The sequence below is a fragment of the Streptomyces sp. NPDC001781 genome (assembly GCF_053596035.1).
The window spans coordinates 1-111,919 of record NZ_JBSFFI010000008.1; the positions used below are offsets into that span (position 1 = coordinate 1).

Sequence of the window (111,919 nt, forward strand, 5' to 3'; positions counted from 1 at the left end):
GTCCGGCACGGCACCTCGCCGCGTTGTCGCGTCGCCCGAGTACATCCAGTACGCGGGCGATGCTCCGCCTTGCGATGCACCGCACCGGACGCCGCGAGCCTTCCGGCAAACCCTTCCGGTCACAGCACTAGCGGGCGGACCGCTCGGCGGCGCGCTTGATGCCGTGCAGGGCCTCCTCCAGGCCGCGGCTGACGTGCTCGCCCTCGACGTTGTCGGTGTGCAGCTCGACGGTCAGCCGCGAGCTGCCCGCCTCGTCGCCCGCGGCCACGTGCAGCCGGCCGTGGTAGTCGTCGGGGCCGGGCGCGCCCCACTCCAGGCTCTTGCCGTCCTCCAGCACGTGGAGCCACGCCTCGCTGGTGACGTCCTGCTCGGGCTCGCCGGGCGGGTCGATGTGCGCGGTGACGGTGACGCGGTCCCCGTCCTCCGGCTCGACCGAGGTCAGCCGGGGGAGGTAGGACGGGAGGTTCTCCACGTCCGCGAGGTGGTCGAAGAGGCGGTCCGCGGGGACGGCCACGGTGATCGAGTTGTCGTAGTTGCCCATGGTCCCGCTGTGCCCCGGCGTGGGGGAGGGTAAGGGTGCGGACGGGCGGATTGCTCCGGACGGGTGAACGGGTGCGGGCGGGGCCAGGTACCGGCTCACCCGCCCTTCCGGTCCTGCGCGCCGGGGTGGGCGCGGCGGTGCGACTCGCCCGGTCCCTCGTCACCTCGGCCCGGTCCCGGTCCGCGGGCGGCCGTCCGGCCGTTGGCGCAGCGCCGGGCGCGGGGGCGCCTCCGCCGACCTGAGCAGCGGTTTCCCGGGTGAGCAGGATTATTCGTCCGGCTCCGGGAAACGCGGACCCAGATCGGTTGACCGCGAGCGCCTGGAGGCGACCATGAGTGACGAGACCCCGATGGCGGACGACGCCTACCAGCCCGGCGGCGGCAACGAGGAGCAGGGGGACGCCGCGCCGCTGGATCTGCAGGACGCGGTCGGCGAGCGTGACTACGACGAGATCCTCGACGAGGGCTACTCCCCGCCCGAGCGGCCGCTGGGCGTGAACCAGCACGGGACCACTGCCGCCGAGCAGCAGGAGGGGGAGACGCTGGACGAGCGGCTGGAGCGGGAGGTGCCGGACGTGAGCGTGCCGGACGGGGACGGTGTCGGTGACCTGCCGGGCGGAGACGGCGAACCGCTCGACTCCGAGGTGGGCGACGTCCGAGCGGGCCGTCTGGTCGCCCCGGACGAGGGCGCGCACGGTGACACGGTGAGCGAGGAGATCGCCGAGGACGTGGGCATCGACGGGGGAGCCGCGGGCGCCGAGGAGGCGGCCGTGCACGTGATCCCGGACTAAGGGCTGTCCCGTGATTCCCGGCGGGCGCGCGACGACGGCCACGGCGCCTCGCCGCGTTGCCGGATCGCCCCCATACGCCCAGTATGAGGGCGACTCTCCGCCTTGCGACGCACCGCGTCTGCCGCCGCGCGCTGATCCACCGGCAGGCCCCGAACGAGAGGCCCCAGGGGCTGACCGCCCGGTTTCTTACCGAGTGGTGACGCCGGGGCGGGGAGCCGGGGAAGCGGGCGGCCGGGGGCCTAGCTTGGGGCCATGCGTGTATTGGTCACCGGCGGTGCCGGATTCATCGGGTCGCACGTCGTGGACGTGCTGCGGGCCTCCGGGCACGAGGCCGTGGTCTTCGACGTACGCGACGACCCCGCGGCGGACGTGCGCGACCGGGAGGCCGTAGCCGGCGCACTCGCCGGGGTGGACGCCGTGTGTCACCAGGCGGCCATGGTCGGCCTGGGTGACGGTGTCGCCGACGCGGCCGAGTACGTCTCCCGCAACGACCTCGGCACCGCCGTCCTGCTGTCCGCGATGGCGGAGGCGGGAGTGAGGAGGCTGGTGCTCGCCGGGTCGATGGTGGTGTACGGCGAGGGCCGCTACGAGTGCCGCGCCCACGGTGTCGTGCGACCGGGCCCGCGCGCGGAGGCCGACCTGAAGGAGGGCCGCTTCGACCCGCCCTGCCCCGTCTGCGGCACCGCGCTCACCCCCGGCCTGGTGGGCGAGGACGCCCCGGCCGACCCGCGCAACGTCTACGCCGCCACCAAACTGGCCCAGGAGCACCTGGCCGCCGCCTGGGCCCGCGCCGCCGACGGCACCGCGCTCTCTCTTCGCTACCACAACGTGTACGGCCCCCGGATGCCCCGCGACACCCCGTACGCCGGAGTCGCCGCGTTCTTCCGCTCGGCCCTGGAACGGGGCGAGGCGCCCAGGGTGTTCGAGGACGGGGGGCAGCGGCGCGACTTCGTGCACGTACGGGACGTGGCGGCGGCGAACCTCGCCGCGCTCCTGGCGCCGGACCGGCCCGGCACGCTCACCGCGTACAACACCGGCAGCGGCGAGCCCCGCACGGTCGGCGAACTGGCCAGGGCGCTGTCCGCCGCGCACGGTGGTCCGGAGCCTGTGGTCACCGGGGAGTACCGCCTCGGCGACGTGCGGCACGTCACCGCGGACTCGGCCCGGCTGCGCGCCGAGCTGGACTGGCGGCCGGGGGTGCCCTTCGCCGAGGGGATGGCGGAGTTCGCGGGGACCGGCTGAGTCAGGAGGCGGGGGCGGGCAGGGTCACCTCGAAGCGGCAGCCGCCGGGGATGTTCCGTACGCTCGCCCGTCCCTGGTGCGCCTCCACGATCCCCCGCACGATCGCCAGTCCGAGTCCCGCGCCCCCGGGCGGTGTCCGCGCGTCCGTGCCGCGCCAGCCGGTGTCGAAGACGCGGGGCAGGTCCTCCTCGGGAATGCCGCCGCAGCCGTCCGTCACGGACAGCACCACGCCCTCCGGCCCCCGCCGGGCCGCGACGGCGACCGTACCGTCGGCCGGGGTCCTGCGGATGGCGTTGACCAGCAGATTGGCGATGACCCGGCTCATCTCCCTGCCGTCCACCTCGACCGGCACCGGCCGCACCCCGTCACCCACCAGCCGGACCCCGTGTTCGCGGGCGAGCGGGCCCACCCCGGCGAGGGCGTCGCCCACAAGGTCGTACAGCGAGATCCGGGACGGGCTCAGCGGGAGCGTCCCGGCGTGGATGCGGGAGAGCTCGAAGAGGTCGCCGACCATGCCGTCGAGGCGTTCCACCTCGGTTCGGATCTGCCTCAGATAGCGGGCCGGATCGGTGGCCACCCCGTCCTCCAGCGCCTCCGACATGGCGCGCAGACCGGCCAGCGGGGTCCGCAGATCGTGCGAGATCCAGGCCACCAGCTCACGCCGGGAGGCCTCCAGGGCGCGTTCGCGCTCACGGGAGGCGGCCAGCCGGGCACTGGTCGCGGCGAGCTCCCGGCTCAGGGCGTCCAGTTCGGCGGTGGCCGGGACGACGGGCGCAGGGAAGGCGCCTGCGTCGCCGAAGTGCCGGGCGGCGTAGGTCAGTTCCCGGCTGCGGGCGACCACCCGGCGACCCAGAAGGAGCGCGCTCGCCAGCGAGACCACCGCGGCCATGGCGACGACCGTGGTCACCACCCGCAGGTCGTGCGGGGACAGGAACATCGCCCAGGCCACGGCCATGGTGCCCGCCAGCATGGCGAACACGCCGACGCCCGCGACCACGGTCAGCGAGGCGGTCAGCGAGCGGCGCCGGACCAGTCGCAGCACGGCGGCGCCGAGCAGGCCGGAGGCGGCGGCGCCGAGGAAGGCGTAGAGGGCGATGAGGAGGTTGTCACGCACGGCCGTCCTCCTCCTGTTCCGAGGCCGCGTCCGGTTCGAAGCGGTAGCCGACACCCCAGACGGTACGGATCAGCCGGGGCCGGGCCGGGTCCTCCTCGATCTTGCCGCGCAGCCGGCGCACGTGGACGGTCACGGTGGACAGATCACCGAAGTCCCAGCCCCACACCTCCCGCATCAGCTCCTCCCGCCCGAAAGCGCGGCCGGGGTGCCGCAGGAGGAACGCCAGCAGGTCGAACTCCCGCAGCGTCAAGGCGAGTTCGACGCCGTTTCGGGTGGCCCGGCGCCCTGCCGCGTCGACGGTCAGGCCCGCCGCCGCCAACGGGCCGGGTGCGTCCGGCGTCCGGCCGGCGGGTCGGGTGCGGCGCAGCACCGACTCCACGCGCAGCACCAGCTCGCGCGGGCTGAACGGCTTCGTCACGTAGTCGTCCGCGCCGACCTCCAGGCCGAGCACGCGGTCCTCCTCGTCGCCGCGCGCGGTCAGCATGATGACCGGCACCGGGCCGCGCTCACGCAGGCGCGCGCACACCTCCAGACCGTCCATGCCGGGCAGCATCAGGTCGAGCACCACCAGGTCGGGCCACTGTCCGGCGGCGGACGCGAGGGCGGAGGGGCCGTCCGCGGCGCGGTCCACGGCGTGGCCGGCGCGTACCAGGTACCCGGTGACGACCTCCGCGACGGTCGGGTCGTCGTCCACGACCAGGACGCGGCCCGCGGACGGTGCTGTGTTCGGCTGCTGCATGCCCTCCAGCCTGGCACCGCCGGCCGGCCCCGGCCGTCGCGGCAGCCGGACGTCCGCGTTTCGTAAGGAGCGGAAGTCCGCTTCGTCCTGGTTCGGGTTCGTAGGGTGAAAGCCGTGACCACCTCACCCCCACCTCCCGTGGACGTCGTGCTGCCCTGCCTGGACGAGGCCGGGGCGCTGCCCTGGGTGCTGGCCCGCATTCCCGCGGGCTGGCGCGCCGTCGTCGTGGACAACGGCTCCACCGACGGCTCCGCCGAGATCGCCCGCGCCCTGGGCGCGACCGTCGTACGCGAGGAACGGCGCGGGTTCGGCGCCGCCTGCCACGCCGGGCTCCTGGCCGCCACCGCCGACATCGTCTGCTTCTGCGACTGCGACGGCTCCCTCGACCCGGGTCTGCTGCCGCCCTTCGTGGACGAGGTGCGGGCGGGCGGCGCCGACCTGGTGCTCGGACGCCGCCGCCCCCAGGGGCGCGGGAGCTGGCCGGCGCACGCCCGCGCGGGCAACCTCGCGCTCTCCGTCCTGCTGCGCCGCCGCACCGGGCTCACCCTGCGCGATCTCGGGCCGCTGCGCGCCGCCCGCCGCGCACCGCTGCTGGCCCTCGGCCTCACCGACCGGCGCAGCGGCTACCCCCTGGAGATGGTGGTCCGCGCGTCCGACGCGGGCTGGCGGGTCACCGAGCACGACGTGCCGTACCTGCCGCGCTCCGGCGCCTCCAAGGTCACCGGCACCTGGCGCGGCACCTGGCAGGCGGTCCGCGACATGAGCCGGGTCCTGCGCGAGGTGCCCGCGGTGGAGGGGGAGCGGACGGCTTCGGGGGGTACCCGGTGACGGCAGCGCCCCCCACGGGCCCTGTGGGAGCGGGAGAACGCCCATGACCACTCTCCTCGTCATCGCCAAGGAACCCCGGCCGGGCAGGGTCAAGACCCGCCTCACCCCGCCGTTCACACCCCACCAGGCCGCCGCGCTCGCCGAGGCCGCGCTCGCGGACACCTTGCGCGCGGTGGCGGCCGCACCCGCCAGGCGCCGGGTACTGGTCCTGGACGGCCTGCCGGGTCCCTGGCTGCCGGACGGGTTCGAGGTCGTGCCGCAGTGCGCGGGCGGCCTCGACGAACGGCTCGCGGACGCCTTCGCCCACTGCACCGGGCCCGCCCTGCTGGTCGGCATGGACACCCCGCAGATCACCCCGGACCTGCTGACCCCGGACTTCACCGACTGCGACGCCCGCTTCGGGCCGGCCGAGGACGGCGGCTTCTGGGCCCTCGGCCTGGCGCGCCCCGATCCCGGGCTGCTGCGGGGCGTCCCGATGTCCGTGCCCGAGACGGGAAGCCTGCAGCGCGAGCGGCTGGCCGCCGCCGGGCTGCGGGTGCGCGAGCTGCCCCGGCTGCGGGACGTCGACACCGCCGCCGACGCCCGCGCCGTCGCCTCCCTCGCCCCCGGCACCGCGTTCGCCGCGCGTCTGGCGGCCCTCACCCACCCCGGAGCAGCATGAGCACCGCGACCGCGCCCGCCTGGGCCGCCTCCGACCCGTACGCCACCGCGCTGCGCACCGGCCGGGGCCCGCTGTACCTGCGGCGCGGCGACGGCTGGCTGCTGCCGCTGGACGTGGAGCGCTGGTGCGCGGCCGCCGACGCCGTGGACCGGGCGGTGCTCGACCGCTGCGAGGGGGCCGTGCTCGACGTGGGCTGCGGACCCGGCCGGCTGGTGGCGGAACTCGCCGCGCGCGGCCGCAGCGCCCTCGGTGTCGATGTCAGCGAGGCCGCGGTGGCCCGTACCCACACGCTCGGCGGGCGGGCGCTGCACCGTTCGGTGTTCGACCCGCTGCCGGGCGAGGGCGGCTGGGGCACCGTGCTGCTCATGGACGGCAACGTGGGCATCGGCGGCGACGTGGCCGCCCTGCTGCACAGGATGCGTGAACTGCTCAGTCCCGACGGCCTGCTGATCGCCGAGACCGCACCCGGTGACGTGGACGAGCGGGCCCGGGTGCGCGTGGTGGACGTGACGCACGGCCGGGACGCGGTGGGCGAGTCGTTCCCCTGGGCGCGTATCGGCACCCCCGCGCTGCTGGAGCTCGCCCGGCGCGGGGGCTGGCCGGAGACGGAGACCGTTCAGTGGAGCGACGGCGAGCGCTGCTTCGTGGCCCTGCGCAGCCGCAGGACGAGCAGCAGGGCGGAGCCGCCGAAGAGCACGGCGGTGATGAGCAGCCAGCGGAGCAGGAAGACGTCCGGGTCGAGCCCGGTGGCCGACCGGTAGCGGTCCGCCGACAGACCGAGGATCAGCGGGCACCACACCAGCAGCGCCAGCCCGGACAGCACGGCGGGCACACGTACGTACAGCGTCCAGCGCGCGGCGTCCCCGGCCCGCAGCGCACGGTCGAGCGCGGAGTAGAGCGGCAGCAGCACCAGGTCGTGCAGCAGCGCCGCCCCCACGAACCAGAGCACCACCCCGAGCCAGTCGCCGGACAGCAGCCGTACACCGGCGTAGGCGGCGAGCGCGAACGAGCAGACCAGCAGGAGCAGTTGCAGCGGACTGCCGAGCGGGACACGGAAGGTCGGCAGGCGCATCACAGGTCTCCGAAGGTCAGCCGGGCCACCCACTTGGTGTTGTGGACGCCGGGAGCGGCGGGCACGATGATCCGCGCCGGATAGCCGTGGTCGGGGGACAGCTCCTCGCCGTTGACGTACAGGGCGAGCAGGGAACGCGGGTCGGACACCTGGTTGGCGCGCAGCGCCGCCCGCCGGAAGGCGCCGTGCCGCTGGAGGGACTCCACGAGCACGTCGGGCGGAGCGCCCTCGTACCCGGCGAGCGCGGCGAGGTCCCGCAGCCGCACCCCGCGCCACCACTGGTCCGCCGTGGACCAGCCCTCGACACAGGCGATCGGCAGCGAGGCGCTGTGCTGCGGCATACGGAGCAGATCGGCACGGCCGAGCCGTACCGTGCCCGCCGGGCCGGTGAGGACCAGGCGCCAGGCGTCCGGGTGCGTGTCGGCGTCGGTGATCCCGGCGTAGCGGGCCGTCTTGTTGATCTGGAAACCGTTCGGCCCGCCACCGGGATCGGACCCGCCGTGCGGCGCGAGCAGCGCGGTACGGCGCAGCGGGCCGCCGAGGCTCTGTCCCACCGTCGTCACGAACAGCAGCAGCGAACCACCGCCGACCAGCCACAGCGCACCACGCCGGGACACGGTGGGCGGTGCGGGGTCGGGCGCCTCCAGTCCGGCCTCGTCCCGCCGCCCTGCCCGTACGGCACGCACGGCCGTCGGTGTCCGCAAGCCGGCGTGGACGACGAACGCGGCGACGAACACCCAGGCGCCGTAGAAGTGCAGAGGGTAGAACGAGCCGGGGAACACGTACTCCAGCTGGACGTTGAGCAGTCCGGTGACGAACTGGAACAGCGCGCCACCGACCAGGAGCAGCAGGGACACCCGCTCCAGCGCGTGCGCCACCGAGCGGGCCGGCGGCAGCGTGAACAGCTTCGGCACCACCGACCACAGCTTGGCCAGCAGCACCGGTACCAGCACGACGCCCAGTGTGACGTGGACGCCCTGGCTCAGCCGGTACAGCCAGGACGGCCCGGCCGGCCAGTCGAAGAGGTAGAAGCCGAGCACGCCCTTGTCCGGGGTCGTGTCGTTCACGCTTGAGAGATTCGGGTTGTAGGCGGCGTAGGACACCAGGCCCGTCACGAAAAGCACGCTGATGCCGCCGAGCAGCACCAGCCCGAGCACCGCCGTGAACCGGGTACCGCGCAGGGGGCTGTGCCAGAAGCGGGGAGAGCTGGGAAGCCGGGGATCGTCACGCATGCCCCGACCGTAGGCCCGGCGACACCCCGGAGCGGGCGCGCGACCCATGACGAAACGCTGACGTCCGGCCCGGAAGGCGGACCCGAACCGCCCCCACGGCCTAGCGTGCCGGTGTGATCCACCGCCAGCCCCACACCTCCCGCCGCGACCTCTGCGCCGCCGCCGCTGCCGTCCTGCTGGTGACCGCCGCCGTCCTGGCCGGCCGTCACGTCCAGGACGCCCACCACACCCTGTTCGTGCACTGGCCCCCGCTCTTCGCCGACTGGCACCCGCACGTCGGCCCCGGCACCCCTGCCGCGCTGATCCTCGCCGCCGCCGGCGTGGCGTACGGGCCCACGCTCGCCGCCCGGCTCCCGTGGCGTGCCCTGCCCTGGGTGACCTGGGCCGCGTCGGCCGGCTGGATCGTGTCCCTGGCCCTGATCGACGGCTGGCACGACGGCATCGCGGTACGCCTCACCACCGCGAACGAGTACCTCCAGGTCATCGGCCGCTTCCACGACATCCCGGCCACCCTGCGCGGCTTCGACGACCACATCCTCGCCGGCGCCCCCGGCAACTGGCCCGCCCATGTCGCAGGCCATCCCCCCGCCGCCACGCTCACCTTCGTCCTGCTGGACCGGCTCGGGCTGGGCGGTGGCGGCTGGGCCGGGATGTGGTGCGTGGTGCTGGGCGCGTCCGCCTCCGCCGCCGTACTGGTCACCGTCCGCGCGCTGGCGGACGAACGCCTCGCCCGGCGGGCGGCGCCCTTCCTGGTCCTCGCCCCGGCCGCGGTCTGGATGGGCTCCTCGGCCGACGCCTACTTCGCCGCGGTGGCCGCCTGGGCGGTGGCCTGCCTGGCGCTCGCCCTCACCCGGCGGTCCCTGCCCCGGGCGGCCGCCTCCGGCCTGCTGGCCGGTCTGACCGCCTACCTCTCCTACGGCCTCACGCTGATCGCCCTGATCGGCCTCGCGGTACTCGCTCTCGCCCGCGCGGACCTGCGTGCCCGCCCCCTGCTGGTGCTGCCCTTCCTGGCCGGGCTGGCCGTGCTGCCCGTCGTGTTCGCGCTGCTCGGATTCAACTGGTGGACGGCCTACCACCTGCTGGTGACCCGCTACTACCAGGGCGTCGGCGGCACCCGCCCCTACAGCTACTGGATCTGGGCCAACCTCGCCTGCGCCGCGATCATCACCGGCCCGGCGACGGCGGCGGCCCTCCCGCGCACCGTGGGCTCTCTCGCCCACCGCGGCGACCGTCCCGCGACCCGCCTGGCGCTGATCGTCTGCGCCGCCCTGGCCGCCCTGCTGATCGCGGACCTGTCCGGCATGAGCAAGGCGGAGACGGAACGCATCTGGCTCCCCTTCGCGGTGTGGCTGCTGGCCGCGTGCGCCCTGCTGCCCCGCCCCCGCGCCTGGCTCGCCGCCCAGGTGACCCTCGCCCTGCTGCTCAACCACCTGCTGCTGACGGGATGGTGAGGCGCCCGGGGCTCAGACGAGGTCGATCCGGTACCAACTCCCCGACTTGCCACCGAGGTCGGGGGGACCGGCGGGGCCGGTGCGTACGAACCCGGCCTTGAGCAGGACGCGTTGTGAGGCGATGTTCTCGTGAGCGGCGGCCGCGCGGAGGGTGCGCAGGGCGTGCCTGGACCGCGCCAGCACGCACAACCGCCGTACAGCCGCCGTCGCGACTCCGCGTCCGCTGGCGTGTTCCGCCACCCGGTAGCCGAGTTCGGCGGTTCCGTCGGCGAGGTCGTAGAGGTTGAAGCGGCCCAGGACTGAGCCGGTCGTGCTGACGAGCAGGTAGAAGGCGCAGGCGCCGGTGGCCTGTTCGGCGAGGAGGGCGTCGTAGCGGTCGGTGAAGCGGGCGAAGTACTCGTCGCCCCGGTCGGAGACGGCGGCGGTGAAGTAGTCGCGGTTCGCCAGCTCGAACGCCAGCACGGCCGGGGCGAGATCGGTGCTCAGCGGCCTCAGCTCCGGCGAGGGCACCGTCCCGCCCCGCTCAGCGGCGGACATCCACCGAGGCCAGGAAGTCGCCGATCAGCGCGGTGAGGACGGCGGGCTGTTCGAGCGTGCTGCTGTGCCCGCAGTCCGGCACCACCTCCAGCCGGGCCCCCGCGACGGCGGCGGTGATCCGCTCCGCGTCGGCGCGGGGAGTGGCCAGGTCGTCGGAGCCGACGGCCACCAGTGTGGGTACGCGGACGCGGCGCAGCTCGGCCTGGAAGGGTTCCCGTTCGACGACCCCCAGTACGGCCTTGCGTATCCCGGCCCGCTCGCAGCGCCGCAGGCGGCGTACCCACTCCTCGACGACCGGCTTGTTCGCCGGGTCGGCCAGGAAGCCGGGGCCGAACATCGCGGCCTTCACCTTCCCCAGCACCGGCCCGACCCCGGTGAACCGGTAGACGCGTGCCAGCCGCCGGTACTCGGCGGCCTTGTCGGACGGCTCGCCGTCCGCGCTCGTGTCCAGCAGCGTGAGCGAGCGCAGGAGTTCGCCGTGCCGGGCCGCGACGCGCTGGCCGACGAAGCCGCCCATGGAGAGGCCGACCCAGTGCACGGGTCCGAGGCCGAGGTGCCCGATCAGGGCGACGGCGTCGGCGGTCAGGGTGTCCATGTCGTACCCGGACGGCGTCGCGGGGGTGTCGCCCTGGCCGCGCCAGTCCACGGTCACGCAGCGGTAGCGGTCCCGGAGCGCCTCGATCTGCGGATGGAACATCCAGCCGCTGAACAGCAGACCATGACCGAAGACGACAGCCGGCGCGTCCGGCCTGCCCGCAGGCGCGCCGGTGTCGGTGTACGCGATCGCTGCCCCATTGACCTCGGCAGTGGGCACGAGCTGCTCCTTCGCTCCAGCAGGCGGCGCTGCGGGAAGCGCCGGCGGTGGGAGCCGAGCATAAGGAGGTACCGGGCCGACGGCACAGCGGCGTGCGCGAGTCGGATCCGCCCCGTGGCTCCCGCGCACGCGCCGTCGCCGTCGCGATCGGGCGGGACAGGGCCCCGCCCTGCTCGCCGAGATGTTCGCCACGCGCGTGCGCTGCACGGGGCTCGGACTCGCCTACGCCCTGTCCAATGCCGTGTTCTCGGGCCGCGCCGGGCTCATCATCACGGAGGCCGTGAAGCGGACCGGGAACGTGGACGTACCCGCCCGCTACGCGGCGGCGGCCTGTGCGGTGAGCATGCTCGCCCTCTTCAAGAACACCTCTTCGAGGGCACCGCGGGAAAGGAGGGCGGGACGGATGCTGGTGATCGGCCTGATGTCGGGAACGTCGTACGACGGCATCGACGCGGCCGCGGCCGAGCTGCGCCTGGCCGGGGACACGCTGCGCCTGAAGCCGCTCGGGATGGTGAGCGAGCCGTACGACGCCGGCCTCCGGGAGCTGCTCGCCGGTGCGCTGCCCCCGGCGGCGGTGCCACTGGCGGACGTGTGCCGCCTGGACACCCGGATCGGGCGGGCGTTCGCCGCGGCGGCCGTGCGGGCCGACGCCGAACTGTGCGGCGGAGCGGCCGAGCTGATCGCCTCGCACGGGCAGACCGTCTATCACTGGGTGGACGGCGGCCGGGTGTGCGGCACTCTGCAGCTCGGGCAGCCCGCGTGGATCGCCGAGGCGACCGGGCGGCCCGTGGCAGCCGACTTCCGGCCGCGGGACGTGGCGGCGGGCGGCCAGGGCGCACCGCTGGTCAGCCTGGTGGATCTCCTGTGGCTGCGGGGCAGGCCGGGGACACCGGTGGCGCTGAACATCGGCGGCATCGCCAACCTGACCGCCCCGGACGGGACGGCCTTCGACACCGGTCCGGGGTGCGCGCTGCTGGACGCGGCGGCGCGGGAGTTCAGCGGGGGCCGGCTCGCGTACGACGCCGACGGCGCGCTGGCCGCCCGGGGGCGGGTGCACGGCCCGCTGCTGGAGCGGCTGTCGGCCGACCCGTACTACGCACGCCCGGCGCCCAGGACGACGGGCAAGGAGCAGTTCCACCCCGGCTACCTGCGGGCGACGGCTTCCGAGCTGCTGGCGGGCGTCTCCGCCGAGGACACCCTCGCCACGCTCACCGAGCTGACGGCCCGCACGATCGCGGACGCCGTCCGGTCGGTCGCCGCCACAGAGGTCGTCGCCTCCGGCGGCGGCACCCGGAACCCCGCACTGATGCGTGCCCTCTGCGCCGCGCTCCCCGGCCTCCCGGTACGCGTCTCCGACGACCTCGGCCTCCCCTCGGCCGCCAAGGAGGCGTACGCCTTCGCCGTCCTGGGCTTCCTCACCCTGCACGGCCTCGCCGGAACGGACCCCGCCAGTACGGGCGCCCGTCATCCGAGCATCCTCGGCTCGCTCACCCCCGGCCGCGACGGACTCGGACTGCCCGCCCGGCCGGAACAGGCTCCCGTACGGCTGAAGCTGGAGTGACCTCGGCGTCCGGTCAGAACGCCCGGTGGTACGGCTGGGGGACGTGGGGCTCGGCGCCGAGCTCGCGGGCGGCACGGAGCGCGAAGGAGGGATCGCGGAGCAGTTCGCGGCCGAGCAGGACGGCGTCGGCCTGACCGTCGGCGACGATCTTCTCGGCCTGGCGCGCCTCCGTGATGAGCCCCACCGCGGCGACCGGCAGCCCGGTCTCACGGCGAACCCGCTCGGCGAAGGGCACCTGGTAGCCGGGGCCGGTCTCGATGCGGGCGCGGGGCGCGACACCGCCGGAGGACACGTCGACCAGGTCGACGCCCCGGTGGCCGAGGTCGGCCGCGAGCCGGACCGTGTCGTCCACGGTCCAGCCCGTGCGGTCGTCGCTCTCGTCCTCGCTGAGCCAGTCGGTGGCCGAGACCCGGAAGAACAGGGGGAGCTCGTCCGGCCACACTTCGCGGACCGCCTCCGCCACCCGCAGCGCGAACCGGGCACGCCCCTCGTAGGAGCCGCCGTAGGCGTCGGTGCGGTGGTTGGCGTACGGGGAGAGGAACTGGTGGACGAGGTACCCGTGTGCCCCGTGGATCTCGGCCACCTCGAAGCCCGCGGCGAGGGCGCGCCGGGCGGTGGCGGCGAACTCCTCGACGATCGAGTCGATCTCGGCGGTGGTCAGCTCGGCGGGGGCGGTGTAACCGTCGTCGAAGGGGAGCGCGCTGGCGGAGACCGGCCGCCAGCCGTAGCCGTCGCCCGGCGCGATCGGGCCGCCCCGGTCCACCCAGGTCCGCTCGGTGGACGCCTTGCGGCCGGCGTGCGCGATCTGGATGCCGGGAACGGTGCCCTGGGACTTCAGGAAACCGGTGATGCGCGCGAACGCGGCCTGCTGGGTGTCGTTCCACAGCCCCAGGTCGTACGGGCTGATGCGGCCCTCGGGGCTGACGGCGGTGGCCTCGGTGAGGATCAGGCCGGTGCCGCCGGCCGCGCGTGCCGCGAGGTGCTGGAAGTGCCAGTCGTTCGGCGCGCCGGTCTCCGGTCCCTCGGGCGCGGCCGAGTACTGGCACATCGGCGCCATCCACAGGCGGTTCCGCACGGTCAGCGAACGGAGGGACAGCGGTTCGAACAGGACGCTCACGCGGGGCTCCCGGGGGTCGTGGGTCGGCATGGCGGCCCACGCCGTGCCGGACGCGGGCCGACTGGGACAACACCGTGCAGGGGCCATGGATTCCCCGGCGCCACGCCGACCGGGTCGCCGGCCCGGACGATCGCGGGGGCGCGCGCCGCTCAGAACGCGTACCGCACCCGCAGCCAGGGCGCGTACGCCGCGACCAGCTCGGTCACCCGCTGAACGCCACGGCGCTTGACGTCGTTGCGGTACCGCACGTTCAGCGCGCCGTTCTCCGAGCGCTTGGCCTGCTGGATCTCCGGGCGCCACAGCACGTCCTCGGCGCGGGGGTGCCAGCGCAGGTTGACGTCGTGGAGCTGACGGTTGTGCGTCAGCATGATGACCTCGGCCGCAGCCTGGGCCTTGACCCGCGCGGGCAGTACGTCGTCGAGGTGGCGCAGCAGCTCCGCCCAGTCCTCCTCCCAGCCGGGCCGCAGCACGACGGGGGAGAGGTTGAAGTGCACCTCGTATCCCGCGTCCAGGAAGTCCCCGGCGGCGGCGATCCGCTCGGCCACCGGGCTGGTCCGCACGTCCAGCAGCCGGGAGTCGCCGGGCGGCATCACCGAGAACCGGATACGGGTCGAGCCGCGCGGGTCCAGGGAGAGCAGGTCACGGTTGACGTACTTGGTGGCGAACGAGGCCATCGCGGTGGGCCACCGCCGGAAGGCCGCGACGAGGTCGGCGGTGTTGTCGCTGATCAGCGCGTCCACCGAGCAGTCGCCGTTCTCCCCCGTGTCGTACACCCAGCGCTCCTCGTCGCACTGGGTGGGCTCCTGCTTCGGGCCGAGGGAGGTGATGTGCCGGTCCAGTGCGTCGACCACGTCCCCGATGTTGGTGAAGACGGTGATCGGGTTCGCGTACCCCTTGCGGCGCGGGACGTAGCAGTACGCGCAGGACATGGCGCAGCCGTTGGACGCGCCGGGCGCGATCCAGTCCGCCGAGCGCCCGTTGGGCCGCACGGTCAGTGACTTGCGCACGCCGAGGACCAGCGTCTGCCGCTTCACCCGGACCCAGCGGTCGGCGTTGCCCTCGTTGCCGTGCAGGTGGGGGATGTTCCAGTGCGAGCCGACCTCGAGTACGCGCGCGCCGGGGAACCGGGCGATGACCTGCCGGCCGCGCGGGGAGAGGGCGGCGGCCGGCTCGGCGTGGATCTCCCGCACGTCGAGCAGCCGGGACACCTGCTCGGGGGTGGCGCCCGGCGCCGGTTCCCCGGTGTGGCGCTCGGTGGGGTGCTCGGCGGTGTGGTCCCCGGCGCCCAGCAGCTCGGTCAGCCCGAAGAGGGCGTCCGGGTCGCCGGAGGCGGGGGAGGAGGTCGGGGACACGGCGGCTCCAGCGGTACGGGGTGTGCGAGGGTCCGGGGTGAGAAGTGACGGCCCGGGTCCCCTCCCGGCGCCGTCCCGCCCCGGTCGAGGGTGTCCCGTCCGCCCGCGCGGGCGTGGGGTCAGCAGTCGGTGGGGGTGCCGGGGGAGCCGCGGTGGGTGGTGCGGGCGACGCGGGTCAGGAGGCGGCGGAGCTGGTCAGCGTCGTCCTCGTCGAGGCCGGCCAGGAGGCGGGCCTCGGCGGTGGAGAGCCGACGGCGGCCGCGCTCCAGCTCAGCCCGGCCCTCCTCGGTCATCAGGACCTGCCGGGCGCGGCGGTCCCGGGGATCGGGGCGACGGGTGATCAGCCCGCGTTCCTCGAGGTCGTCCAGCAGATAGGTCATCACCGTGCGGTCCAGGCTGACCTGCTGCGCCAGAGCGAGCTGGGAGGGCGGCTCGCCCGCCGCCAGGGCGACCAGGACCAGATGGCCGCGCGGACCTCCGGGCAGGCCGGCGACCGAGCTGGCGGCGATCCTGCGAAACGCCGAGGAGACCTGACGGATGGCCCAGCCCAGGTCACTCTCCAGCCCCGAGCCGTCGGCCGCGGCGGTGTCTGAAGCGGTCACGTGGCCAAGGTACGCGGAATCCCGCGTTCGTGCAGATGTTCTTGCGGGCAGAACATCTGCGTCGAACGGATCGCCGGGGGTTCCGCGACGGCACCCGAGACCGACCGGAGCGGACACGGCCGAAACGCTCGCCTCCTCTCCTCGCGCATGAACGCCCCGGTCGCGGTCGTCTACGCCTCCGGCCAGGGCCCCACCCCCGCCGAGGCCATCTCCGCCTGGCACACCTCCGGCCACCCCGATGTCTCCCTGGCCGGCCACCTCCTCGCCCCGGGCCACTTCGCCCGGACCCTGGCCCGTACCCCCGCCCGCTGGACCTCGGCCCCGCTCGGCCCGCTTCCGTCGGTGGCGGAACTGATCCTGCGGCGGTACGACGAGGCGGTGGCTGCGCAGACAGAGGCGACGGATCCGGCCGGGGCCCGCTGAGAGACCCCCGACACGTCACCGAAGGCGAGGCAGCTCCGCTGCGGGCGCATACCGCTGTCTTCGTGCGCCCCGAGGCCCGCGCCCCCTCAGCCCGCCGCGGCTCGGCGCCCCGCACATCGCGCCGACCGGGACCGACGCGCACGAGATCGGCTGCGCCCACCCGGCCGCCGCGTTCCACCCCCGGTGCGCAGGGTCGCCACCTCCCCGCGGTGTGCGGTACGGGCCAACGCATCGAGTCCACGGGCCGGTCGGCGAGCGCCCGGACAACGGCCGTACCCGAAGCGTGCGTCGATGGCCCGACCGGCTGAAAACGCCTCAACGGCGCGGCGGCCGGGACCATATAATCCGTCGCCCAACGCCCCCCGGATTGGTGTGAGATGCGTCTTCACCCGATCTGGGGAAAGCACCAATCCGGCGCCCCGTCCGGCCCCGGATTCCCCGCGTGAGTGAGGAACAGAGCGACCCGAGGACATCACCAGGTCCGGTGCGGACGGCGCTGGGCGCGCTGAGCGGCGTGCTCGCCGGATTCGCCGCGCTGGCGGTGGCCGAACTGATGGCCGCCGGGGTGCGACCGCAGGCCAGTCCGGTCGTCGTGGTCGGCGGGGCCTCCATCGACCAGACCCCGGCCGCGGTCAAGGACTGGGCGATCCGCAACTTCGGCACCAACGACAAGCTGGTGCTCCAGCTCGGCATCCTCGTCGTCCTCGCCCTCCTCGCCCTGGGCCTGGGCGCACTGGCGGTGCGCCGCCGCGTCCTCGGCGCGGCCGGTGTCCTCCTCTTCGGCGTCATCGGCGCGACGGCCGCCGTCACCCGCCCCGACTTCCGGGGCTTCACCGACACGCTGCCCTCCCTCACCGGGGCCGTCGCCGGAGCACTCCTGCTGTACTTCCTCGCCGGACGCCTCACCGCCCCCGTGCGGCGGGCCACCGACGCGGAGTCCGGCACCTGGGACCGGCGTGGCTTCGTCATCGCGGCCACCTCCGCTGCCGCCGCGTCCGCCGTCGTGGGCGGGATCGGCCGGACGCTGAGCGGCAGCCGGGCGGGGGACGCCGTCGCCTCCCGCAAGCAGGTCGTGCTGCCCCGCCCAGGCTCGCCCGCGCAGCCGGTACCGGCGCGGACCGCCCTGCGGGTGGACGGAGTCAGCCCGTTCGTCACGCCCAACAAGAACTTCTACCGGGTCGACACCGCCCTGGTGGTCCCCAAGGTCGACGCCACCGCCTGGAAACTCCGCATCCACGGCAAGGGCGTGACCCGTCCGGCCACCTTCACCTTCGACGACCTGCTGCGCCGCCGGCTCATCGAGCGCGACATCACCCTGACCTGCGTGTCCAACGAAGTCGGCGGCCCGTACGTGGGCAACGCCCGCTGGACGGGCGTACGCCTGGCCGACCTGCTCGCCGAGTGCGGGGTCAAGGCGCCCTCCCGCGGCGGCCCGGCCGACCAGTTGGTCGCCCGCTCGGTGGACGGCATGACGATCGGGACCCCGGTCGAGGACATCATGGACGGCCGGGACGCCATGCTCGCCGTCGGCATGAACGGTGAACCGCTGCCCTTCGAGCACGGGTTCCCGGTACGCATGCTCGTCCCCGGCCTCTACGGCTACGTCTCCGCCTGCAAGTGGATCCAGGACATCGAACTCACCACGTTCGACTCCTACGACCCGTACTGGGTCAAGCGCGGCTGGGCGCGGAAGGCGCCGATCAAGACCCAGTCCCGGATCGACACGCCCAAGCCGTTCGCCCGGCCCGAGTCCGGCACCGTGATGGTGGCCGGGGTCGCCTGGGCGCAGCACCGGGGCATCGGCAAGGTCGAGATCCGGGTGGACGACGGTCCCTGGCAGGAGGCCCGTCTCGCCGCCGAGGACACGCGTGACACCTGGCGCCAGTGGTCCTTCCCCTGGCAGGCCACCAAGGGGTCCCACACCCTCACCGTGCGCGCCACCGACCGCACCGGAAGCGTGCAGACGGAGAAGCGCGCCCGGACCATCCCCGACGGTGCGAGTGGCTGGCACTCCGTCGTCGTGACCGTGGAGTGAGCCCCGCCCGGCTCCCCGCCCTCTGACCAACACCCTCTGTCCCGCAGCCCGTTGCTGCCTTTCGATAACAGGAGAAAACCAATGAACGCTCGCATCCGCCGCACCACCGGTCTCCTCTCGGCCGCCGTCATGCTGCCCCTCGCGCTCAGCGCCTGCTCCGGCAGCGACAGCGACAGCGACTCGGCGAAGTCCGACTCCAAGGCGTCGGCGTCCGCGTCGGCCCCGGAGAGCAGCGCGGGCATGAGCAGCATGGACCAGCCGTTCGGGCCGGCCTGTTCCTCGGTGCCGAAGAACGGTGCGGGTTCCTTCGACGGCATGGCCAAGGACCCGGTCGCCACCGCCGCCTCCAACAACCCGGCGCTGTCCACCCTGGTCACCGCGGTCAAGAAGGCCGGCCTGGTCGACACCCTGAACAACGCCCAGAACATCACGGTGTTCGCGCCGACCAACGACGCCTTCAACAAGATCCCGAAGGCCACCCTGGACAAGGTCCTCGCCGACAAGGCCCAGCTCACCAAGATCCTGACCTACCATGTCGTCGGCCAGAAGCTCGCGCCCAAGGACCTGGAGAACGGCTCCTTCGACACCCTGGAGAAGTCGAAGCTCATGACCTCCGGCTCGGGCGAGTCCTACACCGTCAACGACTCCGCCAAGGTCGTCTGCGGCAACGTCAAGACCGCCAACGCCAACGTGTACATCGTCGACACCGTCCTGATGCCCAAGAGCTGACCCGGACGTACCCGTTCCCGCCCGGGCCGTCCACGGCCCGGGCGGGTCCGTGCCGTACCGATCCCGGAAGGGGGTCCTGTTGACCACGGCCGACGAGAACAGTCCGAGTACCGCACGCGGCGACGTGCTGCGCCGCATCGCCGCCACCCGCCAGGTCAGCGCGAGACGCGGCCTGCTGGAGAGGCTCCCTCGGTGTCGTACGACGAGGGTGCCGAAAAGCATCCGGCGGTGCTGGGTCGGTCCGGGGACGTCGCGGACGGTCGCGACCCCGCTGGGCCCATGACCAAGGACGTGCTCGCCTCGTACCTCCTCACCCACATGCTGGGGCACGGCTGGGACCTCGCGCGAGGGGTGGGCCCCCCGCACATGATCGGCCGGGCGCGGGTGGGCCTGTGCCTGCCGTTCCCGAAGGCGGCGATGCCGCGTGTGGCCGTGGCCCCGGCCGGACTGACGGCCCGATACACCCTGCGGGTCCGGGACGGCGAGATCTTCGGGGTCACCTTCCCCGACGGCACGGTCGAGGTCCTCCCCGGCCCGCCGGAGCGCTCCGAGTGCACCATCCTCACCGAGCCGGTCACCCTCCTCCTCATCGTGCTGGGCCGCGTGGGCCCCTGGCAGACCATGGCGCGCGCCGGCGTACTCGCGTGGGGCCGCAAGCCCTGGCTCGCACCCCGCTTCCCCTCCCTGTTCAGAGCGCCCTGATTCCGGAGGTGATCGACGGGTAGGCGTAGCGGTGAACGACGCACGCACCGACCGCAGGAGGCTTCCCATGAGCAAGATCGGGGATCTGGCGAACAAGGCCAAGGACCTGGCCAAGGGCCACCCTGACCAGGCCGACAAGGGCGTGGAAAGTGCCGAACGGCTGATCGACGAGCGTACGGGCAACAAGTACGACACCCAGACCGACAAGGCCGCCGACGCCATCCGCCGCTCCTACGGCGGCGGCGAGGCCGCGAGGGGCCCGGAAGTCACCCCGGAGCGCTGACGGTCCCGCGGGGCGGTCGAGGGAACACGGAGGGCGGGAGACGCGAGGCGCGTCTCCCGCCCTCTTCCCGTCCGGAGCCGTGCCGGCTGCTGCGGGCGCGCCCCCGCGTCCCCGCCTCCCGGGACGGTGAGAATCGGGGGCATGGCCAAGAACCCGCCCGAGAAGACGCCCGACGGGCACTTCGTCGTCATCGACGGGCGGCGCTGGCGGGCGACGGACCCCGACGTCCCGGAGGATGCCGCCGCTCGGTTGCGGCGGCATCTCATGGCGGGGCGGCGCGGGGTGCGGGACGCCGACGACGCCGAGGCCGAGCGGGTGGCGCGGGGGCGGGTGCACCGAGCCAAAGTGGCGTTGGGGGAGCGAGGGACGCCGTGGTGGGAGCAGTCGGGGGAGGAGAGGAGGCGGCGGTGGGAGGAGGAGCTGGCTCGGCTCGACGCCGATCATCCTGACTGATGCGACTCCGCGTGGGCGAAGAACTCCGCCACGCCTTCGGGGTTCTTCGTGTAGACGTCGATCTCCTGTACCAGGCCGTCCTCGACCCGGTGGACCTCGACCAGAGTCAGCGCGTACTCCTCGCCGGACGATCGGGCCTTCAGCGTTCCGGTGAGGCGGCCGACGATTCCGGCCGGACCCTCGAAGATGTCCGTGCCGGTGACGGTGAAGTCCGCATGCGCCGTGATCCCGCCCAGCACGGCCTCGGCGAACGCCTCGCGGCCCCGGTGCACCCCGCCGTAGGGCAGCCGGTTCGGTTCGTCGATGATCACGTCGGGGGCCAGCCGGACGAGGACGCCCGGCACGTCGCCCTCGCCGAGCGCGGCGTACAGCGCTCGTACGACGTCAGCCGGGCTCTCGTTCTGGTCGCTCATCTCGTCACACCCTCCGGTCGGGAACACGTACCTCGTCTCCTGCCCGCGAAGCCCGGGACCCCCACGGAGTTTCGGCAAGGTTGCCTCCTACGGTGCAGCCGACCCGTTCCCCCCGGCCCGCAGGCCGAGCGGCCCGGACGAGCCGGACATGCCGGGCGTCGCTCCTGTTCACACCGCAACAGGCAGCCGGACAAGCAAGATTGACGTGCCCTCAGAAGCGCGGGGAGGGTGAGGAGTGCGCGAAGGCCGCGCGGTGAAAGGGTGACTGGCACACCCCTTCACGGGCATCAGGTCTGTGTTCCGGAAGACCTCACCCATCCGAAGGGGAGCACATCGTGCTGGCCATCATCTCGGCGGTCCTTTTCTTCATCGCATTCCTGATCAACGCGGCGGACATCTCCACCAACGACACCTTCAGCTCGACCAACGTCATGCTGATCGGTCTCGCCCTGCTGGCCCTGCACGTCGCGGGCATCGGCGCCGGCTGGAGCGCCCGCGGCCGCAGACGCTGAACCACGCCATGCCGGGCAGCCCCGGGGCCGCCCGGCATGGTCGGGTCGAACTCACGTACGTTCCTTACCCGGGGCTCCCGCATGAGAGCCCCGGCAGCGGTTACCGGGAAGCACATGGTGCGTTTCGGAGCCGTGGGCCTCCTTCTGACCGGCGCGGCGGCCGCGGTGTCCGCCGCCGTCCTCGTGTCCCCCTGGTGGTGGTTCGCCGCCGGCGTCCTCGCGGCCCTCGGCCTGCTGGGCAGTCACGACCTGCTCCAGCGCGGCCACACGGTCCTGCGGAACTACCCCGTCATCGGCCACGCCCGCTACCTGCTCGAAGCGATCCGCCCGGAGCTCCAGCAGTACTTCGTCGAGCGCAACTTCGACGGCCGCCCCTACGACCGCGACACCCGCAGCATCGTGTACGAGCGGGCCAAGGGCATCGACGCCGAGGAGCCCTTCGGCAGCGAACGCGACATGTACCAGCGGGGCCACGAGTTCCTGGTGCCGTCGATGGCCCCCGTCGACACCCCCGACACGCCGCCCAGGGTCCGCGTCGGCGGCCCCGACTGCGCGCAGCCGTACGACATGGCGTTGCTCAACGTCTCCGCGATGAGTTTCGGCTCGCTCTCCGCCAACGCGGTCCTCGCCCTCAACACCGGTGCCGCGCGCGGCGGTTTCGCCCAGGACACCGGCGAGGGCGGCCTCTCCGAGTACCACCTGCGCCCCGGCGGCGACCTCGTGTGGGAGATCGGCACCGGCTACTTCGGCTGCCGTACCGAGGACGGCGGCTTCGACGCCGAGCAGTTCGCCGAGAAGGCGGCCCATCCTGCCGTCAAGTGCGTCTCGCTCAAGCTGTCCCAGGGCGCCAAGCCCGGCATCGGCGGCGTCCTGCCCGGCAGCAAGGTCAATGCCGAGATAGCCGAGGTGCGCGGGGTCCCGCAGGGGGAGACGGTGATCTCACCGCCGTACCACCGCGAGTTCCACACCCCCCGCGAACTGGTCCGCTTCCTTGCCAGGATGCGGGAGCTGGCGGGCGGCAAGCCGGTCGGGTTCAAGCTCTGTCCCGGCTCGCGCACCCAGTTCCTCGCCGTCTGCAAGGCGATGCTGGCCGAGGGGATCACCCCCGACTTCGTCGTGGTCGACGGGGCGGAGGGCGGTACGGGCGCCGCGCCGCTGGAGTTCGCCGACCACCTCGGCATGCCGCTCACCGAGGGGCTGATCACCGTCCACAACGCGCTGACCGGCGCGGGGCTGCGCGACCGCGTCCGGGTCGGCGCCAGCGGCAAGGTCGCCACCGGCTCGGACCTGGTCAAGCGGCTGCTCATGGGCGCCGACTACACCAACGCGGCGCGCAGCATGATGTTCGCCGTCGGCTGCATCCAGGCCCAGCGCTGCCACACCAACCGCTGCCCCACCGGCGTCACCACCCAGGACCCGCGCCGCGCCCGGGCCCTCCACGTCCCCGACAAGTCCGACCGGGTCCGCCGCTACCAGGAGGCGACCGTCCGCAGCGCCCAGCAGATCATGGCCGCGATGGGCGTCACCGACCCCAGGGACCTGCGCCCGGAGATGCTGCGCCGCCGGGACACCCCGACCGGTGACTTCCGCTCCTACGCGGCACTCTACGACTGGCTGGCCCCCGGCGAGCTGATCGAACGGCCGCCCGCCGCCTGGGCCGCCGACTGGAAATCAGCCGACCCGGACCGTTTCGCCGGCTGAACCGCAGGCACCCGTACCGGTACGGCGGCACATCGTCCGCCGTACGACACCGGCGGGCCGCAAGGGCCCGCGGAGAGGACGCACTCCATGGCCCGCACCGTCGCCCGTCTCGTCGTCGACACGCTGGAGGAACTCGGCGTGCGCCAGGTGTTCGGCGTCGTCGGCGACGCGCTCAACCCCTTCACCGACGCCATCCGCGCCTCCGGGGCCGTGTCCTGGGTGGGCTGCCGCCACGAGGAGGCCGCGGCCTTCGCGGCCGGCGCCCAGTCCCAGCTCACCGACACGCTCGGGGTCTGCATGGGCACGGTCGGCCCCGGCTCGGTCCACCTGCTGAACGGCCTCTACGACGCCGCGAAGAGCGGTACACCGGTCCTGGCCATCGCGGGCCAGGTCCCGCAGGCGGAGATCGGCACCGACTACTTCCAGGAGGTCGACAACGACCTGCTCTTCAAGGACGTCGCCGTCTTCCGCGCCACCGTCACCTCGCCCGCCCAGCTCCCCGCGCTGCTGGAGGTCGCCGTGCGCACCGCCGTCGGCCGGCGCGGGGTCGCCGTGCTGACCGTGCCCGGCGACGTCGGCGACCAGGAACTGCCGGACGACCGGCCGGTCCGGCTGTCACTGACCGGCTCCGCCAACCGGCCGGACGACCCCGCGCTGGACGAGGCCGCCTCCCTGATCGACGACGGCGGCAAGGTCACCCTGCTCGTCGGCCGGGGAGCGCGCGGCTGCCGAGAGGACGTTCTCGCCCTGGCCGAGCGGCTGGCCGCGCCGATGGTGATCACCCTCAAGGCCAAGGAGGGCTTCGAGGGCGACAACCCCTACCAGGTCGGCCAGACCGGCCTCATCGGCAACCCGGCCGCCGCCCACGCGATGGACCACGCCGACACCCTGGTGCTGCTCGGCACCGACTTCCCGTACCGCGACTGGTATCCGGAGGGGAAGAAGGTGATCCAGGTCGACCGGGTCGCCGAGCACATCGGGCGCCGTGTGCCGGTGGACGTCGGACTCGCGGCGGACGTCGGCCCGACCGTGCGCGGGCTGCTGGAGCGCGTACAGCAGCGCGCGGACCGGGGCCATCTCGACTCGGCGCGCGAGAAGTTCACCAAGTGGCAGGACGGACAGCGGGCCCTCGCCTCGCCCGGCCACGACCGGGGGCTGATCGGCAAGGTCCGCTCCAGGTTCGACAACCGCTCGCACCTCGTCAGGCCCGAGGCGCTGGCCGCGGCGGTGGACGCGGTCGCGGACGAGGACGCCGTCTTCACCTCCGACACCGGCATGGCCACGGTGTGGCTCTCCCGGTTCGTGGAGATGCGCGGCGACCGCCGTCTGCTCGGCTCCTACAACCTGGGCTCGATGGCCAACGCCATGCCGCAGGCGATCGGCGCGCAGATGCTCGACAAGGACCGGCAGGTCGTCGCCTTCTGCGGCGACGGCGGGCTGTCCATGCTGCTGGGCGACCTCATGACCATCCGCACCGAGCAGTTGCCGGTCAAGCTCGTCGTCTTCGACAACCAGCGCCTCGGCATGGTCAAGCTGGAGCAGGAACAGGCCGGGCTGCCGGAGTTCGGCACGGTCCTCGACAATCCGGACTTCGCGGCCGTCGCCCAGGCCCTCGGCATCACCGGTATCCGGGTCACCCGGCCCGAGGAACTGACCGACGCGGTGAAGCGCGCGTTCGCCGAGCCGGGACCCGTCCTGCTGGACGTCCTCACCAACCCGGACGAGATCGCCGTGCCCGGCAGGACGACCGTCCAGCAGGGCTGGGGGTTCGCCATCGCCAAGGTCAGGGAGAACCTGTCGAGTTCGAGCCGCTGAGGGCCGCCTCCCAACCCCCGGGGGATCGGCGCGCGCGTCGGACGCGGTGCGTCGCAAGGCGGAGGGCCGTCGCCGTACTGGACGTTTGCGGGCGATCCGGCAACGCGGCGAGGCGCCGTGACTGCCGTCGCGCGCCCGCCGGGGAATACGGGACAGCCCTTGGCCATGCCTCCCGCCTCGAACAGGGCGTCCGGTCAGGTCATGCCGAAGACCGCGGCCGTGATCCTGGGCTCTGCCGCGACCTGCGGCGTTCGTCCTGTGCAACGTCCGGCCGGCCGAGCAGGCCGTGCCCGAGCACCGGGCGACGCTCGACGCGCTCCAGGAACAGGGGCGGGCTCAGGTGAGCCCGCCCCTCGGCCGTGTCCGGGTCCCTCGCCCCGCCGACTCGTGGCGTGGCGGCGGGGCCGCTGTCGCTGCCTCGTCCGTGCGGTCAGCGGCCGAAGGACACGACGCTGCGCTCGTACTGGCTCAGGGCCTGGCCCAGGCCGAACCAGGTGGCGGGCCAGGTGGCGACGAATATGCCCCACCGGTCGGCCCGGTCCAGACCCTTGCCCTCGACCGCGCGCGAGGTGAACCAGGACGCGACGGACAGACCGATGGCCGCGCAGGCGACGGTGTTGGCGTGCTCGCTGCGCAGACCCTTGTCGTACAGGAACTTGATGATCATGACTCTCCCTCACGGGCTCGACGACACCTGCACCACACTCGGGGCCGGCCGCGGCGGGCGCACGCCGTGCCGGGCAATGGGGTGACGCCGACGGGGAGGGGAACACGGACGCGGGTCGGCCCCGCGGGGGCAGGAGGTGCAGGGTTCCACTGCGGTCCCCCGTGGGGCCGACGTTCTCCTCGTACCCCGCCAAGCGCGGCGATACGCCCGACCCGGACATGGCGAAGTGGCCCGGCCGATTCCGGCCGGGCCACTTCATCGCACGGGGCGTGCCTCTACCAGCGGTACCAGCGGCCCTTGCGGCCGCCACTGCCGGCGGGGCGCACGATGAAGCCGAGCACCCACACGATGAGCACGATCACCGCGACCCACCACAGCGCCTTGAGCGCGAAGCCCGCGCCGAAAAGAATGAGAGCGAGCAGAAGAACCAGAAGCAGGGGAACCATGTTTATCAACCTCCTGACCGCCGAATGCCCGCATCATCGCCGTACACACACATGAATTACATCTGCTTCACCGGGTTTACGGGCGCCGGACGAGGTCATCCGACTCCTCGTCAGGCAACAGCGGCACAGCGAGAGGTGAGCGGCATGAGCGCCAGCGAGAAGGCCAAGGCCACGACCGAGCAGGCGAGCGGCAAGGTCAAGGAAGCCGCCGGCCGCGGGGTGGGCAACGAGAAGCTCGTCGCCGAGGGCCGCGCCGAGCAGGTCACGGGTGACGCCCGCCAGGCCAAGGAGAAGATGAAGGACGCCGCCAAGGACTGAATCCGCGGCCCGTTCCGAGGGGACGGCGTGCAGCGGAACCCGCACCACTGAGGTGCGAGGTTCCACCGCGCGCCGTTCTTTCATGCCCGGCCTTTTCGAATCGTCGCCCATTCGCCATCAAGGGTCGTACGGGATCGTGAAAACCGTGCATTCGGTGCCCGGCGGATTTCTTCCGGCGAATTCCGTGGCCGCTGCGCCCAAGGGCTGTCCCGTAATCCCCGGTGGATCAGCGCGCGGCGGCGGATGCGGTGCGTCGCAAGGCAGAGGATCGCTCTCACACCCGGCGTGTGCGGGCGATCCGACAACGCGGCGAGGTGCCGTAGCCGTCGTCGCGCGCCCGCCGGGGATCACGGGACAGCCCGTAGCATGAGGACCCATGGAGAGACCCGCGTGAACACTCCGGCGAGTCCGTCTGGCCAGGCGCCCGACGCCTGGTGGCGCCGGCTGCACCAGCTGTGGCTGGGCGCCATCGCCGTGGAGGACGTCACCGGCCTAGCGGCACAGGTGTACCAGGCACTCGTCCGACTGCCCGGCGCGGCCGTCGCGGTGGGAGCCCGCTGGGGCGTGGGTGGACCCCGGTACCTGCGCGTGCTGCCGGCGGGCTGCGAGGACCCCGAGACCTGGCTGCCCACGGCTGCCGACTGGCCCGGCGGCCCCGGCCTGCCGCCCACGCTCGACGCCGGCAGTGGCCCCCTCTCCCGTCTGTACGACCTGACCGGGCCGGAGCAGGCCGGCCTCGCGCTGGTGGAGGGCCCGCTGCTCGACTCCAAGGCCGCCGCGGTGCTGGAGTGCGTCTTCCCGCTGGCCACCGGTGACACCGCCGGGCTCTGGGTCGGGCTGGAGAGCCTGCCCGATCCGGTGACCGTCGCCCGGCTCGGGGAGCAGCTCGCGCAGGTGGCCGACGTGCTCATGGCCAGCAACGAGCGCATCCTGGAAGCGCGCTTCGACGAGCGGCGGCAGGCGCGGGACGCCTTCCTCGCCGAGGCGTCGCTCCAGATGGACGCGAGTCTCGACGTACAGGAGACCCTCGGCCGGGTGGCCCGGCTCGCCGTGCCCGCCGTTGCCGAGGGCTGCGCCGTGCACCTCTTCCGCACCGACGGGCGGCTGGAGCCGGTCGCGGTGGCCCATGTCGCGGTCACCGCGCAGGAACGGCTCGCCGGGATCGCGCACGACGACCCCTGGCTGGACGCCACGCTGTGCGCCGGCGCGGCCCGCCGCGACAGCGTGGTGCTGCGCGGCGCCGATCTGGCGGGCGGCCCCTTCGACCCGGCCGCGGCCGACGCCGCCTTCCCCGTGTCCGCGCTCAGCGTCAGCCCGCTGCGCGCCCGCGGCCGCACGCTGGGCACCCTGACCTTCCTCTACGGCGGCGAGGAGGACGGCATCGCCGACCCGCGCACCCTGGAGAACCTGGCCGGCCGCGCCGCCCTCGCCATCGACACCACCACCCTCTACGCCCAGCGGCGCGAGCACGTAAGGCTGTTGCAGCATCACCTGCTGCCCCGCGCGCTGCCCGAGGTCGCCGGTCTCGAACTGAGCGCCGCCTACGAGGTGGGCGACACCAGCCTCGACGTCGGCGGCGACTTCTACGACGTGGTCGCGGCGGACGGCGGGGTCGCGCTGTTCATCGGCGACGTGTGCGGACGCGGCGCGGAGGCGGCAGCCTTCACCGCCCTGGCCCGGCACACCCTGCGCACTCTGCTGGAGGACGGCACCCCGCCCGGCCGCGCGCTGAGCAGGCTGAACCGGGCGCTCACCGACGAGCGCGCCTCCCGCTTCGTCACCGCCCTGGTCATGGTCCTCACTCCCGCCGAGGGAGGCTGGGACGCCGAGATCGCCGCCGCCGGACACCCCTTCCCGCTGCTCCGCCGCGCCGGTGGCGAAGTCGGCGAGGTGGCCGCGCACGGGCTGCTCCTCGGCGTGGTCCCCGGCACCTCCTACGAGTCCGTGCGGGTCCGGCTCGGCGAGGGGGACGCCGTGATGATGTTCACCGACGGTCTGATCGAGGCCCGGTCGGCCGACGGCATCCACTTCGAGGAACGCCTGCCCGCCGCGGTGAGCGAGCTGGCGGGCGGCGAAGACCCCGCCGCCCGGATCGTGGCGGCCGCCTCGGCGTTCCGGCACCTGGGCGACGACGACACGGCCGTGCTGATCGCACGAGTGAAAGGACAGCCATGACAGCGGAGCACGTCCCCGCCAGGCCGCTCGACATGCGGCGCGTACTGGTTCTGGAGGACTCCCAGGAGGACGCCGAGGCCATCGAGCGCGCCGTGTCCCGGACCCACCCCCACCTGCGGCTGGAGTTCACCTCGCAGGGCGATGGGCTGGTCGACCGGCTGCTGGCCGCCCCCGAGGTGCCCGGCATCGTGCTGCTCGACCTCAACATGCCCGGCATGAGCGGCTTCGCGGTGCTGAAGTCGCTGCGCGCCCGGCCGGAGCTGGCCGACATGACCTTGGTGGTCTTCACCTCCTCCACCGCCCCGGCCGAGGTGGACGCCTGCTACGCGGCCGGGGCGGACAGCTACATCTACAAGCCGCTCAACTTCGACCTCTTCCGCACCGTCCTCAAGGGCGCCCTCGACTACTGGCAGCAGGACAAGGGTCAGTCCGCCGGCCCCTCCTCACCCAGCGTGAAGTAGAAGGCGGAGCCCTCACCGGGCGCGCTGCGCAGCCAGAGCCGCCCCTCGTGGCGCTCCACGATGCGCTTGACCACCGCGAGGCCCACCCCCGTGCCGCCCCCGTGCTCGTGCGGGGCGTGCAGGCGGCGGAACAGGTCGAAGACCTCCTCGTGCAGCTCGGCCGGGATGCCGATCCCGTTGTCCCGCACCACCACCGCCGGCACCGGCGAGACGGCGCCCGGCGCCACCGCGTCCTCCATGGTGATCTCCACCGTGCGGTCGGGCCGGTCGGCCGCGTACTTGGCGGCGTTGACCAGGAGGTTCAGCAGGATCTCGTAGACCCGGTCCGGGTCTGCGCTCACCCGGGGCAGCGGCCGGGGACGCACCACCGCCACGCCTTGCTCGGCCAGGCGGGGACCCGCCACCTCCAGGGCGCGGTCCAGGACCTCGTCGAGCGGGACGTCGGTGCGCACCAGTCCCGCCCGGCCCATCCGGGCGTAGTGCAGCAGCGAGTTGAGCAGGTCGTCCATGCGTCCGGCGAGCCGCCGCATCGTCTCGAGCCGGCGCACGCTCGTCGCGTCCAGCCCGTCCGCCGCATCCTCCAGCGTGAAGGTCACGGCGTTGGCGATGCCCCGCAGCGGCTCCTTCAGATCGTGCGCGGCGACATGGGCGAAGGAGTCCAGGTCCAGATTGGTCATCCGCAACTCATCGTTCAGGGCGCTCAGTTCATCGGCGTGCCGGAGCACGAGCCGGGTGAACAGGCGGCCCATCTCCAGCGCGGCGGCCTCGTCCCGGGTGCTCCAGGGCAGGCTGCGGCCCCGCATCATCGAGCGGAAGACCGCGCCCGAGCCGCGCGGGGTCAGCCGCTCCCCGCGAGGGCCCACCAGCACCGGCCGGGCCGGGTCGGCCGCCCAGGCGCGGGGAAGGGGCCGCTCCGCGCGCAGCCACGCCAGGTAGTCGCCGTCCCGGCTCAGCGGCAGCATCAGCACCCCGGCCGGACCGCCCGCCGTGAGGGACACGTCCAGGCCGTCGTCGGCCAGCAGTTCGCCCAGCCGGTCCGTCGCCCACACGTCGCCGGGGCGCAGCCGCGCCGCGTACCGGCCGAGCGCGGCGGCCAGTTCCGCGGGGACCGCCAGGCCCGCCCCGGACGTCCGTCCGCTGCGTACCAGCAGCACGCCGTCGGCGGCCACCAGCCGCCGCAGCTCCGCCTCGTGCCGCAGCAGGGAGCCGTCCACATCGGCGTCCAGCAGCTCCGCCACCGTCGCCGCGTCCCGCCCGGCCCGCTCCAGCGCGTCGGCCCGCTCCCGCTCCTCGATGGCGACCAGCTGCATGGAGAACGCCACACCGAACAGCTCGCACGCCGACCGGACCTCGGGCGCCAGCCGGGTGGGCGTGTCCCCGTGGCAGGCGATCAGCCCCCACAGCCGCCCCTCCCGCAGCAGTGACACCGACATGGACGACCGCACCCCGATGTTGCGCAGGTACTCGAGATGGAACTCCGAGACGGTACGCAGCGCCGACCCCGACAGGTCCAGCGGCTCACCCGTGGCCGGACGGACCGGCGGGAACAGGCGGGAGGTCGGGTCGTCCACGTCCGCGATCACCCGGATCCAGTTCTCCTCGTACAGCCGCCGGGCCTGTGGCGGGATGTCCGTCGCCGGGAACCACAGTCCCAGCCACGGCTCCCGTCCCCCGGCGAGGTCCTCGGCGACGACCTCGCCGGGGCCGTCGGTGCCGTCGAAGCGGTACGCGACCACCCGGTCGTACCCCGTCAGCGCCCGCACCTCGCGGGCCGCCGCCCGGCAGCACTCCAGCACGGTGGTGGCCGACCGCAGCCGCCGCAGCGCCCGCCTGACGCCCTGGTAGAAGCCGGCGAACCGGAGCGCGTCGCCCGGCTCGCGCGGCTCGAACTCCAGCATCACCAGACCGCCGCGGCGGTGCACACCGAGGTCGAAGGAGGACCTCACCGGCCCCGCGCCGGCCGTCACCGGGAAGACCACGGCCACCGAATCGCCCTCCACGGCGGACTCCGTCGCCTCGGCCCAGTCGGCCTCGTCCAGCACCGCCGTCACCGGCCGTCCCACCAGCGCGGAGGCGTCCTGTCCGAGCAGCGCTCCGGTGTTCTCGGCGGCGGTGTCGACCAGCCCGGTCGCCACGTCCACCGCCAGCAGGGTGCCGTACGACTGCACGCCACCCAGCAGGTGAATCCGCTCGGCCACGCACGCCGACAGGTCGAAGCCGCCCGGAACAGACGCCTCCGCTTCGTGTACGCGCCGGGACAACCAGTGCTCGTCCATCCGAGACCCACCTTTTCCGATCGGGCAAAGGGCAATGATGACAAAGCCGCCCTCCACCGGTCCGCTTCCGCCGCCCGATGTCCCTACCGCTGCAGGCTGGTCACATTTGTGCCACTCCCCCTCGCACGGCGCGGCGGCTGGGCAGACTTCACACCACTCCTTGTCCGGATGGAGTGCGAAGTCGACCCCGAGGAGCGCGAGTTGGTGACCCACCTGGGCGGCGCAGACAGCAGACGGCACTACGCGACCACCCCGCGTCTCATCGAGATGCTGGACGCGATCTTCCAGGCGTTCCGGCGCCGCAGCCCGATGGCGCTGCCGGAGTTCGTGATCTACGCGGACGGCGGCTCACCGGAGGGCGACGAGGCCGTGCGCGGCAGCGTCGCCGAGGTGCGGCAGGAACTCCGTTCGCGGGGGGTGCCGTTCGCCGCCGTCCGGCAGTCCGCGCTGGTCGATCCCACCGACGGCGGCAGTCCCATGGTGCGCGCCCTGCGGGTCGTCCAGGCGCTCGGCGGCAAGCCGGCCCGGTCCGGGAGCGAGCCGTACGTGGAGCCGCACGCCTGGCGCGGCGGCGGACGCCAGTACGGCCAGTACACCTTCCCACGCAGCGAGCTGCTCCTCGCCATAGAGAACGTGGTGCGGGAGGCCGGTCCCGGTGCCGAGCCGGACGAACTGGCGCACGGACTGAACCGCACCGGCTGGCGGCCCGGCGGCATCCAGTGGACGGCCCGGCTCCGCGACGCCGCCACCGACGCCTCCCGGACCGTCCCCGCCCTGCTCATCGCGGTCGTCGCGGTCCTGATCACCGACAAGCCCTGGTACGTGACGCTGCTGTTCCTCGCCGTGGTGATGGCCGCGCTGCTGGCGCTGAGCATCCTGCCGGGACGGGCGCCGGTGTTCCTCGGGCTGCGCCGCGAGGTCCGCTGGTTCCTCAGCACCACCTACCTCAACCAGGGCCCGCGCGCCGACCGCGGCGCGGGCCTCACCTGGCGCCTGCTGCGGCTCTGGCCGCCGGGCGCGGTACGCCAGCGGGTCGCCGCCGTGGCCCGTGACATCCAGGACGGCGGCCTCCTCGACGAGCACCGCAGCGGAAGCGGTGACGAGGACGCCCAGCGCCGCCACCTCCAGTTGCGGGTGCACGCCCTGCGCGAGGACCTGCGCGACGCGCACCGCGCCTGGTCGCTGGACCTGCGTGGACGCAAGCGCCCCACCCCGCCGGTGCTCGTCCTGCCGGACGCCACCCCCGACAACGGGCTGATCGAACTCCTGCGCGCCGTCAGCGACATCCGCAGCATCCGGAGCGAACTCGACCCGCTCCTCGTCATCGCCGCCGTACGGCACGAGGACATCGGCCTGCTGGAGCGCAGCTACGCGGCCGGGCCCGCCGTGAGCCACCTCAACGGCTCTGGCGCCGACCTGCCGGCCTGGTACGCGAGCTGGAACCGCGCCCGCCGCGTCAGCCAGTCGCCCAGCCTGGAGGGCCGAACCCTGCCGTGGGTGCTGCGGGTGCCGCTGCCGGAGGGACTGCTGCTCCACCCCGACCTCGGGGTCGGCTCCCCGCGCCGCTCCCGGCTCTCCACCGGGCGCCCCCGCTGGACCTGGCTCTGGTCGCTGCCCGCGCTGGCCCTCGTCCTCGCCGCCGCCGGGCTCGGAGTCGGCGTCCGTGACCACCGGCTGAGCAGCCAGTACTGCTCCAGCGACCTGCGTGGCGCCAACCAGGACACCCGCCGCGTCGAGGCGCCGGGCGGCAAGGGCTCCGAGTGCGTCGGCGTGGCGACCGGCTCGGTCACCTTCCCGGTCGCACGCCGGCTCCAGGAGTTGATCCGCGAGGAGAACACGGCGATCGGCGACAGCGCTCACGTCACCCTAATCTACGCGGGTCCACTCAGCGGACCCGGCCGCGAGGGCGGGAACGACGACCAACTGGTCAAGGGATTCGAGGAGTTGCGCGGCGCCTACGTAGCCCAGCACGCCAACAACGCCTCGCAGCCGGTGAAGCTGCGCCTGCTGGTCGCCAACGGCGGCACGGACATGGCCAGTCAGACCACCATGGCCGAGCGGATCGTGGAGGTGGCGCGCCGGGACCGCACGATCGTCGGCGTGGTCGGCATCGGCCGCGACATGACCGACACGGACAAGGTGCTCGAGACCCTGCGCCAGGCCGAACTCCCCGTCGTCTCCGGCACCAACTCCGGCACCTGGCTGCTCGACAAGCCCAACTTCTTCAACCTGGCCGCCACCGACCAGTGGCAGGTACGGCAACTCCGTCTGGTGGCGCAGCAGCTGCGCGCCCCCGGCACCCACGGCTACGGCACCGCGGGCCGCGCCGTCGTTCTCGGCCGCAGCCCCGTCACCCACGACCGCTACACCCGCGAGCAGATGGACCACGGCGCCCGGATGCTCACCGACGTGGGCTACCGGGTCGACCGGCTTCAGCGGTACGAGCTGAGCGACGGCCGCCCGGTCCTCGGCCGCCAGGTCGACCAGATCTGCCAGGAGGGCGAGGTCCCGAGGGTCGTGTACTTCGCGGGCCGCACCGAGGACGTCAACGCCCTGATGGACGGCATCACCTCCGAGCCCGGCTGCAACGGCAAGCAGATCGCGGTCCTGGCCGGGGACGACCTCTCCCTGGCGGGCTTCGACTCCGAGCGCAGCAGCGTCGCCGCCAACGTCACCCTCTACCACCTGGTCCTCACCGCCCCGGGCACCAAGAACCAGGGCACCATATTCGTCAACAACCTGCGCAAACTCGGCCCAGGCCAGGAGAAGATCCTCGGCCTGAGCGCGGCGACCCCGCAGACCGACCGCGCGCTCAGCGACGGGCAGACGATGCTCATGCACGACGCCACCGAGGTCCTCTACCGCGCCGCGACCGGCGACGGCCGGCCACGTGGCCGCGCCGAGGCGTGGTCCGGCCTCCTGCGCACCAACATCGACAACCTCGCCACCGGCCGCATCGACTTCACCGCCCTCACCCAGGACGACGCCCACGACCAGGGCCTCGAACCGGGGACCCGGGACAACTACGCCATCTCCCTGGTCCGCGTCGCCAACACCGGCGGCGCCCACTACGACCGCACCGTCCTCTGCTCCCGCCGCGCGGGCGACCGGCGCCCCCTGACCGAGAAGGAGTGCGACGTGGACCGCAAGGCCCCGTCGTCCCCGCAACCGCGCCCCTAGTGCTGTGACCGGAGAGGTTCACCGGCTCGCGGCAGCGGCTGACGCCGGTCGCCCAGCTCTGTGAGGAGGAACTGCCGGGCAAGTGAACGGACTTCGGCCCACACCGGAGCCACGGCCAGCGCGTCGGCCCACAGACCGGTGCGGGGCGCGTCCTGCATCCCGTCGAGCCGCCGCGCGATAGCCCGCGCATCGGCGAGAGTTCCGGGCTCACCGCAGCCCCGCTCCACCAGCCCCGCCCAGAGCCGGCAGAGCAGCAGCACCTCCTCGGCCACGGAGCCCGTCTCCACGGCCTGCTCACCCAGCCACGCACGCTGCTCCCCGGGGTCAGCCGCGAGGAGGGTCAAAAAGCGCAGCGCCCAGGTGCGCAGGTGGGAGTCGCCGCGGTCAGTCATGCGAGCACGACCGCATTGCGGTGTCCTCCTCGGGATCTCCGGCCGTGTCGGCGAGTGCCTCGCGCAGCCACGCCTCGGCCGCGCCCGGTGTGGGCTCGGGCGGGGCGCCCGGCGGGGTCGCCAGTTCGGACACGACGTCCCAGTAGTGGTCGAGGCGCGGTTCGCCGGCGAGGACGCCGGTCAGCCGTCGCCGGAAGGCCGTGCCGTCACGGGCACCCCCGGCTTCCGCCCAGGCCGCGACGAACCGGTCCAGCGCCTCACCCCCGGCCGGCGCCCGCCCGGCCCGCAACTGCGGGGCCGCGAGGTCGTACGCCTCCTTCAGTCCGGAGTAGAGGACGGCGGGACGGAAGCCGTCGTCGAACCACCTCGGAGCGGGCGGCCGGTCGAGGAGGCCGGACGGACAGGGTGCCGTGACGATGGCTCGCAGCCGCCCGAAGGCCAGGACGTGCGCCGGGGTGGGGTCGTGGGACGGTGCGGGTACCGCGGTGTCCACGATCCCCGCCAGCAGGGGGGCCGGCAGCCGGGCCGGGAAGAGCCACCGTCTCCAGAAGCGGGCGAGGACGTCGGTGTCCGGCGGGAGGCCCATGGCGCCGATGAGGTCCAGCCGCCGGGCGCGCTCCTGGGGCGAGCAGTCCGTGAGGAGGTGGAGCGCGGCCTCCCGCCAGCGCAGCGCGGTGAGCTGGGGCCGCAGATCGCTCAGGCGGTGCGCCACCAGGCTCTCCAGCGCGTCGTCCCGCTCCAGCGCCCGGCCCACGTCCTGCACCGGCAGGTCGAGAGTGCGCAGGGAGCGGATCATCCGCAGCCGCCCCAGTGCCTCCGGGCCGTAGCGGCGGTGGCCTCCCGAACTGCGGCCGGTCTCGGGCAGCAGTCCCTGGTCGGAATAGAAGCGGACGGTCTTCACGGTGACGCCCGCCCGGGCGGCGAGTTCCCCGATGCTCCACGAAGTACTGCCGGTCACGCCTTGAACCTCCTCCAGGGGGAGTTCCTACGGTAGCGGCGCGCGGCCGGGGACCGGGCCGCGCCGGATGTGTAAGAGGAGTCGGAGATGACAGTCAGCACAGGGGCCGAGGCCGCGTTCGTCCTGGTACCGGAGACGCACACGGGGGACTGGGTGTGGGAGGGGGTGGCGGACGTGCTGCGGCGCGCGGGTGCCCGGGTACGCTGCGCGACGCTCCACGAGGACGGTCCCGCCGAGCCGGTCGATCTGGAGACGCACGTCGCGGAGGTGATCCGCCAGGTCGACGCTGCGGGGGAGCGCGTGGTGCTCGTCGGGCACGGCTACGGCCTGCTCCCGGCCCTCGGAGCCGCCGACCGGCGCCCGGAGCGGGTGGTCCGGGTCGTCCACCTGGACGCGGCCGGGCTGCCCGAGGACGGCGACAGCGCGCTCGACGTACTCCCCGCCCTGCCGCGTCCCGCGAGCGGCGCGACCGAGGTGCCGCCGCCGACGCGCGACGAGTGGCACCGGCTGGGCAGTACCGACGGGCTGACACCCGCCGAGCTCGACCGGCTCGCCGCGCGGGCCGTCCCGCAGCCCGTCGCCACCCTCACCCAGCCGCTGCGGCTGTCCGAGGGGGCCGCCCGCATCCCGAGGACCGGGATCCTGTGCGCGGCCGACGGCTCGGCCATCGACCGGCTGCGATGGATGGCGTCCCTCGGTGACCCGCGTCTGAGCCTGCTCACCGAGCCGGGCAACACCTTCCTCGAACTGCCCACCGGCCACTGGCCGATGCTGTCCGAGCCGGATCTGCTGGCCAAGGCCCTGCGGCAGGCGGCGGAGGGCGAGGGGGAGAGCCTCGCCCTCCCCGAGGACCACGTCCCGGACCATCTGCGGCCGTTCGTGGTGGAGTCGCCGGACCGCCCACGGGAGCGTGTGGAGCACGTCGACCTGTATCTGCCCGACGGCCAGGAAGCACGCCCCGCAGTGGTGTTCGTGCACGGCGGCCCGCTGCCCGCCGGTATCCGGCCGACGCCACGAGACTGGCCGACCTTCACCGGGTATGCCCGGCTCGTCGCCCAACTCGGCTTCGTCGCAGTCACGTTGGATCATCGTCTGCACGCTCCGGACGACTTCGCGCGTGCCGCCGAGGACGTGTCCGCGGCCGTCGACCTCGTTCGCGCGCGCCCGGAGGTCGACGGTGACCGGGTGGCCCTGTGGTTCTTCTCCGGCGGCGGCCCGTTGGCGGCGCCCTGGCTGAGTGCCCCGCCACCGTGGCTGCGGTGCCTCGCGGCCAACTACCCCCTGATGGAGCCGCTTCCGGTCCACGGCGCGGACGTCGACCGGTTCCGTCCGGTTGCGGCGGTGCGAGGTGCGGGGGATCTGCCGGTCGTGCTCACGCGGGCAGGGCTGGAGGACCCGATGCTCGACGCGACCGTGGAGCGGTTCCTGACCGCCGCCGCCGAGTGCGGCACCCGGGTGGAGACCGTCACCGCCCCGCACTGCCGGCACGGCTTCGAGACGCTCGACCACACCGCCGAGGCGCGTACCGCCGTACGGGAGGCGGTCGACCGGGTGCTCGGCAACCTCGAAGCCTGATCCACACCCCGGCGACGGGCTGGTCACCCCGGGTGGTTCTGCGGAGGAACGTCCCGTACCGCGTTCCCCGCACCTCACCGCCGGGCCCGCGCCCGCCGTGGCGGCTCACGGCGTCCCGCACTCCGGGAACCGCGCCGCCCACGGCTCCAGAGCGAGGTCGAGGCAGCCCGCGACGTACGAGACCGTGCGGTAGTGGCCACAGCGCAGGAGGATCTCCGGGACGGCCTGCGGAGCGAAGAACCGCAGGCCGTCCGCCCAGCCCGCGTCGTCCAGCCGGCACGGGGCGTCGATCGTGTCCGAAGCGACGGGATGCCGGCGTTTCGGAAAACGAAGCACCAGGGGGAGAGGGCGGGCCGCCCGAGGGAGACACCCAGGGTCTTTCGTTCGGATCAGGCGGGCAGGGAAACCCTCTGCGCGGTGGCGCAGGGGACCATCGCCGTACCGGAGCCCGAGAACGCCAAGTAGGTCTCCGCGGTGGCGAGTTCGCGCATCAGGTGTTGACAGTTCTGTCCGGCGGCAGCACGGTGGGAGCGCTCCCAAGGTAGGTGCGCGGTCCAGTGCCGGGCACCGTCAGCGCGATGCCGTACCCCCCACCCGCTCACCGTGACCTTCAGGAGACCCGCATGACCTCCCGCAGAGCCGCACACCCCCGCGCCCCGAGACGAGCGGCCGTACTGGCCGCCGCCGCGCTTCTCGGTGCCCTCTCCCTGAGCGCCGTGCCGCAGCCCGCCTCCGCCGCCGCCAAGCTGGACAATCCCTATGCGGGCGCCAAGCCCTACGTGAACCCCGACTGGTCGGCCAGGGCCGCCGCGGAGCCCGGTGGTTCGGCGGTGTCGGACCAGCCGACCTTCGTGTGGCTGGACCGGATCGCCGCGATCAAGGGCACCTCGGAGGCCCGTGGCCTCAAGGCCCACCTCGACGCGGCGAAGGCGCAGGGCGCCAACCTCGTCCAGCTCGTGATCTACGACCTGCCGGGCCGGGACTGCGCCGCCCTCGCCTCCAACGGCGAGCTCGGCGCCGACGACCTGGGCCGCTACCAGAGCGACTACATCGACCCGATCGCGGCAATCCTGGCCGACCCGGCGTACGCGAGCCTGCGCATCGTCAACCTCATCGAACCCGACTCGCTGCCCAACCTCGTCACCAACGCCGGCGGCACGGCGGGCTCCACGCCCCAGTGCGCCACCATGAAGGCCAACGGCAACTACGAGAAGGGCGTCGGCTACGCCCTGCACAAGCTGGGGGCGCTGCCGAACGCCTACAACTACGTGGACGCCGGACACCACGGCTGGCTCGGCTGGGACTCCAACCTGGTGCCGTCCGCACAGGAGTTCAAGAAGGCCGCCACCACCGGCGGCGCCACGGTGGGCGACGTGACGGGCTTCATCGTCAACACGGCCAACTACTCGCCCACCCGCGAGCCCAACGTCAAGATCACCGACATGGTCAACGGCACCACCGTGCGCCAGTCGAAGTGGATCGACTGGAACCAGTACGACGACGAGACGACGTACGCGCAGGGGCTGCGTTCCGCGCTCGTCGCCCAGGGCTTCGACAGCGGAATCGGCATGCTGATCGACACCTCCCGCAACGGCTGGGGAGGCTCCGCGCGGCCGACCGGTCCCGGCCCCTCGACCAGCGTGGACGCCTATGTCGACGGCGGCCGGATCGACCGGCGCATCCATGCCGGGAACTGGTGCAACCAGAGCGGCGCCGGTCTCGGTGAACGCCCGGCGAGCGCGCCCGACCCCGGCATCGACGCGTACGTCTGGGCGAAGCCGCCGGGCGAGTCCGACGGCGCCAGCCGGCCCCTCGACAACGACGAGGGCAAGGGCTTCGACCGGATGTGCGACCCGACGTACGCCGGGAACGGGCGCAACGGCAACAACCCGACCGGGGCGCTGCCGGACTCGCCGCTGGCCGGGCACTGGTTCTCGGCGGAGTTCCGGCAGTTGCTCGCCAACGCCTATCCGCCGGCCGGTGGTTCGGGCGGTGGAGGCGACACGCAGGCACCGGCCGCGCCCACCGGCCTCGCCGTCTTCGCGACCACGGCCGACAGCGTCTCCCTCACCTGGCGCGCGGCGACCGACGACACCGGTGTGACCGGATACGACGTCTACCGCGGCGGCACCAAGGCCGGCAGCGTCACCGGTACCTCGTACACCGACACGAGTCTGGCCGCCGCCACCGCCTACACGTACACCGTCAAGGCCAGGGACGCGGCCGGCAACGTCTCGGCGGCCTCGGCAACCGTCTCGGCGACCACCAAGGCGTCCGGCGGGGGAGGCGGGCCGACCGGGCTCAGGGCCCAGTACAAGAACAACGACTCCGCGGCCGCCGACAACCAGATCAGGCCCGGTGTCCAGCTCGTCAACTCCGGTTCCGGCGCCGTCGACCTGTCAAAGGTGACGGTCCGCTACTGGTTCACCGGCGAGTCGGCCTCGGCCGGCTACCAGACGTGGTGCGACTACGCCCAGCTCGGTTGCTCCGCCGTGAGGACGGCCGTCACGGCGCTCCCGGCGGCCCGCACCGGCGCCGACCACACCCTCGACGTCACCTTCGCCTCCGGCTCGCTGGCCGCGGGCGCCAGTACCGGCGATCTCCAGCTGCGGCTCGCCAAGACGGACTGGTCGAACTTCGACGAGACCGACGACCACAGCCGGGGCACCGGCACGTCCTACGCCGACGCCCCCAAGGTGACCGTCTACGTCAACGGCGCGCTCGCCTGGGGCGTCGAGCCGTAGACCGCGGTCCCCCACCCCCCCCACGTACGTACGGAAGGAACCCCCCATGCACGTGAAGTCCCGTAAGCTGCGCTCCCTCGCCGCCGCCCTCGTCCTGGCCGCCGGTTCGGTCACCGCCCTCACGGCCACCACCGGCTCCGCGCACGCCGACGCGCAGGTCTGCGACCAGTTCGGCTCGGTCACCACGCCCGGCGGTTACGTCGTGCAGAACAACGCCTGGGGCACCTCGGCCCCCCAGTGCGTGACCCAGGTCGGCGACGGCTTCCAGCTCACCCGCGCCGACGGCTCCGTGCCCACCAACGGCGCCCCGAAGTCGTACCCCTCGATCTTCGCGGGATGCCACTACACCAACTGCTCGCCGGGCACGAACCTCCCCAGGCGGATCGGGAACATCGGCGGAGCGCCGAGCAGCATCGCGTACCAGTACGTCGGCGGCGCCGTGTACGACGCCGCGTACGACATCTGGCTGGACCCGACGCCGAGGACGGACGGCGTCAACAGGACCGAGATCATGATCTGGCTCAGCCGGACCGGTCCCGTCCAGCCGATCGGCTCCCCGACCGGGACCGTCGCCCTGGCCGGGCAGACCTGGGACGTCTGGCGGGGCAGCAACGGCCAGAACGACGTGATCTCCTACGTCGCCCACTCGTCCCTGACCGGCCTCGACTTCGACATCAAGGACTTCCTCGACCACACCGTCTCCCAGGGCCTCGCCACCCCGGACTGGTACCTCACCAGCGTCCAGGCCGGCTTCGAACCCTGGGAGAACGGAGCGGGGCTGGCGGTCACGAGGTTCTCGGTGCGCGTCGGCTGACCCTCCGGCGCTGACGTGCCGAGGACCGCGCCGGGGCGGGGACGCTCGCCCCGGCGCGGTCCGTCGGCCGGCAACGGCACGCCCGGCCTGCCTTCCTGCGCGTCCCGCTCCGCTGTCCTCGTCGGTCTCGGCTTCGCGATGGCGCATCGCGGCGGCGCACGCCGGGGGGACGGGGACGGCCGGCCCGCGCGAGAGGGACCTCGCTCTCCCCGACCCCACCGCGCCGCCGCCCCTCGCCCCCTCAGGTCCAGCTCGCCTGCCACGAGGCCGGGTCCGCCCGCGCGGCCGCGCGGTCTCGGACGACCCGACCGGCCTGCTCAGCCATGTCGTGTCCGGGCTGGGTGCGGCTCACGCCCGGCCGGGCGGCGCCCAGGGCTTCGGGAGGGACGGCGGTGCCTGGAGAGCACCTCGCAGCGACTCCTTGAGAGTCTTCGGCGGCGCCTCCTTCTCCTCGCGGGAGTGCACGAGGCGGGCGGTGGTCACGCGTATGCGGGCCTCGCGTTGGCGCTGCCGCACGGTCACCACCCAGGCCCCGTCCTGGGCGAGCAGGGCATGCCGGGCCGGCTCGTCCCCCGGCCTGGCGTGCCGGGCGATGGTGCCAGGTATGTAGTGCAGAGCCGCGTCCTCGGCGACCGCCAGGGCCTGCGCCTCGCCCCCCTCTACGTGATGAGTTCCCGTCAGCATCCACCGGTGCAACTTCAGTTGATGGCCTTCGACGTACTCCGTCACCCGGGTGTCCTCCTCGATGAGGACGTACCACTCAGCAGTCATGTCCGGGACCCAGCCGTTCTCTTCCGATGGGGCTCTTGAGCAGCGCGAAGACCATCAGTCCCGCGCGGCTCGGCCATCCTGCCATGCGGACCGACGGCGCGGACGGCCCGCGCCCGGGAGTACGGACGACTCCCCCCTCACCATGCCGACGCCCCGGTGCGGGCGGGCGGGGCGCGCTGCCCCGCCCGCCTCCTCCCGCGTATTGCGGTGGACCGCCGGTGCGGGGCGGTGGCACCGTTGTCGGCCGTGACGAAGCACGGTTTCCTGGCGCTGGCGCCGCAGTACACACCCACTTCCGAGCTGCTCTCCGCGGCGGCCGGACGGCGGGGGATGGGCGTGGAGGTCCTGGGCGGCGGCGCTACGGCGAGGCGGGGCGCCCACTACTACGGTGGTCCCGCCTTCGGGGCCCGCGTCGCGGACGGCCTCGAGATCGCCCTCCTGGAACCGTCCGACGACTGGCTGGCCACCCTGCCGTACGCGTACACGGGACGACGGATCGCCATGTCGACATTGCACGAGGCCCGCCGCCTGTCCCGCCCGGCCTTCGTGAAGCCACCGAGAGAGAAGAGCTTCCCCGCCGCCGTCCACTCCACCGGTGCCGGCCTCCCGGCCGGGCCGGACGAGCCGGTGCTGATCAGCGACGTGGTGACCTGGGCGGCCGAGTTCCGCCTGTACGTCCTGGACGGCGAGGTCCGCACCGGCTCCCAGTACACGACCTTCGGCCGCCTCGACGCCCGGCCGCTCGAGGGACACCGCGACGAAGCGGCCGTCCGCGCGTTCGCCGGGGATCTCCTGGCCACCTGCGGCGAGGGCCTGCCCAGCGCGGTCGTCGTGGACGTCGGCCTCCTGAACACCCCCGAGGACGGCGCCGCATGGGCTGTGGTGGAGGCCAACATGGCCTGGTTCAGCAACTGCTACGCCGCCGACCCCGGCCGAGCCCTGGATGTCGTCCTGCGCTCGGCCGGCCCACGGGGACAGTTGACGGAGCGGGACCGCCGCTTCTGCCGCCAGGGCGGGGACGCCGTGGCCCCCTGAGGCGCCGACGGGCCGCGGGCGTCAGTTCAGCTGCTCGGCCAGGCCGACGATGAAGCCCTCCGGGCCGCGCAGGTAGCAGAGCAGGTAACTGTCCTCGAACCGGGCGATCTCGCCCACGAGTTCACCGCCGTGCGGGCGCAGCCGCGCGACGGTGTCCTCGATGTCGTCGACGGCGAACATGACGCGGTGGGTGCCCGCGACGTTGTGCGGCCGGTCACGCGGTCCCCCGTCGATCACCTCGGGGCTGCGGTACTTCGCCAGCTCCAGCCGGCTGTGCCCGTCCGGCGTCCGGAGCATCGCGATGTCGCAGTGGACGCCGTCGAGCCCGGTGCACCGGTCGGCGAAGCCGCCCCGCACCTCTCCCCGGCCCTCCAGCTCCATGCCGAGCTCCTCGAAGAACGCGACGGCGGCGTCCATGTCCTCGACGACGATGCCGACATTGTCCATCCGCCTGATCGCCATTGCGTGCTCTCCTCGATGCTTGTGGCCGAGCGCCCCACCCGGAACGTATCCCCGGACGGAGCGCTCGGTACGGACGGCGCACCCGGTGGCCGGCTCTCCTCTCACCCGACGCGTTCCGGGCGCACGGCAGGATCACCTCCTCGTGACCCCCGTGACCTCGGCGGAGCGGGCGGAGGCCGGGTGGTCGACGATCCGGGAGTGGTCCCTCGGGGTGCTCCTGTCGCACACCCACACCGCGTACCGGACGATCGAGCCGCTGTGCGAGCCGGTCGGCGCCGACCAGCGCACGCCGATCGAGGCACGCCGAGGATCGACGACGGCGGTCGCCCGTTCCGGAGCCGCGGCGTGGCGCCGTCCCCTCTCCGGTCCGGACCGGCGGGTACCGCTGCTGTCGAGCGGGCGGGGGATCGGCCCCTCAGACGAACGCGCTGATCCCCGTCGCCGCCCGGCCCACGATCAGGGAGTTCATGTCGCGGGTGCCCTCGTAGGAGTAGAGGGCCTCGGCGTCGGCCCAGAAGCGGGCGACCTCGTGGTCCAGGAGGATGCCGTTGCCGCCGAGGAGCTCGCGGGCGTGGGCCACGACCTCGCGGGTGCGGGTGGTGCTGAACATCTTCGCCATGGACGCCTGCTGGTCGGTGAGCAGACCCGCGTCCTGGAGCTGTGCCGCCCGTACGTTCATGGTCTGGCAGGCGGTGATGTCGGCGAGCATGCGGGCGAGCTGGTCCTGCACCAGTTGGAAGGCGGCGATGGGCTTGCCGAACTGCTCCCGCTCCAGGGTGTAGGCGCGGGCGGCCTCGTACGCGCCCATGGCGCAGCCCACCGCGTTCCAGGAGACCCCGAGCCGGGTGGCGCGCAGCACCTTCGCGGTGTCCTTGAAGGAGTTCGCCTCCTGGAGCCGGTCCGCCTCCGGCACCCGCACGTCCCGCAGTTCGATCTCGGCGTTCTGCACGGTACGCAGCGAGACCTTGCCGTCGATGCGGTGCGGTGTGAAACCCTCCGCGCCCTGCTGCACGACGAAGCCCTTGACCTCGCCGTCGGCCTCGTCCTTCGCCCAGACGATCACCAGGTCGGCGAAGGTGGCGTTGCCGATCCACTTCTTGCGCCCGTTCAGCACCCAGGTGTCGCCCTCGCGCCGGGCGGTGGTGGTCAGCCCGCGGGAGGTGCCGGAGCCGACCCCGGGCTCGGTCAGCGCGAACGCGGCCAGCCGCTCCCAGCGCAGCATCTCCGGTATCCACCGCTGCTTCTGCTCCTCGGAGCCGCACTCCATGACCGAGGCGATGCCGAGTCCGCTGTGCACGCCGTGGAAGGTCGCGAACGAGGGGTCGACTCGGGAGAGCTCCATGCTCACGAGCCCGGCCACCAGGGCGCCCCGGCCGGGCGATCCGTAGCCCTTGAACTGGAGCCCCGCGATGCCGAGTCCGGGCAACTGCGGGATCAGCTCGTGCGGGAACTCGCCGCGCTCCCAGTACTCGTCCGCGATGGGGGCGAGGTTCTTGCGCGCCCAGTCCCGCACCGCCGCCAGCAGTTCCTGGTCCTCGGGAGCGACCGTCTCGCGCACGTGGTAGAAGTCGGCCTCCACGGCCGCCGGGTCCGCCTCGTGGACCGTGACGGCCGGCCACTCGTGCTCATGGCCCTGTCCGGCGTGGTCACGCTGCTGCTGTCCGGTCATGACGACCCCCTCTTCTTCCCAAGTCGCTCACGCGTGAAGGGTGGTGGATATGCGTGTTGCTCACCGGTGCCCGCGATGCCGTGCGCGCAGACCTTCCGGGTGATCCCGAGTGACGGAACGCACAGGACCTGACCCGAGTCCCCCGCTCACCAGCACCGGGGCCACGCCCTCTCCCGCAGCAGGCGGAGACCGTTGAGGCCGACGATCACGGTCGAGCCCTCGTGCCCGGCGACGCCGAGGGGGAGGGGGAGGGTGCCGGCCAGGTCCCAGATGACGAGAGCGGTGATGAACACGGCGGCGATGGCCAGGTTCTGGATCACCAGGCGCCGGGCGGCGCGCGAGAGCCGTACGACGCGGGGGACGGCGGCGAGTTCGTCACGGACGACGACGGCGTCCGCGGTCTCCAGCGCGAGGTCGGACCCGGCGCGTCCCATGGCGACGCCGGTATGGGCGGCGGCGAGCGCCGGAGCGTCGTTGACGCCGTCGCCGACCACCAGCACCTTGTGGCCGGCCTCCGCCATCTCCCGCACCGCGCCGACCTTGTCCTTTGGGAGGAGCCCGGCGCGGACCTCCGTGATGCCGACCTCGGCGGCCACGGCCCGTGCGGCCGGTCCGTTGTCGCCGGTCAGCAACACGGGCGTACGCGTGGTCAGCCGCCCCAGCGCGTGGACGGCCGCACCGGCCTCGGCGCGCAGCCGGTCCGCGACGCAGATGACGCCGACGGGGGTGCCGCGGACGGTGACCACTACGGCCGTACGGCCCTGCTCCTCCAGGCGCGCGGCCGCGGTCGCGCTCGGGTGGCTGATGAGACTGCCGAGGAGGCGGGCCGGACTGCCGACCGCCACCGGGTGCCCGTCCACCCTCGCGCACACCCCGGTACCGGGAGTGGAGGCGAAGTCCGTCACGGGCGGCAGGGGCAGGCGCCGGTCGCGGGCGGCGTCCACGATCGCGTGGGCCAGCGGATGCTCGCTGGGGTGCTCGGCGGCGGCCGCGAGTCGCAGCAGCTCTCTCCCGGTCAGCCCGGAGGCCGCCACGGGACGGATGTCGGTCACACGCGGGGTGCCTTCGGTGAGCGTGCCGGTCTTGTCCAGCGCGACCGCGTCGATCTGGCCCAGTCGTTCCATGACCACGGCCGACTTGACCAGCACCCCGTGGCGTCCGGCGTTGGCGATCGCGGACAGCAGCGGCGGCATGGTGGAGAGGACCACCGCACACGGTGAGGCGACGATCATGAAGGTCATCGCCCGCAGCAGCGCGGGCTGGAGGCCGTCGCCGAAGGCGAGCGGCACGGCGAAGACGGCCAGGGTCGCGGCCACCATGCCGAGCGAGTACCGCTGCTCGATCTTCTCGATGAACAGCTGGGTGGGCGCCTTGGTCCCGGACGCCTCCTCGACCATCTTCACGATCCGGGCGATCACCGAGTCCGACGCGTCCCGTTCCACCCGCACCCGCAGCGAGCCGGTGCCGTTCACGGTACCGGCGAACACCTCGTCCCCCACGCGCTTCGCCACCGGCAGCGGCTCGCCGGTGATGGTGGCCTGGTCCACGTCGCTCGTACCGTCGCTCACGCGGCCGTCGGCGCCGACCCGCTCACCGGGCCGGACCAGGACGGTGTCCCCGACCACGAGTCGCCCGGCGTCGACCGTCTCCTCGGTGCCGTCCGGCAGGAGCCGGGTGGCGGTGGCGGGGGCGAGATCCAGCAGCCCGCGCACCGAGTCGGCGGTGCGGGCGGTGGCCACCGCCTCCAGGGCCCCGGAGGTGGCGAAGATGACGATGAGCAGCGCGCCGTCGAGGGCCTGCCCGATCGCGGCGGCTCCGAGGGCGGCCACCACCATCAGCAGGTCCACGTCCAGCGTCCTGTCCCGCAGGGCCTTCAGCCCCGCCCAGCCCGGCTCCCAGCCGCCGGTCGCATAGGTCGCGGCGAACAGCGGCCCCCACAGCCACGCCGGGCCGTGCAGCAGATGGACCGGCAGCGCCACGAGGAACAGCACCAGGGCCGCGAGAGCCCAGCGCGCCTCCGGCAGCGCGAGGACGCGGGTACGGCGCCGGGGTGGGCCTGCGGGCGGCGCGACGGAGGCGAAAGACGCGTGGTCCAGTACAGAGGACACGGCAAAGGAACCCTTCACGGGCGGAGCGGACTACCCTCCCACCGTACAGGAACAATTGAACAGGTCTTCAAGTATCGTCGTTATGATGGACCCATGGGTCATGGACGCTTCAGCACCACCGGCGCGAGCAGCCGCGAACGCCTCGACGCGGTGGGTACCGCCGACGTCGCCGCCACCCTCCAGGCCCTCGCCACCCCGTCCCGGCTGTACATCCTGGCCCGGCTGCAGGAGGGCCCCTGCGCGGTCGGCGACCTCGCCAAGGCCGTCGGCATGGAGACCTCGGCCTGCTCCCACCAACTGCGCCTGCTGCGCAACCTCGGCCTGGTCACCGGCGAACGCCGGGGCCGCTCCATCGTCTACTCGCTCTACGACAGTCACGTGGCCGAACTGCTCGACCAGGCCCTCTTCCACGTCGAGCACCTCCGCCTGGGCGTCCGCGACACCCCGGGCCCTCCCGGTGAGCCCGCCGTGGCGGAGTGAGAGCCCCGGGGGTCTGTTCGTCAGCGGTGTCCTTCAGGGCGTCGCAGCTCCGCATCCACTCCATGCGCTTCGCCCCGACCCCTTGCCCGGTACATCCGTACAGGTGGGGCGGGTACCCCTCGCGGAGCGGATATGCCGATGGCGGTCGTCGCAACGGGCGGCGGCGTGACCGCACGGGTTCGACCCGCGCCGCAGGGGGTCCGGCGCCGGGCGCGGGTAGCTTTCCGGCATGACGTCGTCGCCGCGCCGATTCCCGCCGTACCCGATCCGTGGCGTACGGGTACGGCACAGGAAGCAGAACTGCGCGCCCCAGTTCGCGGAGATCGAGGTGGATTTCGAGCCCGCGGCGGAAGGGTTCGTCTTCCAGGTGGCCCGGGACCTGACGCTGGACGGCGAACCCGGCGAGGCCCTGCCCCTGCCCCTGCCCCTCTTCTTCGCCGCAGCGGCCACGGGGATCGAGGAGCAGTTGCGCCTCCCCGAGCACGGACTCGTGGTCGCCACCAGGGTGGAACTACGCCATGCCCGTGCCGACATGTTCGGCTCGCACGAACTGGCGTTCAAGATCGCGGGCCACCTCGCCGCCCGCCAGGCCATCGGACGGACCGCCGAGGACCGACGCGCATCGGGTACTACCCCCAGCGGGTTCTGCGCGAACCATGCGAGCAGCGCGTCCGGGGCGTCGTACAGCACGTCCGCGTCCGCCTTCTCCAGGTCCTCGCGGGGAGTCGGGGCGCCCGGCTGCGACGGCGGTTGCCCCGGCGATGCACGCTCGGGTGGAAGCAGCCCCGAGGGGGCGTGACGTGAGGCGTCGCCCCCTCGGCGCGCGGTGGTCGCTCAGCTCCTCAGGAACTTGGCCACGGCCGTGACCAGTCGTTCCACGTCCTCCATGTCGTTGTACGGGGACAGCCCGACGCGGAGGCCGCCGGTGTCGCCGAGGCCGAGGTGACGGGAGGCTTCCAGGGCGTAGAAGGACCCTGCCGGGGCGTGGACGCCGAGGGTGGCGAGGTAGCGGTAGGCGTCCTGGGCGGGACGGTCCCGGAAGGTCAGGAGGAGAGTGGGGGTCCTGTGCGCCGCCCGCGAGTACGCCGTCACTCCGTCCAGGGCGTACAGACCGGCTTCCGCGGTCTCGCGCAGCGTGTCCTCGTGGGTCTCGATCGCAGCGTAGGCCGACTTCAGGCGTTCCCGCCTGCTGCCCTGGCGGCCGGGGGCGAGGGCCGCGACGAAGTCCACGGCCGCGATGGTCCCGGCGAGCATCTCGTACGGCAGTGTCCCGAGCTCGAAACGCTCCGGGACCGCGTCGCTGGACGGGGCGAGCTTGTCCGGTCGGAGGGTGGCGAGGAGCGCGGGATCGGCGGCGAGAACGCCGTGGTGGGGGCCGAAGAACTTGTACGGGGAGCAGACCGTGAAGTCGGCGCCGATCTCACGTACGTCGACGTGGGCGTGCGCGGCGAGGTGGACGGCGTCGACGTGCAGCAGCGCGCCCGCCTCGTGCACGAGGGACGCGATGGCAGCGAGGTCGGGCCGGGTACCGATCAGGTTGGACGCGCCGGTCACCGCGACCAGCCGCGTGCGCGGGGAGAGCAGCGCGCCGACTGCCTCCGGCGGCAGCTCGCCCGTCGCCGGGTCGAACTCCGCCCAGCGCACGACCGCGCCGACCCGTTCGGCGGCCTGGATCCAGGGCCGGATGTTGGCGTCGTGATCGAGGCGGGAGACGATCACCTCGTCGCCCGCCGCCCACCCGGCGGCGAGTGTTCGGGCGAGGTCGTACGTGAGCTGGGTGGCACTGCGGCCGAAGACGATGCCCGCGGGGTCGGCGTTCAGCAGGTCGGCCGTCGCGGACCGGAAGCCGTGCACGATCCGCTCGGCGTTGATCTCGCCGGGGGCGATCGCGCCCCGGATCGACAGGGGGCTGCCGAGAGCGCCCGCGATGGCCTCGATGACGGGCGTCGGGGTCTGGGTGCCGCCGGGGCCGTCGAAGTGCGCGATTCCGGCCTTGAGGGCGGGGAACTGGGCGCGCAGGGCGCTGACGTCGTAAGTCACTGAGGGTTCCTTGGGTCGCGGAGGCCGTGGGGGTGCCGGGAGGCCACTGCGCCTGCGGCACGGACGGCGGGCCGGTTGGATCGTCGCAGATGGCCGCCGCCGCCGACAGGGTGCCTCGATCACCGCGAGGTCCGGGGTCGCTCGTGTGGATCATGCCGGGCTCGCGGGGTCCGGTGCCTGACCCGGCCTGGTCCTGGCGAAAGACCCTGGCCCCGGGCCACCGCCGACGACCGGCTGCGCCTGCTCCGGCCAAACCGTATCCGAGGGCGAGCAGGACTCCGTCGTGTGTGACCAGCAGGACCCTGCGGCCGGGCGCGGCCCGGGCGAGGTCGGTGACGGACTGCCGCACGCGCGGCGCGACATCGGTGAGGGCCTCACCGTCCGGCGGTGGGAGGACGCAGCTCGACGACGCCCGTCTCCCGGTCCCGCGACCGCTCGTCGACTACTGCGTCCGGGGTAGGACCGCCCTGCGCGGCGGCGGACTCCCGCATCACCTGCCACGTCTGACGGGCCCGCAGTCAGGGCGAGCACACCACCGGGCCGGTAGCCCGCCCGCCGTCCTGGCCGGCGAGGGCCCGGCCCCCGGAGAGCCGGTCGGCGCCGGGGCCGCCCCGCAGGGCGTCGCCGCCGGACGAGCCGGACCCGACCGGCCCGCCGGGGGCGAGACGGGGGCGGGCGGCGGGACGCGGTACGGACAGCCCTTAGGCTTGGACCATGACCACCTGGGTGCCGCGAACGGACGGCGGCCGACCGGAAGGCCGGTACTGCGCGCACGGCGATCAGCCCGAACCGCCCCCGGCGGCGGCCGGCGGCTGCCAGGAGTGCACGGCCGCGGGGAAGCGGTGGGTCCACCTGCTGAGGTGCCTCACGTGCGGACACCTCGGATGCTGCGACAGCTCTCCCGGCGCCCACGCCACCGCGCACCACGAGGAGAGCGGGCACCCCGTGGCCGAGTCGGCCGAGCCGGCGGAGGAATGGGCGTGGTGCTACGTCGACGAGGTCTACCTGCGACAGCGGTGACCGGGCCCGCCGCCGGCCTGGAGAGCACCCGGTCCAGCGAACTCCAGGCCCCAAAGCCCCCTCAGTGCGGGAATGCCCGGGACGGGCGCTGCCGGGGGAGCGTGGTGCGGAACTTCTCGATCACGGAACTCACCTGCCGCATCAGCGACGTCCCTTCCAGCAGGTCCAGGTACAGGTTGCGGCGGGCCAGCCCGGGCAGGTCGACGCAGAAGTACATGGCCATCAGCGGGTTGACGAACAGCGCGCTGCCCTTGGTCCGCTCGGTGAACCGTACGTCACCGAAGCCGCCGCGCACGGCGGCGGCCACGGAGCCGTTCACGATGCTCGGACGACTCGGGGTGTGGCGCTGGGCATGCGCCACGGCATCGAGGTACAGCGCGCCCTCCCGGCCCGCTCCGAGAAGCGAGAACGCGCCGAGATACGCGCCCTCCCGGTCCAGCGCGGCCAGGTTCTCCAGCACCAGCGAGTGGCTCACGCCGTGATACGCGTCCACTCCGAAGCCGAGGCAGGCGACCAGGCGGTGGGGCACCTCCTCCAGCCCGCTCACCGCGGCGAGGCTCGCCATGTCCTCCTCCGGTGTGCCGAGACCGTGCTCGTCACCCCGCATCAGGATGTCGGTCCCGCCGTCCACCAGCACGACCGCGTCGACGCCGCCGAGATGCGCGATCAGCGCCCGGTACGCCGCCCGCAGCGGATCCACGCCGATGCCCGGGAACGCGTACACCGTCGACGGCAGATCCTGCGCCGCGAGCCACCGCGCCAGTGTCCGTTCAGGGAAGTAGTCGCCACGCACGGGGGTGTCGGGCGTGACGGCCGCGACATCCTGATCCACCCACACGTCGAGGGCCAGGCCGTACAGGTCGGCGAAGGACAGGTTGGCGAGATGCACCTCCTTTCCCGCCGACCCCAGCGCCAGCGCGAGCGGCAGCCCGGCGTACACGTCGAAGCCGCCGCCCGCACCGGCTATGAGCACCCGCCGCGCGTCACGCAGGCGGGTGAAGAATGCGGGTTCCCCCAGAGAGATCATCTCAGGACGCTAGCAGGACGCCGTGCAGGCCAGGCCCGACAACGGCGTGCGGATGCCCGGCTCGGGTGCGGTGTCTTCCGGGTCCCCGACGGTCCGGAATCGAGCGCCCGCCTGGATGTTCGAATGCCCGGTGTGTGACCATGGCGGGACATGAGACTGGACCGGTACCGCGCGTGCCGGCCCCTTGGGCCACGGATGCAGGTCTCCACCCGAGCGTCCCGGCCCGCCATAGTTCGCCGGCTTCCCCGCGGAAGTCGTCCTGTCTGTGGGCTCCTCACCCCCTGGAAGGGGGCTTGCCCCGATCATGAACGTCACCACCGTGATTCACGGAGACAGTGCCAGGCTCACACCCCACGGCGACATCGACTACGACAGCCTCGACCGGATCAGCGCCTGCGTGACCCGCATCCCGGCCGCGGTGCGGCACATCGAGTGGGACATGCGGGACGCGCCCTTCATGGACGTGGCGGGCCTGCGACTGCTCGCGGCGGCTCCCGGCCGCCCCGAACGCGTCACCACCGTGTCCCACCTGCGTTCCCAGCCCCTGAGGCTGCTGAAGACGGCCGACTCCGTGTTCCCGGACATGAACTGGAGCCGGTACCTGCCCCGCCCGGACTCCGCCGCGCAGTGAGAACAGCGGGGCAAGGGTGCGGACGGCGCGGCCACGCGGCAGCGGCCGTGGCCTGGCCGGCCCGGAGGCGTCACCGCCGCCGCGGACCGAGGCGGAATCCGGGCGCCCTTCCACTCGCCGAGCCGGAGATCGGCCCGCCCGGGAACCTCTTCGGCGGGCGGCGCGCGACGTCGAGCGGGCGCGTCGTCAGTCGGTGATCAGCATGCCTTCGCGCAGGCCGGTCAGGATGCGGGTGAGCAGGCGGGAGACGTGCATCTGGGACACGCCGAGACGCTCGCCGATCTCCCGCTGGGTGAGTTCGTCGACGAACCGCCAGTGGATGATCATGCGATCGCGCTCACCCAGGCCGGCGATGAGCGGCGCCAGGGTGCGGAAGTCGTCGATCAGGGCGAGGCCGCCGTCCTCGTCGCCGATGAAGTCGGCGAGTGCCGACTCGCCCTCCTCGGTGCCGGTGATGACCGCGTCCAGCGAGGCCGCCGTGTAGCCGTTGGAGGCGATGCGGGCCTCCCGGACCTCGTCCTCGGGCAGGCTCATCAGCTCGGCCAGCTCGCCCGTGGTGGGCATCCGGCCCAGGCGGCTGTGCAGTTCCTCGTTCGCCTGCGCCAGCAGGGTACGGGCCTCCTGAAGGCGGCGGGGCACGTGCACCGCCCACGTGGTGTCGCGGAAGAAACGCTTGATCTCGCCGACGATGTACGGGACGGCGAAAGAGGTGAACTCCACCTCACGGGAGATCTCGAACCGGTCGATGGCCTTGATCAGGCCGATCATGCCGACCTGGACGATGTCGTCCATCTCCCCGCTGCCACGCCCCCGGAAGCGTGCGGCCGCGAAGCGGACCAGGGACATGTTCATCTCGATCAGCGTGTTCCGCGCGTACTGGAACTCGGGCGTACCCTCCTCCAGTTCGGCGAGCTGGTCGAAGAACAGCTTCGACAGCCCTCGCGCGTCCCGTGGGGCGACCCGGGTGGGAGCGGCGACCCGGGGGAGCGCGGCGGGCGGGGATCCCTGCTCGGACATCCGGCCGGTGCGCAGCACGTTCGTCGTCATGTTGATCCTTCCAAGCCGTGGGAAGCCGCCCGGAAGAGGATATAGCGCCGACCGACAGCCCCCGCGTACCCCTGGGTGACGGATGCATGTATCGCCTCCGGCGGCCTCGGCACACGCCGGCCCGGTCGGACTTCCCGGTCGGACTCGCGGCCCGGAACACGCCGGGACGAGGTGCGAGGCATTGATCTCGACGTTTCCGCGGGCCTTGGACCGACGACCCGCCCAGAGGGGCCGGCCCGGCTCCGGAAGCTCCGGCGGCATCCGGAACCCGGTCCGGCGGGCGCTGGTGGCCTGCGCCGCTGGCGTGAAGACACCGGGCATGATTGTCTAGCGACAATTATCCGTCCCGCGACCGAGAAGGAGGAGCGTGCGCCCTCCCGTACGGGCTTCCGGCACTGCGGCGAGAGCACTTGCCGCCCCCGTGGAAACCCTGTGGGGCGTCAGACTGTGGGGTGACTTCGACGCCGACTCCATTCACGTCGTCGAACAGGTGACCTACGAGGTGCTGCGCAGCAGTACCGCCCCCCTGGTGTTCGACCTGCGTCAAGTGACCTTCGCTAACACCGCGTTGCTGAACCACCTGATCGCGCTCCGCCTGCACCGGCCGGTCGGCCTCGTCGGAGCCGACCGGCTGATGAGACTGATGATCGAGGTGAGCGGCACGAGCACCGCTCTCCCCGTCTTCCCCGACCTGGCCGCCGCTCTCTCCGCCCTGTCGGCCGAGGCTCCCTGAGGGCTGTCCCGCGATCATCCACCGGGCGCACGGCGTCAGCCGCGGCGCCTCGCCGCGCGCCCGGTACGCGGACGATCCTCCGCCCTGCGATGCGCCGAGTCCGACGACGCACGGCACGCCGCGCGCCGATCCGCCATGAGGCCGGGGGCAGCCCCTGAGGCGTGGTCGTCAACGGGGCGCGTCCCGAGCCGCCGCGCGGCTGGTGGGACGAGATCGGTCCGTGGACGGTCAACTGCAGGTCATATTCAGCGAATTCGCTTGCCGACGGAGGTGCTGCGGACACACTGGTCCACAAGGGGAGGAACTCTGAGGCCGTCAAACGCCTCAGGGCTCAGTGCTGCCCGCGTGTGTGCCGCGCAGCGGACGCGCACGCGGCCGAGCGGGGGGAAGCACGTGACACAACCGTGGTCCGAGCAACGGGACCGGAACGCCCCGCCCGCCCGGCAGGGCGGGCGGGCGCCGGTCGTGGTGATCGGCGCCGGTCCCTACGGTCTGTCGGTAGCCGCTCACCTGCGTGCCCAGGGGGTGGGCGTGCGGGTGTTCGGGGAGGTGATGGGGAGCTGGCGGCATGCGATGGCCACCGGGATGTTCCTGAAGTCGACACCGGACGCCACCGATCTGTCGGCGCCTGCGGCGGGCGCGAGGCTGGCGGACTACTGCCGTGCGCAGGGCCGGGACGAGCTGACCGAGCTGACTCCGATCCCGTGCGCCACCTTCGTGGCCTACGGGCAGTGGTTCGCCGACCGTCACGTCGGTGAGGTGGAGCAGTCGCGGGTCACCGCTGTGGAGCGCGGCCCGGCGGGCTTCGTCGTCCGGGTGGAGGGCGGGGAGGAGCTCGCAGCCCAGGCGGTGGTGGTGGCCACCGGGCTGTCGGGACTGGCCTACGTGCCCGGGCAGTTCAGGGCGCTGACACCGGGCGGTCCGCATCCGGACGGTCTGGTGTCCCACACCAGCCAGCACCAGGACCTGGCCCGGTACGCCGGACAGCGGGTGGCGGTGATCGGCGGAGGCCAGTCGGCACTGGAAAGTGCCGCGCTGCTGCACGAGGCGCGCGCGATCCCCACCGTCCTGGTCCGCGAGAGTCAGGTGCTGTGGGGTGAACCACCGGACCTCGAAAGGCCGTTGACTCATCGCGTGATGTGGCCGTCGGCGGCGCTGGGCACGGGCTGGAGCCTGCTGGCGGTCAGCCGGGCGCCGGGAGCGGTGCGCCGGCTTCCGGCGGCCGCGCGCATGTACCTGTTCCGCCGGGCACTCGGCCCCTCGGGCGGCTGGTGGCTCCGTGAGCGGGTCGAGGGCGTCGTGCCGGTGCGTACCGGCTGCTCGGTCGTCGGGGCGGAGGCCGACCGGAGCGGCGGCGCCCTGCTGCGACTCTCCGGTCCGGGACCTGACGACCTCGGTGTGGATCATGTGCTGGCCGCCACCGGCTACCGGCTCGATCTGGAACGGCTCGGCTTCCTCACCCCGTCCTTGCGGCGAGAGGTGCGGCGGGCCGGAGGCAGCGCGGCTCCGCACCTGTCCGCCTCCTTCGAGTCCAGCGTGCCCCGCCTGTACTTCACCGGCTCGCTCACCGCGCCCAGCTTCGGCCCGGTGATGCGGTTCGTGGCCGGCACCGCCTTCGCCGCGACCCGCATCAGCCGGCATCTCACCCGCGGCGCGCTGCGAGCCTGAGCGCGGCGTTCCGCGGCCCCTTCTTCGGGGTGCGGGTCCCCGGGCGCCTCGGACGGAGGCGCCCGGCGCAGCGCCGGCAGTCCGGGCCGGTGCGGCACCCCGGAACGCGGGTGCACCGCGGACAGCCGACGTGCGGCAGGTTCGCCGGGCACGCGTTCGCCTGGCGGGACGTGGCCGCCTTCCCGCAGAAGGCGGGACTCCGTGACCGGGACGAACTCGACGCCGTCCGGTCGGAGCTGATCGAGTGCCGTGGGGGCGGACCGGAGCACCGGCAGCAGGAGGACGGGCTGCTCCTGGCGCGGACAGCCGCCTACTCGTAGTCGTCCGCGGGCTTGATGCGACGGCCGGTCAGACTCGTCGGCCGGATGGACATCCACATGTCGCGCTCCCCGCCCGCCCAGGGCGTCGAGTGTGCGTGGCGGGCGAGCCGCCGCATGACGTCGGTGTCCGTCACCATGGCCGCGGGGCCGACGGCGAGCACGCTCCAGCCCTGGCTCATGGCCTCGTCCAGGCGGTCGACCTCGAACGCGACCTCGCTGCCCGCGCCCGCCGCGATCACGGAGTCCGGTGCGGTGCGGAAGACGATTTCACCGTCGCTGACGTCGTAGTTCACCGGTACCACCGCTGGGCGGCCGTCGGCCGCCCGCACCGCGACACGCCCGACGCCGTGGGTGGACAGCAAAGCCCGGCACTCCTGCGGTCCCAGTTCCCGCAACTGCGGATGGGGCAGGGCGCGGCCCTGACCGGGCGGCTGATTCGTACCCGCACCCCGCAGAACGGAGACGGTGGTGTCCAGCGCACCCGCCAGCCGGGTGAGTGTCGCGTGGGACGGATCAGCCGGGCGTTCCTCCAGATAGGCCAGATAGGCGGGGGACATCCGGGCACGGCCCGCCGTCTCCTCCAGGGTGAGCCCCTGTCTCCGCCGTTCCAGGCCCACCCGGCGGCCGATGTCGCCCGGATCGGCCGGAGCACCCGACGGGGCGGCCGTGGGCAGGACCGAAGGCTGGTGCTCTTCCGGCCCGGCCGTTCGGGGCGCACCGGGTCCGCCGTGCCCCGGACGCAGGACATGGGCGTCCGGACCGGGGAACACGAGCGTCACCTCGTCCGTGTCCGACCAGCGCACCTCATAGGGGGGTGTGCCGTCGGAGTGGTGCAGCCCGACGATCTCGCCCTCACGCCTGGTGGCACCGGTCGACGGGCTTTCGATGACGACGTGGTCGCCGCGTTGAGCTCGCATGGCCGCCGTCCTCTCCTCAGAATGGTGCTGTACCCAACCTGCCACGCGAGGAGGAATCGCCGCTTGGGCCGAAAGACCCTCGGGGCGGCGGGGCGGGCGGCCCGTCACGGGAGGCACCATGCACCATCGGACGATCGACGACCTCATGACCCGAAACGTCGTCCGCGCACGACGTGACACGCCGTTCAAGGAGCTCGTCAGGCTCCTGACGGAGAACGACGTCACCGCCATCCCGGTGGTGGACGAACTGGAGCATCCCGTCGGGGTGGTTTCCGAGGCCGACCTGCTGCGGAAGAGCGCGGACCAGGCCGACCCGTCCGGTCTGGTCCCCGTGCCGCACCTGGAGGCGTGGGAGCGCGCCAAGGCCGAGGGCGCCCGAGCCGAGGAACTGATGTCCGCGCCGGCGGTCTGCGCCCGCCCCGAGTGGTCCGTGGTCGAAGCCGCGCGCCTGATGGAGACCCAGGACGTCAAGCGGCTGCCCGTGGTGGACGAGGCGGACCGGCTCGTGGGCATCGTCAGCCGCGGCGACCTGCTCCGGGTCTTCCTGCGCCGGGACGAGGCCATCCGTGAGGAGATCACCCGGGACGTCCTGCGCGACACGCTGGGCCTCGCCCGTACCGACATCACGGTCGACGTGCGGGACGGAGCGGTCCTGCTCGGCGGCAACGTGGAGCACAGGGGCCTCGTCCCGGTCGTGGAGCAGCTGTGCCGGGGTGTCGACGGAGTCGTGTCCGTGACCGGCGACATCACCGTCCCCCAGGACGAGACCCGCCCCGCCACCGGCTGACACGGCACGGTCCCGGATCCCCGCACGAGAGGTGGTACGCATGGACAGGGAAGTCACCGAGCCGCGAGTCGTGGTCGGCGTCGACGGTTCGCCGTCCTCGTACGCGGCCCTGCGCTGGGCGGTACGGTACGCGGCCCTCGTCGGGGGTGTCGTGGAAGCCGTGGCCGTCTGGGAGCTGCCCGGTCTGTACGGCTGGTCGGCGCCCGCCGTCGACCTGGACGTGGATCTGGAGGAGGCCGATCGGCGGATGCGGCAGGAGCTCTCCGAGGCACTGGGCGCGGAGGAGGCCGACTCGGTGCGCAGCCGCCTGGTGCACGGCAACGCCGCCGACGTGCTGCTGCGAGCGGCACAGGAAGCCGAGGTGCTGGTCGTCGGCAGCCGGGGGAGGGGCGGGTTCGCCCGTGCGCTGCTCGGCTCCGTCAGCCAGCACGTGTCGCAGCACGCCACCTGCCCCGTCGTCATCGTGCGCCCCGACTCGGGGTGACCTGGAGCCCGTGGCGCGGTGGGCCGTCCTCCGCGTACCGGAGCCGCCACGATCGTGCCGACGGGCGGCCTCACCCCGCCCAGGGCATGCCCGGCCGCCGGCGCCGCCCGCCCTGCGGCCTCCTCACCCGGCCGGCATCCGGCGGCCGGGTGCGCCGCGGGGCCGGCCGTGACCGGGCCGCTGGAGATCCTGGCGTCGGCATCGGAGAACGTTCAGGTCACCGGGTGGCAGCGGCAGTGCGGTCCGGCCCCTCGGCCGGGTCCGTGTGCCGGCGGATGAGACAGCGGCGCAGTTCGTCCGCGCCCCACACGATGAACGGGTAGGGCAGGAGCAGGAGCAGGGTGCCGACGGGCAGCGGGGCCGTGCCGAGGAGGCTCTGGAAGGCGGGGGTGTAGACGAAGACCGCGACGAGGAGGATCTCGCCGGCGATGGCGGCGACGAGGTAGCGGTTGCTGGTGATCCCGATGGAGCGCAGCGAGGCGCGCTGGGTGCGGACGGCGAAGGCGGTCCCGATCTGGCCGGCGATCATCCCGAGGAAGGTCATGGTGGTGGCCTGCTGATAGGCGTGGTGCAGGGGTGTTCCGGGGCCGGTGGCATCGCCGGGGTGCCAGCCGGAGCGGGTGAGGACGTAGAAGAAGCCGGCCATCTGGAGGACGGTGACCAGCAGGCCGAGGAACAGCCAGGCACGCAGCAGCATGGGGGTGCGGATGACGCCTTCGGAGCGCGGGCGCGGGGGGCGTCGCATGAGGCCGGGCTCGGCGTTCTCGCGGCTGAGGGCCAGGGCGGGCAGGGTCTCGCTGCCGACGTCGAAGGCGAGGAGCTGGAGGATGGTCAGGGGGAGGGGGACGGCTCCGCCGGTGAGGGCGAAGACGAGGAAGGGCGTCACCTCGGGGGTGGCGTGGGCGAAGATGTAGATGATGAACTTGCGGACGTTGTCGTAGATGCGCCGTCCGTCGCGGACGGCTTCGACGATCGAGGCGAAGTCGTCGTCGGTGAGGATCATCGTCGCGGCTTCCCGGGCGACATCGGTGCCGGAGCGGCCCATGGCCACGCCGATGTCGGCGCGGTGGAGGGCGGGGGCGTCGTTGACGCCGTCGCCGGTCATCGCCACCACGTGCCCCTGGTCGTGCAGGGCCTCGGCGATGTGGAGCTTGGCCTCCGGGGAGGCGCGGGCGAAGATGACGTCTTCTTCGGTGCGGACCAGTTCGGCGACCTCGTGTTCGTGCATCCGGTCGAGGTCGTCTCCGGTGACGACGCGCGGGTGGGGGCCGGTGATGCCGACGCGGCGGGCGATTGCCGCTGCGGTGAGGGGGTGGTCGCCGGTGATGACGATGACGCGGATCCCGGCGGTGCGGCAGTGGGCGACGGATTCGGCCACCTCGGGGCGGGGCGGATCGAGGAGGGTGATCAGGCCGACGAAGCACAGGTCGTGCTCGGCGTCGGCCCTGCGGTGCGGCGGCCGTCCCTCCTTCGCCAGGGTGCGCTGGGCCAGGGCGAGCACCCGCAGGCCGTCGGAGGCGAAGGCGTCGACCTGCGCCGTGACGCGGTCGCGAGCGGCATCGTCCAGGGCGGCCGGCCGGCCGTTCTCGTCCAGCAGGGTCGTGCAGCGCGGCAGGACCGCTTCCGGGGCCCCTTTGGTGTGGACCACGAGGTCGTCGCCGTGCCGGTCGATCGTCGACATCAGCTTCAGCTCGGGGTCGAAGTGGAACTGCCAGCGCCGTGCGGCCTCCCGGCGGTCGGCGTCGGGGTCGGCACCCAGGGCCTGGGCGGCCAGCAGCACGGCCACTTCGGTGGGATCACCGGTCGGCTCGGTGTCCGGCTGGAGCCGGGCGTTGTTGCAGGCCGCGCCGATACGGGCCGCCACCCGGAGCGCCGGCGCGGACTGCGGCGACGGCCCCGCGGGTTCTTCGCCGTCCAGGTCGGTGAGTCCCCGCGCGGTCCAGACGGCCGTCGGGCGCATGCGGTTCTCGGTGATGGTGCCGGTCTTGTCGGTGCAGATGACGTCCGTCGAGCCGAGGGTCTCCACCGCGCTGAGTCGTTTGACCAGCGCGCCGCGGGCCGCAAGCGCCCGGACGGCCACGGCCAGCGCCAGGGTGATCACCGGGAGCAGGCCCTCGGGCACCATGCCGGCCAGCAGTCCGGCAGCGAAGATCACCGACTGGACCAGGGACAGACCCGCACCGAAAACGGCCAGCGGCACGAAAGCCAGCGCCAGCGCCGCCGAGGCCGCGGCGATCAGCCATGCCACCCGCCGCACCTGACGCTCCAGCGGGCTGGGCTCCTGCTCGATCCGCTGCGAGAGGGCCGCGATGCGGCCCAGCTCGGTCGCCATCCCGGTCGCGAACACCACGCCGTGAGCCTCGCCCCCGGTGCAGTTCGTGCCGCTGAACACCAGGTCGTGAGCCCGCAGCACCGGCACGTCGACATCCAGCATGGCCGCGGACCGCAGGTCCGGCACCGACTCACCGGTCAGCGCCGACATGTCCACCTCGACCGCACCCGCCAGCAGCCGTACGTCAGCCGGAATCCGGTCACCCTCCTCGATCACGACGATGTCGCCCGGCACCAGCTCGGCCGCGTCGACCTCGACCTGGACACCGTCGCGCACCGCCTTGGCCCGCTGCGGCAGGTACTGCGCCAGAGCCTCCACTGCCCGCTCGGCCTCCACCTCCTGCGCGAACGCGAATCCCGCGTTCAACAGGATGATCAGCACCACCGCCGCAGCGACCACCTGCGAGCCGACAGCGAACAGGAGCACGACGGCCAGCCACAGCAACAAGGCCAGCGGATGCGTGAGCTGTCGCCCCAGCTCCCGCGGCCAGCGCCGCCCGTGCCTGCGTTCCAGTTCGTTGCGCCCGTACTGCACCAGATGCCGCCGCGCCTCCGCGCTCGACAGCCCCCGGCGGGAACTGCGCAGATCGCGCAGCAGCAGCTCCGCGGCCTCCTCCGGATTCACCCCGGGGGGCCGCAGCCATGCCTCGTGCCGACTCCTCACCGCACCAGGCTACTGGCCATTTAAGAGCAATCACTCTCATAGCGGACTTTGCGTCAGAAATGGCTTGGCGCCTCATCGGTCGGGATGTTCAGCAACCCGGCTCATCGTTCTCCCTGTGAAGTCCATTCCTAAGCAAGCCACTTGAACCCGGCCTGATCGAACTCCCCATCGCCGAGGGGACGGTGCGGACGCCCGGCGCCGGCGGTTTCCGCTCGTTCGGTGCCGCGACGACGGCCTCGGCCGTTCGTCCCTCGAGCGGGCTGGTCAGACGATGTCGAGGAACTCGGCGACCGGCCGCCGGGGACTCGGCCGACCCTCGGGTCCCCAGCCCAGCCGCACGATCATCTGCACATTGGTCATGGCCGACAGAGGGTCACGTGCCACCCACCTGAGTTCCGGCCACTCCAGCGGATGCGACAGCAAGGAGGCCACCAGCCCGAGGTCCGTGGCGACGAGCAGGACGCGTTCCAGTGCCTGACCGGCCCGCAGCCAGTCCTCCCGGCCGTCGCGGGCCGTGCCCAGCAGAGCGAGGTGGGGGTCCTCCTCGAAGGTGGCCCACTCACGGCCGGGGACCGTGCGTCCATTGGCGAAGTCGCGGACGGGCGATGCGGCGCGTCGCCCACGGGGGCCGAGTGCCTCGACCGGGATGCCGTCCGTGATCTCCACCGGGCCGGCCGGCTCCACCCGGGTCCAGCGTTCGGTCTCACGGCGGAGCTCGGGATCCGCCTTCGCCCAGCAGTCGGCGTCCTCCGCCAGCCGCAGGAGCGAACGGACGTGCCAGATGCCGGGGAACAGCAGCTGAGCCCCCTCGGCCTCGGCGGCCTCGGCGAGCCGACCGCGCCAGGTCTCCGGGATGTCCTGTTCGAGGAAGGGGTGACGGCTCGAGTGACGCCGGCGGACGGCCGGACCCAGCAGGGCGAGAGCCATGTCGGGCGGGGCGGGATCCCACAGGCGCACCTCGGCGAGCAGGTCGGTGTCGGCCGGGTACGGCAGCAGCCGCACGTCCGGCGCCAGGCCGGCCGCCGCGGCGGCCACCCGCAGGTTGAGCAGCGCGGCCCCGCATCCCAGGTGCAGGCCACGGGCCTCAGGATCGGTCCGCGGCAGGGCGCGGGTCCGGTCGGCGTACAGGAGCAGGACCCCCGTGTCCGACAGGTAGCGGAAGGCCCAGGGCTGGGTGTTGTGCAGTGACGGCGCGGCCGAGGCTTCCGACACGAGGGCGGAGACGGTGGCCGTGTCCTGGTCGCGTATCGACATGGGGACTTTCCTTCGTGCGGCGTGCGAACCATTTCCGCCCCCCTCTCCAGTGTGTACTCCCGCACCCCGACCCAGCAGGGCCGACCGGACCCGGTGCCGGACCGTGCGGACCCTGCGCGGAGCCGGCGGGCGGGCGACCATGGTGCTGACGGAAGGCTTGCCCTGCCACGAGTGATCGGAGGACACCGTGACTGCTCATCCCGGTGAAGGGCCTCGGATTGTCGTCGGAGTGGACGGCTCGGACTCGTCCAAGCAGGCCCTGCGCTGGGCACTGCGTCAGGCGGAGATGACCGGCAGCGTGCTGGAGGCGGTGACCGCCTGGGAGTATCCGAAGCTCTACGGCTCCCTCGGCTGGATGCCGCCGATGAGCGAGGAGGAGGTCGACTTCGAGCGGATCGCGCGCCAGGTCCTGCTGGACGCCGTCAAGGAGGTGGCCGGGCCGGAACCGTCCGTGGAGATGCGGACCACGGTCGCCTTCGGACCGCCGACGAGCGTCCTGCTCGAAGCCTCCAAGGAGGCCGTGCTGCTGGTGCTGGGCAGCCGAGGGCACGGCGGTTTCACGGAGGCGTTGCTGGGATCGGTCGGTCAGCACTGCACCCATCACGCCGTCTGCCCGGTGGTGATCATCCGGGGAGCGCCCTCGGACTCCTGACGCGGCGCGGCCCGCCGGCCCGCCTGCGTTTGGTCCGGATGGCCCCGTACCGAGGTCCCGTCGGCCACTGGGCGCGGGTGTTCGCCGGAGGCAGGATCAGAGGTGTCACCAGGAGGAGGTGCCACCGATGAGGACGAAGCGCCGGTTGTGGCGATGGCGGAGCAATCCGCTCAAGCGGCGCGAGGACGTCGTGGAGGCGTGGATCATGCTCCTCGTCTGGGTCGTGGCCGTGATCGGCGGAGCCGTGGCCGGAGTGCTGACCGCCCAGGCCACCGTCGGCCTGCTGGCACGGCAGCGGGCCGACCGGCACCCCGTGCACGCCGTGCTCCTCACCGACGCGCGGCGCTCCGGCACCGGCCCCTGGGCCGGGCGCATCCTGGTCGAGGCCCCGGTGCGCTGGCGGTCCCCGGACGGTGCGACCCGGACCGGCCGCGCACTGGTCGACAACGGCTTGCGCGCCGGGTCCCGCGTCGTGGTCTGGCAGGACGAGTGGGGCACGCTCTCTCCCGCCAAGCCCGCGAACCCGACGGAGAGCTCGTTCGAAGCGGGCCTCTTCGGACTCGGCGCCGCCCTGACGGTCGGTGCCGCGAGCTACGGAGCGGGTGCACTGGGACGTGTATGGCTGGACCGGCGGCGGTCGGCCCGCTGGGACCGTGAGTGGGATCTGGTGGAGCCTCGCTGGGCCCGCGGGCCCGGCTGACCCGGACCGCCGACCCGTTCAGCCGTCCCAGACCCACTCGGCCACCTCGGGCAGGTCGGCACCGTGCGCCCGGATCCACGCCCCGTGGCGGGTGCGCTCGTCGGCCATGGCCTGACGCACGGCGGCCGCACGGACCGCGAGCCCCGGCACCCGGTCGATGACGTCCATGACGAGCCGGAACCGGTCGAGGTCGTTGCGGACGACCATGTCGAACGGAGTGGTCGTGGTGCCCGACTCCTTGTACCCCCGCACATGAAGGTTCCCGTGGCCGGCGCGCCGGTAGGCCAGACGGTGTACGAGCCACGGGTAGCCGTGGTACGCGAAGATCACCGGCTTGTCCGCCGTGAACAGGCCGTCGTACTCGAAGTCCGTCATGCCGTGCGGGTGTTCCTCATGGGGGAGCAGCCTGGTCATGTCGACCACGTTCACCACCCGCACCCGCAGCTCGGGAAGGTGACGGCGCAGCAGCTGGGCGGCGGCCAGGACCTCGAGGGTGGGTACGTCACCGGCGCAGGCCAGGACGACGTCCGGCTCGCTCCCGTCCTCGGAGCCGGCCCATTCCCAGATTCCCGCGCCGCGCGCGCAGTGGACGCGCGCCTCGTCCATGCTCAGCCAGTCGAAGCACGGCTGCTTGCCGGCCACGATCACGTTGACGTAGTCCCGGCTGCGCAGGACGTGGTCGGTCACCGAGAGCAGGGTGTTGGCGTCCGGCGGGAGGTAGACGCGGACCACTGCGGGGCTCTTGTTGAGGACATGGTCGACGAAACCCGGGTCCTGGTGGGAGAAGCCGTTGTGGTCCTGGCGCCAGACGTGCGAGGTCAGCAGGTAGTTAAGCGATGGGATGGGGGCGCGCCACGGCAGGCCACGGGCGGTCTTGAGCCACTTGATGTGCTGGCCGACCATCGAGTCGACGATGTGCGCGAACGCCTCGTAGCAGGAGAAGAGGCCGTGCCGGCCGGTGAGCACATACCCTTCGAGCCAGCCCTGGCAGAGGTGTTCGGAGAGCACTTCCAGGACCCGGCCGTCCCGCTCCAGATGCTCGTCGACCGGCAGGATCGCCGCCTGCCACGCCTTGCCGCTGACGTCGTAGACCGCCTCGAGCCGGTTGGACGCGGTCTCGTCCGGGCCCACCAGCCGGAAGTCCCGGCGGGTCCGGGTGTCCCTCATGACCTGCTTCAGCAGGGTGCCGACGAGACGGGTGGGCTCGTGCAGGGTGACGCCCGGCTTGTCCACGGGCACGGCGATCGCGTCCAGGTCGGGCAGGGGCAGCTCGCGGGTCAGCAGCCCGCCGTTCGCGTGCGGCGTGGCGCCCAGGCGTTCGTCGCCCGCCGGTACGCAGGACAGGACCTCGGGCGTGGGGCGGCCGTCGGCGCCGAACAGCTCCTCGGGCCGGTACGAGCGCATCCAGCGTTCCAGCTGGGCCAGGTGCTCGGGGTTGTCGCGCACGCCTGCGAGCGGCACCTGGTGGGACCGCCAGGTGCCCTCGACGGGGAGACCGTCGACCTCGGCGGGACCGGTCCAGCCCTTGGGCGTGCGCAGTACGATCACCGGCCAGTGCACCCGCTCGGTGACGCCTCCGCCGCGCGCGGACTGCTGCATGAGGGAGATGCGGTCCAGCGCGTCGTCCAGGGCCGCTGCCATGGCGCGGTGCACGGCGGCCGGATCGTCGCCGCTCACGTGGATCGGCTCGTGCCCGTACCCGCGCAGCAGCGCGTCGAGCTCCGGCTCGGGCAGGCGGGACAGCACGGTCGGGTTGGCGATCTTGTACCCGTTGAGGTGCAGGACGGGCAGGACCGCGCCGTCGTGCACCGGGTCGAGGAACTTGTCGGAATGCCAGGACGCCGCCAGCGGTCCCGTCTCCGCCTCGCCGTCCCCGACGACACAGGCGACCACCAGACCCGGGTTGTCGAATGCCGCCCCGTAGGCGTGGGCCAGGGAGTAGCCGAGCTCGCCGCCCTCGTGGATCGAGCCGGGCGTCTCCGGAGCCACATGGCTGGGTACGCCACCGGGGAAGGAGAACTGCCGGAACAGCCGCGCCATGCCGTCCCCGTCCCGGGGCACGTCCGGGTACGTCTCGCTGTAGCTGCCGTCCAGCCAGGAGCCCGCCAGCACGGCGGGCCCTCCGTGCCCCGGCCCCCAGACGCACAGCGCGTCCAGGCCGCGCTTGCTGATCACCCGGTTCAGGTGTGTGTACACGAGATTGAGTCCCGGAGAGGTGCCCCAGTGGCCGAGCAGCCGCGGTTTGATGTGCTCCGGCCGCAGCGGCTCGGTGAGCAGGGGGTTGTCCATCAGGTAGATCTGGCCCACGGCCAGGTAGTTGGCGGCGCGCCAGTGCGCGTCGAGACCGCGCAGCTCCTCGTCGGTGAGAGCGGTCGCGGCGGTGTGGTCGTCCTTCGGCATCGCATCTCCGGATTCGGCATCCATGAACGGACAGTGTGCCGGGAAGGTCAGGAAAGTTCCGGTATGACGGCCACCGGGCACGCGGCACGGTGCAGCACCCCGTGCGTGACGCGGCCCAGTTGCAGGCCGAAGCGGCCGTGCCGGCGCCGGGCGCCCACCACGAGGAGATCCGCCCCGCCGGAGAGCTCGACCAGGGCGTCCCGGGCGCGGCCCTCGACGGTGTGGCCCTCCACCTTCAGATCGGACGGGACCTCGTCCAGAGCCTCCTCCACCAGCTCGGTGGCCTGCCGCTCCTCGAAGTGCGCCGGCTCGCCGGTGAGCAGCGGATGCCCGGCGGCCGTGTGCGGATGGCGCCAGGCGCGAACCGCGTGCAGGGACACACCGCGCAGCTGTGCCTCCTCGACGGCGAAGCGCCGCGTGACGGTCGCCCCGGGCTCCTCACCGACGCCGAGCACGACGCCTCCCGTGGGAGCGTCCTCCCGGACGCCGCGCACCACGACCACGGGACAGAGCGCGCGCCCGGCGACCGCCAGGCTCACGGAGCCGAGCAGCATCTCCGTCACCCCGCCACGGCCCCGGCAGCCGAGCACCAGGACGCCGGCGAGCTCGCTCGCCCGCACGAGTGCGTACTCCGGGTCCTCGGCCAGCACGACGGTGGCGACGCGCGCCTCGGGCCGGCGGAGTCCGGCACGGTGCGCCGCGGTCTCGACGAAACCCCGGGCCAGGACCTCCTCCCGCGGCTCCGCGGTCTCGTCGGCGCGTGCTGCTTCCTCGTAACGCTCCCAACGTGAGGCGTACATGATCCGCAGGGGCGCGCCGCGCAGTGCGGCCTCGTCGGCGGCCCAGTCCACGGCCCTCAGGCCGGACTCGGAGCCGTCGACTCCGACGACGACCGGGGGGTTCCCGCCGCCGTGCGCGGCACGGGCGGTCCGGGACATGCGATCCACCTCCTCCGAGCGGCGTTCGCGATCAGTCTCGTGAGGCCGGGCCCGCTCCGGCAGGGGCCGCAGGTCCCCCGGGCCGACGGCGAACGGCCCTCATGCCGGGCCGTTCGGCACCGTGACCGTGCGGGTACACCCGGGCGCGATGGTCACCGTGCGACCGGGGAGTTCGATGCGGACCGGGGACTGCTCCGAGTCCGGTACGGAGATCTCCAGCGCGTCCCCCCGCCGCCGTACGCCGAGTCCCCAGTGCCCGCGGTAGAACACCGTGAAGCCGTACTCGGACAGGGCGGGGAGGGGTGCCGGGTCCAGCCACAGGGCGCCCTCCCGTGTCTCCAGCCCGGTCAGACCGCGCTGCACCAGGTCGAGCGTCCCGGCCATGGCTCCGAGGTGTATGCCCTCACCGGTGGTGCCTCCCTGGATGTCGGCGATGTCCGCCCGCAGCGCCTCGTGGACGTAACTCCACGCCTCGGCCCGCCTGGCCCGCACGAGAACCACGCCGTGCACCAGTTCACTGAGGGTCGAACCGTGGCTGGTGCGCCGCAGGTAGTAGTCCACCGTGCGGCGCCAGGTCTCGTCGTCCATGCCGTACCCGAGACGCCGGAAGAGCGTCCGGAGCTCGGCGGGCGAGAAGAGGTAGCCGAGCATGAGCACATCGGCCTGTTTTGACGCCTTGTACCGGTTGGCCGAGTCGCCCTCCGCCTCCAGGATGCGGTCGAGCCGTCTGATGGAGTCGTAGCGGGCGCGGTAGCCGTCCCAGTCCAGTTCGGCGAGGTCGTCGTAGCCCTCGAACTGACTGATCACCCCCTGATGGAACGGCACCCGCAGGCGGTGGGAGACCTCCTGCCAGAGCGGGAGTTCGTCGGCGTCCATCCGCAGCCGGTGGAACAGCTCCCCGCGACGCCACGAGGGCAGCCCGCGGACGAGTTCCAGGGTCCGGGTCAGCACCCAGGCGGCGGTGACGTTCGTGTAGGCGTTGTCGTCGAGGCCGGGCCGCGAGGAGTCCGGGTAGGCGTCGTGGTACTCGTCCGGGCCTACCACCCCCCGGATGTGGTAGCGGTCGGTGCGGGGGTCGCGGACGGCGAGTCCCGCCCAGAAGCGGGCGATCTGGAGCAGCATCTCCGCGCCCCTGGAGTGCAGGTACTCCTGGTCGCCCGTGGCCTCGCAGTACTGCCAGATGTTGTACGCGACGGCGGAACCCACATGGCGCTGGAGCCGTGAGTGGTCCGGGAGCCAGCTGCCCGAGACGGGATTGAGATGCCATTCCTGGGACTCCTCCCGTCCGTCGCTGCCGCTCTGCCACGGGTACATCGCGCCGGTCCTGCCCTCCGCGGCCGCCGCCCGGCAGGCCCGGGGCAGCCGCCGGTACCGGTAGTCCAGAAGGGCCCGGGAGACGTCCGGGAAGTGCAGGTTGAGAAAGGGCACGACGAAGAGCTCGTCCCAGAAGACATGCCCCCGGTAAGCCTCCCCGTGCCAGCCGCGGGCCGGTACGCCGACATCGAGATCGGCGGTGTGCGGCGACAGGGTCTGAAGGACATGGAACAGGTGCAGACGCAGGATACGGCCGGCCTCGCCGGGCACCCGCACGTCCGCCCGGCGCCACAGCCGCTCCCAGGCGGCCGCGTGCGAGTCCAGCAGAGCGGGAAAGCCCGGCGCGTCCGACACCCGGTCGACCGCCTCGCCGAGCGGCTCGCTGATCGCCGTGTCCCGCGAGGTGAACAGCGCCACGGTCTTGTCCACGGTGACCGGCCGGCCGGGGACGAGCGGCACGACCAGACGGTGAACGGCACGGTGCCGCGTCCGGCTGAGCCACGGCGACACGGGCCCCCGGCCGCCGGCGACCGTCGTCCTGGCCGCCAGGGCGACGGTCACGTCCGAGGCGCTGGTACGGCAGCTCAGCCACACCGTTCCCGGCTCCCGCAGCCCTGTGCCCAGATGCCTCAGGTGGCGCTGCGCGAGACCCCGGTAGCGGTGGACGTTGCCGTTGAGCACCTCGCCGTCCAGCGCGCTCTCGATCTCGACCTCGCCGTCCCCTCCCTCGGGCGAGAGGACCGTGCGCAGCGCGGCCAGGTGCGGGTCCTCCATGTGCACCAGGCGGATCTGCTCCACTCCCACGGCCATGCGCCCGTGCCGGAAACGGAAGGACCGCGTGAGCGTGCCGCGCCGCAGATCCAGCACGTGCCGGTGCCCCTCGGGAGCGCGCGTGTCGGGCGAGTACCAGGGCCCCCACTCCCGGCCGGGGCCTCGTACCCGGAAACGCAGGGGCAGCCAGTTCGGGAGGTTGACGAGGTCCTCGTTGACCACGTTCCGGCCCGCCACCGCCGACTCCAGGCGGTCGTAACAGCCGGCCACGTAGGTGCCCGGGTAGTGGACCAGACCGGCCCGGCACTCCGGCAGGGCGCCCCGCGTGGCGAAGTACCCGTTGCCCAGGGTGCAGAGGGACTCCCGCAGCCGCTCGCCCGCCGGGTCGTAGCCCTTCCACTCCCAGGTCCACTCGGACATCCCGCCCTCCGCCGCTACCCCACGGTGCGGGAGGGGGCGAGGTCGAACTCCACGTCCACCACGCCGTCCACGGCCCTGGTCAGCCCGGCCGCGACGGGCACCAGCGAGGTGTCCCGGACCTGGCCGACGAACGTGACCACACCGTCGTTCACCTCCACGTGCACGGTGGACGCCGGCGCCCGGAAGAGGTGCGACACCACCTCGTGCCGTACCTCGTCCGCGATGTCGGCGTCGCTGCGCAGGAAGACCTTCAGCAGGTCCGTCCGGCTGACGACACCCGCCAGCAGACCGTCGTCCCCCACGACGGGCAGTCGCCGGACGCCGTTCTGCGCCATGAGCCGCGCGGCCTGGGCGAGGGGTGCCTCGGCGTGGACCGTCACGGCGGGAGACGACATCAGTTCCGCCGCGGTGAGCGCCTCGGCCTTCACCACGCCACGCGACCCGAGCAGTTCCGCCCCGTCTGGCCCGGGGGCGTCCCACATCTCCTCCTTGGGGAGCAGGTCCGCCTCCGAGACCACACCGACCACGCGGCCCTCGCCCTCGATCACCGGCAGGGCGCTCACCCGCCAGTCCTGCAGGAGCCGGACGATCTCCTTGAACGGGGCGCGCGGGCCGATCGCGGCGACCGTGGAGGTCATCACGTCGCCGACGGTGAGGGGGCTGCCGTACATGATGTCTCCTCGGATCTTGTGAACCGGGCACGGCTCCTTCAAGCGTGCGCCGGGTGCGGGTGAGCGGCCATGCGACGGCCCGGGTTCGCCGGACGACAGGGACGGAAGGGTTCCGAGCAGGTCCCAGCGGCTTACCACGCCCACGATGACGTCCCCGGCGTCCACGACCGGCAGCCGCTTGACGTGCCGCTCCACCATGATCCGTGCCGCCTCGGCCACCGACGCGCCGGAGCGGACGGTGACGGCCGGAGTGCTCATCAGCCGTTCGGCGGTCCGGGCGCCCGCCTTCACCAGGTCGGCCCCGCGATGCTGCCGGATGAACATGGCCGGGTTGTTGTCCCAGAACTCCTCCTTGGGCAGCAGGTCCGCCTCGGACACCACCCCGGCCACCCGGCCGTCCCCCTCCAGGACCGGCAGGGCGCTGACATGCCAGCGCTCCATGCGATCGACGATGTCCTTGAACAGGGCGCCGCGCCCCACGGCCACCACGGCCCGGGTCATCACGTCGTCCACTCGGTAGCGGCTGCTGTGCATGAGCTTCTCCCTCGCGCGATGAACGGGGCTCAGTCGAGGCGGAAGCCCGTGATCAACTCGGGATGGATGCGGGCCACCAGCTCCGCGTCGTGCCATGGCTCCCGCGTCCCCAGACGCGCCCGTACGCGGGCGATCTCCTCGGCGTCGGTCACCAGGCGCGCGTATCCGACGACCACGACGCTCCACCCGAGGTGAGTGGCCGCGTCGATGCTGTCGGCCTGGTACGCGACGACGACACCGCGGCCGTCGCCGCCCTCGCCGTGCGGCGTGAGGGTGGCGTCCTCGGGAGTCCGGATCACGATGTCGCCGTCGTCCAGCACGTGACTGACCGGGCGGACGCTGGGCAGCGCCTGCCGGGTGAAGACGAGCCTTCCGAGGGTCACACCGGCCAGCAGCCGCAGGGCCTCGGCCGGTCCCAGCTCGACGGGCCGGCGTGGGGGAGCGTGATCGCGGGCCATGTGTCTCTTCCCGGCTGTGAGGGGCTCCCACGGCGACCCGGCGAAGGCGGGAAACGATCCGGTGGGCCGGCGGAGCCGTTCCGCGGTGCGGATGTCGCACCCGTTGGTGCTTCCACTGTCCGGCCCTGCGGACGCGTGGCCGAGTGCCGGTCGGGCCCGGACCGGGGGCCGGACGTCCCTCTTCCCCTCACCCGGTGTCCGCCGCGGTGAGCCGGCAGTCCACACCCACGACACCCTCCACGCCACGGATCATGCGGGCCGCGACATCGACGGAGGCCGCCTCCCCGACGCGGCCGGTCACCGTGACGACGCCGTCGTCCACCACGATGTGCACGGGCTCGACCGGGGCGGGGAAGAGGACGTCGACGACATCGCGGCGGATCTCGTCGGCGAGATCCCCGTCCGGCCGCAGAAACGGTTTGAGCAGATCGCCGCGGCTGACGACACCGTCGAGCAGACCCTCGGAGGTCACCACCGGCAGCCGCTTCACCCGTTTGACGGCCATGATGCGCGCCGCCTCGGCGACGGTGGCGTCGGCGTGGACGGTGACGGCGGGAGTGCTCATCAGTTCCCCGGCCGTCACCGCGCCGGCCTTGGCCAGGTCCGGCATCCGGCGCATCTGGGTGAGCCGGTCCGGGACGTCGCCGCGGAACTCCTCCTTGGGCAGCAGATCGGCCTCGGAGACCACACCGATCACCCGGCCGTCCCCCTCCAGCACCGGCAGGGCGCTGACCTGCCACTGCTCCATGCGCTCGACGATGTCCTTGAACAGGGTGCTACGACTCACCGCGACGACCGCACGCGTCATCACGTCGCTCACATGGTGCGGGGTGCCAGTCATGGTCAACTCCTCGTGCCTGGTGCTGTGACCGGAAAGGTCTGCCGCGAGCCGGTGAACCCTTCCGGTCACAGCACCAGCGCCCCGGCGCCCGGCCGGACGGACGGCCGGCCCTCTCCACCGGCTCTGGTCCCAGCGTGCGCGCCGCCCGGGCCTTCCACCACGGGACACCTGGCCCCGGGCCGGGACCTTCGGCCCGCTCCAGTCCGGTACGACGCTCGCCAGGAGCCGGGCGCCGCCTTCGCCGGAGCGCGCGCAGCGAGGCGCTGCGGCCTCCGGATCCGCCGCTCGCAGCCGGCCGCGTGCGGCGGCTTGCCCGAGGCGAACCGTCCGCGAAGCCCGTACGCCTTCGCCGGCGGTTGACTAGGCTGAAAACGGAGGCAAACAGCCGATCCACGCAATTCGCCAGCTGGAGGACCCCGTGGTCGCAGGCCCCGAGGAGCCCCGCACGCGGCGGCCGCATCCGAGGCTTGACAAGCTCCTGGCGGAGCTGCGCGAGCAGGTCGGCGCCGGTCGCGGCGCGGAGAGCCATGTCCTCGGACTTCTCGAGGCGGTGCTCGCCGTCGGCAGCGAACTGGACCTGAAACAGGTGCTGCGCTCACTCGTCGAGGCCGCGGCGGTCCTCGCCGACGCCGAGTACGCGGCCCTCGGCGTGATCGGCCCGGACGGCAACCGGCTCTCCGCGTTCCTCACGGTCGGTGTCGACGAGCGGACGACGGCCGCCGTGGGCCCGTTCCCCGAGGGCCGTGGCCTCCTGGGCGAGCTGATCCGGCGGCCCGCGCCCATGCGGATCGAGGACATACGCGACCATCCGTCCTCCTACGGCTTTCCTCCGGGGCATCCGCCGATGGGCAGCTTCCTCGGCGTCCCCATCCGCGTCCGGGACCGCGTCTTCGGCAACCTCTACCTGACGGAGAAGCGCGGCGGGCGCCAGTTCGACGAGGCCGACGAATCGATGATCTCCGCCCTCGCGGCGGCTGCCGGCGTCGCCATCGACAACGCGCGGCTCTACGAGGAGGCCCGGCTGCGTGAGCGCTGGCTGATGGCGAACGCGGAGATAGGGCACAGCCTCATGTCCGACTCCGACGGAGCCGGCGTGCTCGGTCTGATAGCGGAGCGTGCCCGGGAGATCTCGGGCTCCGCCCTGGCCGCGGTGGCCGTCCCGATGGAAGCCGAGCACGCCCTGAGCGTGGAGATCGCCCTCGGCGTGGACGCCGAGGCGCATCGCGGGCTGGTGCTGCCCGTGGAGGGGACTCTGACAGGTCTCGCTTACGTGGCGCAGGCGCCGGTCGTGAGCGACGATGTGACCAACGACGTTCGCATAGATCCCGAGCCGCCGCGTTTCGGCGGCCTCGGCCCGGCCGTGGCCGCGCCGATCGGCACGGCGTCGACGGGAATCAGGGGAGTGGTGCTGGTGGCACGCGACGCCGGGGAGTCCGTGTTCCTGCCGAAGGAGACCGAGATGCTGCAGAGCTTCGCGGCGCAGGCGGCGATCGCCATGGAACTGGCAGACCGCCGACGTGACGCCCAGCAGTTCGCTCTCCTCGAAGATCGCGACCGCATCGCGCGCGACCTGCACGACGTGGCCATCCAGCGGCTGTTCGCCACGGGAATGACCCTGCAGAGCGCGGGCCGGTTCATCGACCATCCGGAGGCTTCCGAACGGGTGATGCGAGCCGTGGACGACCTCGACGAGACGATCAAGATCATCAGGTCGACGATCTTCGGTCTGCGCTCCCGTTCCGGCCCGACGGCGGACCGCCTGCGCACCCGGGTGGTCCACGTCGTGAACGCGGCCGCACCGGCACTGGGCTTCACCCCGAGCGTGCGCATGGAAGGGCTGATCGACACCGACGTGCCTCCGGCCGTCGCCGACCACGTCGTGGCGGTACTCACCGAGGCGCTCACGAACGTCGCCCGCCACGCCCACGCCGACCGCACCCGGGTGATGCTGACGACCGACGGTCACGAGGTGTGTGCCGAGGTGACGGACAACGGCAGGGGCATCCCTCCCGGTGGCAGACGAAGCGGCCTGCTCAACCTCGCGGAGCGCGCGCGGAACCTGGGCGGCCGTCTGGAGGTCACCTCCTCGGGCGGCGGTACGACCCTGTGCTGGCGGGTTCCCCTGGTTCCGCCGCAGGAGGCGGGGGACTGAGGGGCGGGACCGGGCGGCCTCAGCCGCCGGTTGCGTCCAGGGCGCTCTGCAGGGAGCGAATGTAACCCCCGCTGGTGTACGTGGCTCCGGACACGGCGTCTATACGGGCGCTCTGGGCATCGAGCGCCTCCCCGGTCAGCCGCGGCACCGCGTACGCGGCGATCTCGCGGTCGCGCGGGTTGGCGTCCGGAACCTGCACCGCGGTGACGGCGGTCAGCCTGCCGCCGCTGATGGTGACGCGCACCTGAACCGGCCCGTAAGGGGTGTCGATCGTGTCGCCCGTGAACGTGCCCGACCGCCTCGTGCCCTGGGTCTGACCCGGTGAGGTGCCGGTGGGGAGATGACCGGCCGTCGCGGGCGCGGGCGGCTGATGCGGTTTGAGGGCGAGCAGCATCGTGATGACCGCCGTCGTCGTGGCGAGCGTGAGGAGAGTGCGGCGCATGAGTGTCTCCGGCGAAAGCGCGGGCGGGAAGGGGGAGTGGACCGGCGGCGTGCTGAGGACGCCCCTACAGGGAGAAGGACTCGCTGTGGACGCGGCGGGCGGGAACCCCGGCCGTCCGCAGGGCCGTGAGCGCAGCCTCGGTCATTCCGGGAGGACCGCACACGTAGCAGTCGCGGTCGGCCACGTCCGGTACGAGAGCCTGGAGCGTCCGCGCGTCGAGGGGAATCCGGTAGCCCGCCGGTTCGCTCACCGAGAGGTGGAGCCGGGTACCGCGCGCCGCGGCCAGCTCCTCCAGCTCGCCGCGCAGGACCAGGTCCTCGGGCCGCCGCGCCCAGTACACCAGCACGGGGTCACCGGGGAGCGTCTCGAACAGGGTCCGCAGCGGAGTGATGCCCACCCCGCCCGCCAGCAGCAGCGACCGGGTGCCGCGGGAGCGGTCGCCGGTCAGCGCGCCGTAGGGCCCCTCGGCCCAGACCCGGGTACCGGGACGCAGCCGCGTCAGCCGGGCACTGTGGTCACCGGCGGCCTTGACCGTGATCCTCAGCCCGCGCCCGTCGGCCGGAGCCGACAGCGAGTAGGGCGACGCGGTCCACCACATGCCCGGGACCATGAACCGCCACCGCATGAACTGTCCAGGACGGATGCGGAGTTCCTCCAGATGGCGTCCGGTGATCAGCACCGACACCACCCCCGGCCCCTCGGCCCGCACCCCGGCGACCCGCAGCCGGTGCCGGCGGGACAACCGGACGGGCTTCAGGACCCGGAACCAGCAGACCAGCCCGGCGACCCCGCCGTACAGCGCGTACCAGCACGCCTGCGCCACGGTGTTGCCCGCGAAGTCGGCCCCGGTGGCCAGTTGGTGGCCGAAAGCGAGGAACACCGCGGCATAGGTCGCCAGGTGCAGGTGGTACCAGGTCTCGTGACTCAGCCTGGTGCGCGCGGCCCTCGCGGAGACCACGGCGGTGACCAGGAAGATCACCAGGGCGGCGAGTGCCTTCAGCATGTCCGGGTAGTGCAGCACCACCTGGCCCGCCTCGCGCACGGGCGACACCCGTCCGGTCAGCGCGTAGCCCTCGATGATCAGCACCACGTGCGCCGTGATCAGCGTGATCGTCCATCGGCCGAGCCAGGCGTGCCAGCGGGCGAGCCGGTCGGGCCCCACCGTCGCGTCGAGCAGGGGAACCCGGCTCATCAGCAGCACCACCAGCGCGCACAGGTAACCCGCCAGCAGTCCCGTCAGGCGGCCCGCCCCCGTCAGCCAGCCCGACGCGCCGACCACGGAAGAGGTGTCCGCCCACCACAGCCCCAGCAGGGCGGCCGCGCCGCCGAGGGCCGCGCAGCGCACGGCCCCGACGGCCAGGCTCTCCGACATGCCCCGCCCCGCACGTCCGGGGCCGTTCGGCGCCCGGACGGGGCGTATGACCTGAGTGCTCACTTCTGTCCCTCCTTGCCGCGGAAGACCGCACCGGTCGGCGCTCGGACACCACCGTGACCGAGCAGGCTTTGAAAACCCTCTCAACGGCGGATCCGGGACGATGTTCAGAGGAAACTCAGAACATCGCCGAGCCGCCCGCCCCGCGGGGATGCCGCATGCTGGAACCGAGATGAACAGCCATGACTCCCCCGCTCCGGCACCCCGCACCCCCGACGGAAGGGCGCCGCGGGCGCTGGTCGTCGACGACGAGGCCGACCTGACCGACGTCGTCGGCGCCGCTCTGCGCTCCGAGGGCTGGGACGTGCGCACCGCGGCCACCGCCGCCGAGGCCCTCGCGGTGACCGCCTCGTTCGAACCCGACGCCGTGGTCCTCGACTGGATGCTGCCCGACGGCGACGGTCCCGGCGTACTGCGCCGGCTTCGCCGGGACCGACCTGGGCTGTGCGTGCTCTTCCTCACCGCGCGCGACGCCGTGGAGGACCGCGTCGCGGGCATCACCGCCGGTGCGGACGACTACGTCACCAAACCGTTCAGCATCGAGGAGCTCCTGGCCCGCCTGAGGGGCCTGATGCGCCGGGCAGGGCTGACCGCCCAGCACCAGCCCGACGACGCCAACCTCGTCGTCGGCGATCTCGTGATGGACGAGAGCGCCCGCGAGGTGACCCGCGGCGGCCGGCACGTGGACCTGTCCAAGACGGAGTTCGAGCTGCTGCGCTACCTCATGCGCAACCCGCGGCGCGTGCTGTCCAAGGCCCAGATCCTGGACCGGGTGTGGGCCTACGACTTCGGGGGCCGCGCCCATGTCGTCGAGCTGTACATCAGCTATCTCCGCAAGAAGATCGACGCCGGCCATCCGCCCCTCATCCACACCGTCCGCGGCGTGGGCTACGTACTGCGTCCGGAACAGCGATGAGCCGCTCGCTGCGCCTGCCCCGGTCCCTGCGCGCCCGCCTCACCACCGGACTCGTCCTGCTGCTCGCGCTGGCCTGCACGTGCGTCGGCATCGTCACGGTGCTGGCGCTGGAAGGGTTCCTGGTCAACCGCCTGGACCAGCAACTCGCCGCCACCGGAGGCCGGTTCGCCGCGAGCCTGGAGCACGAGGCGCGTCGCGACGCGGACAACCTCCCGGACACCCGCGGCCAGTCCGACGGCACCCTCGGGGCCCGCAGCTTCGAGGGGCACGTCACCGCGGCGGCCGTGGTGCGCGGGACGGCCGACCGGGTGGTCCCGCTCAGCGAGGCCGACCGGCGCACCCTCCTCACTGTAGAGGCCGACGGCCGCCCCCGGACGGTCCACCTCACCGGCATCGGCGCCTATCGCGTCGCGGCCTGGAGCGGCGACGACGCGGACGTCCTGATCACCGGTCTGCCACTGCACCCGGTGGAGGAGACCGTGCACCGGCTCGAAGCCGTGGAGTCCGTCGTCTTCGGGGCCGTCCTCGTCGCGGCCGGCGTCACCGGCGCGCTGTGGGTGCGCCGTTCACTGCGCCCACTGGAACGGCTGGACCGCACCGCGCAGCAGGTGACCGCTCTTCCCCTGGCGACCGGACAGGTGGCCATGCCGCCGCCACTGCCGGCCGACCGCGCCGACACCGAAGTGGGCCGCCTCACCCACTCGTTCAACCAACTTCTCGGCCATGTCGGCGACGCCCTCGACCGCCGTCACCGGGGGGAGGAACGGCTGCGCACCTTCGCCGCCGACGCCGGACACGAACTGCGGACGCCCGTCGCCACCATCCGCGCCCACGCCGAACTCGCCATGCGGCACGGAGAGCCACTGCCCGGCGAGGTGCGGCACGCCCTGGAACGCATCGAGGCGCAGTCGCGGCGCATGAGCCTCCTGGTCGACGAGCTCCTTCTGCTGGCCCGGCTCGACGCGGGACGTGAACTCCGGCGAGAGCCGGTCGACCTGACCCGGATCGTCCTCGACGCGACCGCGGACGCGGCGGCCCGCCACCCCGGACACCGCTGGGAGCTCGACCTGCCCGAGGAACCCGTCGAGGTGACCGGAGACCCCGAACGACTGCAGCAGGCCGTCACCAACCTGCTCGGCAACGCCGGGCGCCACACGCCGGAGGGGACCCGCGTCGACATCGTCCTGTCGGCCGGACCGGGACCGGCCCGGCTCTCGGTCACCGACGACGGCCCCGGCATTCCGCCCGACCTGCTGACGCGCGTGTTCGGCCGCTTCACCCGCGGCGACTCGTCCCGTGCGCGTGCCACGGGCTCGACCGGTCTCGGCCTCGCCATCGTGGACGCCGTCGCGCGGGCACACGGCGGCCGGATCGAGGCGAGCAGCGAGGCCGGTCGTACCTGCTTCACCCTGATCCTGCCCGCCGAGGACGATCAGCCCGGCGTCGGTCCGTCCTGACCCGCACGGGCCACCGGGCGGGGGCACCGCTTCGCCCCCGCCCGCACGGGTGGCGCAGGCTCAGATGGTCGGGGTGTCGTCGACGACCGGCTTGTGGATCTCCACGACGGGCTTCCATCCGGCGGTGAACTCGATGAAGTCCGCACGGGTGGGGTAGGTGTCGATGGCGCGACGGTCCCGCTTGGGGCTGTCGCCCCCCTTGCGCCCGCGGGGAATCTGCTCCTCGAAGATGTCGACCTTGACGTCGGGAACCTCCTTCAGACCCTGGCGCCAGATCTGCACGACGTCGGCGCCGAACGCCTGCCGGGCCGCCGCGTAGAGAGCCGAGAGGGCTCCCTTGTCACCGCCGGGGACGAAAAGCGCGAGGTCGAGGACGACACCGGCGGACTGGAGGACCTCGATGGTCGCCGGGCCGTTCTCGTCGGCCACGTGGATTCCGGCTTCATTCTCGTCGCCGGGAAGGCACGAGACCTCTTCCTGGAATACGGTTCTCGCCGTTATAGAGCCGCCCTCGAAATCCTCACCGGACTTCGTCAGAAAAGCAGGAACAAAGCAACCGGGAAGCTTGAGTTCTGCCGTGTCGGCGGAAACGAAGAGCTTGTCCTTCGTGCCGAGCTTCGTCACCTCTTCCAATGAGAGGCGGCGAGCGGTGATCTTCTCCGTGTTCACAATTTCCCTTTCAGGTCGCTCTGTCCCTTAGGGAAAGGACGCTATCACGAGATTCCGAGGTCAACTGCCCAGTGTTTATTGGGTATACGACCCCCGATGGCCTGGGCAGGGGGAGACGGAAGCGAGTTCCGCTCGGTCAGGAACACGCATCCGCCGCGTAGTGTCTCCCGTCATGGCGCCGGGGATCAAACGGCGGTTGCATTTCGGTGCGTTGGGTGCATCTCGAAGAGAGCGGCCGAAACGGACCGGATGCTCCGGCATCGCGCCGTCCGAGCCCCCTGCGGGCGACATCCGGACGAAGCGCGAATCGAAGCCGGGCGCCGCGGGGCGGCACACCGTGGCGCGCCGTGCCGGGGCACCGCGTGCGGCCCGGTCGGCCCGCGGTCACCCGGCGGCCGTCGCGAAGCCTCGAGCCGGGGAGCCGTCGCAGGTGCGCGGTGCGGGCCGTGCGGCGTCCGCCACGTCGATCACCGCCTCCGGGGCGGGGCGCACCGCGATCCGCCGGTAACCCCCGCCGGTCCCGGCGAGCCCGGCATGAGCCGAACGAAGGACCCCACGGGACAGCGCTCAGGAGAGCAGACCCGTGGCCCGCGCCAGCCGTTCGCCCTCCTTGAGGCGGGCGTGGGCCTCCTCGCCCAGGGCGTGCACCAGGCCGGCCACGACCGTCTCGATCACAGCCATCGTCGGCACCAGGCTGTCGTACGGGGAGGGGGTGGTCACCCGGGCGGCCAGCACCACCTCGGAATGGGCGGCGGCGGGCGACAGCCAGGGGTCGGTGAAGAGGACGACCCGGCCGCCCCGTTCGTGGAGCAGCTCGACGAGCGCCGCCTTGTCCGGCTCGTAGCGCCGGTAGTCGAAGACGACCAGGACGTCGCGGCGCCCCCAGCTCGTCATGGCCGCGGTCCGCTCGACGGTGCGCTCGGACAGCACCGAGACACCATCGCGCAACTGCATCAGGTGAAGTGCCAGGTACTGGGCCAGGTGGGCGGTGAAGCGGCCGCCGGTGAGCGTGATCCGCCGCTTGGGGTCGCCCAGCAGCTCGACGGCGCGCTCCAGGTCGTGCGGCGGCAGTTCGTCGTAGGTCTGTGCGAGGGCCGCCGTGAAGACCCGACGGCCCTGGTCGAGCAGGCTCTCGTCACCTTCCTGCTCGGTCGCGCCCCGGCCCGACGACTCGTACAGGGACAGGGGAGAGGCGCTGCGTTCCTCGAGCTCCGCGCGCAGGCCGGACTGGAAGTCGGGGAAGCCCCGGAACCCGAAGCGGCCCACGAACCGCAGCACCGTCGGGGCGCTGACGCGGGCCCGTTCGGCCACGACGGCCACCGTCTCGAAACCGGCGGCGGGGTAGTCGGCGAGGAGCACCCTGCCGACCCGGCGCTCCGCGGGGCTGAGCTCTCCCAGCTGCTGGCGGATCCGGTCGGCGAGGGTGCCCTTGGCCATGAGACGTTCCTTTGCGGGATGAGCGGTGCGTCGAGACTAGCGTCGCCTGCAGCGCCGGGTCAGTCGGTGCGGGCGCCGGGGTCGATGTCCAGGCGCAGGTCCAGCAGCGTCTGCGGCGTGGTGCCGTCCGCGCTGAGCGGCCGGAAACCACGGGGTTCGGTCAGGGTGACGGTGAACCGTGGGCCGCTCTCGTAGGTGCTCGCGGTGGCGCTGCGACGCGTGGAGGCAGCCAGCGCGCGGGCCGTGGTGCGCAGGCTGTACGGCGTGCCCGCGGCGTTCTGGGGGGAGTGGAAGACGTCCGTGTTGGACGGCACCGGTCCGTACGGGGCCGGGGCCAGCGGGTTCTTGCCCGGACCGGCCACCACTCCCGTGCGGGCGTCGTAGCTGTCGCCCGATGTCAGATAGCTGTAGCGGGCGTTGTGCAGGTGCCAGCCCGCGGGCCCTTCTCCCTCGCGGGCGGCGGACAGGTCAAGGACGCTGACGCCCTGGCTGCCGATGACACGCGCCCGCTCATGCGTGCTCCCCGGACGGTCGACGACCAGAGCCGTGTCCTCGTCGAGGGCGTAGACGATCGTGTGGCCGGTGTCGGCGGCCAGGCGCAGCGCACGTCCCTCGCGTCCCGAGGTTCCGGTGTGGGTGTCGAGCAGACCCGAGCGCAGGAAGCCGAAACCACCCCGGGGCAGATAGCCGAGGACCGTCGGGTCGTCGAAGTACCCGGGTCTGCTGCCGTCCCGCAGTGCCGGGTAGGAGTCGCCCCCGGTGACCATGTCGGGGCCGGACGCGATCTGGGCGCCGGCGCTGGAGCCCGAGACCACGGCGCCTTCGGTCAGCTTGGCGCGGATCGCGGCGAGCACCTTGGAGTCGGTGTGCCGAGCGCCGTGCAGCAGCGTGGTGACGTACCGGTACTGATCGCCGCCGCCGAAGAAGAACCCGGTCATCGAGTTGATCTGCGTGACCACCGCGTCGGAGTCGGCGTTGGCCGTGTGGTCCAGGTCCACCGGGATCCACTGGGCGTCCCGGGCGCCGTGGCGCCGGAAGAGACCGGCGTAGTAGGCGCCGTTGCACTCGGAGTTGCTGCACTTCTCGGGATCGTCCGCGTCCGGGTCCTGGGAGGCGGGCACGGACGCCGCGGTCAGGATGCCGATGCGGGCTCGTCCGGGGCCGCCCGCGCGGCGGACGATCTCCCCGTACACCTGCGCGTTGTCGTCTCTGAGGCCCCCGCCGACCAGGACGAGCGAGCCGGGACCGTGGTGGGAGGGCGCCGGACCGGACGGGACGGCGGGGGCCGGGTTCGCGCCGATCACGCCGAGGCAGACGGCGACACCGGCCGCGCCGATTGCGCGGCGGACGCCACGCGACGGACGAGAGTGGGAAGAGCTGCTCATCGAGGTGTGCTCCTTTGGAGAGAGGGGGCGCGTGTCGTAAGTGCGGGCCGCCCAGGGGCGATGGTGCTTCGGCGGGCGGCCTCGCGTCGGCCCGGACGCGGGTGAGTCACGGACACGGGCCGACGTCCGGGCGGATCACAGGGACGGGCCGCCGTGCGGGTCGCCTACCTCGGTGATCAGGGCGGCCAGGAGCGCGACGCGTCGGGGGACCGAGGACACGTCGAGCCACTCGTCCGGGCCGTGGTCCCCGCCGCCCACGGGCCCGAGTCCGTCCAGGACCGGGGTACCGGTCCCGGCGATGATGTTCGCGTCCCCGACGCCGCCGGTCGCGGCCGTACCGACCCGCAGCCCGAGCGCGGCTCCGACCCGGAGGGCCGCCCCGGCGAGGCGGCGGACCGGCGCCGTGGCCTCCATCGGCGGGCACACGTCCGTGACCTCCACCACCGCGTGGGTGCCGGGAACCGACGGTGTACGCGCCAGGGCCTCGACCGCCCTGCGGCAGTCGCCGAGGCCCTGGGTGCTCGACGACCGGATCTCGACGTGCAGCTCCGCCTCGGCGGGCACGATGTTGGGCCGTGAACCGGACCGCACCACACCGACGTTGACGGTCACGTCCGGGAACCGGCCGTTCAGGGCCTGGAGAGCGACCACGAGGTGGGCCGCGGCCAGGGCGGCGTGGGCGCCCCGCTCCGGTTCGATACCGGCGTGCGCGGCGCGGCCGGTGACCGTGACGCGGAGATCGGCCACGCCCTTGCGGGCGATGACCAGGTCACCGTTCTCCCGTGCGCACTCCAGGGCGAGCGCGCAGTCGGCCTCGGCCGCGGCGGCCTCGGTCACCGGGCGGCTCACCGGTGACCCGATCTCCTCGTCGGGAGTCGCCAGCAGGACGAGTTCGGCGTACTGGTCCCAGCCGAGCGCGTCGAGCGCGTCGACGGCATGGATCCCGGCGAGGAGCCCGCCCTTGTCGTCGCTGACGCCGGGGCCGTACGCGTGGTCGCCCCGCACGGTGAAGGGACGCGCCGCCGCGGTCCCGTCGTCGAACACGGTGTCCATGTGGCCGGCCAGGAGAACACGGCGTGCACCGTCCACGTGCGCGAGGGCGCCCGTCCGGCGCGCCACGAGAACGTCTCCGGCGGCCTGCCCCGTGGGCAGCGTGCCACCGGACAGCCGCTCCACGGTGAAGCCGAGCCCGTACATGCGGCCCTCCACCCAGTCGGCGACGCGGTTGACGCCGTCGGCGCTGTACGAGCCGGAGTCCACCGCGACCAGCTGTGCGAGTTCGTCGAGATAGCGGGGAAGGGAGGTGCGGGTGTGCGCCAGGAGGCTGTCCGCGGTGGGACGGCCGGCGACCGGGGCGCTCACAGTACCTTCGACAGGAAGGCACGGGTGCGCTCCTGCTGAGGCCGGGTCAGTACCTCCCGCGGGTCGCCCGCTTCCACCACGACTCCGTCGTCCATGAAGACGGCGGTGTCGGCCACCTCGCGGGCGAAGCCGATCTCGTGGGTGACCACCACCATCGTCATGCCGTCCTCGGCGAGGGACCGCATGACGTCCAGAACGTCACCCACCAGCTCCGGATCGAGTGCCGAGGTCGGCTCGTCGAAGAGCATGAGCCTCGGCTTCATGGCCAGCGCGCGGGCGATCGCGACCCGCTGCTGCTGGCCGCCGGACAGCTGGGCGGGGTGATGCCGGGCCCGGTCGGCGAGGCCGACACGCTCCAGGAGCTCCATCGCCTCCTCGCGGACCTGCGCCCTCTGACGACGTGCCACCCGCACGGGCGCCTCGGTCACGTTCTCCAGCGCGGTCAGATGCGGGAAGAGGTTGAAGCGCTGGAACACCATGCCGATGGCGCGCCGGTGCTCGGCCACCTCGCGTTCGCGCAGTTCGTACAGGCTGCCGCCGCTTTCCCGGTAGCCGACGGGCACTCCGGACACCGTGAGACGGCCGCCGTCGATCTTCTCCAGGTGGTTGATGCAGCGCAGAAAGGTCGACTTGCCCGACCCGGAGGGGCCGAGCAGGCAGCACACCTGCCCGGGTTCCACGGTCAGGTCGATGCCCTTGAGCACCTCCAGGCGGCCGAAGCTCTTGCGCACGCCCTCGGCGCGCACCATCGGCTCGGCCCTGGCCGGGGTGGCTTCCTGCGCGGTCGGTGAGGCGGTGGTCATGCCGGATCCTTCGCGGTCTCGTTCGTGTCGGCCGGGGCGGTCGCGGGCTTGCGGGCGAGAACACCGCCGGAGACCAGGCGGGCCAGCGGCGACACCCGGCCGGCGGACTGCCCGCGGCCGTAGCGGCGCTCCAGCCAGGCCTGCGGCAGGCTCAGCAGGCTGACCAGGACCAGGTACCAGAGGCTGGCGACCATGAGCATCGGGATGACCTGGTAGTTCTGCGCGTAGACGTCCTGGATGTTCGACATCAGGTCATGGGCGGCGATCACCGAGACCAGCGCGGTCATCTTGAGCATGTTGATGGTCTCGTTGCCCATCGGCGGGATGATCACGCGCATCGCCTGCGGCAGGACGATCCGGCGCATGGTCAGGGCCGGCCGCATGCCGAGCGAGTGTGCGGCCTCGGTCTGGCCCGGATCGACGGACTGGATGCCCGCGCGCACGATCTCGCTCGCGTAGGCGGCCTCGTTGAGACCGAGTGCCAGCAGCGCGGCGACCGAGGGGGTCAGAAGGGCGTTGGTGTCCCCGCTGAAGAAGGTGATGTGGGTGAACGGGACACCGATCAGCACCTTCTTGTAGAGGGCGGCGGCATACCCCCAGAAGATGATCTGGACGAGCAGCGGCGTGCCCCGGAAGACCCAGACGAACAGCGTCGACAGGCCGTACAGCACCGGGTTGTGTGACAGGCGCAGCACGGCGAGGAGGGTGCCCAGAACCAGGCCGAGCGCCATCGCGGCCGCGGTCAGCCACAGGGTGGTGGCCAGGCCGTCGAAGATCAGCCCCTCGAAGAGGTAGTCCCCGACGATGTCCCAGTGCAGGTTGGCGTTGCGCGCGAGCGAGCCGAAGAGGCCGCCGACGGCCAGCAGGGCGGCGAGCGCCGCGATCCAGCGGCCCCAGTGCCGGACCGGCACGATCCGCGGCTCGCCGGGGGGCGGGGCATCTGTGCGGGACGTGCCCGCCGTGACGGAAGCGGTGGTCATGATCAGTCCACCGCCGCGTTCTTCGTGGCGCTCTTCAGGGCGATCGACGCGACACCGTACTTGGCGTAGATCTTCTTGACGGTGCCGTCGTCGATGAGCGACTGCAGCGCCTTCTGTACTGCGTCGGTCAGCTGCGGCAGCTTCTTGGATATCGCGATGCCGTTGGGAGAGGCGTTGTAGCCGCCGGGCGCCCCGGGATCCTCGACCAGGTCGAAGGCCCTGCCCGCGTCGGCGGTCCTCGCGATCCAGCCGGCGGCGGGCTTCGTCAGGACCTCGGCGTCCACCTTGCCGGAGCGCAGGGCCAGTTGGGCGTCGGAGTCCTTGGGGTACGTCTGGATCTCCAACTGCCCGCCACCGCAGTCCTTCTGGTGCGCCTTGAGCAGCTTCAGCTGGTTCGTCGCGGCCTGTACGGCGACCTTGCGGCCGCACAGGTCGTGCAGCGTCGCGATCTTCTTCGGGTTGCCCTCGGCGACGAGGATCCCGGAGCCCGACTGCGAGTAGTCGACGAAGTCGACGACCTGCTGGCGTTCCCTGTTGTCGGTGATCGCCGACATCGCCGCGTCGAACTTGCCGGCCTGGATCGCCGGCACGATGCCGTCGAACTTCTGCGGGGTGAACTTCATCGCCACACCGAGCCGGGCTCCCAGCGCCTGCCCCAAGTCGTAGTCCAGACCCGTCAGTTCGCTGCCTCCCTCCTTCACGAACATCTCGAAGGGCGCGTAGGGCACGTCGGAGGCGACGCGCACGGTGCCCGTCTTCCTGACGGCGTCCGGCAGCGAGGCGTGCAGCTGAGCGTCCTTCTTGACCGTGACCCCGGCGATCTTGAGCGAGGCGGGGGCTTCGCCGCCTGCGCCGTCGGCGTCGGTATCGGTGCCGCACGCTCCGAGGAGGCAGGCGAGCACTGTGGCGGCTGCGGCCGGAACGAGGCGGCGCGATGCGGATCTGAAAGTCACGGAGGTCTCTCTTCGCTTGCGGCGGAGCCGGCGGGCTGTACGAGCACGGAAATTACATCGCGTACGAACTTCTGCATAGATGTAACGGCTGTTACGTTCAGGTAACGCGACGCCTCCGCCTGTGTGAAGCCGTCCAAGACTGGCGAGACAAAGGCATTGCGTGACGTCCCCTGCGTGGTGTCGTGAGATTTCTGCGATTACATATGGCGCCAGCAAGGTCGAGGTTGTATGTTCCGAGTCCGCCTCCGGGTGTGGTCGGCGTACTCACGCCGCGCCAAGAGGCGTGAGCGGAAGGAGACTCCGTGACATCCCTCTCCGTCGGCCGTGGTGCCCTGCGCGCCGTGCTACTGGCCTCGATGCTCGCCGTGACCTGCGCGGGGCTCGCGCCGCCCGCCGAGGCGCGGGCCGCTCGGGTCCGCCTGGGCAGCGCGAGCGACGCGAGCCGCGCCTCCTGGTCCGGCCCCGCCTTCACGATGAACGGCGACGGCGGTGTCGTCGCCGCGTCGATGGGCCGTGCGATCGACGCGATCCGCGGCGGGAGCGGCAGCCTCGACGTCGTGGTTCTGGCCGGTTCGGCCCCCTCGTCCGGCAGCGCCACCCCCGAGTGCGACACCGTGATGGGTCTCCCGGGCGTCAACTCCTGCACGACCTGGACCCTCACGGCCGCTTCGGACGGCGACAACGCCCAGGTGAACCAGGACGTCCGCAACGCGGAGTTCGTCTACTTCGCCGGCGGCGACCAGTGCCGTTACACCGCGTGGAAGGGCACCGGCCTCCAGGCGTCGGTCAAGTCCGTCGTCGCCAAGGGCGGCGGAGCCGGGGGCGGCAGCGCCGGAACCCACATCAACAGCTCCGTCGTGTACGACGCGTGCAGGGGAAGCATCACCAGCGACGAGGCGCTCGCCAACCCCTACGACTCGTACGCCACCTTCACCACCGGCATGTTCTCCTGGCCCCACTACGCGGACACGATCAACGACTCCCACTTCGTCGCCCGCGACCGGATGGGCCGCCTGATGTCCTTCACCGCGCGAGCGGTCAAGGACGGTCTGACGGCAGGGGGCAGGGCCTGGGGCGTCGGCGTGGACGAAGGCGGTGGCTCGCTCTATCTCGACGCGCGGGGCACGGCGACGCTCTACGGTGCCGACGCCTACGTCGTCCTTGCCGACCACCAGCCCGAGCGGGCGGTGCCGGGCCAGTCGCTGACGTACAGGAACTTCAAGATCTGGCACCTCAGGCCGGGCGCCACGTTCGACTTCGCCCAACGCCCCACCTGCGGCTACTACCTGCGCAGCGTCACCAGCGGCCGGCCCGACCCCGGGCTGTACGACGGAACACCGTCGGGTTCGTGCGGCTGAACTGCCGAGCTTCCACGAAGCGCCGGGCTTCCCGAGAACGCCGGACGACCACCGTCGTCCGGCGACCGTGTGCGGCTCAGAGGTTCGCGGTGTGGTCGGGGACGTAGTTCTGCAGATCGCGCGGCGGCCGCTCGTACCCGGTCGACGGCGGCCGGGGCGGCAACTCGAGAACCGGTGGCGGCACCTCGTGGTACGGCACGGAGTCCAGCAGGTGCGCGATCATGTTGAGGCGCGCGCGGTGCTTGTCGTCACTCTCGACGACGTACCAGGGGGCCTCGGCGATGTCGGTGTGGACCATCATCTCGTCCTTCGCCCGCGAGTACGCCTCCCAGTGGGTGATCGACTCCAGGTCCATCGGCGACAGCTTCCAGCGGCGTAGCGGATCCTTCAGCCGGCGCCGGAACCGCTCCTGCTGCTCGGTGTCGCTCACCGAGAACCAGTACTTGCGCAGCAGGATTCCGTCCTCCACCAGCATCCGCTCGAAGATCGGGCACTGCCGCATGAAGAGCTGGTACTCCTCCTTGGTGCAGAAGCCCATCACATGCTCGACCCCGGCGCGGTTGTACCAGGACCGGTCGAAGAGCACGATCTCGCCGGCGGCCGGCAGATGCTCCACGTACCGCTGGAAATACCACTGTGTACGCTCGCGCTCGGTCGGCTTCGGGAGTGCCGCGATCCGCGTCACCCGCGGGTTGAGACGCTCCGAGACCCGCTTGACGGCGCCGCCCTTGCCCGCCGCGTCCCGTCCCTCGAAGACGACGACCAGCCGGACGCCCTCCGCTCGCACCCACTCCTGCATCTTCGCCAACTCGGTCTGCAGACGCAGTAGTTCCTTCTCGTACGTTGCGCGCGGGAGATCTCCCGCCTTCTTGCCGGCCATGCCGCTCCACCGCCTGCCGAGTCAGAAGGTCACTCAGGACCAGGGTCGAACACCGGGACGTCACCGTGGTTCCGACGAAGAAGCTACGCCACAGCGGCGGGCCCCGGGAGGCCGCCACGCGCCTCCGCCGTCGTGGCCGGGGCGACGGTGCGGATGCGTCCGGGTCCCCGGCCGGAACCGGACCAGCCGGCGGAGGCAGGAACGGTGAGCCGGGACCGACCGGCGGTGGCCCGGGCGCGTCCTGGCACGGTGCCCGTGATCCTCTTGGCATGATGGCCGACCGGATTCCCGAGAAGAGAACGGAGCCGGTCACGTGCCCTTCGCGGAGTCGACCGGTGGCGGCACGTCCGGGCCCCCCGGAGTACCGCCGGCCGTGCGGCGGTCCGTGGTGCCACTGCTTGCCGTGTGCACGGGATACTTCATGGTCATCCTGGACGTCACGGTCATCAACGTCGCCGTGCCCGTGGTGGGCCGGGAGCTGCCGGCCTCGCTCACCGGCATCCAGTGGATCACGGACGGGTACACCCTGGTCTTCGCCGGATTCCTGATGACCGGTGGCGCGCTGGGCGACCGCCTGGGCAACCGCCGCGTCTTCACAGCGGGCGTCCGGGTGTTCACGGTGGCCTCGGCCGCCTGCGCGTTCGCGCCGAACGCCGCCTTCCTCGTCGCGGCCCGGCTGGTGGAAGGGCTCGGTGCGGCGCTGATCGTCCCCGGCTCGCTCGCCCTGCTCCAGGAGGCGTACCCGCTGCCCGCCGCACGTTCACGGGCTTTCGGTCTGTGGGGGTCGATGGCGGGTGTCGCGGCCTCCGCCGGGCCGCTGCTGGGCGGGCTGCTGGTGTCCACCCTGGGCTGGCGCTGGGTCTTCCTGATCAACCTGCCCGTCGGCGTCGCCTGCCTGTTTCTGACGTGGCGGCACGTGGCGCCCTCGCCACGTCACTCGGTCCGGTCCCTGGACTGGCCGGCGCAGTGTGCCGTGGTGGTGGCGGTGGCCCTGCTGACCGGCGCGCTGAACGAAGCCGGCCGGCGAGGCTGGTCGGATCCCCTCGTGCTCGCCGGGCTGGGCCTGGTCGTGCCCGCCGTCGCGGCGTTCGTGTGGCGCGAGCGGGTCGCCCGTTCCCCCGGCCTCCCGCCGCGCCTGCTCGGCTCCCGCAGGATGGCCGGCGGTGCCGTCATCGGACTGCTGTTCAACTTCGGCTTCTACGGCATGGTGTTCACCGCCAGCCTGGACTTCCAGCACCAGCGCGGCTTCGGCGCCCTCAGGACCGGACTGGCACTGTTCCCTGCCGTGGCGATGACGATGTTCGCCTCCGTCCTGTCCGGACGGCTCGCCCGCCGCACCGGTCACCGTCCACTGGTGGTCTCCGGCATGATCCTCGGCTCGCTCGGGCTGGCCGGCTGGGCGGCGGCGGGCACGGACCCGGCCTACCCCCTGCTGGTGGCCCCGATGATGGCCGTCGGGTTCGGTACGTCCTTCGCGCTCACCGGCTCCACCGCCACGGTGATGGGGGCCGCGTCCCAGGAGTACGCGGGGGCCGCCTCCGCCCTGTTCAACACCGCCCGCCAGATCGGCAGCGCGACCGGCGTGGCCCTCGGCGGAAGCCTGCTGGCCACCGGCGCCGACTACGGCACCGGACTTCGCACCAGCATGGCAGCCGGCGCCCTCGCCTACCTGACCGCGGCGGCCGTCGCGTGGGTATGCGTCCCGCGCGGACCGAAAGCACCTCCCGCACGCCCCGCATTCCGCCCCTGACCGCACCCGCTGACCGCACCTCCCGCCCCCACCGACGGGGCTACCAGGGATGGCCGCAGGCGAGTACCGGTGACGTGGCCGCGCCCCGCGCGGCAGGTCAGCCGTGGTGCTTCCGCGCTGCCTTGTCCGGGGGGCCGCCGGGTCCGGCCGGCTTCGGCGCGCCGCCGGGCCCGGCGTGGGCAGGGGCAGCCTTGGCCTTCTTCCCGTGACCCGGGGCGTGGTGCTTGGGAGCGTCGCCGCCCTTCGCCGCACGGGGCGGCGTCCGGCGGGCGGCTGCCGGGGCCTCGGCTCGGGTCACGGCTGTCCCGCCGACCGCGGCCGAGGTGGTGGCGGTAGTCGCGGAACGTGACGGCTCGGACGCCGAACCCGACTCGGGCCGCCGCGTGTCCGGGGCCGCGGCGGCGCTCCTCGACGCCTTGGGGGAGCCGGAGGGCGGCTCGGCCAGTTCGGAGGTGGGGGAGCCTGAGCCGGCGCGTTCGTCGCCGTGCGCGCCGGTGCCCAGGGTCACGGCGAGGGTGGCTCCCAGAGCCGCCGACAGCGCGGTCAGGGCGGCGCCGACCGCGAGGCGGCGCGCCTGTCCCGGACCGCCGGTGTGCCGTGCCCGGCCCCCGCCGTGCGTCTCGTCGTCCGCCCGCGCGGAGTGGGTGACGGGGGCCACCGAGGACAGCGCGGCGGCCGGTACGGCGTGCGAGGGCGCGGCGCACAGGGCGGACAGCTCCTGGGCGCAACTCGGGGCGTCGGGCCGCGTCGCCTCGTCCAGAGCCGTCATGGCGCGCAGCAGACGGGCCAGACCGGGCGGTACCGCGTCCGGCACGACGGGCGACCTGTGCACGCGTGCCACAGCCGCTTCCAGCGGGGTCCCCGCGTACTCCAGCTCCCCTTTCAGGCATTCGAGCAGGAGCAGGCCGAGGGCGTAGACGTCGGCGGCCGGCCGGACCTCCCTGCCCATGACCTGCTCCGGCGCGAGATAGGCGGCGGTTCCTATGAGGACGTCGGAGGCGGTGTGGTGGGTGGCGTTCACCAGCCGGGCGATGCCGAAGTCCGCGAGGTGCGGAGCACCGGAGGCGTCCAGCAGGACGTTCGAGGGCTTGATGTCGCGGTGCACGATGCCGACGTCGTGCACATGGGCGAGCGCTCGCGCGAGGGCGGCGCCCAGCTCGGTGACGCGCCGTGGGGACAGCGGCCCGCTCGCGAGGCACTCGCGCAGCGTCCGCCCCGTGACCAGCTCCATGACGAGGTAGGCGCGACCCTGGTGCCTGCCGGCGTCGTAGACGGTCACCAGACCGGGATGCTGAAGCCGCGCCAGAAGGACGGCCTCCTCGGTGAACCGCCGTTCCATCTCCGGCTCCGCTCCCGCCCGGAAGATCTTGACGGCGACCCGCCGTCCGAGGCGGGCGTCGACGCCCTCGTAGACGTCGGCGGCGCCTCCTCGCCCGATACCGGCGCCCAGCCGGTACCGGTCGCCCACGGTCTCCGCGGACATCCTCTGCGTCGGCGGGAAGTCTGTCGGGGGGCCGTTCATTCATGTCTCCGTTACTGTCACCGCGAGCCAGGCCGGCAATCGACGCCGTGTGGCGCGGGTACCCGCTTCTAGGGCAGGCACCCCGGCCGCTTCGAGCCGACGGGCGCGCCTCGTGGTGGCGCGGGAGGACCCGGCAGCCGACGCGCGCCGTCCGCGACCGGGCCGGGACCGTCTCCTTCTCACGCTCGGGGCCGTCCGGGACGCCCGCGCGGCCGGATGACTCGAACACCGGGATCGGGGAACCAGGAGAGATGCCCTGCCCCACAAGGGGAGGGCCGGGTCTCCCGGCGCCCGGCTCCCGCACCGGAAGAAGGATCATGATGGCGCACGAGGACGACGGTGGGCAGGCCGTGCCGGACACCCCGGGCATGCGTGCCGACGCCGGCGGTGCCGCAATCCACCGCTCCCTGCGCGAGCCGCACGTCGAGGAGACGATCGAGGTCGCGGTGCCGGTCCGGACGGCCTACGACCAGTGGACGCAGTTCAAGACGTTCCCGCGCTTCTCGGCCGTGGTGCGCGACGTCGAGCAGAGCAGGCCCACCGTCACCGCGTGGACCCTCGGCTACGGCCCCCTGCGGCACCGTTTCGCGGTCGAGATCGTGGAACAGGACCCCGACGCGTACCTGGCCTGGCGTGGCCTGGAGCAGCACCCCACCCACCAGGGCGAAGTCGAGTTCAGGCCGACGGAGTCCGGTGGCACCGCGATCACGGTCCGGATGCTCCTCCAGCCGCGGGGAGCCGCGAAGGTCCTCACCCGCTCGTCCCGGGTCGTGGGGCTGAGCGCGCGACTGCTGCGCGCAGAACTGGTGAGCTTCAGGCACTTCATCGAAGCACTCGGCCAGGCGGGCGGCGCATGGCGCGGCACCATCCGCAACGGCCGTGTCCAGCACGACTCCCCGGAACCGCCCAGGAGCCGTGTCGCCCAGTGGCCCGTCGGCTGAACCCGCGTACCGCACCCGGCAAGAGAAAGGCCAAGCGATGCAGAACCCGCCCGGTGAGGAGCCGGAGACCTCCCTCTTTGTGACACCGCCGAAGAAGTGGGCGGCCGGGGTTCCCGCCGTCGTGCACGCGCTGGAGTACTCCCTGGAGCAGACCTCCCCGCGCAGGACCGGGATCGACCTGCTCACCATGAACCAGGTGGGCGGCGTCGACTGCCCCGGCTGCGCGTGGGCGGACCCCGCTCCGGGCCGGCGCCATCGCAACGAGTACTGCGAGAACGGCGCCAAGCACATCAACGACGAGGCCACGACGCGCCGGATCACCGCCGGCTTCTTCCGCGAGCACAGCGTGTCCGATCTGGCCACCCGCTCCGACATGTGGCTCAACCAGCAGGGCCGGCTCACCGAGCCGATGATCAAACGGCCCGGGTCGGACCACTACGAGCCGATTGGCTGGCACGACGCCCTCGGCGTCCTGGCGCAGCAGCTCCGGGGGCTGGACTCGCCCGACGAGGCGGTCTTCTACACCTCCGGCCGGGCCGGCAACGAGGCCGCCTTCGTCCTCCAGCTCTTCGCCCGCGCCTACGGCACCAACAACCTGCCCGACTGCAGCAACATGTGCCACGAGTCCAGCGGCTTCGCCCTGAACGAGACCCTCGGCGTCGGCAAGGGCACCGTGAGTCTCGACGACCTCCACCACGCGGACCTGATCTTCCTGGTGGGGCAGAACCCGGGCAGCAATCACCCGCGGCAGCTCTCGGCCCTGGAGGAGGCCAAGCGCAACGGCGGCCGCGTCGTCGCGGTGAACCCGCTGCCGGAGGCGGGGCTGCGACGCTTCAAGAACCCGCAGAAGCCGCGTGGGGTCGTGGGGCGGGGCACCCAGATCGCCGACCGTTTCCTGCACATCAAGCCGGGCGGGGACCTCGCCCTGTTCCAGGCACTGAACCGGTTGTTGCTGGAGGCGGAGGACGCGCGTCCCGGCACCGTCCTGGACCACGCCTTCATCGACGCCCACACCTCCGGTTTCGAGGAGTTCGCCCGGCACGCCCGCACCGTCGACTGGGACGACGTGCGCGCCGCGACGGGGCTCACCCGAGAGGAGATCGAGAAAGTCCGGGACGAGGTCCTGCGCAGCGAACGCGTCGTCGTGTGCTGGGCGATGGGCATCACCCAGCACAAGCACGGCGTACCCACCATCCGGGAGATCGTCAACTTCCTTATGCTGCGCGGCAATCTGGGGCGCGCCGGCACCGGCGCCTGCCCGGTGCGCGGCCACAGCAACGTCCAGGGCGACCGCACCATGGGCATCTGGGAGCAGATGCCGGACACCTTCCTGGACGCACTTCGGAAGGAGTTCGGCTTCGATCCGCCTCGCCCGCACGGCCTGGACTCGGTGAACTCGATCAAGGCGATGCTGGAGGGCCGCGTCAAGGTCTTCCTCGCCCTGGCCGGGAACTTCGTGCGCGCGGCGCCCGACAGCGAGGTCACCGAGAAGGCGATGCGCTCGTGCCGGCTGACCGCCCACATCTCCACCAAGCTCAACCGCTCGCACACCGTCTGCGGCGACACCGCCCTGATCCTGCCGACGCTGGGGCGCACCGAGCGGGACGTCCAGGCCGGCGGTGAGCAGTTCGTCACCGTCGAGGACTCCATGAGCGAGGTGCACACCTCCCAGGGACGACTCGAACCAGCCTCGCGTGCGCTGCTGAGCGAGGTCGCCATCCTGTGCCGGCTCGCCCGGCTGAGCCTCGGCGACAAGGTGGACATCCCCTGGGCCGAGTTCGAGGGCGACTACGGCACCATCCGCGACAGCATCTCCCGGGTCGTGCCGGGCTTCCACGACTTCAACGCCCGGGTGACCCGTCCGGGAGGCTTCCGGCTACCCAACCCGGTCAACGAGGGCGTCTTCCGGACCGAGACCGGCAAGGCCCGGTTCACCTGCAACGAGCGGGTGGTCCCCCGGGCCCCCGAGGGTCACCTCCTGCTGCAGACCCTGCGCTCGCACGACCAGTGGAACACCGTTCCCTACACCGACAACGACCGCTACCGGGGCATCCACGGCAGCCGCCACGTGATCCTCGTCAACCCGGCCGACCTCACCGAACTCGGCCTCGCGCAGGGCGATCGCGTGGACCTGGTGAGCGTGTGGGAGGACGGCACGGAGCGCCGGGCCGAGAACTTCGAGGTCGTGTCCTACCCGGCGGCCAAGGGCTCGGCCGCCGCCTACTACCCCGAGACCAACGTCCTGGTGCCGCTCGACAGCGTCGCCGACGTGAGCAACCAGCCCACGTCGAAGGGCATCGTGGTCCGCCTCGAACCCGTGGGCGACCGGTCGCGCCCGGCACCCGTCCGACCGAGACCGACGACGGCGTAGCTCCGGGGGCCCCGCCGGATCAGCGGGGCCCCGGGCCGCGGAGCGCCGGGCACGCGGCCTCGGCGGAGGCAGGCGAGCGGCGCCGCGTGGGCGGGACGGGTCAGGCAAGTCGCTGTCCCATCTTCGCTGACCGCCGGTTGTGTGCCTTCGTGTCCCACCACTCCTCCAGATGGGCGTGGACGAGGTGCACGAGCCGGCGCAGCCGGTCGGGAGGGGGCGCGGGTGAGGCAAGGACATCCGCCCAGGACCTGTCCTCCCAGGGGAGGCTGACGGCCCAACGTTCGTCCGGGTGGTCCGGGCGGCGCACCGTCAGCCAGTACCTCAGCGTCGCGCTGCGGTCCGCACCGTGCTCGACCGACATTCTGACGACCTCGAACCGCAGTCCGTCAGCGGTGACGTACGAACGGCTCAGAGCCTGCTCGGCCGGTGTCTGTTCCTCCACGGATATCCGCCCTCTCCCTCGGCCCGCACCCCGGCACCGTGCTCAGCGGCGAGCCGCGCCGGCCGCGGCCGGCCGGTCGACGTCGTAGGACGTCAGGAGGTCGCCGCTCCCGGCCGGGGTACCGATGACGCTGCGGAACCTCTCCACTCGCGGGCACTGATCGAGGCAGGTGGAGCGGCCGCCGCGGCCGCCGGGACTCCCGTGCCCGACGGCGGCGTCGTTTCTTCGATGATTGCACGCGGTCGACCGAACGCGGGTCGGGCCGGCCGGGCGCCGGCCTCCCGGCACCGGGCGGGAGGCATACGCGCCGTCAGTTCGGCCGGTACGGGAGCGAACGGGACGCCTCCGTGATCCACCGGGTGCGTCGGGGAGGAGTCCGGGGGACCGGGCGGGGGTGCCGGGCGGTCGCGGCGAGGCGCGCCGTGGCGGCCCGGGTCGTCGCGTACCTTCGGCATCCGAACCCTCACGCTGCCTGGCGGGAGTGATGGCCGATGTCCGGGCGGCAGGAGCCCGAAGCGACGGGCGGTGCCCGGTGGGCGGAGGGACGTCCCGCGCGGCCAGGCCCCCTGTGGTGGTCGGTGGCCGTGCTCCTCGCGGTCGCCGTGGTCCTCGTCGCGATCCTGCGGCGGCGTGAACTGGCCCAGGCCTACCACCTCATCGTGGGAGTGCAGCCGCTGCCCATGGCGGGCGCCGTGGCGTGCCAGGTCCTGTCGGTCATGTGTTTCGCCGCCCTGTACCGCTGGCTGCTCGCGGCGGGCGGGACCCGCTGGAGCCTGCGGCGCACGACGGCGCTCGTGGTGGCCGCCAACGCCGTGGCGGGGGCCCTGCCCGGAGGGGCGGCGTTCGCGGCCGCCTGGCTCTTCCGGCAGCTGCGCCGCAGGGGCGTGGACCAGGTGGTCGCGGCCGCCGTGCTGGTGGTGGCCGGCGGGCTGGCGGTGCTGGGTCTGGCCGTCCTGCTCGTCGCGGGCGTGGTGGCGGCGGGACCTGCGGGGCTGCGGGCCGTTCTGTTTCCCGCGGCCGCTGCGCTGCTCGTCCTGGGGATCGCCCTGGCCGCGGTCGGAGCGTCCCGCCTGTCGGGCTTCCGTCGCGTGGCGGGACGAGCCTGGACGGGTGCCGGGGCGCGCTCACGCCGTGTCCAGCGAGGCCAGAAGGCACTCGCCCGGCTCGTCGCACGGGCCCGCGGTCTGCAACCCGGCCTGCGGCCCTGGCTTCGACCGTTCGCGCTCGCTCTGCTGAACTGGGTCTTCGACGTCGCTTGTCTGGCTGCCTGCCTGCGGGCGCTCGGCATCGGTGTGCCCTGGCGCGGCCTGCTGCTCGCCTACGTGCTCACCCAGATCTCCGGCAGCCTGCGCCTGACCCCGGGCAGCCTCGGCATCGTGGAGACGAGCCTGTCCGCACTGCTCGTGCTGTACGGTCTCCGGCCCGGCCCGGCGATCGCCGCGACGCTCCTGTACCGCGCCGTCAGCTACTGGGCCCTGCAACCCGTCGGCTGGGCGTGCTGGCTGGCCCTCACCCTCCGCACCGGTAGGCCGGGCTCCCCGCCGCGCTGCCCGGAACGACGCGGCAGCCCCGGTCCGTAGCCACCGGAGAACGGACCGAGGAGCGTGCGCGTCTCACCTGTGCGCGAGTCGCCCGGTGTGCGCGGGGAAGCACACGGTGGCCGGCGGCAGGGTCAGACCGGCTGAGGGACGACGGCGACCGGGCAGTGCGAGTGGTGCAGCAGGGTGTGACCGACCCGGCCGAGCTGCAGACCGAAGTGGCCGCGACGGCGCTGAGCTCCGACGACGATCAGGTCCGCTTCGGCCGATTCCTCGAGGAGGACCCTGTGGGCGGTGCCCTCGACCGCCTTGCGGCGGACGTCGACCCGGGGGTGCTTCCGTGCCGCCCCACGCAGGGCATCTTCGAGGCTGGTCAAGGCGCGCTCCTCACGCAGCCTGGCGGCGTCGTCGGCGATCAGCATGTGGTCCACAGGTTCGTGCGAAGGAATGCGCTACGCCCGTACCGCTGTCAGCGCGCAGCCGCGCACTTCGGCTTCCCGGGCGGCGAACCGTACGGCCTCCGCGTCACCGGGCGCGTCACCCACCCCCACCACCACGCTGCCGTGGGCGCCCCGCAGACCGGCTTTCGCGCCCCGGACGACGACGACCGGGCAGGCGGCCCGGGCCGCGACCGCGAGGCTGACGGATCCCAGCAGCATCCCGGTGATCCCGCCACGCCCACGTGAACCCGTGACCAGGGCGAACGCCTCGGGCGCCGTCCGCAGCAGCGCGGACACGGCGTCCTCCGGCAGCGCCTCGCCGGAGGCCTTGATCTCAGGATCGCGTCGCCGGGCCCGTTCCACGCACGACGCGACGATGTGGTCGGCCATGACCTCCCCGGCCGGCCGGCCGGTACTGAAGGACGGCTGGGCTCCCTCGTACAGCTCCCAGAGGGAGGCGTGCACGAGGCGGAGGGACAGACCGTGCCGCGCAGCCTCGTCCACGGCCCAGTCGACCGCTGCCAGGCTGGAGTCCGATCCGTCGACGCCCACGACCAGGGGGAGTTCCATTGCCTTCACCGCCTTCTCGCCCGGCTGCCGAGGTCCTCCTGTGAACACGGTCGCACTGCCTGCCCGGCCCCGCGACACGCCACCGGATCCCGGGCCGGGGCGGCTCTCCGGCCGGTTTGCGGCCCCGCCGGGTCATGCTGATGCTTGAGGCAGCGGCCGAGCCGGGTTCCCGGCCGCTGCATCGAGGACCGAGACATGCCCGTCACCGCTGTGCACATCGTGAGCGATGTGATGACCACGCCCCCGGTCACCGTCGGGCGCCACGCACCGTTCAAGGAGATCGTGCGGATCATGCACGAGCGGCACGTGAGTGCCGTGCCGGTCGTGAGCGGCCAAGGGCAGGTCGTCGGCATGGTGTCCGAGGCCGACCTGCTGCCCAAGGAGGAGTTCCGGGACCGCCGGCCCGGCCGCCGCGAACGGATCCGGCTGCGGTCCGAGCTGGCCAAGGCGGAAGGCGTGAGAGCGGAGGACGTGATGAGCGCGCCCGCTGTCACGGTGCGCCCCGACGACACCCTGGCCCGGGCAGCGCGCCTCATGGCCGTGCACCACGTCAAACGGCTCCCCGTCGTCGGCGCCGGGGACGGACTGCGCGGCATCGTCAGCCGCGGTGACCTGCTGCGGGTCTTCCTCCGGTCGGACGAGGAGATCGAGGAGGAGGCGCGCCGTACGGTGGTGTCCTACCTGTTTCCCCAGCACGCCCACGCCATTCACGTGTCTGTGCGGGACGGCGTCGTCAGGCTCCGCGGGCCCGTCCACGACACCTCGCTCATCTGGGTCGCCGAACGCCTCCTGAACGGGCTGGAGGGCGTGGTGGGTGTCGAATGCCGACTGCGGGGGGAGGATCGCGGGCTTCAGAGCGGTTGTCCGGTCGTCTGACGGGTGCCGGGCCGTGCGGCGTTGGCCCGGACGTCGCGTTCGGCGGTCTCCAGCAGCTGATGAGCCAGATCGACCAGGGCCCTGCCTGCCGCCAGCTCGTCACCGATCTCCGGCACGTTCGTGTCCGCCGGATGGCAGTGCGCGGTACCGCGCCCGGTGAGCGCCGTGGTGCCGGTGTCGAGCACCAGATGGGCTTTCGTCGTCCCGTCGTCGTCCTCGAAGAGGTCGAGACGTACCTTCCACTCCTCCGTGTGCGACATCGTCGCCTCCTTGCTGTCCGTGTCTCCACGATTCGACGGCGGCCGTTCCCGGTCACAGGGCCGAAGGTCCCGGGCTGTCGGCGACCGGCCCTCAAGACCGGTCCCGCGGCGGTCGCCTCCGGTGTCCGACGGCCAGGGGACAGGGTGGGTGACGCGGCAGCGCGCGGTTGATGAGGCCGAGCGCCGGCCCCGGACGCCCAGGTCGCCGCCGAGCTGCCACGACCGGCGGATCTGCCCGCGGCGGACAAGGCCACGCGTCCAAGGTGGTCACGACCCCTGGCCGGTCCTTTCGACCAGAAAGCGCGTGGTGCCGGACAGCGTGGTCAGCTCCGGGTAGTCGTCCTCGTGGATCTGGACGCCCGCACGCTCGGACAGCAGCTCGACCAGGCTGAGGAAATCGAGCGAATCCAGCTCCAGCACATCGCGGAACCTGTCGCCCGGCTCGACCCGAGTGAAGTCGGCGTCGGGGACGATCTCCGTGATCGACTCCTCGACCAGCGACAGGGCCTCCGTGTCGTTCAGCGGTTTCATCCGGCTCACAGCTCCTCCGGTCTCTGCAGAAGTCGGTCGACAGCCCTGAGATAGCGCGCCCCCACGGCGCCGTCCGTGGCCCGGTGGTCCGCTGCCAGAGTCGCGGTCACCACCGGACGCACTCCGAGCATGCCGCCCTCGGCCCAGGGCCGCTCGACCACCGCGCCGAAGCCCACCAGGGCGACCTGGGGCGGGTGGATCACCCCGAACACGGCCTCCACGCCCTGGTCGCCCAGGCTGGTGACAGTCAGGGTGGCGCCGGTCATCTCGCTTCCGCGCAGCCGCCCTCGGCGGGCCCGTCCTACCAGCTCCTTCAGACGGGCCATGAGAGCGTCGGGCGGCAGCGTGTCGGCATGGTGGATCACCGGGGCGAGCAGTCCGCCCTGCCGGAGTGAGACCGCGAGGCCCAGGCCGATCTCGGGGGCGGGGGAGAATCCGCCGTTCTGCCAGTAGCCGTTGAGCGCGGGCACCTCACGTGCCGCCACGGCGGCGGCTTTGAGCAGCAGGGCCGTCGGCAGGAGACGGTCGGCGGGCGTACGAGCGCGGTTGATCCCGCGGAGCCAGTCCTCGGCGATCGCCAGGTCGATGGTGGTGGACAGGTAGTAGTGCGGGATCTCCCGCTTGGAGCGGCTCATGAGGTCGGCGATGGAACGCCGCATGGCGTCCGTCCGGTCCTCCGGACGCCCGTCTCCCCGTCCGGTTGCGTCCGGACGCTTCCCGCCCGTCAGCGGGCCCCGACCGGTTCGCTCGCGGCTGTTCACTCCGGCCCGGGGGTGCACGGCCGCGCGCACGTCCACGGCCCGTACGGCTCCGCCGTCACCCGTGCCCCGCACCGCCGCCAGGTCGAGGCCGAGGTCCCGGGCGAGCCGCCGTGCGTAGGGGGTGGCCCGCACCCTCGGGGCGAGAGACGGCGGGGCGTGCTCCACGTCGGCGCGTGTGATCCGGCCGCCCCGGCCGGTGCCGCGCAGCGTCGTCAGGTCGACATCGCGCATCACGGCCAGATGCCGTACGAGCGGACCGGCGCCGATCACCGGATCGGCGCCGGCGGACGGCTCAGGGGGCGCGTGTACGTGCTCGCCGGCCGGCTCCTCCCGGGACGCGGTGTGTGCGGGCCGCGGAGTCCGCCCGGGCCTGCGGGCCGTCTTCCTCCGAGCCGCCGGACGCCGGTGCCGTGCGGCCGGCTCCTGGCCGGCCGCCGCGTCCGGGGGCGCCTTGTCCGGGACGGCCTCCCCGGTCGCCTCGTCGGAACCGGCCCGCGCCCTGTCCGCCCCGGCCGTCACCGGGCCGCCGGAGACGTCCGCCCGCACGTCCGGCACGGCCCGGTCCTCGATCAGCGCGAGGGGTGTTCCCACCGGTACCCGGGTCCCCGGCTCGACGAGCAGCCGCCCCACCGTCCCGGACTGGAAGCACTCGACCTCGATGGCCGCCTTGTCGGTCTCCACGACCGCCACGACATCGCCTTTGAGCACCCGGTCCCCGGGACTCACGAGCCACTCCCGCAGCAGCCCTTCGTCCATGTCCGCACCGAGCGAGGGCATGGTGAACGCGGTCATCTCAGCCCGGCCTTCCCGTCACCGGTAGCCGTTCCTCCCCGTCGGTTCCGCCCGGCACCGGTTCGCCCACGGCGCGGTGCGCGGCCGCGACGATCGTGTCGACCCGGGGAAGCGCGGCCTGCTCCAGCCTGCTCGCGTAGGGTACGGGCACCTCGGCGCTGCACACCCGCTCGACGGGGGCGTCGAGGTCGTAGAAGTGCTGTTCCATGAGCCGCGCCGAGATCTCCGCGGCGAGGCTGCCGGAGCGCCAGCCCTCGTCGACGACGACGGCGCGGTGGGTGCGGGCCACCGAGGCGCCCACGGTCGCGTCGTCCAGGAGACGCAGCGTGCGCAGATCGACGACCTCGGCGCTGACACCGCCGCTCGCGAGGTCGTCGGCGGCGGCCAGTGCCTTGGGCAGGGAGCCGCCGTACGTGATCAGCGAGACGTCCGTGCCGGGCCGCCGGACCGCCGCGTGGTCGATGTCGACCGGTCCGGCGCCGGCGGGCAGGTCGCCAGGGACGTTGTACAGGGTGCCGTGCTCGAAGATCAGCACCGGGTCGGGGTCGGCGAGCGCGGGGGCCAGCATGTACCGGGCGTCGGTGAGAGTCGCCGGGGCGAGGACCCGCAGGCCGGGGATGTGCGCGTACCAGCCCTCCAGGCTGTGCGAGTGCTGGGCCGCGAGCTGCCGGCCCGCACCCGTGGTCATGCGGATCACGATCGGCACGGACAGCTGGCCGCCCGACATGTGCAGCAGGGTCGCCGCGTTGTTGAGGATCTGGTCGAGTGCCAGCAGGCTGAAATTGACCGTCATGATCTCGACGATCGGCCGCATGCCCGCCAGGGCGGCACCGATGCCCGCACCGACGAACGCCGACTCCGACAGCGGGGCGTCGCGTATCCGTTCGGGCCCGAACTCCTCCAGCAGGCCGAGGCTGACGCCGAAGCAGCCGCCGTACCGGCCGACGTCCTCGCCCATCAGGAAAACCCGCTCGTCGCCGCGCAGCGCCTCGCGGATGGCCTCACGCATGGCCTCCCGGTAGGTCGTCCTCCCGTCGGAGGGCGCGGCGGCCCGGGCGGTACGCGTGTGCGTCGTGGTCATGGCCGGGTCACCGCCACCGGGCTGGTGACGTACTTCGGCAGATCCTCGACGGACTCCTCCGGAGCCTGCTCGGCCGCTTCCACGGCCGCGTCGATCTCGGCGGCCAGACGGTCCTCCAAGGCGGTGCGGGCCGCGTCGGACAGCTCCTTCGCATCGCGCAGCCGCCGGGCGAGCCCCTCCACCGGGTCACGCTCCTTCCAGTGCTCGATCTCGGCCTTGTCGCGGTAGCGGTCGGAGTCGTACATGGAGTGGGCGCGGAACCGGTACGTGCGCATCTCCAGGAAGTGCGGCCCGGTTCCGGCACGTACCCCTTCGGCGGCCCGCCGGGCGGCCTCCTCGACGGCGAGGACGTCCATGCCGTCGACGGCCCAGGAGACCATGCCGTACGCGGCGGCGCGCAGCGCGAGGTCGCTCTGGGCCTGATGGCGGGCCAGCGCCGTGCCCATCGCGTACAGGTTGTTCTCGCAGACCAGCAGCAGGGGCAGCCGCCAGAGCGCGGCGAGGTTGGCGGTCTCGTGGAACTCGCCCTCGGCGAAGGCGCCGTCGCCGAAGAAGCAGCAGGTGACGCGGTCGCGTCCGGTCATGCGGTCGGCGAGGGCGAGGCCGGCCGCGAGGGGGAGCCCGCCGCCGACGATCGCGTTGCCGCCGTAGAAACGGCGGCCGGCGTCGAAGAGGTGCATCGAGCCGCCGCGGCCTCGGCTGCAGCCGGTGACCTTGCCGAACATCTCCGCCATGATCGCCTCGGCCGGGACGCCGCGGGCGAGCGCGTGCCCGTGATCGCGGTACGTCGACACGACCGCGTCGTCGTCCGTGAGAGCCTCCTCGACGCCGACGGCCACGGCTTCCTCGCCGATGTAGAGATGCATGAAGCCCCGGATGCGTGCCGCGCTGTACAGCTCCACACAGCGTTCCTCGAACCGGCGGACGCGCAGCATGGATTCCAGCAGGGCCAGGCGGTGTGCGGCCCGGCGGTCCGGCCGGGCGGCGGGCCGTGGTGCGCGGGGGCTGCGTGTGGTGGTCATGCGGGCTGCTCCGTCCTCACCGCGGAGGCGGCCCGGGAAGCGGGCTCCTCCAGGGTGGAGATGTCACCCTCGGGCAGCCCGAGTTCCCGTGTCCGCAGCAGGCGGCGCATGACCTTGCCGCTGCGGGTGTGCGGCAGGTGCTGGTCGAAGGCGATCTCGCGGGGCGCCACGGCCGGGCCCAGCCGGCGCCTGGCGAAGGCCAGCAGATCCCGCCGGGTCGCGCTGCTCGCTTCGAAGCCGGGCCGCAGCGTGACGAACGCCTTGACGATGTTCCCCGCCACGGGGTCGGGCCGGCCGATGACCCCGGACTCGGCCACCGCCGGATGCTCCATCAGCGCGCTCTCGACCTCGAACGGCCCGATGAGGTGCCCTGCCGACTTGATGACGTCGTCGGCGCGCCCGACGAACCAGTACCAGCCGTCGGTGTCGCGCCGCACGACGTCGCCGGTGAGGTACCAGCCGTCCGCGAAGGCCGCCGCACTGCGGGGTTCGTCGTGCAGGTAGCCGCGGAACATGGACGGCCAGCCGGGCCGGAGCGCCAGTTCCCCCTCCACGCCGGGCTCCTCCAGGACGGTGACGTGCCCGTCGGCGACCTCGGCCCGGCCCTCCTCTCCGCGCCTCAGCACCGCCGCCTCCACACCGGGCAGCGGCCGCCCCATCGAGCCCGGCCGGATGTCGCAGCCGGCGAAGTTGGCGATCATGATGGCGCCGGTCTCGGTCTGCCACCAGTTGTCGTGCACCGGCAGGCCGAGCACGTCCCGACCCCACACCACCGCCTCCGGATTGAGCGGCTCGCCGACCGAGGCGATGAACCGCAGCGCACTCAGGTCGAAGGAACGCGGCAGGTCGTACGGGCCCGTCCTCGGCGTCGTCCGCATCAGCATGCGCAGAGCTGTCGGCGCCGTGTACCAGACGCTCACCCGCTGTCCGGCGAGGATCCGGTACCAGCGGCGGGCGTCGTAGTCGCCCTCGTCCACCACGACGGTCACGCCGTGCATGAGGGGGGCGAGGATTCCGTAGGACATGCCGGTGACCCAGCCCGGGTCCGCGGTGCACCAGAACACGTCGTCCTCGTGGAGGTCGAGGGCGTACCGCGCGGTCGTGTAGTGGGCGACGGCCGCCTCGTGGACGTGCACCGCGCCCTTGGGGACGCCGGTCGTGCCGCTCGTGAAGTGCAGCAGGGCCATGTCGTGGGGTGAGGTCGGGGGGATCGTGAAGGTGTCGGCCGCGCCGGCCATCAGCGCGGTGAGGGACAGCGTGCCGGGCAGGCCGTCCGCACCCTCGCCGACGATCAGCACGTGGCGCAGGGCGGCGAGTGCGTCGCGCCGCCCGGCGACCTTCTTCCGGTACAGGTCCGCCGTGGTGACCAGCACCTGTGCGTCCCCCAGCGTCATCCGCTGGAACACCGGGTCGGGTCCGAAGGCGGAGAACAGAGGGCACAGGACACTGGTGTTCTTCAGCGTGCCGAGGACCACGGTGCAGAGCTCCGGGCAGCGCCCCAGCAGCGTCACCACCCGGTCGCCGTAACCGATCCCGAGGCCGCGGAGCACGTTGGCGAACCGTGCCGTCGAGCGGGCCAGCTCCCCGTAGGTCACCGTGGTGACGGAGTCGTCCCGCCCGACACAGCGCAGCGCGACCGCCGTGGCCCGGTCCGATGCCGCGTGCCGGTCCACCGCCTCGTGCGCGATGTTCAGTCCCCGTCCGTCGGGCAGCCCCTGCATCCTGCGGCGGGCCTCCTGCCACGAGAAGCCCGCGCACTCCTCGTCGTAGTCACGCAGATGCGGGGCGACGCGCAGCGGGGTGTCCTTCCGGATCGTCTCCCACGGCATGCGGCTCCTCCTTCCTCCGGGTCCTTTCCAACCATCCGCCCGGCTCGTCCTGTCCGCATGGGTCGAAGGGCCCCCGTCCCCGGCCGGACGGCTCGGATCCGCCTCGTCCTTCCCGCCTGCCGGGACGGAGCGAGGAGGCTGACGATGCCCTCGCTCAGGGAGCCAGGGAGAAGTAGTTCTCCTCCTCCTGGGTGAAGTGCAGGCGCAGCACCGTGTTCAGGCCGTACAGACAGGAGCGCAGGTCGTCGAGTTGCTCGGGGGAGAGACCGCCGCCTGCGCGGGCGAGTTGCAGATGGGTGGCGATGCGGCGGGAGAGACGTCCTATCTCGATGTGGGCACGGCTCATGGTGGCGGTGACCTCCGGTCCGCCGAGCGTCCGGGCGAGGGCCGGGTACAGCTCGTGCTCCTCGGCGTACTCGTGCGGGAGGAGCCGTTCGACGAGCAGCCGGTGGGTGTCCTCGACGGCCTCCAGAGCCTGGGGGCCGGGGGAGTCGGAGAGCTGGTCGGCGGTGACGCGGACGGATTCGAGGACGTCCTGAAGGCCTTCGTGCTCGGCGGCGAAACGGTGGATGAGGTCCTCCGTGGCGGGAGCGAGGGCCGGCCGCGTGGCCTGGCCGACTCGCAGGGCGCGCAGGGCGTTGAGGATGACGGCCACGTCGATGCCCTCCTGGAGCAGCGCGCCGGCGGCCGGCGGGAGCAGGCCGGCCGCGGCCGCGGCCATCGCCCCCAGGGACATCAGCATGCCGCCGAGGGCGCTCTGGACGGCGATGCGCCGCGCGCGCTGGGCGATGGCGACGGCGTCGGCGAGGCGGTCGACACGATCGGTGGTCAGGATGATGTCCGCGGCTTCGGAGGAGGCGGTCGAGCCACGTGCGCCCATGGCGACGCCGATGTCCGCGGCGGCGAGGGCGGGCGCGTCGTTGACACCGTCGCCCACCATCACCGTGACCGCGTGCTCGCTCTCGGCCCGTACGGCGGCGACCTTGTCGGCGGGGGACATCTCGGCCCGCACGTCGTCCAGACCGAGGACGGCGGCGACTTCGCGGGCGGGTGCGGCACGGTCCCCGGTGAGCATCAGCAGCCGCGTGAAGCCCGCCGCCCGCAGGTGGCGCAGCGTGCGCGGTGCGTCGGGGCGCAGCGGGTCGCGCAGCAGGACGGCACCGGCCAGGTGTCCGTCGAGGGTGAGCCAGGCGACGGCCGCGCCGTCGAGGAGGGCGCGCCTGTCGACCGCCCGGGCCCAGGCCGGCCGGTCCGCGCCGTCGGGGATACGGCCGATGGCGAGCCGGTGCCCGTCGGCGATGCCGGTGGCCCCCCTGCCCGGTTCCTCGGTGACGTCGCCGGGGGTCGACAGGTGGAGCCCGCGGTCCCGGGCGGCTTCGACGACGGCCTGGGCCAGCACATGGGGCGAGTACTGGTCGACGGAGGCCGCCAGACGCAGGACCTCCGCGGGTCTGACGCCGGGGGCGGCGGTGACGTCGACGACACGGGGTCGGCCGCGGGTGAGGGTGCCGGTCTTGTCGAGCAGGACGGTACGGGCGCGGCCCAGGTTCTCCAGGGCGCCGCCGTCGCTGATGACCACGCCGATGCGGGAAGCACGGGAGAGGCCGGAGACGATGGCGACCGGCGCGGCCAGCAGCAGCGGGCACGGCGTGGCGACCACCAGTACGGCGACCGCTCGTACGGCCGACCCGCTGATCAGCCACGCCAGTCCCGCCACCGCCAGGGACAGCGGCAGGAACCAGGCCGCGTACCGGTCCGCCAGCCGCAGGACCGGCGCTGACCCGGCACCGGCCTGCCGGGCCAGCCGCACGATCCCGGCGTACGTGCTGTCCTGCTCCGTGGCCGTGGCCCGCATCTCGAAGGCGCTTCCGGCGTTGACCACGCCGCTGCGTACGGGTTCCCCGCCTGCCCGCTCGACCTGCAGGGGCTCACCGGTCAGCACCGACTCGTCGAGGACCGCGGCGGCGCTCTCCACACGGCCGTCGACCGGAACCACCTCACCGGGGCCGACGACGAGCAGGTCACCGGCGGCGACCTCCGCCAGCGGCACCACGGCCACCCCGCCGCGCGTACGGCGGCGTGCGGAGCGCGGCGCGTGTTCCAGCAGCGTGCGCAGGTCGTGCGAGGCGCGTCGCCGGGCCGCGGCCTCCAGGGTGCGGCCGGTGGCCAGCATCAGCGCGATCAGGGCACCGGCCAGGTACTGGTGCACGGCCAGGGTGCCGCCGAGCGCGAGAACGGCGATGAGGTCCACACCTGCGCGGCGCCGTCTCAGCGCGGCCAGCACCCATCCCACCGCGGGGACGAGGGCGAACAGGGTGCCCAGTCCCCAGAAGAGATCGGCCAGGTCACCGGCGTCCATGAGCCAGGCGATGCCACCGGCGACCAGGGCCGCCGCGGTCACGGCCAGCAGGACGGGTTCGAGCCGCGGCGGCGCACCGGCCGTGATCGTGCGACGCGGTCGTGCCGTGGCGGAGGGGCGGTCGTTCATGGGATACCTGGGTGCCGGGTGCGATGACTCTCGGGTCGGTCCGTCTCCATGACACCGCCGCACCACCCGTGCACGCCAGGGGACGTTCGTCCCTGTTCCTGGGCCGACCGCCGACTGCGGGACCAATGGGCCCCGCGTCGTGTCCAGGTGGCTCTGCCGACGCGGCGGCACAGCGGAAATGCTGGGATCGTAGGTCTGAGGGGAAGGGCGGGGTTCCGCACGCCGTCCGCTGCGCCGAAGGAGGTCGGTCATGGGCACCGACGCCGATGTGCACGCCACCCGGCCGCCCGCGTCCGGCGAACTCGTCATGGGCAAGGACGGCATGACCGCGCTCGTGGACACGCTGATCCGCCGCGGCTTCACCGTGGTCGGACCCACCGCGCGGGACGGTGCCATCGTGCTCGCGGAACTGCGGTCGGCCGAGGAGTTGCCGTACGGATGGGGTGTGGAGCTGGAAGCCGGGCGGTACCGGCTGCGGGAGCGGCCGGACGGCGCGGCCTTCGCGAACGCGGCGGGTCCCCAGTCGTGGAAGTCCTTCCTGCACCCGGCACGGGTGCGGGAGTGGAGCGCCGACCAGGTGGACGGCGATCTGCTCATCACCGCCGACCGGCCCACGCCGCCCCGGTACGCGTTCCTCGGTGTGCGCCCCTGCGATCTGCGGGCCGTCGCCGTCCAGGACCGTGTGCTGACCGGTGGGGCGTACCGCGATCCCGGCTACGAGGGGAGGCGTTCCGGGGCACTGCTGATCGTGGTCGAGTGCACGGAGCCCGGCGCCACCTGCTTCTGCGTCTCCATGGGCACCGGACCCGCTGCCGGCCCCGGCTACGACCTGGTGATGACCGAAGTGGTCGACGAGGACGGCCACCGCTTCTGGGTACGCAGCGGCAGCGGGGAGGGCGCGGCGATCCTGGCCGAACTGCCCGGCCGCCCGGCCGACCCTGACACCCGGGGGACGGCTCGCGCGGGCGTCACGGCCGCCGCGGACCGCATGGGCCGGACCATGCCCGAAGCCGACCTGCGGGAGCTGATGGCCGGAACACTCGACGCCCCCCGCTGGGACGACGTCGCAGGGCGGTGCCTGACCTGTGGCAACTGCACCATGGTGTGCCCCACCTGCTTCTGCACCACCACCGAGGACGTCACCGACCTCACCGGCGACCACGCCGAGCGATGGCGGCTGTGGGACTCCTGCTTCGACCTGGACTTCTCCCAGCTGCACGGCGGCCCCGTCCGCGCCTCCGCACGAAGCCGCTACCGCCAGTGGCTGACCCACAAACTCGGCACCTGGTACGACCAGTTCGGCTCGTCCGGCTGCGTGGGCTGCGGACGCTGCATCGTGTGGTGCCCGGTCGGCATCGACATCACCGAGGAAGCGGCCGCCCTGCACGACTGGACCCAGTCGGCGGAGCCGGCATCGGCGCCGGAGCCGCCATGAGCACCGTCACACCCCCGCTCCCGTACCGGGTCGCCGACGTCAGGGACGAGACCGGCGACACCCGGTCGATCGAGCTCGTGCCGGCCGGACGGGAACTCCCGCCTTTCGCACCAGGGCAGTTCGCGATGATCTACGCGTTCGGGGTCGGTGAGGTGCCCATCTCCGCCAGCGCCCTGCAGGGCCGCCACGGAGGGCTCGTACACACCGTGCGAGCGGTGGGTGCTGTTTCCGCCGCCCTCTGCCGGCTGCGCCCGGGTGAGAGCGTCGGACTCAGCGGGCCGTACGGCACCGGCTGGGACCTCGAAGCGGCGGTCGGCCGCGATGTCCTGGTCGTCGCCGGCGGCATCGGTCTGGCACCGTTGCGGCCCGTCGTCCACGCCGTCCTTGACCGGCAGCAGGCGTACGGCCCGCTCACGGTCCTCGTCGGCACCCGTAGCCCCGCCGATCTGCTCTACCGCGACGAGGTCGAGAGCTGGCGCGCCCGGGCCCGGGCGGAGGTGACCGTCGACCGGCCCGCCCCTGGCTGGGAGGGCGCCGTGGGCGTGGTCACCACGCTGCTGAACCGCCTCGAACTGCGGCCGGAACGGACCTGCGCACTGATGTGCGGGCCCGAGGTGATGATGCGTCACACCGCCCGCGACCTCGTGGCGCGGGACCTCGCGCCGCACCGCATCCAGGTGTCCCTGGAACGCAACATGCGGTGCGCCACCGGCCACTGCGGCCACTGCCAGCTCGGCCCGCTCCTGCTGTGCCGCGACGGGCCCGTCGTCGGCTACGACCGTGCGGAACGCCCGCTGCTCGTGAGGGAGTTGTGACATGGCCACCGACCTCGGTCCGGTCATCCGCACGCGGCCCAGGCTCGCCGTGTGGAAGTTCGCCTCCTGCGACGGTTGCCAGCTGACTCTGCTGGACTGCGAGGACGAACTCCTCGGCCTCACCGAGCGCGTACGGATCGACCACTTCCTGGAGATGACCCCGGCCGAGGGCGCCCACGGGGAACGCGCGCGGCCGGAGGGCAGGGGACCGTACGACCTCTCCCTGGTCGAAGGGTCGGTCACCACCGCCGAGGACGCCGAGCGGATCCAGCACGTCCGCCGCGTCTCCCGGTACCTGGTGACCATCGGGGCCTGCGCCACCGCGGGCGGCATCCAGGCACTGCGCAACTTCGCCGAAGTCGACGACTTCCTCGCCGCCGTCTACGCCCGGCCGGAGTACATCGCCACCCTGGAGACCTCGACGCCGGTCTCGGCCCACGTGCCGGTCGACTTCGAACTTCGCGGGTGCCCGATCGACAGTCGCCAGCTCCTCGAAGTCATCAACGCCTACCTGGCCCGTCGCAAACCCCAGATCTCCGACCAGAGCGTCTGCTTCGAGTGCAAGAGGCGCGGCACCACCTGCGTCACCGTGGCCCACGGCACCCCCTGTCTCGGCCCGGTCACACACGCCGGCTGCGGTGCCCTCTGCCCCGCCTACGGACGAGGCTGCTACGGCTGCTTCGGACCGTCGAGCAAGCCCGATCTGCGCTCCATGATCGCCCAGTTGCGTCACGACGGGATGAGCGACCGGGACATCCAGCGTGTCTTCCGCACCTTCCACGCCGCGTCGCCGGAATATGCCCCCGTACCCGACCTCACGGCCGAGGAGCGACAAGGCCCTCCGGCCTGACGGACCCCCGCCCGGAAAGGCTCGCATGAACCATCGCGGAACCCGCGTCCTGCGGCTGGACGCGCTGGCCAGGGTGGAAGGCGAGGCCGCCCTCCACCTGCGCGTCGAGGGTGACACGGTCGCCGAGACGCGGCTGCGCATCTACGAACCCCCCCGCTTCTTCGAGGCCTTCCTGACCGGCCGGGGCCACACCGAACCTCCCGACATCACCGCCCGCATCTGCGGCATCTGCCCGGTCGCCTACCAGATGACCGCCTGCCAGGCGATCGAGAACGCCTGCGGCGTCACCGTCGACGGCCCCCTCGCGCCGCTGCGCCGCCTGCTGTACTGCGGCGAGTGGATCGAGAGCCATACCCTGCACATCTACCTCCTGCACGCCCCGGACTTCCTGGGGCGTGCCGACGTCGTGGACCTCGCCCGCGACCAACGAGCCGCCGTGGAGCGCGGGCTGAGGCTCAAGCAGGCCGGCAACGCGATCGTCCAGCAGCTCGGCGGCCGCCCCATCCACCCGGTCAACGTCCGGCTCGGCGGCTTCTACCGGACGCCTGCGCCGGACGAGCTGCGCCCTCTGGCCGAACGGCTGCGGCAGGCCCGGGACGACGCCCTGGAGACCGTTCGGTGGGTGGCGGCCTTCGAGTTCCCCGACGCGGTGTGCGACCACGACCTGTTCGCGCTGCGAGACCCGGGCCGGTACGCCGTCGACACCGGAACACCCGCCGTCATGGCCGCCGGCGACGGCGGCCGGGCGCCGCGCCCCGTCCCCCTCCCGGAGTTCGAGCGGCACGTCCGGGAAGGACAGGTGCCCCACTCCACCGCCCTGACGGCCACGCTCGACGGCCGCCGCCATCTCACCGGTCCGCTGGCCCGCTACGCGATCAGTGGCCGGTGGCTGCATCCCGTGGCCGCCGAGGCGTCGCGGGATGCCGGTCTCGGCGATCCCTCGGCGGGTGCCGTCTGCGACAACCCCTTCCGCAGCATCGTCGTACGGGCCGTCGAGGTGGTGCAGGCCGTGGAGGAGGCTCTGCGGATCATCGACGGGTACGAACGACCTCCCCGGCCGGCCGTCGAGGTCCCGCCGCGCCGGGGCGTGGGCGTCGGGGCCACCGAGGCGCCCAGGGGCCTGCTGTACCACCGCTACGCCCTCACGGAGGACGGCACGCTCACCGAGGCCCGCATCGTCCCGCCCACGGCGCAGAACCAGACGGCCATCGAGGAGGACGTGCGCAGAGCCGTCCAGGCTCGCCTCGACGGGCCCGGTCCTGCCGCCGACGACGACGAACTGACCCGTCTGTGCGAACGGGCCATCCGCAACCATGACCCCTGCATCTCCTGTGCCGCGCACTTCCTCGACGTCACCGTGGAACGCGCGTGAGCGGGCGGGTCGTGGTGATCGGCGTGGGCAACCCCTTCCGGGGCGACGACGGGATCGGCCCGGCAGCCGTGGAGGCCTTGCGGGGGCGGGTTCCCGAGGGAACCGTCCTGGCCGTCAGCGACGGTGAACCCGCCC

Annotated in this window: 99 protein-coding genes and 5 pseudogenes (1 of these 104 cut by a window edge); 50 read left to right on the forward strand and 54 right to left on the reverse strand. The window is 72.9% G+C overall.

Annotated elements, in window-relative coordinates; translation table 11 throughout:
- Positions 1–127 precede the first annotated feature (127 nt).
- The gene (locus ACWCV3_RS09710) at positions 128–541 is read right to left on the reverse strand and encodes an SRPBCC family protein (RefSeq protein ID WP_451220944.1); all 414 of its coding nucleotides are present in this window, start codon (positions 539–541) and stop codon (positions 128–130) included.
- A gap of 331 nt (positions 542–872) precedes the next feature.
- Between ACWCV3_RS09710 and ACWCV3_RS09715 the strand changes: the two genes are divergently transcribed.
- Positions 873–1,331 carry a DUF5709 domain-containing protein gene (locus ACWCV3_RS09715; protein ID WP_451220947.1) on the forward strand — a complete coding sequence of 153 codons (459 nt, stop codon included), beginning with the start codon at positions 873–875 and terminating at the stop codon, positions 1,329–1,331.
- A 252-nt stretch (positions 1,332–1,583) separates the two neighbouring features.
- Positions 1,584–2,573: an NAD-dependent epimerase/dehydratase family protein gene (locus ACWCV3_RS09720; RefSeq protein WP_451220950.1), complete on the forward strand. Its 990-nt coding sequence runs from the start codon at positions 1,584–1,586 to the stop codon at positions 2,571–2,573.
- 1 nt (position 2,574) lies between these two features.
- On the opposite strand, the gene ACWCV3_RS09725 is transcribed toward ACWCV3_RS09720, so the two are convergent.
- Both ACWCV3_RS09725 and ACWCV3_RS09730 read right to left on the reverse strand, forming a co-directional pair.
- Complete coding sequence (locus ACWCV3_RS09725; protein ID WP_451220953.1) at positions 2,575–3,687, reverse strand: sensor histidine kinase; 1,113 nt, start codon at positions 3,685–3,687, stop codon at positions 2,575–2,577.
- A complete protein-coding gene (locus ACWCV3_RS09730) occupies positions 3,680–4,426 on the reverse strand; it encodes a response regulator transcription factor (protein WP_451220956.1) in 747 nt (248 codons plus the stop codon). The genes ACWCV3_RS09725 and ACWCV3_RS09730 overlap by 8 nt, the downstream gene beginning before the upstream one ends.
- A 105-nt stretch (positions 4,427–4,531) precedes the next feature.
- Here ACWCV3_RS09730 and ACWCV3_RS09735 point away from each other — a divergent pair, with 105 nt between their 5' ends.
- From ACWCV3_RS09735 to ACWCV3_RS09745, 3 genes are read left to right on the forward strand one after another with little or no spacing between them, the layout of a single operon-like run.
- The gene (locus tag ACWCV3_RS09735) at positions 4,532–5,254 is read left to right on the forward strand and encodes a glycosyltransferase family 2 protein (RefSeq protein WP_451220959.1); all 723 of its coding nucleotides are present in this window, start codon (positions 4,532–4,534) and stop codon (positions 5,252–5,254) included.
- 43 nt (positions 5,255–5,297) lie between these two features.
- Positions 5,298–5,915 carry a TIGR04282 family arsenosugar biosynthesis glycosyltransferase gene (locus ACWCV3_RS09740; protein ID WP_451220962.1) on the forward strand — a complete coding sequence of 206 codons (618 nt, stop codon included), beginning with the start codon at positions 5,298–5,300 and terminating at the stop codon, positions 5,913–5,915.
- Positions 5,912–6,676 carry a methyltransferase domain-containing protein gene (locus ACWCV3_RS09745; RefSeq protein WP_451220965.1) on the forward strand — a complete coding sequence of 255 codons (765 nt, stop codon included), beginning with the start codon at positions 5,912–5,914 and terminating at the stop codon, positions 6,674–6,676. Before ACWCV3_RS09740 ends, ACWCV3_RS09745 begins: the two co-directional genes overlap by 4 nt.
- A gap of 310 nt (positions 6,677–6,986) precedes the next feature.
- On the opposite strand, the gene ACWCV3_RS09750 is transcribed toward ACWCV3_RS09745, so the two are convergent.
- Entirely contained in the window at positions 6,987–8,219 is a 1,233-nt protein-coding gene (locus tag ACWCV3_RS09750) for a molybdopterin-dependent oxidoreductase (RefSeq protein ID WP_451220968.1), read from the reverse strand.
- Positions 8,220–8,332: 113 nt separating this feature from the next.
- Between ACWCV3_RS09750 and ACWCV3_RS09755 the strand changes: the two genes are divergently transcribed.
- Positions 8,333–9,670, forward strand: coding sequence for a hypothetical protein (locus tag ACWCV3_RS09755; protein ID WP_451220971.1), 1,338 nt, complete (start codon positions 8,333–8,335; stop codon positions 9,668–9,670).
- A gap of 12 nt (positions 9,671–9,682) precedes the next feature.
- Here ACWCV3_RS09755 and ACWCV3_RS09760 read toward each other — a convergent pair whose 3' ends face one another.
- The gene (locus ACWCV3_RS09760; protein ID WP_451220974.1) at positions 9,683–10,207 is read right to left on the reverse strand and encodes a GNAT family N-acetyltransferase; all 525 of its coding nucleotides are present in this window, start codon (positions 10,205–10,207) and stop codon (positions 9,683–9,685) included.
- Positions 10,194–11,021, reverse strand: coding sequence for an alpha/beta fold hydrolase (locus tag ACWCV3_RS09765; RefSeq protein WP_451220977.1), 828 nt, complete (start codon positions 11,019–11,021; stop codon positions 10,194–10,196). Before ACWCV3_RS09765 ends, ACWCV3_RS09760 begins: the two co-directional genes overlap by 14 nt.
- Positions 11,022–11,172: 151 nt before the next feature.
- Here ACWCV3_RS09765 and ACWCV3_RS09770 point away from each other — a divergent pair.
- Positions 11,173–11,376 (forward strand): annotated as a pseudogene (locus ACWCV3_RS09770) (MFS transporter); the annotation flags it as partial.
- A 48-nt stretch (positions 11,377–11,424) separates the two neighbouring features.
- Positions 11,425–12,582: an anhydro-N-acetylmuramic acid kinase gene (locus ACWCV3_RS09775; protein ID WP_451221486.1), complete on the forward strand. Its 1,158-nt coding sequence runs from the start codon at positions 11,425–11,427 to the stop codon at positions 12,580–12,582.
- A gap of 13 nt (positions 12,583–12,595) precedes the next feature.
- Here the strand turns inward: ACWCV3_RS09775 and ACWCV3_RS09780 are convergent, their stop codons facing one another.
- From ACWCV3_RS09780 to ACWCV3_RS09790, 3 genes are all read right to left on the reverse strand, one after another.
- Positions 12,596–13,699, reverse strand: a complete 1,104-nt coding sequence (locus ACWCV3_RS09780; RefSeq protein ID WP_451220979.1) for an NADH:flavin oxidoreductase/NADH oxidase — start codon at positions 13,697–13,699, stop codon at positions 12,596–12,598.
- A gap of 149 nt (positions 13,700–13,848) precedes the next feature.
- Complete coding sequence (locus ACWCV3_RS09785; protein ID WP_451220981.1) at positions 13,849–15,051, reverse strand: spore photoproduct lyase family protein; 1,203 nt, start codon at positions 15,049–15,051, stop codon at positions 13,849–13,851.
- Positions 15,052–15,170: 119 nt separating this feature from the next.
- On the reverse strand, positions 15,171–15,653 hold the full coding sequence (locus ACWCV3_RS09790) for a MarR family winged helix-turn-helix transcriptional regulator (protein WP_451220984.1): 483 nt from the start codon (positions 15,651–15,653) through the stop codon (positions 15,171–15,173).
- Positions 15,654–15,800: 147 nt separating this feature from the next.
- On the opposite strand from ACWCV3_RS09790, the gene ACWCV3_RS09795 reads away from it, so the two are divergent.
- From ACWCV3_RS09795 to ACWCV3_RS09820, 6 genes are all read left to right on the forward strand, one after another.
- Positions 15,801–16,076 carry a hypothetical protein gene (locus ACWCV3_RS09795; RefSeq protein WP_451220987.1) on the forward strand — a complete coding sequence of 92 codons (276 nt, stop codon included), beginning with the start codon at positions 15,801–15,803 and terminating at the stop codon, positions 16,074–16,076.
- A gap of 553 nt (positions 16,077–16,629) precedes the next feature.
- A complete protein-coding gene (locus ACWCV3_RS09800) occupies positions 16,630–18,111 on the forward strand; it encodes a sulfite oxidase (RefSeq protein WP_451221489.1) in 1,482 nt (493 codons plus the stop codon).
- Between the two features lie 81 nt (positions 18,112–18,192).
- Positions 18,193–18,840 (forward strand): fasciclin domain-containing protein, encoded by a 648-nt coding sequence (locus tag ACWCV3_RS09805; protein ID WP_451220990.1) that lies wholly within the window; start codon positions 18,193–18,195, stop codon positions 18,838–18,840.
- Positions 18,841–19,119: 279 nt separating this feature from the next.
- Positions 19,120–19,542 carry a hypothetical protein gene (locus tag ACWCV3_RS09810; RefSeq protein WP_451220993.1) on the forward strand — a complete coding sequence of 141 codons (423 nt, stop codon included), beginning with the start codon at positions 19,120–19,122 and terminating at the stop codon, positions 19,540–19,542.
- A gap of 67 nt (positions 19,543–19,609) precedes the next feature.
- Complete coding sequence (locus ACWCV3_RS09815) at positions 19,610–19,825, forward strand: antitoxin (RefSeq protein ID WP_451220996.1); 216 nt, start codon at positions 19,610–19,612, stop codon at positions 19,823–19,825.
- A gap of 141 nt (positions 19,826–19,966) precedes the next feature.
- Positions 19,967–20,278, forward strand: coding sequence for a hypothetical protein (locus tag ACWCV3_RS09820; RefSeq protein ID WP_451220999.1), 312 nt, complete (start codon positions 19,967–19,969; stop codon positions 20,276–20,278).
- Here ACWCV3_RS09820 and ACWCV3_RS09825 read toward each other — a convergent pair.
- On the reverse strand, positions 20,266–20,691 hold the full coding sequence (locus tag ACWCV3_RS09825; protein ID WP_451221002.1) for a nuclear transport factor 2 family protein: 426 nt from the start codon (positions 20,689–20,691) through the stop codon (positions 20,266–20,268). The genes ACWCV3_RS09820 and ACWCV3_RS09825 overlap by 13 nt on opposite strands.
- 335 nt (positions 20,692–21,026) lie before the next feature.
- Here ACWCV3_RS09825 and ACWCV3_RS09830 point away from each other — a divergent pair, with 335 nt between their 5' ends.
- The 3 genes from ACWCV3_RS09830 (at position 21,027) to ACWCV3_RS09840 (ending at position 24,719) form a co-directional block, all read left to right on the forward strand.
- The gene (locus tag ACWCV3_RS09830) at positions 21,027–21,203 is read left to right on the forward strand and encodes a hypothetical protein (RefSeq protein ID WP_107059607.1); all 177 of its coding nucleotides are present in this window, start codon (positions 21,027–21,029) and stop codon (positions 21,201–21,203) included.
- 114 nt (positions 21,204–21,317) lie between these two features.
- Complete coding sequence (locus ACWCV3_RS09835) at positions 21,318–22,904, forward strand: FMN-binding glutamate synthase family protein (RefSeq protein ID WP_451221005.1); 1,587 nt, start codon at positions 21,318–21,320, stop codon at positions 22,902–22,904.
- An 87-nt stretch (positions 22,905–22,991) separates the two neighbouring features.
- The gene (locus ACWCV3_RS09840; RefSeq protein WP_451221008.1) at positions 22,992–24,719 is read left to right on the forward strand and encodes a thiamine pyrophosphate-dependent enzyme; all 1,728 of its coding nucleotides are present in this window, start codon (positions 22,992–22,994) and stop codon (positions 24,717–24,719) included.
- Between the two features lie 430 nt (positions 24,720–25,149).
- Here ACWCV3_RS09840 and ACWCV3_RS09845 read toward each other — a convergent pair whose 3' ends face one another.
- Together ACWCV3_RS09845 and ACWCV3_RS09850 are read right to left on the reverse strand one after the other, a co-directional pair.
- Entirely contained in the window at positions 25,150–25,386 is a 237-nt protein-coding gene (locus ACWCV3_RS09845; protein WP_451221011.1) for a hypothetical protein, read from the reverse strand.
- Between the two features lie 275 nt (positions 25,387–25,661).
- Positions 25,662–25,832 (reverse strand): hydrophobic protein, encoded by a 171-nt coding sequence (locus ACWCV3_RS09850; protein ID WP_451221014.1) that lies wholly within the window; start codon positions 25,830–25,832, stop codon positions 25,662–25,664.
- Between the two features lie 144 nt (positions 25,833–25,976).
- Between ACWCV3_RS09850 and ACWCV3_RS09855 the strand changes: the two genes are divergently transcribed.
- The 3 genes from ACWCV3_RS09855 to ACWCV3_RS09865 all read left to right on the forward strand — a co-directional run bounded on the left by ACWCV3_RS09855 (position 25,977) and on the right by ACWCV3_RS09865 (position 28,786).
- The gene (locus tag ACWCV3_RS09855; RefSeq protein WP_451221017.1) at positions 25,977–26,150 is read left to right on the forward strand and encodes a CsbD family protein; all 174 of its coding nucleotides are present in this window, start codon (positions 25,977–25,979) and stop codon (positions 26,148–26,150) included.
- Positions 26,151–26,540: 390 nt separating this feature from the next.
- The gene (locus tag ACWCV3_RS09860) at positions 26,541–28,325 is read left to right on the forward strand and encodes a PP2C family protein-serine/threonine phosphatase (RefSeq protein WP_451221020.1); all 1,785 of its coding nucleotides are present in this window, start codon (positions 26,541–26,543) and stop codon (positions 28,323–28,325) included.
- Positions 28,322–28,786 (forward strand): response regulator, encoded by a 465-nt coding sequence (locus tag ACWCV3_RS09865; RefSeq protein WP_451221023.1) that lies wholly within the window; start codon positions 28,322–28,324, stop codon positions 28,784–28,786. Before ACWCV3_RS09860 ends, ACWCV3_RS09865 begins: the two co-directional genes overlap by 4 nt.
- Here the strand turns inward: ACWCV3_RS09865 and ACWCV3_RS09870 are convergent.
- Positions 28,750–31,062 carry an ATP-binding protein gene (locus tag ACWCV3_RS09870; RefSeq protein WP_451221026.1) on the reverse strand — a complete coding sequence of 771 codons (2,313 nt, stop codon included), beginning with the start codon at positions 31,060–31,062 and terminating at the stop codon, positions 28,750–28,752. The genes ACWCV3_RS09865 and ACWCV3_RS09870 overlap by 37 nt on opposite strands.
- Positions 31,063–31,230: 168 nt before the next feature.
- Between ACWCV3_RS09870 and ACWCV3_RS09875 the strand changes: the two genes are divergently transcribed.
- On the forward strand, positions 31,231–34,242 hold the full coding sequence (locus ACWCV3_RS09875; RefSeq protein WP_451221029.1) for an ABC transporter substrate-binding protein: 3,012 nt from the start codon (positions 31,231–31,233) through the stop codon (positions 34,240–34,242).
- On the opposite strand, the gene ACWCV3_RS09880 is transcribed toward ACWCV3_RS09875, so the two are convergent.
- Together ACWCV3_RS09880 and ACWCV3_RS09885 are read right to left on the reverse strand one after the other, a co-directional pair.
- Positions 34,239–34,634, reverse strand: coding sequence for a hypothetical protein (locus tag ACWCV3_RS09880; RefSeq protein ID WP_451221032.1), 396 nt, complete (start codon positions 34,632–34,634; stop codon positions 34,239–34,241). The two genes, ACWCV3_RS09875 and ACWCV3_RS09880, sit on opposite strands and share 4 nt — an antisense overlap.
- The gene (locus ACWCV3_RS09885) at positions 34,627–35,592 is read right to left on the reverse strand and encodes a helix-turn-helix domain-containing protein (RefSeq protein WP_451221035.1); all 966 of its coding nucleotides are present in this window, start codon (positions 35,590–35,592) and stop codon (positions 34,627–34,629) included. The genes ACWCV3_RS09880 and ACWCV3_RS09885 overlap by 8 nt, the downstream gene beginning before the upstream one ends.
- Before the next feature lie 87 nt (positions 35,593–35,679).
- Between ACWCV3_RS09885 and ACWCV3_RS09890 the strand changes: the two genes are divergently transcribed.
- Positions 35,680–37,167 carry an alpha/beta hydrolase family protein gene (locus ACWCV3_RS09890; RefSeq protein WP_451221038.1) on the forward strand — a complete coding sequence of 496 codons (1,488 nt, stop codon included), beginning with the start codon at positions 35,680–35,682 and terminating at the stop codon, positions 37,165–37,167.
- Between the two features lie 105 nt (positions 37,168–37,272).
- Here the strand turns inward: ACWCV3_RS09890 and ACWCV3_RS09895 are convergent, their stop codons facing one another.
- Positions 37,273–37,503 (reverse strand): hypothetical protein, encoded by a 231-nt coding sequence (locus ACWCV3_RS09895; protein ID WP_451221041.1) that lies wholly within the window; start codon positions 37,501–37,503, stop codon positions 37,273–37,275.
- A 287-nt stretch (positions 37,504–37,790) separates the two neighbouring features.
- On the opposite strand from ACWCV3_RS09895, the gene ACWCV3_RS09900 reads away from it, so the two are divergent.
- Positions 37,791–39,911 (forward strand): glycoside hydrolase family 6 protein, encoded by a 2,121-nt coding sequence (locus ACWCV3_RS09900; RefSeq protein ID WP_451221043.1) that lies wholly within the window; start codon positions 37,791–37,793, stop codon positions 39,909–39,911.
- Between the two features lie 46 nt (positions 39,912–39,957).
- Positions 39,958–40,719, forward strand: a pseudogene (locus ACWCV3_RS09905) (GH12 family glycosyl hydrolase domain-containing protein); the annotation flags it as partial.
- 354 nt (positions 40,720–41,073) lie between these two features.
- Here ACWCV3_RS09905 and ACWCV3_RS09910 read toward each other — a convergent pair.
- Complete coding sequence (locus ACWCV3_RS09910) at positions 41,074–41,496, reverse strand: hypothetical protein (protein WP_451221046.1); 423 nt, start codon at positions 41,494–41,496, stop codon at positions 41,074–41,076.
- Positions 41,497–41,826: 330 nt separating this feature from the next.
- Between ACWCV3_RS09910 and ACWCV3_RS09915 the strand changes: the two genes are divergently transcribed.
- Complete coding sequence (locus ACWCV3_RS09915) at positions 41,827–42,531, forward strand: ATP-grasp domain-containing protein (RefSeq protein WP_451221492.1); 705 nt, start codon at positions 41,827–41,829, stop codon at positions 42,529–42,531.
- A 21-nt stretch (positions 42,532–42,552) separates the two neighbouring features.
- Here the strand turns inward: ACWCV3_RS09915 and ACWCV3_RS09920 are convergent, their stop codons facing one another.
- The 3 genes from ACWCV3_RS09920 to ACWCV3_RS09930 form a co-directional block, all read right to left on the reverse strand.
- Positions 42,553–42,993: a VOC family protein gene (locus ACWCV3_RS09920; protein WP_451221049.1), complete on the reverse strand. Its 441-nt coding sequence runs from the start codon at positions 42,991–42,993 to the stop codon at positions 42,553–42,555.
- Between the two features lie 415 nt (positions 42,994–43,408).
- Positions 43,409–44,662, reverse strand: coding sequence for an acyl-CoA dehydrogenase family protein (locus ACWCV3_RS09925; protein WP_451221052.1), 1,254 nt, complete (start codon positions 44,660–44,662; stop codon positions 43,409–43,411).
- 146 nt (positions 44,663–44,808) lie between these two features.
- Positions 44,809–46,770 (reverse strand): heavy metal translocating P-type ATPase, encoded by a 1,962-nt coding sequence (locus tag ACWCV3_RS09930; protein WP_451221055.1) that lies wholly within the window; start codon positions 46,768–46,770, stop codon positions 44,809–44,811.
- A 93-nt stretch (positions 46,771–46,863) separates the two neighbouring features.
- Here ACWCV3_RS09930 and ACWCV3_RS09935 point away from each other — a divergent pair, with 93 nt between their 5' ends.
- Both ACWCV3_RS09935 and ACWCV3_RS09940 read left to right on the forward strand, forming a co-directional pair.
- Positions 46,864–47,250: an ArsR/SmtB family transcription factor gene (locus ACWCV3_RS09935; RefSeq protein ID WP_451221058.1), complete on the forward strand. Its 387-nt coding sequence runs from the start codon at positions 46,864–46,866 to the stop codon at positions 47,248–47,250.
- A gap of 229 nt (positions 47,251–47,479) precedes the next feature.
- Positions 47,480–48,049 (forward strand): hypothetical protein, encoded by a 570-nt coding sequence (locus ACWCV3_RS09940; protein ID WP_451221061.1) that lies wholly within the window; start codon positions 47,480–47,482, stop codon positions 48,047–48,049.
- Positions 48,050–48,084: 35 nt separating this feature from the next.
- On the opposite strand, the gene ACWCV3_RS09945 is transcribed toward ACWCV3_RS09940, so the two are convergent.
- Entirely contained in the window at positions 48,085–49,290 is a 1,206-nt protein-coding gene (locus ACWCV3_RS09945) for a cysteine desulfurase-like protein (protein ID WP_451221064.1), read from the reverse strand.
- Positions 49,291–49,519: 229 nt separating this feature from the next.
- Positions 49,520–49,672 (reverse strand): annotated as a pseudogene (locus ACWCV3_RS09950) (histidine phosphatase family protein); the annotation flags it as partial.
- Between the two features lie 332 nt (positions 49,673–50,004).
- On the opposite strand from ACWCV3_RS09950, the gene ACWCV3_RS09955 reads away from it, so the two are divergent.
- The gene (locus ACWCV3_RS09955; protein ID WP_451221067.1) at positions 50,005–50,310 is read left to right on the forward strand and encodes a UBP-type zinc finger domain-containing protein; all 306 of its coding nucleotides are present in this window, start codon (positions 50,005–50,007) and stop codon (positions 50,308–50,310) included.
- A 61-nt stretch (positions 50,311–50,371) separates the two neighbouring features.
- Here the strand turns inward: ACWCV3_RS09955 and ACWCV3_RS09960 are convergent, their stop codons facing one another.
- The gene (locus ACWCV3_RS09960; protein WP_451221070.1) at positions 50,372–51,337 is read right to left on the reverse strand and encodes a DUF1152 domain-containing protein; all 966 of its coding nucleotides are present in this window, start codon (positions 51,335–51,337) and stop codon (positions 50,372–50,374) included.
- Between the two features lie 304 nt (positions 51,338–51,641).
- On the opposite strand from ACWCV3_RS09960, the gene ACWCV3_RS09965 reads away from it, so the two are divergent.
- Complete coding sequence (locus ACWCV3_RS09965; RefSeq protein ID WP_451221073.1) at positions 51,642–51,968, forward strand: STAS domain-containing protein; 327 nt, start codon at positions 51,642–51,644, stop codon at positions 51,966–51,968.
- Between the two features lie 186 nt (positions 51,969–52,154).
- Here ACWCV3_RS09965 and ACWCV3_RS09970 read toward each other — a convergent pair whose 3' ends face one another.
- Positions 52,155–53,015 (reverse strand): RNA polymerase sigma factor SigF, encoded by an 861-nt coding sequence (locus tag ACWCV3_RS09970; protein WP_451221076.1) that lies wholly within the window; start codon positions 53,013–53,015, stop codon positions 52,155–52,157.
- A 421-nt stretch (positions 53,016–53,436) separates the two neighbouring features.
- Between ACWCV3_RS09970 and ACWCV3_RS09975 the strand changes: the two genes are divergently transcribed.
- From ACWCV3_RS09975 to ACWCV3_RS09985, 3 genes are all read left to right on the forward strand, one after another.
- Complete coding sequence (locus ACWCV3_RS09975; RefSeq protein ID WP_451221079.1) at positions 53,437–53,748, forward strand: STAS domain-containing protein; 312 nt, start codon at positions 53,437–53,439, stop codon at positions 53,746–53,748.
- 393 nt (positions 53,749–54,141) lie between these two features.
- Positions 54,142–55,416 (forward strand): FAD-dependent oxidoreductase, encoded by a 1,275-nt coding sequence (locus ACWCV3_RS09980; RefSeq protein WP_451221082.1) that lies wholly within the window; start codon positions 54,142–54,144, stop codon positions 55,414–55,416.
- A 110-nt stretch (positions 55,417–55,526) separates the two neighbouring features.
- The gene (locus ACWCV3_RS09985; RefSeq protein WP_451221085.1) at positions 55,527–55,736 is read left to right on the forward strand and encodes a hypothetical protein; all 210 of its coding nucleotides are present in this window, start codon (positions 55,527–55,529) and stop codon (positions 55,734–55,736) included.
- Here ACWCV3_RS09985 and ACWCV3_RS09990 read toward each other — a convergent pair.
- Positions 55,727–56,653 (reverse strand): pyridoxamine 5'-phosphate oxidase family protein, encoded by a 927-nt coding sequence (locus ACWCV3_RS09990; protein ID WP_451221088.1) that lies wholly within the window; start codon positions 56,651–56,653, stop codon positions 55,727–55,729. The genes ACWCV3_RS09985 and ACWCV3_RS09990 overlap by 10 nt on opposite strands.
- 118 nt (positions 56,654–56,771) lie before the next feature.
- On the opposite strand from ACWCV3_RS09990, the gene ACWCV3_RS09995 reads away from it, so the two are divergent.
- Together ACWCV3_RS09995 and ACWCV3_RS10000 are read left to right on the forward strand one after the other, a co-directional pair.
- A complete protein-coding gene (locus ACWCV3_RS09995) occupies positions 56,772–57,440 on the forward strand; it encodes a CBS domain-containing protein (protein ID WP_451221091.1) in 669 nt (222 codons plus the stop codon).
- 40 nt (positions 57,441–57,480) lie between these two features.
- Positions 57,481–57,924, forward strand: a complete 444-nt coding sequence (locus ACWCV3_RS10000; protein WP_451221094.1) for a universal stress protein — start codon at positions 57,481–57,483, stop codon at positions 57,922–57,924.
- Positions 57,925–58,141: 217 nt separating this feature from the next.
- Here the strand turns inward: ACWCV3_RS10000 and ACWCV3_RS10005 are convergent, their stop codons facing one another.
- A complete protein-coding gene (locus ACWCV3_RS10005; protein WP_451221097.1) occupies positions 58,142–60,919 on the reverse strand; it encodes a cation-translocating P-type ATPase in 2,778 nt (925 codons plus the stop codon).
- A gap of 264 nt (positions 60,920–61,183) precedes the next feature.
- The gene (locus ACWCV3_RS10010; protein WP_451221100.1) at positions 61,184–62,173 is read right to left on the reverse strand and encodes an Acg family FMN-binding oxidoreductase; all 990 of its coding nucleotides are present in this window, start codon (positions 62,171–62,173) and stop codon (positions 61,184–61,186) included.
- Positions 62,174–62,360: 187 nt separating this feature from the next.
- On the opposite strand from ACWCV3_RS10010, the gene ACWCV3_RS10015 reads away from it, so the two are divergent.
- On the forward strand, positions 62,361–62,825 hold the full coding sequence (locus tag ACWCV3_RS10015) for a universal stress protein (protein WP_451221103.1): 465 nt from the start codon (positions 62,361–62,363) through the stop codon (positions 62,823–62,825).
- A gap of 127 nt (positions 62,826–62,952) precedes the next feature.
- A complete protein-coding gene (locus ACWCV3_RS10020) occupies positions 62,953–63,525 on the forward strand; it encodes an Rv1733c family protein (protein ID WP_451221106.1) in 573 nt (190 codons plus the stop codon).
- Between the two features lie 18 nt (positions 63,526–63,543).
- Here ACWCV3_RS10020 and ACWCV3_RS10025 read toward each other — a convergent pair whose 3' ends face one another.
- From ACWCV3_RS10025 to ACWCV3_RS10055, 7 genes and pseudogenes are all read right to left on the reverse strand, one after another.
- Entirely contained in the window at positions 63,544–65,949 is a 2,406-nt protein-coding gene (locus tag ACWCV3_RS10025; protein WP_451221109.1) for a phosphoketolase family protein, read from the reverse strand.
- Between the two features lie 23 nt (positions 65,950–65,972).
- Entirely contained in the window at positions 65,973–66,863 is an 891-nt protein-coding gene (locus tag ACWCV3_RS10030; RefSeq protein ID WP_451221111.1) for a universal stress protein, read from the reverse strand.
- A gap of 99 nt (positions 66,864–66,962) precedes the next feature.
- A complete protein-coding gene (locus ACWCV3_RS10035; RefSeq protein ID WP_451221114.1) occupies positions 66,963–69,368 on the reverse strand; it encodes a glycoside hydrolase family 65 protein in 2,406 nt (801 codons plus the stop codon).
- A 14-nt stretch (positions 69,369–69,382) separates the two neighbouring features.
- Entirely contained in the window at positions 69,383–70,039 is a 657-nt protein-coding gene (locus ACWCV3_RS10040) for a CBS domain-containing protein (RefSeq protein ID WP_451221495.1), read from the reverse strand.
- A 114-nt stretch (positions 70,040–70,153) separates the two neighbouring features.
- Positions 70,154–70,573 (reverse strand): annotated as a pseudogene (locus ACWCV3_RS10045) (CBS domain-containing protein); the annotation flags it as partial.
- A gap of 29 nt (positions 70,574–70,602) precedes the next feature.
- Positions 70,603–71,031: a pyridoxamine 5'-phosphate oxidase family protein gene (locus ACWCV3_RS10050; protein ID WP_451221117.1), complete on the reverse strand. Its 429-nt coding sequence runs from the start codon at positions 71,029–71,031 to the stop codon at positions 70,603–70,605.
- 187 nt (positions 71,032–71,218) lie between these two features.
- A complete protein-coding gene (locus tag ACWCV3_RS10055) occupies positions 71,219–71,872 on the reverse strand; it encodes a CBS domain-containing protein (protein ID WP_451221120.1) in 654 nt (217 codons plus the stop codon).
- Positions 71,873–72,290: 418 nt separating this feature from the next.
- Here ACWCV3_RS10055 and ACWCV3_RS10060 point away from each other — a divergent pair, with 418 nt between their 5' ends.
- Positions 72,291–74,024, forward strand: a complete 1,734-nt coding sequence (locus ACWCV3_RS10060; protein WP_451221123.1) for a GAF domain-containing protein — start codon at positions 72,291–72,293, stop codon at positions 74,022–74,024.
- A 19-nt stretch (positions 74,025–74,043) separates the two neighbouring features.
- Here the strand turns inward: ACWCV3_RS10060 and ACWCV3_RS10065 are convergent, their stop codons facing one another.
- Both ACWCV3_RS10065 and ACWCV3_RS10070 read right to left on the reverse strand, forming a co-directional pair.
- Complete coding sequence (locus ACWCV3_RS10065) at positions 74,044–74,466, reverse strand: FMN-binding protein (protein WP_451221126.1); 423 nt, start codon at positions 74,464–74,466, stop codon at positions 74,044–74,046.
- Between the two features lie 64 nt (positions 74,467–74,530).
- Positions 74,531–75,901 carry a ferredoxin reductase family protein gene (locus ACWCV3_RS10070; RefSeq protein WP_451221129.1) on the reverse strand — a complete coding sequence of 457 codons (1,371 nt, stop codon included), beginning with the start codon at positions 75,899–75,901 and terminating at the stop codon, positions 74,531–74,533.
- A gap of 169 nt (positions 75,902–76,070) precedes the next feature.
- Here ACWCV3_RS10070 and ACWCV3_RS10075 point away from each other — a divergent pair, with 169 nt between their 5' ends.
- Both ACWCV3_RS10075 and ACWCV3_RS10080 read left to right on the forward strand, forming a co-directional pair.
- Entirely contained in the window at positions 76,071–76,814 is a 744-nt protein-coding gene (locus ACWCV3_RS10075; RefSeq protein WP_451221132.1) for a response regulator transcription factor, read from the forward strand.
- The gene (locus tag ACWCV3_RS10080; RefSeq protein ID WP_451221135.1) at positions 76,811–78,271 is read left to right on the forward strand and encodes a HAMP domain-containing sensor histidine kinase; all 1,461 of its coding nucleotides are present in this window, start codon (positions 76,811–76,813) and stop codon (positions 78,269–78,271) included. The genes ACWCV3_RS10075 and ACWCV3_RS10080 overlap by 4 nt, the downstream gene beginning before the upstream one ends.
- A gap of 60 nt (positions 78,272–78,331) precedes the next feature.
- Here the strand turns inward: ACWCV3_RS10080 and ACWCV3_RS10085 are convergent, their stop codons facing one another.
- From ACWCV3_RS10085 to ACWCV3_RS10115, 7 genes are all read right to left on the reverse strand, one after another.
- Positions 78,332–78,940, reverse strand: coding sequence for a hypothetical protein (locus ACWCV3_RS10085; RefSeq protein ID WP_451221138.1), 609 nt, complete (start codon positions 78,938–78,940; stop codon positions 78,332–78,334).
- 567 nt (positions 78,941–79,507) lie between these two features.
- Entirely contained in the window at positions 79,508–80,377 is an 870-nt protein-coding gene (locus tag ACWCV3_RS10090; protein WP_451221141.1) for a MurR/RpiR family transcriptional regulator, read from the reverse strand.
- A gap of 59 nt (positions 80,378–80,436) precedes the next feature.
- Entirely contained in the window at positions 80,437–81,762 is a 1,326-nt protein-coding gene (locus tag ACWCV3_RS10095; RefSeq protein ID WP_451221144.1) for a cyanophycinase, read from the reverse strand.
- A 135-nt stretch (positions 81,763–81,897) separates the two neighbouring features.
- Entirely contained in the window at positions 81,898–83,124 is a 1,227-nt protein-coding gene (locus ACWCV3_RS10100; RefSeq protein ID WP_451221147.1) for a M20/M25/M40 family metallo-hydrolase, read from the reverse strand.
- On the reverse strand, positions 83,121–83,873 hold the full coding sequence (locus ACWCV3_RS10105) for an amino acid ABC transporter ATP-binding protein (RefSeq protein ID WP_451221497.1): 753 nt from the start codon (positions 83,871–83,873) through the stop codon (positions 83,121–83,123). The genes ACWCV3_RS10100 and ACWCV3_RS10105 overlap by 4 nt, the downstream gene beginning before the upstream one ends.
- Positions 83,874–83,923: 50 nt before the next feature.
- The gene (locus tag ACWCV3_RS10110; RefSeq protein ID WP_451221150.1) at positions 83,924–84,907 is read right to left on the reverse strand and encodes an amino acid ABC transporter permease; all 984 of its coding nucleotides are present in this window, start codon (positions 84,905–84,907) and stop codon (positions 83,924–83,926) included.
- A gap of 2 nt (positions 84,908–84,909) precedes the next feature.
- Positions 84,910–85,860: an ABC transporter substrate-binding protein gene (locus ACWCV3_RS10115; protein WP_451221153.1), complete on the reverse strand. Its 951-nt coding sequence runs from the start codon at positions 85,858–85,860 to the stop codon at positions 84,910–84,912.
- Positions 85,861–86,162: 302 nt separating this feature from the next.
- Here ACWCV3_RS10115 and ACWCV3_RS10120 point away from each other — a divergent pair, with 302 nt between their 5' ends.
- The gene (locus tag ACWCV3_RS10120; RefSeq protein ID WP_451221156.1) at positions 86,163–87,218 is read left to right on the forward strand and encodes a hypothetical protein; all 1,056 of its coding nucleotides are present in this window, start codon (positions 86,163–86,165) and stop codon (positions 87,216–87,218) included.
- Between the two features lie 76 nt (positions 87,219–87,294).
- On the opposite strand, the gene ppk2 is transcribed toward ACWCV3_RS10120, so the two are convergent.
- Complete coding sequence (gene ppk2 / locus ACWCV3_RS10125) at positions 87,295–88,098, reverse strand: polyphosphate kinase 2 (RefSeq protein ID WP_451221158.1); 804 nt, start codon at positions 88,096–88,098, stop codon at positions 87,295–87,297.
- A 385-nt stretch (positions 88,099–88,483) separates the two neighbouring features.
- Here ppk2 and ACWCV3_RS10130 point away from each other — a divergent pair, with 385 nt between their 5' ends.
- Complete coding sequence (locus tag ACWCV3_RS10130) at positions 88,484–89,848, forward strand: MFS transporter (RefSeq protein WP_451221500.1); 1,365 nt, start codon at positions 88,484–88,486, stop codon at positions 89,846–89,848.
- A 97-nt stretch (positions 89,849–89,945) separates the two neighbouring features.
- On the opposite strand, the gene ACWCV3_RS10135 is transcribed toward ACWCV3_RS10130, so the two are convergent.
- On the reverse strand, positions 89,946–91,370 hold the full coding sequence (locus tag ACWCV3_RS10135) for a protein kinase domain-containing protein (protein ID WP_451221161.1): 1,425 nt from the start codon (positions 91,368–91,370) through the stop codon (positions 89,946–89,948).
- Positions 91,371–91,690: 320 nt separating this feature from the next.
- Between ACWCV3_RS10135 and ACWCV3_RS10140 the strand changes: the two genes are divergently transcribed.
- Together ACWCV3_RS10140 and ACWCV3_RS10145 are read left to right on the forward strand one after the other, a co-directional pair.
- Positions 91,691–92,311: an SRPBCC family protein gene (locus ACWCV3_RS10140; RefSeq protein ID WP_451221503.1), complete on the forward strand. Its 621-nt coding sequence runs from the start codon at positions 91,691–91,693 to the stop codon at positions 92,309–92,311.
- 37 nt (positions 92,312–92,348) lie between these two features.
- Positions 92,349–94,682 (forward strand): FdhF/YdeP family oxidoreductase, encoded by a 2,334-nt coding sequence (locus tag ACWCV3_RS10145; RefSeq protein ID WP_451221164.1) that lies wholly within the window; start codon positions 92,349–92,351, stop codon positions 94,680–94,682.
- Between the two features lie 100 nt (positions 94,683–94,782).
- Here ACWCV3_RS10145 and ACWCV3_RS10150 read toward each other — a convergent pair whose 3' ends face one another.
- Positions 94,783–95,124, reverse strand: a complete 342-nt coding sequence (locus tag ACWCV3_RS10150) for a hypothetical protein (protein WP_451221167.1) — start codon at positions 95,122–95,124, stop codon at positions 94,783–94,785.
- A 491-nt stretch (positions 95,125–95,615) separates the two neighbouring features.
- Here ACWCV3_RS10150 and ACWCV3_RS10155 point away from each other — a divergent pair, with 491 nt between their 5' ends.
- Positions 95,616–96,704 (forward strand): lysylphosphatidylglycerol synthase transmembrane domain-containing protein, encoded by a 1,089-nt coding sequence (locus ACWCV3_RS10155; RefSeq protein ID WP_451221170.1) that lies wholly within the window; start codon positions 95,616–95,618, stop codon positions 96,702–96,704.
- 92 nt (positions 96,705–96,796) lie between these two features.
- On the opposite strand, the pseudogene ACWCV3_RS10160 reads toward ACWCV3_RS10155, so the two are convergent.
- Positions 96,797–97,672: pseudogene (locus ACWCV3_RS10160) on the reverse strand (universal stress protein).
- Positions 97,673–97,867: 195 nt separating this feature from the next.
- Between ACWCV3_RS10160 and ACWCV3_RS10165 the strand changes: the two are divergent.
- Positions 97,868–98,548 carry a CBS domain-containing protein gene (locus tag ACWCV3_RS10165; RefSeq protein ID WP_451221173.1) on the forward strand — a complete coding sequence of 227 codons (681 nt, stop codon included), beginning with the start codon at positions 97,868–97,870 and terminating at the stop codon, positions 98,546–98,548.
- Here ACWCV3_RS10165 and ACWCV3_RS10170 read toward each other — a convergent pair.
- The 7 genes from ACWCV3_RS10170 to ACWCV3_RS10200 form a co-directional block, all read right to left on the reverse strand.
- Positions 98,524–98,808 carry a DUF1876 domain-containing protein gene (locus ACWCV3_RS10170; RefSeq protein ID WP_451221176.1) on the reverse strand — a complete coding sequence of 95 codons (285 nt, stop codon included), beginning with the start codon at positions 98,806–98,808 and terminating at the stop codon, positions 98,524–98,526. The genes ACWCV3_RS10165 and ACWCV3_RS10170 overlap by 25 nt on opposite strands.
- Positions 98,809–99,075: 267 nt before the next feature.
- Entirely contained in the window at positions 99,076–99,339 is a 264-nt protein-coding gene (locus ACWCV3_RS10175) for an acyl carrier protein (protein WP_451221179.1), read from the reverse strand.
- Between the two features lie 5 nt (positions 99,340–99,344).
- Positions 99,345–100,892 (reverse strand): dihydrolipoamide acetyltransferase family protein, encoded by a 1,548-nt coding sequence (locus ACWCV3_RS10180; RefSeq protein WP_451221182.1) that lies wholly within the window; start codon positions 100,890–100,892, stop codon positions 99,345–99,347.
- Position 100,893: 1 nt separating this feature from the next.
- The gene (locus ACWCV3_RS10185; RefSeq protein ID WP_451221185.1) at positions 100,894–101,973 is read right to left on the reverse strand and encodes an alpha-ketoacid dehydrogenase subunit beta; all 1,080 of its coding nucleotides are present in this window, start codon (positions 101,971–101,973) and stop codon (positions 100,894–100,896) included.
- On the reverse strand, positions 101,970–102,995 hold the full coding sequence (pdhA, locus tag ACWCV3_RS10190) for a pyruvate dehydrogenase (acetyl-transferring) E1 component subunit alpha (RefSeq protein WP_451221188.1): 1,026 nt from the start codon (positions 102,993–102,995) through the stop codon (positions 101,970–101,972). Before pdhA ends, ACWCV3_RS10185 begins: the two co-directional genes overlap by 4 nt.
- Positions 102,992–104,824, reverse strand: coding sequence for an acetate--CoA ligase (gene acsA / locus ACWCV3_RS10195; protein ID WP_451221190.1), 1,833 nt, complete (start codon positions 104,822–104,824; stop codon positions 102,992–102,994). The genes pdhA and acsA overlap by 4 nt, the downstream gene beginning before the upstream one ends.
- Positions 104,825–104,978: 154 nt before the next feature.
- Positions 104,979–107,312 carry a heavy metal translocating P-type ATPase gene (locus ACWCV3_RS10200; RefSeq protein ID WP_451221193.1) on the reverse strand — a complete coding sequence of 778 codons (2,334 nt, stop codon included), beginning with the start codon at positions 107,310–107,312 and terminating at the stop codon, positions 104,979–104,981.
- Positions 107,313–107,562: 250 nt separating this feature from the next.
- Between ACWCV3_RS10200 and ACWCV3_RS10205 the strand changes: the two genes are divergently transcribed.
- The 5 genes in view from ACWCV3_RS10205 to ACWCV3_RS10225 are tightly spaced (at most 25 nt apart) and all read left to right on the forward strand, a layout consistent with a single transcriptional unit that may run on beyond the window.
- Positions 107,563–108,747, forward strand: coding sequence for a 4Fe-4S dicluster domain-containing protein (locus ACWCV3_RS10205; RefSeq protein WP_451221195.1), 1,185 nt, complete (start codon positions 107,563–107,565; stop codon positions 108,745–108,747).
- Entirely contained in the window at positions 108,744–109,562 is an 819-nt protein-coding gene (locus ACWCV3_RS10210) for an FAD/NAD(P)-binding protein (RefSeq protein WP_451221198.1), read from the forward strand. Before ACWCV3_RS10205 ends, ACWCV3_RS10210 begins: the two co-directional genes overlap by 4 nt.
- 1 nt (position 109,563) lies before the next feature.
- The gene (locus tag ACWCV3_RS10215) at positions 109,564–110,412 is read left to right on the forward strand and encodes an NADH-quinone oxidoreductase subunit B family protein (RefSeq protein WP_451221201.1); all 849 of its coding nucleotides are present in this window, start codon (positions 109,564–109,566) and stop codon (positions 110,410–110,412) included.
- A 25-nt stretch (positions 110,413–110,437) separates the two neighbouring features.
- Positions 110,438–111,784 carry a Ni/Fe hydrogenase subunit alpha gene (locus tag ACWCV3_RS10220; protein WP_451221204.1) on the forward strand — a complete coding sequence of 449 codons (1,347 nt, stop codon included), beginning with the start codon at positions 110,438–110,440 and terminating at the stop codon, positions 111,782–111,784.
- On the forward strand, positions 111,781–111,919 hold the beginning of the coding sequence (locus ACWCV3_RS10225; protein ID WP_451221207.1) for a hydrogenase maturation protease. The gene runs 341 nt beyond the window's last position; 139 of the gene's 480 nt are visible here — the first part of the coding sequence; the start codon lies at positions 111,781–111,783; its stop codon lies beyond the right edge, outside the window. Before ACWCV3_RS10220 ends, ACWCV3_RS10225 begins: the two co-directional genes overlap by 4 nt.

Excerpts from the sequence above, each read along its gene's own strand:
- ACWCV3_RS09760 (WP_451220974.1), bottom strand. The coding sequence starts at position 10,207 with ATGTCCGCCGCTGAGCGGGGCGGGACGGTGCCCTCGCCGGAGCTGAGG.
- ACWCV3_RS09935 (WP_451221058.1), top strand. The coding sequence starts at position 46,864 with ATGGGTCATGGACGCTTCAGCACCACCGGCGCGAGCAGCCGCGAACGC.
- ACWCV3_RS09835 (WP_451221005.1), top strand. The coding sequence starts at position 21,318 with ATGGTGCGTTTCGGAGCCGTGGGCCTCCTTCTGACCGGCGCGGCGGCC.
- ACWCV3_RS10020 (WP_451221106.1), top strand. The coding sequence starts at position 62,953 with ATGAGGACGAAGCGCCGGTTGTGGCGATGGCGGAGCAATCCGCTCAAG.
- ACWCV3_RS09940 (WP_451221061.1), top strand. The coding sequence starts at position 47,480 with ATGACGTCGTCGCCGCGCCGATTCCCGCCGTACCCGATCCGTGGCGTA.
- ACWCV3_RS10000 (WP_451221094.1), top strand. The coding sequence starts at position 57,481 with ATGGACAGGGAAGTCACCGAGCCGCGAGTCGTGGTCGGCGTCGACGGT.
- ACWCV3_RS10145 (WP_451221164.1), top strand. The coding sequence starts at position 92,349 with ATGCAGAACCCGCCCGGTGAGGAGCCGGAGACCTCCCTCTTTGTGACA.
- ACWCV3_RS09850 (WP_451221014.1), bottom strand. The coding sequence starts at position 25,832 with ATGGTTCCCCTGCTTCTGGTTCTTCTGCTCGCTCTCATTCTTTTCGGC.
- ACWCV3_RS10140 (WP_451221503.1), top strand. The coding sequence starts at position 91,691 with ATGGCGCACGAGGACGACGGTGGGCAGGCCGTGCCGGACACCCCGGGC.
- ACWCV3_RS09750 (WP_451220968.1), bottom strand. The coding sequence starts at position 8,219 with ATGCGTGACGATCCCCGGCTTCCCAGCTCTCCCCGCTTCTGGCACAGC.
- ACWCV3_RS10200 (WP_451221193.1), bottom strand. The coding sequence starts at position 107,312 with ATGAACGACCGCCCCTCCGCCACGGCACGACCGCGTCGCACGATCACG.
- ACWCV3_RS10220 (WP_451221204.1), top strand. The coding sequence starts at position 110,438 with ATGAACCATCGCGGAACCCGCGTCCTGCGGCTGGACGCGCTGGCCAGG.
- ACWCV3_RS10210 (WP_451221198.1), top strand. The coding sequence starts at position 108,744 with ATGAGCACCGTCACACCCCCGCTCCCGTACCGGGTCGCCGACGTCAGG.
- ACWCV3_RS10035 (WP_451221114.1), bottom strand. The coding sequence starts at position 69,368 with ATGTCCGAGTGGACCTGGGAGTGGAAGGGCTACGACCCGGCGGGCGAG.
- ACWCV3_RS09800 (WP_451221489.1), top strand. The coding sequence starts at position 16,630 with ATGGCCGCCGGGGTGCGACCGCAGGCCAGTCCGGTCGTCGTGGTCGGC.
- ACWCV3_RS09740 (WP_451220962.1), top strand. The coding sequence starts at position 5,298 with ATGACCACTCTCCTCGTCATCGCCAAGGAACCCCGGCCGGGCAGGGTC.
- ACWCV3_RS10205 (WP_451221195.1), top strand. The coding sequence starts at position 107,563 with ATGGGCACCGACGCCGATGTGCACGCCACCCGGCCGCCCGCGTCCGGC.
- ACWCV3_RS09810 (WP_451220993.1), top strand. The coding sequence starts at position 19,120 with ATGACCAAGGACGTGCTCGCCTCGTACCTCCTCACCCACATGCTGGGG.
- ACWCV3_RS09805 (WP_451220990.1), top strand. The coding sequence starts at position 18,193 with ATGAACGCTCGCATCCGCCGCACCACCGGTCTCCTCTCGGCCGCCGTC.
- ACWCV3_RS10080 (WP_451221135.1), top strand. The coding sequence starts at position 76,811 with ATGAGCCGCTCGCTGCGCCTGCCCCGGTCCCTGCGCGCCCGCCTCACC.
- ppk2 (WP_451221158.1), bottom strand. The coding sequence starts at position 88,098 with ATGGCCGGCAAGAAGGCGGGAGATCTCCCGCGCGCAACGTACGAGAAG.
- ACWCV3_RS09775 (WP_451221486.1), top strand. The coding sequence starts at position 11,425 with ATGCTGGTGATCGGCCTGATGTCGGGAACGTCGTACGACGGCATCGAC.
- ACWCV3_RS09900 (WP_451221043.1), top strand. The coding sequence starts at position 37,791 with ATGACCTCCCGCAGAGCCGCACACCCCCGCGCCCCGAGACGAGCGGCC.
- ACWCV3_RS09925 (WP_451221052.1), bottom strand. The coding sequence starts at position 44,662 with ATGACCGGACAGCAGCAGCGTGACCACGCCGGACAGGGCCATGAGCAC.
- ACWCV3_RS09825 (WP_451221002.1), bottom strand. The coding sequence starts at position 20,691 with ATGAGCGACCAGAACGAGAGCCCGGCTGACGTCGTACGAGCGCTGTAC.
- ACWCV3_RS09730 (WP_451220956.1), bottom strand. The coding sequence starts at position 4,426 with ATGCAGCAGCCGAACACAGCACCGTCCGCGGGCCGCGTCCTGGTCGTG.
- ACWCV3_RS10010 (WP_451221100.1), bottom strand. The coding sequence starts at position 62,173 with ATGTCGATACGCGACCAGGACACGGCCACCGTCTCCGCCCTCGTGTCG.
- ACWCV3_RS09795 (WP_451220987.1), top strand. The coding sequence starts at position 15,801 with ATGAACGCCCCGGTCGCGGTCGTCTACGCCTCCGGCCAGGGCCCCACC.
- ACWCV3_RS09865 (WP_451221023.1), top strand. The coding sequence starts at position 28,322 with ATGACAGCGGAGCACGTCCCCGCCAGGCCGCTCGACATGCGGCGCGTA.
- ACWCV3_RS09990 (WP_451221088.1), bottom strand. The coding sequence starts at position 56,653 with ATGCGAGCTCAACGCGGCGACCACGTCGTCATCGAAAGCCCGTCGACC.
- pdhA (WP_451221188.1), bottom strand. The coding sequence starts at position 102,995 with ATGACCACCACACGCAGCCCCCGCGCACCACGGCCCGCCGCCCGGCCG.
- ACWCV3_RS09960 (WP_451221070.1), bottom strand. The coding sequence starts at position 51,337 with ATGATCTCTCTGGGGGAACCCGCATTCTTCACCCGCCTGCGTGACGCG.
- ACWCV3_RS10215 (WP_451221201.1), top strand. The coding sequence starts at position 109,564 with ATGGCCACCGACCTCGGTCCGGTCATCCGCACGCGGCCCAGGCTCGCC.
- ACWCV3_RS09910 (WP_451221046.1), bottom strand. The coding sequence starts at position 41,496 with ATGACTGCTGAGTGGTACGTCCTCATCGAGGAGGACACCCGGGTGACG.
- ACWCV3_RS09875 (WP_451221029.1), top strand. The coding sequence starts at position 31,231 with ATGGAGTGCGAAGTCGACCCCGAGGAGCGCGAGTTGGTGACCCACCTG.
- ACWCV3_RS10095 (WP_451221144.1), bottom strand. The coding sequence starts at position 81,762 with ATGAGCAGCTCTTCCCACTCTCGTCCGTCGCGTGGCGTCCGCCGCGCA.
- ACWCV3_RS09845 (WP_451221011.1), bottom strand. The coding sequence starts at position 25,386 with ATGATCATCAAGTTCCTGTACGACAAGGGTCTGCGCAGCGAGCACGCC.
- ACWCV3_RS09715 (WP_451220947.1), top strand. The coding sequence starts at position 873 with ATGAGTGACGAGACCCCGATGGCGGACGACGCCTACCAGCCCGGCGGC.
- ACWCV3_RS10055 (WP_451221120.1), bottom strand. The coding sequence starts at position 71,872 with ATGACTGGCACCCCGCACCATGTGAGCGACGTGATGACGCGTGCGGTC.
- acsA (WP_451221190.1), bottom strand. The coding sequence starts at position 104,824 with ATGCCGTGGGAGACGATCCGGAAGGACACCCCGCTGCGCGTCGCCCCG.
- ACWCV3_RS10180 (WP_451221182.1), bottom strand. The coding sequence starts at position 100,892 with ATGACCGCGTTCACCATGCCCTCGCTCGGTGCGGACATGGACGAAGGG.
- ACWCV3_RS10090 (WP_451221141.1), bottom strand. The coding sequence starts at position 80,377 with ATGGCCAAGGGCACCCTCGCCGACCGGATCCGCCAGCAGCTGGGAGAG.
- ACWCV3_RS10075 (WP_451221132.1), top strand. The coding sequence starts at position 76,071 with ATGAACAGCCATGACTCCCCCGCTCCGGCACCCCGCACCCCCGACGGA.
- ACWCV3_RS09880 (WP_451221032.1), bottom strand. The coding sequence starts at position 34,634 with ATGACTGACCGCGGCGACTCCCACCTGCGCACCTGGGCGCTGCGCTTT.
- ACWCV3_RS09890 (WP_451221038.1), top strand. The coding sequence starts at position 35,680 with ATGACAGTCAGCACAGGGGCCGAGGCCGCGTTCGTCCTGGTACCGGAG.
- ACWCV3_RS09720 (WP_451220950.1), top strand. The coding sequence starts at position 1,584 with ATGCGTGTATTGGTCACCGGCGGTGCCGGATTCATCGGGTCGCACGTC.
- ACWCV3_RS10170 (WP_451221176.1), bottom strand. The coding sequence starts at position 98,808 with ATGTCGCACACGGAGGAGTGGAAGGTACGTCTCGACCTCTTCGAGGAC.
- ACWCV3_RS10175 (WP_451221179.1), bottom strand. The coding sequence starts at position 99,339 with ATGAAACCGCTGAACGACACGGAGGCCCTGTCGCTGGTCGAGGAGTCG.
- ACWCV3_RS09870 (WP_451221026.1), bottom strand. The coding sequence starts at position 31,062 with ATGGACGAGCACTGGTTGTCCCGGCGCGTACACGAAGCGGAGGCGTCT.
- ACWCV3_RS09815 (WP_451220996.1), top strand. The coding sequence starts at position 19,610 with ATGAGCAAGATCGGGGATCTGGCGAACAAGGCCAAGGACCTGGCCAAG.
- ACWCV3_RS09920 (WP_451221049.1), bottom strand. The coding sequence starts at position 42,993 with ATGGCGATCAGGCGGATGGACAATGTCGGCATCGTCGTCGAGGACATG.
- ACWCV3_RS09855 (WP_451221017.1), top strand. The coding sequence starts at position 25,977 with ATGAGCGCCAGCGAGAAGGCCAAGGCCACGACCGAGCAGGCGAGCGGC.
- ACWCV3_RS10065 (WP_451221126.1), bottom strand. The coding sequence starts at position 74,466 with ATGCGCCGCACTCTCCTCACGCTCGCCACGACGACGGCGGTCATCACG.
- ACWCV3_RS09840 (WP_451221008.1), top strand. The coding sequence starts at position 22,992 with ATGGCCCGCACCGTCGCCCGTCTCGTCGTCGACACGCTGGAGGAACTC.
- ACWCV3_RS10165 (WP_451221173.1), top strand. The coding sequence starts at position 97,868 with ATGCCCGTCACCGCTGTGCACATCGTGAGCGATGTGATGACCACGCCC.
- ACWCV3_RS10105 (WP_451221497.1), bottom strand. The coding sequence starts at position 83,873 with ATGGTGCGCGCCGAGGGCGTGCGCAAGAGCTTCGGCCGCCTGGAGGTG.
- ACWCV3_RS10050 (WP_451221117.1), bottom strand. The coding sequence starts at position 71,031 with ATGGCCCGCGATCACGCTCCCCCACGCCGGCCCGTCGAGCTGGGACCG.
- ACWCV3_RS09965 (WP_451221073.1), top strand. The coding sequence starts at position 51,642 with ATGAACGTCACCACCGTGATTCACGGAGACAGTGCCAGGCTCACACCC.
- ACWCV3_RS10110 (WP_451221150.1), bottom strand. The coding sequence starts at position 84,907 with ATGACCACCGCTTCCGTCACGGCGGGCACGTCCCGCACAGATGCCCCG.
- ACWCV3_RS09820 (WP_451220999.1), top strand. The coding sequence starts at position 19,967 with ATGGCCAAGAACCCGCCCGAGAAGACGCCCGACGGGCACTTCGTCGTC.
- ACWCV3_RS09710 (WP_451220944.1), bottom strand. The coding sequence starts at position 541 with ATGGGCAACTACGACAACTCGATCACCGTGGCCGTCCCCGCGGACCGC.
- ACWCV3_RS10185 (WP_451221185.1), bottom strand. The coding sequence starts at position 101,973 with ATGACCACGACGCACACGCGTACCGCCCGGGCCGCCGCGCCCTCCGAC.
- ACWCV3_RS09915 (WP_451221492.1), top strand. The coding sequence starts at position 41,827 with ATGGGCGTGGAGGTCCTGGGCGGCGGCGCTACGGCGAGGCGGGGCGCC.
- ACWCV3_RS09955 (WP_451221067.1), top strand. The coding sequence starts at position 50,005 with ATGACCACCTGGGTGCCGCGAACGGACGGCGGCCGACCGGAAGGCCGG.
- ACWCV3_RS10135 (WP_451221161.1), bottom strand. The coding sequence starts at position 91,370 with ATGAACGGCCCCCCGACAGACTTCCCGCCGACGCAGAGGATGTCCGCG.
- ACWCV3_RS09995 (WP_451221091.1), top strand. The coding sequence starts at position 56,772 with ATGCACCATCGGACGATCGACGACCTCATGACCCGAAACGTCGTCCGC.
- ACWCV3_RS10155 (WP_451221170.1), top strand. The coding sequence starts at position 95,616 with ATGTCCGGGCGGCAGGAGCCCGAAGCGACGGGCGGTGCCCGGTGGGCG.
- ACWCV3_RS10025 (WP_451221109.1), bottom strand. The coding sequence starts at position 65,949 with ATGGATGCCGAATCCGGAGATGCGATGCCGAAGGACGACCACACCGCC.
- ACWCV3_RS09745 (WP_451220965.1), top strand. The coding sequence starts at position 5,912 with ATGAGCACCGCGACCGCGCCCGCCTGGGCCGCCTCCGACCCGTACGCC.
- ACWCV3_RS10030 (WP_451221111.1), bottom strand. The coding sequence starts at position 66,863 with ATGTCCCGGACCGCCCGTGCCGCGCACGGCGGCGGGAACCCCCCGGTC.
- ACWCV3_RS09970 (WP_451221076.1), bottom strand. The coding sequence starts at position 53,015 with ATGACGACGAACGTGCTGCGCACCGGCCGGATGTCCGAGCAGGGATCC.
- ACWCV3_RS10040 (WP_451221495.1), bottom strand. The coding sequence starts at position 70,039 with ATGTACGGCAGCCCCCTCACCGTCGGCGACGTGATGACCTCCACGGTC.